We start from the raw sequence: 115343 nt of genomic DNA on the forward strand, positions 1-115343 counted from the left end.
TTGATGGTGTTCCTGGTGTTGATATTGCTACCATAGCCCCCGATGATATTGCTACTATAGATGTATTGAAAGATGCCGCGGCAACTGCCATTTACGGTAACAGGGCAGCTAACGGTGTTATTATGGTTACCACGAAAAAAGGTAAAAAAGGGCAGTTATCAATATCATATAACGGCTATGTAGGTGCCGAAAAGGTAGCCAACCAGCTTGCTATGATGAACGCTGCCGAGTTAAGGGGTTTCCTGAAAACAAATAACCAGGCGCTTTCTGCTTCCGATGATAAAGGAGCGAATACCAATTGGCAAAAAGCTATTGAGCGAAACACTGCCATATCTCACAATCATAACCTGTCTTTCAGCGGCGGTACCGACCATAGCAGCTACTATGCCAGCGTAAACTATGTAAAAAAAGATGGTATCATTGCCAATACCGGCCTGGAGCGTGTTATTGGCCGGTTGGCTTTAACACAAAGCGCTTTCGATGATAACCTTAAATTTAGCTTATCTGTAACCAACTCCAACAGTAATGCTAATGATGTGCCATATCGAAACGTGATCCTGCTGCAATCAGCGCTTTTCCTGCCGGTTTCACCGATAAAGAATGCCGATGGAAGCTATTTTGAAAACCCGACAACGCAAAACTACTATAACCCGGTTGGCATGCTAAACAACAGCGTGAGTGATACAAAATACAATAATCTTGTTGCTGCGTTTAACACCCAGCTGAAATTGCCTTTCGGCTTAACATACAACTTAAATTTATCTTATTTAAATACTACTACTTTACACGGAGAGTTTTATACCTCTTATTTCACATCTCATTACAACGGTTTATATGATAACCCGGAGCCTGGTTTAGGCTATCATACGCAGCAAACCTTTGGTAGTAACGGCCAAGCTACAAGGAGTTCGTTACAAACAGTTAATAAAATTATAGAAACATATTTTAACTGGGATAAAAAAATAGGCAATCACTCCATCAATGCAGTATTAGGGTACTCTTGGCAGAATAATACTATAGGAGATGGTTTCCAGGCAACCACTACCAACTTCCCGGTTGATAATGTAAGTTACAACAACCTGGCCTTAAGCAACCCTTATGCCGTATCTGGTTTTCAGGTTAATTTTGGTGCCGATGGTGTGTTTCAGGAAACGAGGCTGATCTCTGATTTTGCCAGGGTAAATTATAACTACAATGATAAATACCTGTTGCAGGCTTCTGTAAGGCGCGATGGCAGCTCTGTTTTTGGTAAAGAGCATCAATGGGGATATTTTCCATCGGTAGGTGCCGCCTGGCGCGTAAGCCAGGAAAGCTTCCTGAAAGAAAATAATACCATAAACGATCTGAAACTACGTGCCAGTTATGGTATAACAGGTAACTCAACAGGTTTCAATGCCTATACGGCACAAGCTATTTCAGGTAGCCTCGGTACTTTTTACAGTAATGGAAATTATATCAATGCTCTGGGAGCTACACAAGCAGCTAATGCAAACCTGCAATGGGAAAAAACCTCTACTGCCAACCTGGGTTTGGATTTTGAATTGTTTAAAGGAAAAGTGACCGGCGCGCTTGAGGTTTATAACAAAAAAACAACGGGAATGATCTTCTCATATGCAGTTGATCCTATCCTGGTGCCAACCGGTACTATTGTGGCAAATGGCGGCAGCATGACCAATAAAGGTATCGAACTAACCATTAACACCACGCCGGTACGGACTGCTAACTTCAGGTGGTCGACCGCGCTGAACCTTGCGCATAATAAAAACGTTATCAACAGTTTGTCTAACCCACTGTTTTCAGGAGGCGATTCGGTGCTGTATTCCTTCCCCGAAGGTGCTGGTCAATCAAGCCACTCCTTGCAGATCTTAAAATCAGGTAAACCTCTGGGCCAATTCTTTTCGCTTCAGTACGCTGGCAAAAACGCTAATGGAGTTTCGCAATTTGTTGGTGCCGATGGCAAGTTGACAACTGCGCCAACAATTGGTACGGATTATCATTACCTAGGCAGTGCACAACCCAAATTATTGGTTGGCTGGTCGAATGATTTTCATTATAAAAATTTCGATCTGAATATCTTTTTCAGAGGCGTATTTGGTAACAAGATATTTGACGCAACACGCGCCGATCTTTTCAGGCCTAACACAGCACAGTACACCAATATCCTGAAGGATGCAGCAGGCGAATCGGCAGCAGATTACAATGCTTATTTGTACTCATCTCGTTTTGTGGAAAGCGGAAGTTACCTGCGTTTGGATAATGCCACCCTTGCTTACAACTTTAAACTGAACAGTAAGTACATCAAGGTTTTCAGGATCTATACTTCGGCCAATAACGTGTTCATCATAACCAAGTATAAAGGTGTGGATCCTGAAATTAACCAGGGCGGTATTTCTCCCGGTGTGGACTATAATAACTTTTATCCCAAAACCAGGACCATCCTGATAGGGGCTAACGTAACTTTTTAAGTTTAACCAGTTAAAAGAAATTATCATGAACAGAATATTAAAAAGCATTGGCTTTTGCGCTATACTTACGCTATGTTTTGCATCGTGCCAAAAAGTATCGGTACCGGTGAAAACAGAATTAACCCCGGATGTTTTTCCTCAAAATACAGATCAATACGCGCAAGCGGCGGGTCCTGTTTACGTGGCTTTGCGGGGCAATATCTCAGTCGAGCACTTTTTCATGCAATCGGCAAGTACCGATGAGGTGATCTTCCCGGCTTACGGTGGTAACTGGTATAATGGTGGTGAATTTCAGCAGCTGCATTACCATACCTGGACAAAGGACCATCCCGGTGTTAGCGGGGAGTGGTATTGGACGTCCACTATTATTGGTCTGGCCAACCAAACACTGGCAACACTTCAGGCCGCTGAGCCGGAAGGAACAGCCAAACAGCAGGACCTGGCACAAATACGGATGGTTAGGGCCCTTGCTTATTTTTATCAGATGGACAGTTTTGGCAATGTGCCAATTGTTACCGTAGCCGGCGATTATGCAGCACATCCTAACAAAACCCGTTCCGAGGTTTTTAACTTTATCGAATCGGAAATCAAAGCCGCTTTGCCTTCGCTAAGCAGCACTACAGGGCAAACCACCTATGGCAAGCCAACCAAATACATGGCTTATGCGTTGCTTGCAAAAATGTACCTCAATGCCGAATATTACACAGGCACCAAGCGTTATGACGATTGTATAGCCGCTTGCGATAATGTGATCAATTCCGGCGCTTTTCATCTTGAGGCAAGAGGTACCTACCTCAAAATGTTTTACCCGGATAACGGGCCACAAACTGCCGAGTTTATTTTTGCTATACCGTTTGATCCTACTGCAGCAAATACACTGCCTTTCAGAAGCCAGAACCTTCATCAGCGGTACGATTTGCCAAGGAGATTGGTAAATAAGTACAAAGTAAATTTCACACCAGACGGAGCTATAAGCACGCTGCCAACTTATTATGCCAATTTTAATGATCCTAACGATATCAGGAACAAACAATGGCTAACCGGCAAGCAATACCAGTTTGATGGCATAACGCCGGTAACTTATACTACAACAAATCAAAGCTATAACCAGTTTTATACTGGAAGCGACCCTAACGGCGCTTTAACATACCAGGTTGAATTAACACCTAACATTGTTTTAAGGCAAGATGTTGGCACGTTTGACGTGGGTAACGATGAAATAGGCTGGAACATGGGCTATCGTAACATTAAATTTTACCCGGATTCTACTTCGTTGAACAGGAACATGAAAAACGATATTCCAATATTCCGTTATTCAGATATTTTGCTGATGAAAGCTGAAGCTATTTTGAGGGGAGGGGCAACTACCCTCGGGCAAACAGCGCTTACATTGGTTAACACCCTACGTGCCGAGCGGACTACATCGGCTGCATGGAGCACCGTTACGCTTGATGACCTTTATGCAGAGCGTTGCAGGGAATTTGCCTGGGAATCATGGCACAGAAACGATATGATCAGGTTTGGCAAATACGAAAGTTCTTGGGGTTTTAAAACAGATGCTAACCCCGCACACCGTATTTTTCCGATCCCGACATCGGCGATGCAGCTAAATAAAGCGCTTGTTCAAAACCCTGGGTACTAATTGTTCAATTGGACTAAACCGGCGACGGGGTATTCTCCGTCGCCTGATTCATTCGCTTAGTAACAATATATATCTTCATATGAAACTCAGATCTGCATTTGTTATCATTCTGTTCTCCTGTGTTACAGTTTTCATCCATCAGGTTAAAGCCGGGCAAAAGGTTTTCAATATTGCCACTTTGGGTGCGGTGGGTAATGGTAAAACCGATAATACGCATGTTATTCAAAAAGCTATTGATAATTGTACAGCTTCGGGTGGAGGCATAGTGCTGGTGCCGCAAGGCAAATTTGTAACAGGTGTTATCGATCTGAAATCAAATGTCGAATTGCGTTTAGCCCCAAACGCACAGCTATTGGCAACTGTTAAACGTATAGCCTATGGCCCGGGAAAAGCATCGCCTTTAATAGTAGCAAGTGGCTGTAAAAATATAGCGATCACCGGCACAGGCATTATAAATGGCAGAGGCGAAGCTTTATTGAAAGATATATACCGGATGCTCAGAAACGGTAAGCTTAAAGACAAAGAATGGAAAACTTATAACGAGTGGCACCAATTGCGGCCAGAAGAAGATAACCGACCGAAGTTGATATTTTTTAAACAATGCGATAATGTGAAGATTAGTGATGTGACCATCAAAAATGGTTTGTGCTGGATACAGGAATACCGGGCTTGTACCAATATGTTGATCAATAATATAAAGGTTATCAGCAACACGTTTTTAAACAATGACGGGATCGATCTGGTAGATTGCAAAAAGGTAAAGCTTACCAACAGTTTTTTTAATGTTGCTGATGATGGTATCTGTTTAAAATCATCCGATCCTAAAAGTTTTTGCGAAGACATTGTTATTACCGATTGCAGGATCCGCTCAAGTGCGAGTGCATTTAAAATGGGTACAGCATCCTTCGGTGGGTTTAAAAAAATAACGGTTCGTAATATTGAGGTGTATGATACTTTCCGTTCGGCAGTGGCTATCGAATCGGTTGACGGAGGTGTGATTGAAGATATTGATATAAGACATGTAGTAGCGAAAAATACCGGCAACGCCATTTTTATACGATTAGGTAAACGTCAAAAGTTAAGAGCGGCAGGTTCGGTTAGTGGGATTTATATTGCCGATGTTAAAGCCGGGATACCAGCCGGAAAGCCGGATGCTGGTTACCATATGGAAGGGCCACCCGAACAATTTGCGCATAATGTTTTTCCGATGTCGGTTGCTGGTATTCCCGGTTCGCCGGTGAGCAATGTTACGCTGGAGGGCATTGATATCAGCTATGCTGCCGTAGCTAAAAAGAAGGTAGCATGGTTTAATATTGATTCGTTATCCAAAGTGCCTGAACAAATATCTGCCTACCCCGAGTTTTCGATGTTTGGCGAATTGCCTGTATCCGCTTTTTACGCAAGGCATGCCGAAGGTATCAATTTGAAAAACATACACGTCAATTACACCGGGTATGATTTCCGTACACCATTTGTTTTTGATGACGTGAACGGGCTTATTGCCGAAAAGATAAATGTTTCCGGTTTTAAAACTTTACCCTTACTGTTATTGAACAACGTGAAGGTAAATAAGCTGTTGGATATACAGCCTGCCGATAAACGGGACCACGTAATAAAAACCCAATGATATTAAAACATCAAAGTAAATGAACTGCAAACCCAAAGTTTTTATTTATATACTGCTGTGCAGCATGTGCTGTATGGCAAACAAAACCGTAGCGCAGTTAAATGTACAGTCATCGTACGCTTTAATTAAAAGGATTGTGCCCGCTGCCGCTCAAAAATTTATCGTTCAGCCGCTTCCTGTAACTGAAGCTAAAGATGCTTTTGAAGTAGAAGGCGCAAAAGGGAAGATCATTTTAAGGGGTAACAATGGCGTGGCCATTGCGTCGGCCCTGTATCATTACCTTGCCGAATATACGCATTGCCAAATTACCTGGAACGGCTCAAACCTGAAGTTACCCGCTAATTTGCCTATGCCTGCGGCCAAGGTGCATAAAGCGACCCCTTACAAATACCGGTATTACCTCAACTATTGTACGTACAGTTACAGCATGAGCTGGTGGGACTGGAAACGCTGGGAAAAGGAGATTGACTGGATGGCGCTTCATGGCATTAATATGCCGCTGGCTATTACCGGACAGGAATATGTTTGGGACAAGGTTTATAAATCGATGGGTTTCAGCAACCATGATATGCAAAAGTTTTTTACAGGCCCGGCATATTTTGGTTGGTTTTATATGGGTAATGTTGATGCCTGGGATGGGCCACTACCAACAACCTGGATAACAAGCCACCGCGACTTGCAGGTTAAAATATTGCAGCGCGAGCGCGAACTGGGGATAAAACCGGTACTCCCTGCCTTTACCGGGCATGTGCCGGCGTCGTTTAAAAAACATTATCCTAAGGCCAAACTCAAACAAACCAACTGGAACAATGGCTTTGCTGATACTTATATCCTTGATTCGGAAGATCCGTTGTTTGCGCAGATAGGTAAGAAGTTTATAGAGGAACAAACCAAGGTTTACGGAACCGACCACCTGTACTCGGCAGATACTTTTAATGAGAACGAACCGCCATCTAACGATCCTAAATTCCTGTCGGAATTAAGTGCGCGGGTTTATGATGGTATGAAAGGTGCCGATCCAAAGGCAGTTTGGGTGATGCAGGGATGGCTATTTTTTAGCGATCGGAAGTTCTGGAAAAATGAGCAGATCAAAGCGCTATTAAATGCCGTGCCTAATGATCATATGATAGTACTTGACTTGAACACCGATTACGAGCCGATTTGGAAACGTACCGAAGCATTTTACGGCAAACCATGGATCTGGAATATGCTGCATAATTATGGCGGCAACAATAGTTTGTTCGGTCGTATCGAAGCTGTGGCTGCTCAACCTGCGCAGGCCCTTGCAGATTCTGCTTCGGGTAAGATGATTGGCATTGGCTTAACTATGGAGGCCATTCAGCAAACGCCTGTGTTGTATGAATTAATGGCGCAAAACACGTGGCAAAACAAACCCGTTAACCTTGATGAATGGTTGCCTCAATATGTATTTAACCGCTATGGTGTAAAAAGCAAAGAAGCAGTGGATGCATGGCAAATACTGCGGACGACCGTTTTTAACGGCAAGGATATCCGCGATGGGGCTGAATCTATCATTACAGGGCGGCCAACGCTTGATTCGGCCGCTGTATGGACACGCACCCATCTTAATTATAACCGTAAGGACCTGCTCCCCGCCTGGGATAAAATAGTTGCGGCGATCCCACTATGCAAACAAAGCAGCGGTTTTAATTATGATTTGGTTGACGTTACGCGGCAGGTGCTGGCCAACTACGGCAGACCGGTTCAGTTAAAATGGATCAAGGCGTACCAGGATAAAAATGATAAAGCTTTTGTAAAATACACAAACGAATACTTAGCCTTAATAGCCGATATAGACAAGCTGCTTGCTACTCAAAAGGATTTTATGCTTGGCCCTTGGATAGCCGATGCCCGCGCCTGGGGTACTAACCCCGCCGAAAAAGCACTGTATGAAAAAAATGCCCGCAACCTCATCACATTATGGGGAGGGGCAGATAGCCCGTTGCATGAATACTCGTGCAGGCAGTGGAGCGGTTTGCTTAACGATTTTTACAAGGTACGTTGGCAAAAGTTTTTCGGGGTGCTACAAGCCTCGCTTGAAACAGGCAAAGAACCAGATTTTAAACTGTTCGATAAATCAATAAGTGATTGGGAGTGGCAATGGGTTAACTCATCAAAAACTTATCCTGTTGCGCCTAATGGCAGCAGCACGCTGATAGTGCAGCAACTATATGAAAAGTACCGGGCAAATATGGGTAACGATCTTAAATAGTGGATATGAGCAATTTAAGTACACCAATAGCTAATCCTGAAAAAACTGTTTCAAAGCCAGCCCGGCTATTATCGTTAGATGCCCTCCGCGGCTTTGATATGTTTTGGATCATGAGTGGGGAACGTGTTATACACGCTGTTGCCAAAGCCACAGGCTGGCCGGTTTTTGTGTGGATGTCGGGCCAGTTGCACCATACGGTATGGAACGGCATCACTTTTTATGATATGATCTTCCCGCTGTTTTTGTTTATTGCCGGGGTGTCCATGCCATATTCCATGGGGAGTAAAGCCGGAAAACACGGTGTTGCTCAACCATATCTTTTACCAACCGCTGCCAAAAAGGAAGTTTATGTATCCATGATTAGGCGGGCACTCATCCTGCTTTTTTTAGGCATGGTGGTGAACGGGCTGTTTAAGTTTAACGGATATGAAAATACCCGCTTTGCCAGCGTGCTGGGCCGCATTGGTTTGGCCTGGTTTTTTGCCGGCATCATCTATCTCCATTTTGGCACTCGTGGGCAGATTGTATGGTTTGCCTTTTTGTTGTTGGGGTATTGGGCTGCCATGGAGTGGATCCCTGTACCTGGTTACGGCGCGGGTGTTTTAACCATGAATGGCAGCCTGGAATCTTATATCGATCGCTTATTGCTTCCCGGTCGTCTGCATGATAAAGTGCATGACCCTGAGGGGGTGCTATCTACCATACCTGCTATAGGCACGGCCATGTTGGGCATATTTACAGGGCAGTTTTTGAAGTACGATAACGCGAAATGGCCGATGTGGAAAAAGGGAATGGGGGTATTTGCTGCTGGTGTTGTATTGATAGGCTTAGGTTTGTTATGGAATGTGGGCTTTCCAATCAACAAACGCTTGTGGAGCAGTTCGTTTGTGCTGTTTGTTGGCGGCTGGAGCTGTGTTTTTCTGTCCGTATTTTATCTCATTATTGATGTTGCCGGTTGGCGAAAATGGGCTTTTCCTTTTGTATTTATCGGTGTGAATTCAATAGTCATTTACCTCGCATCAGAGGGGATGGTAGATTTTCAGCATACGGCCAATTATTTTTTTGGAGGGATTATCAGCCACCTGTCTCAAAACTGGCAACCGGTATGGTCGGCTATATCTGTGGTTTTTATACAGCTAACCTTGCTTTATATTTTGTACCGGAACAAGATCTTCCTGAAAATCTAACCTAACAGCAGGTGGGGTTTATCCGTTGGTCATTTCATTAATACTATTATAAATAACATGAAATATAAATATCTCCTCCTTTGTATTTTACTGCTGCCTGCCGCTTTTGTTTGTGCGCAAAACCAACCTGGAAGGCAGGTTATAAATTTTGATAAAAACTGGTCGTTTAATTTAGGTGATGTGAATCAAGCACAGGGTGTAGGTCTTGATGATACCAAATGGCGCAAACTCGATCTGCCGCATGATTGGAGCATCGAAGGCAGATTCAGGAAGGATAACCCGGCTAAGCCCGAAGGCGGTGCTTTACCCGGCGGTATCGGCTGGTATCGGAAAACCTTTATAGCTCCCGATAGAAGTAAGGGTAAGTTGACCTATATAGAATTTGATGGTGTTTATCAAAAAAGTAATGTATGGATAAACGGTCATCACCTCGGCTTCAGGCCTAATGGTTATATCTCGTTCAGATACGAGTTAACGCCTTATTTAAAATACGGACGACAAAAAAATATCATTGCTGTCAAGATTGATAACTCCATGCAGCCCAATTCACGTTGGTACTCCGGATCGGGTATTTACCGGCATGTGCGCTTAGTTACTGTTAACAAAATAGCGGTAGATCAATGGGGGACTTTTGTTACTACCAGCAATGTTAGTGAAGCCAACGCAAATATCTCTGTGCAAACTACCATCCGTAACAACGGCGGCAAAAAGGGTGAGTATAAGCTTATAACCGGCCTATGTGATATGGCTGGTAAGGCAATTGGCGATCGGGTTGTTAATCTGTTATCAATCAACGATACACTAACCATAACTAAACAGGAACTGGCAGTATTAAAACCGAGGCTATGGTCGGCAGATAATCCTGCGCTTTACAAAGTGGTTTCTAAAATTGTGTCGGGCAATGCTGTTTTGGATACCTACACAACTACAGTAGGGATCCGGGATTTTTATTTTGATACCGATAAGGGCTTTATCCTAAACGGAAAAAACGTAAAAATAAAAGGCGTGTGTTTGCATCATGATTTGGGTTGCCTTGGCGCGGCCATAAATGTACATGCGCTTGCACGGCAATTGAAAATATTAAAAGAAATGGGTTGTAATGCTATCCGCACATCCCACAACCCACCGTCGCCCGATCTGCTTGACCTAGCAGATTCGATGGGTTTTATAGTGATGGATGAGGCCTTTGATTGCTGGGAAAAGGCTAAGGAAAAATATGATTATCACCTATTTTTTAAAGAGTGGCATGCACGCGATCTGGAAGACCAGGTATTGAGAGACCGTAACCATCCATCGGTAATGATATGGAGTATCGGTAACGAAATACCTGAGCAAAGTGATAGCAGCGGTTTCCGTATAGCTAAGGATTTGGCCGGGATAGTTCATAAGCTGGATAGTACCCGGCCGGTTACCGCGGCCAACAATCATCCTGATACTAAAAATCAGATCATTAAATCGGGAGCTATCGATCTGGTAGGGTATAACTATCATCATAACGACCTGGTCGGTTTTCATGAGCGTTATCCCGATAAAAAATTCATCGGTACAGAAACAACATCAGCGTTGGAAACGAGGGGCATTTATGATATGCCGAGCGATAGCATTCGTCGCTGGTCTGACGAGGACAAACAGCCCATGAATGCAGATTTTACGGTTTCGGCTTACGATAACGTTTCCGCGCCATGGGGATCAACCCACGAAGAAACCTGGAAGATTATCAAAAAATATGATTTCCTGTCGGGTATGTTCCTTTGGACGGGATTTGATTACCTGGGTGAGCCTACGCCATACACATGGCCTGCACGCAGCTCGTATTTCGGCATTGTCGACCTCGCAGGTTTTCCTAAAGATGTTTATTACATGTACCAAAGCGAGTGGACAAATAAGCCGGTTTTACATCTTTTACCGCATTGGAACTGGAAACCGGGAAAAACTATAGATGTTTGGGCCTATTACAATAATGCCGATGAGGTAGAGCTTTATTTGAATGGAAAATCATTAGGAATCAAAAGAAAGCAGGGCGATGATCTGCACGTCATGTGGCGCGTAAAATATGAGCCAGGTACGTTGAAAGCGGTATCCCGTAAAAATGGCGTCGAAGTTTTATCAACCGAAGTTAAAACCGCCGGCGCAGCAGCTGTAATTGAGCTTTCGGCAGATAAAAGTATGCTTAAAGCTGGGGGCGCAGATCTTGCATTCATCACGGCAAAAGTGTTGGATAAAGATGGTAACCTTGTTCCTTTTGCTAAAAATAAAATAACCTTCAAGATTATCGGGGATGCCTTTATTGCCGGCGTTGATAATGGCGATCCGTTAAGTCACGACTCTTTTAAGGTTAATTACCGATATGCTTTTAATGGCTTGGCATTGGCGGTTATACAGGCAAGGGAAACAAAAGAAGAAGTTATGGTTTCGGCAAAAGCCGATGGGATGCCCGAAACCCTGATCAAATTAAAAATAAAATAGGCTACTGTTATGATGAAACGGTTTTTTGTATTTGCTATAACCATGTTACTGTGTGAATGCGTTTGGGCTCAAAAGCAAATGATCTCAAACCCTATAACCGGCGGCTACTTTGCGGACCCAACGATTATTAAAGATAAAGGCCGGTACTTTATTTATGCGACCATTGATCCGTGGGGTGCTAATGAATTGGCGGTGCTGGAAACAACCGACTTTGTTAAGTTTATCAGGCATCATATTAACTGGCCAACTAAACAGGCCTGTACCAGCAAATCCTCGCTCGATGAAATGATTTGGGCACCATCTGTAGTAAAAGGCAAGAATAACAAGTTTTACATGTATGTAGCGATAGGAGGAGAAGTATGGGGAGGTGTAAGCAATACACCGCTTGGCCCCTGGAAAAACCTGAAAAAGGATAATTCGCCAATGGTAAAATCTACAGATTACCCTAAAGTTCATAATATTGATCCGGATTGTTTTATTGATGCCGACGGAAGTGCTTACCTGTATTGGGGATCGGGATATCATTGGATAAACGGGCATTGCATGGCCGTACAGCTTAAAAGCGATATGGTTTCGTTTGATGGCAAACCTAAGGATATCAGCACCCCTCATTTTTTTGAAGGGGCGCATATGGTTAAACGTAGCGGAACTTATTACCTCATGTTTTCGGAAGGGAGAGCTATCGACGCCAGCTACCAGGTAGGTTATGCAAAAGGAAACAGCCCGCTTGGCCCCTTTAAAGAAAATGAACACCGTGTTATATTAAGCACCTCGGCTGATAGCACGGTTATAGGCCCCGGCCATCACACCTCTTTTTTAAATAAGGGTCAGCGCTATATTTTATATCATCGTATTTTTCCGCAGAAAGAATCTTTTGTTTTAAGGCAGCTTTGCTTGGATAGTTTAAAATTTGATGCAAATGGCGATATCATAAAGGTCAGTACTAAAGGGGTAGAAAAGTTTAACTGATAAAACAACATTACATACATGGAAAAAAACTTTTACTGGATTCAGTGCTTGCCTTTAGCTTGTTTTTACCAGTGATAAAGGCTGCGAGGTTATTTGATTTGGTTTAAGCAGTTTAAAAGTTTATATTGGAATTGGAATTTTTTGATAATTGGACGATAACTCTCACATTATCAATTGTGTTTTTGAAGTTATGTATCGTCAGGGGAGCCTCAAAATCAACGATTTAACCCCATTCTGGCGAGTGGGTTTTTTTTATTCTCACACATTTCTCACACAATTTCACAAAAAACACACAAACAACATAGGATTGTCAGGTCTGAATTGGTTTGACAAATAGGGATATTAAGTAACTTTGCTCAACTACATACTACCTATTATGCAGCATTTGAAAGAGTTTTTAACCCGTATTCAAACATTCGACCTGCGTGTTATCGAAGACGATCTTCACATGGAGTGGGGAACGAATGAAAAGAAGCAAGTCAAGGTTTATGATCTACCCTACCAGACCCCATACTATGACAGCTTTTCCTACCGGAGCGAATTAAGGGTATTGAAAGATATGGCCTTTATCGACCTGATGACTTTAGACAAAGAACTTATCCAAATCCAACTGGCCGAGCTGACTAAAGTCCGTAACCGCTTTAAGGAGTTTTGGGGCTACTATCATGATAACTATTCCGAGATGACAAGGGTTTACAACCGCTCTTTTATTTTTTCTGTTAGGTTGGAATATTTATTTATTGTAAATGGCTTGCAATCCGATAGTGCAGAGATCGAGGTAAGCAGTAAATTCAGTGAGGACCTGGGCGAATCGGTTAAGCTACGGGAAAAGTTTTTAATGGAACTGATCTACACTACGGAAACCGCCATCAAACCGAAAAAGTCCGAAACTGAATTTAAAGAATGGCTGGATGCCGAAAGAAAGAAACGGGAAGCAGGAACGACAACGCATGAAACCACTAACGAAAATGCAATGACTCCCCAATCAGAAACACACGGTTTACCGGAAACAGCGGCGGTGCAGAAACCAACCGCCGAGCCTAGACTAAGTGAAGAACAGTTGACTACTGCTAAAATAGTGGGATACTATCCAACCTTTAGGGAGGGGGCAGCCGCGCAACTGTTTGATTTATTAAAAACTTATTTTGTTGCAGAAGATCATTCCATACTGGAAAAACTATTGTTACACGACGAAGCCCCTAATACGTCTTTGTTATTCCGGGGTTCCGCCACCGCACTGGCCGATGCCTTTAAACAACTCAAAGATGCTAATTTGATCGTAGGGTGCCGGATGATCGACCTCGAAAAATGGATAGCGCCGAAATTCCTGTACCTTTCCCCGCAGTCCCAACCTAGAGAGTTACCCGAGGGTTATCTCAATGGATTGATGTCAACTAAAGGTCGTCCCTGTAAGTCCCCCATCCTGACGATTGAACAAAAGGAAGACAAGTTTTTTATTTTGCCCGCTCCCGCAGCAAAAAATAACAAAAAAATGAGGGGGTAGGTGCGGGGTTGCCGCTTACCTACTTGTAACCCTGCAAAACAAGCCCATACCATTGCAGCATTAAACAAAATTAATGCGCAATGAAAGACACACTCAACTTTGACCAATTACCCCAGGCGGTAACACAAATACAGGAAAAGCTCGACAACATCGAACAGCTTTTACTTCAGCGAAAAGAACAATCGCCGGAGCAGGAATAACTTATGCCCATCACCCAGGCCGCAGCATTTTTAGACCTGGCAGTCCCGACCGTTTATAGCAAGGTATGTCGTAAAGAAATCCCAGTGAATAAGCGAGGGAAGCGCCTGTATTTCTATCGTTCAGAATTAACGGAATGGGTCAAGTCAGGCCGTAAAAAAACAGTAGAAGAAATCAGGGAAGAGGCGGTACAGCATTTGGCAATCAGCAATAAGAAGTTAGAGCATTTTAAAGCCGATGGAGCGCATTAAATCCGTATTGTTGACAATAGCTATGCCAATGAATTGACGGCATCAGACGGTATGAAAAGCAGGTCAAAAAGCCACCGTTTTTTAGAGCGCCGACCGATACACCTGCCTGCGGGTGTAAACAGACCGGCGGCAAGCCGCCGAAATGAACGGGCGGCACCTTTGGTGCCACCGTTTCAACAGCTTGATATTCGCAATAGCGATTATCGAAGAACCGCGAAAGCGGCAGGCCGCTTTTGGCGGGGCAGCACCTTTGGTGTTGCATCAACAGCCGGGCAGCGGAACAGGCCTTTGGCCTGTAAGCGGAGCCAGCTATGTTTCGGCCCTGCCGAAACTCGCTGGCCCCCCTTCATGCTATAGCATTTGGGGGGATAGGAAAGAATTTATTAAGACAGATTGATGCTTTATCAGGCTTGATTTTAAAGTAAGTCAAATGGAGAAGGAGACACAGAAAGTAAGAGTAGTAAACAAGGGTGGCCGCCCGAAGGCGCAAATAAAAAGAGATTGCCAGTTGACGGTGATGTGTAATATCATAGAGAAAAAGATGATACAGGCCAATGCCAGACGCGCCAGGACAAACGTATCAATTTATCTCCGTCAAGTAGGATTAAATGGCCGGATAACGGTGAAGACTTTGCCGAAGGAAGTGTTGCAATTTACCGGCACCTTAAATCACATGGCTGCCAATTTAAATCAGATCGCCAGGAAGCGCAACAAGAGTGAAGATTTAAATACGCTTGACAGAGCATTGCTGAACCAGGAAGTCAGAGGCTTGCAGAGTATAGTAAAAGAGGTTAAGAATTATTTGGCATGATCGGGAAAATCACTACAGGTAAAAGTTTTCGCGGCTGCATGAGCTACCTGCATGAAGGCCGGTTGCAGGAGAATGAGGAACAGCAAAAGCTGGAAATGGAAAAGAAGCAGGTGGAGGTCATTTATTATAACCAGTGCTTTGGCAACAAGAAAGAACTGATCCGGCAATTTGTAGAGGTAGCGCAATGGAACCAGAATGTCAGCAAGCCCGTGTTCCACGCCAGTATCAGTTTTGACCTGCCCGACAATGGTAAGCTCAGCACACAGGATAAGATCGATATCGCCCAGGAGCTGGCCAAAGAGTTTGATTTTGCAGATAGACAATACGTAGTGATTACCCATGCCGATACCGAACATGAACACCTGCATATTGTTGCCAACAGGATCGGTTTAGAGGGGCCAACCGCGAGCGACAGTAACAGTTATCGGCGCATGGCCGAATATTGCAGACGGATGGAGCAAGCTTACAAATTGACAAAAGTGCTGAGCCCTAATAAATTCCTGAAACCAGAGCAGCGGGTAGCGCAAAGCCAGCGGGTGGATCAGCGCAAGGAACACTTAAAAGCACATTTGGCTAAGGCGGTTAAGCAATGTAAAAGCGTAAAGGAAGTCAAAAGCTATATGGAGCAGAAAGGCTATGAGGTGGAACTTGGGCGAGGTATCGCTTTTACCGATCAGCAGCATGTCAGGTTCAAAGGTAGCCAGGTTGGTTACAGCCTGACCGACATCGAAAAGAAAATTCGGCAGGTGCAGACACAGCGGCAGGTGCAGCAAATGCAGCCTAAAAACCCGGCTCGCGATCAATGTCAAGCGTATGAGCAGGAACCCAAAAGTTTGGCCGATCAGTTACGGGAAGTGATTAGCGAGAATGAGCAAAAAGAGCAGAAAACCTATTTAAAGCGGGAACCGCAAATACATTATTTCAGGGCAGCCCTGGCAGCTGGCGGCGAATTGTTTGCTGACCTGCTTCAAAATATGCCGGAAGAAGAACCGGAAACGCCAAGCAAAAAGAAGAAGAAAAAGTTAGGCCAGGATCAAAGCTACCACATAGGCAGGTAGGAAAATAGAATTGTAAAACCATTAATCAATGATAATATGAAGGATGAAGCAACACCAATCGATGAAGTGACTATGACGGATATGCTCAAAAATATTTTCGAGCATGAAGAAAAAATGCAGAAATACATGGAAACCCAGGCAGTAGAGATAAAGGAAAAACACACCATGATCGAACGATTGTTCACTGAAAGCAAGAAGCAAAAAGAAGAATTTGCAACCAAGCTGGCCAATATGAAAGTGACTGCGCCAGTTCCTGATCTATCCGAGGCAAAGGAAGCCATTACTGCCGGGCTTGCAGGCATCAATAAAAGCATGGCTACAGACTTTGTAGCGATCAGAGAGGCGATCAACAGAGGCCCGGCACCGATCACACGGAACCTTCAGCTATTCTCAGATGCAAAAACGCCTGAGCAATACAAAGCAGTGCTTTCATGGATTGTTTTTGGGTTGATTGGGCTGGTAACATCGGTCGGCACCATTATGCTGATCTGGCACTATATGAATTTAACCCACGTCCGTTAATTCAATTCTGCCATGAACCCATTAAATATAGGGCAGCGGTTTTGGCGGCTGCCTTATCAAACAACCCAAAAAATTAGTAAATTTGATTAACGATGGATAAGAGTATGGAAACACAAATTTTGACAGATGAAAGAGGTGAACCGACAAGAGTGGTGATGGATTACCAAACCTACGTTGAAATGTACCGGCAATTAAACCTGCCGTTACCCCCTGCTAAAACCGTACAAGCGCGTAATCCGCTCGACTGGTATACCAGAACTGAAAGCGCCAATTCTATATTAAACGGATTGGTTGCACTGGCCTCGCGGGAAAAAATGAAAGAGTCTGAAAAGGCCAATCCCGATCAGCAGCGCATCGAGGAATTGCTGGCTTTACGCAACGAGGCTATTGAGGCGGTAAACAACAATGATAATTTTTCCAGCCTGGAGCGGATGGATCAGGTTATTGAAAAATACGGTCCTATTTTATTAGCGGAGAAAAAAAAAATCCCGATTTAAGTTCAGCGTATGCAGTAGACCGAACCGAGTCCTTAAAGAACTTGTACACGCTCTCTGAAGAACGGTTTGACAAAATTCAACAGATCATTATTGAAGATAACACGACTATTGCTAGACCATCCGATAGCCCCGTGGTCATTATCTTAGGTGCCCAGCCTGGTGCGGGCAAAACAGAGTTAGAAAGAATTGCCAGGGCCGAATTGGGTGGTAATATTATTAATTGTAATGCAGACTTGTTCAGAGATTATCATCCTGACGCCCATGAGACCAAATCCCGCTTTGAATCCTACTATCCTTCACTTACTGCCAAATATGCCCAGGATTGGAATAATGGTTTGAGGGCTTACTGCGAAGACAATCGGCTTAGCTATATACTGGAAACAACGTTTTCTTCCGGCCAAGGGATGAATAAAACCATCGATGAACTTCAACAAAAGGGCTACCGTGTAGAGATTAAGCTGCTGGCTATCCATCCCCGGCTGAGTTTGTTGGGCACCCACCTGCGCTTTGAGGACATGAAGTCCCAGGAGAAAGGTGGCAGAATGGTCGGCAAGGAAGTGCATGACCAAAAATATGAGATGGTTGCGCCCACCCTTTATACTGTACAATCTGCCGCATTGTACAACAAACTGCAAATGTATGGCCGTAGCGTTGAACCCGTTGAAGGTTCCTTTAAGTTAGGGGTTTATCTGATCGCTACCAATCCGCCTAATCCCTTGCAGCTGTTCCACGATGAAATTGACCGGAAATGGTCGCCGGAGCTATCAGCAAGTTTTAACCAGGGTGTTCAACAGGCGGTTCATTTAATGCAGGCCAGGAACGCCGCTGAGCAGGAGATTAAAGGTTTCCTGAAAGACATGCAGAGTGAATATCCCACCCAAAAACAATTGCAGTTGCAAATGGAGCAACAAATAAAGGAGCAGGAATTTGCTGAGCAGCTTAATAAGCGCCTGGCGGGTGAGTTGCCACATATTAATATTAATGGAACAGATTTTACCATAGACCTGCGGTTGGGCGAGTTACGTGAAACAAAAGCACCGGGAAACAGCATCCAATTGCACCAGATGCAGGCCGGGCGTGCAGGCGAAACCTATCTCTTTTTCTATCATACACGAAAACATACCGTTTACAATCCCCCGGGCAATATCAAATCACTGCCTAAAAATGTTGTTGTAGTCGAAATCCCAATTGATGCAAAGCTCGATCCGGTAGCTACGGCAGAAATACTTGAGGTTGATATTAAAGAATTTGTCAAAGCCCACCCTATTCAAAACAAGTTGACTGCTGTGGTTAAACAGCTTTTTCAATCTGCCTTACCAGAACTGATCCAGCAAAATTTGAGTAAGGAGGAACCAAAAAGGCAAGAACAAGATCAAAAAAAAGGTAGGAACCCCGACGAAGATTTAGACCAAGGACTTGACTGGGCTCCTAAAATAGGCCGGTGAAATAAGATCACTATAACGCGAAAGGGTTAATGGCTATTTCAACTTACCGATGATGCCAAATCGATCTTAGAAAATCTCCTAAACACCTGGTCAATAAAAAAGTTTTCTGGGATTTGTCATCAAGATAAGGAAAAGACACTGTTTGCTATAACAAACAGTGTCTCAGTCATGATATCAAACCTAAATTCTAATAGAAAGTTTAACCCCTTTGTAATGAACAATCTGGTCTGTTTTTTTGCTTAGTTCTGCTCCGGTTCCTCTATTTTCTGTTACCAGGACAATATTAAATTTTCTTTCGGTCAGCATACCAGCAAAATCACCTCTCCTTTTTCCTATGGTTAAGGTTTTACTGTTATTATTCCAGTGCATAGGAATCTCTGTGTATTTGCCCTCTTCATAATTATAGTTGTCATTTTCATCTTCATAAAGTGTAAAATCGCCATCCTTTCCCGGGTAGATCCTGATTTCAAGGTTGTCCCATTTTTTCTCCTCTGCAAACTGAACTTCGGGTCCCCATGGAATGATCGCACCTGCCTTTACGTAGAGCGGTAATATATCTATCGGCGCGGTTGCCATGATAGTCTTACCGCCTTGCTCTTTTTTACCTGTCCAGAAATTATACCATAATGAACCCGTTGGAAGATAAACGGTCTGCTCTGTTGCGCCCGAACTGGTCACGGGTATCACCATAACCGAGCTTCCAAACATATACTGGTTTCCGATATCATATACATGCTTATCGTTGCCAAAATCCATGAACAGTGCTCTCATAAATGAGCCGGAATGGTGGGTTACATTCCAGGCTGTAGCATAGCTGTAAGGCAGTAGGCTATACCTTAATTTAATGTACTTTTCAATGATGTCGAAGGTTCGTTCACCACGATGACCGAATTGATAAATTTCTCTTGGAATATCGGTTCCATGAGATCGCATCATAGGTGTAAACGTGGCGAACTCAAGCCAACGTGTATATAATTCCTGAAATAGCGGATTTTTGGCACCTCCGCCTGCGATAAAATCGCCTGCAAAGAATCCGCCGATATCCGCATTCCAGTAAGGTATCCCGCTAAGACTAAAGTTTAGAGCCGCCGGAATTTGTTTTGCTAATGTGCTCCAACTGGATGCCACATCTCCGCTCCAGGTATTTGCTGCATATCTTTGCTGACCTGCAAATGCCGACCTTGTAAAAATGGTGACACGTTTGCCCGAGCCACTTTCGCGCTGGCTATCGTAAATACTACCCACGTGAACCAGAGGGAAAGCATTGATCACACTCCTGAACGATCCCAAATAAGTAGGTTGATCGAAATCTTTATCACTTATGTTAATATGGTCAGGTTCTGAGGAATCTAGCCACCAGCCGTCTGTCCCAAGAGAAAAAACGCCTTTATTTAGGTAATCCCAATAAATGGCATGACTTGCCGGATTGTAAGGATCATACGGTTTAGCACCGCTTTTCGGCGGCCAGGTATCAAAATTAATAAGCATATTTTTTTCTTTGAACTCGGTATATTGTTTGGTCAAAGGCCCAAAGCCTGGCCAGGCGACAATAAACAGATGCGCATTCATGGCATGCACCTGGTCTACCATACTCTTTGCATTAGGGAAAGTAGCCGGGTCAAATGACATGGAGTTCCACAGGCTGTCTTTTCCCCAGTATTGCCAGTCCTGAACAATACCGTCCAGCGGTACTTTCAGGTCGCGATACTTTTTTACCACTTCAAGCAACTCCGCTTGGGTCTTATATCTTTCTTTCGACTGATTGTATCCATAAACCCATAAGGGCATTAAAGGGGCCTGTCCGGTCAGGTCACGAATTTGAGCCACAACCCCGTCTTTTGAACCTCCCCACATCAAGTAATAGTCAATACATTCCCCGATTTCGGAATCGAAAGATGTCCCCTGGCTATCGTCATTAAAGGTGGTCGGCGAGTAATTATCCCAGAATATGCCATAACCTTTTACAGATTGAATATAAGGAATACAAACCCGGGTATTTTGATTAATAAGATAAACCTTTTGGTCACGCTGGCTCATTTTTCCATTTTGTTGTTGGCCAAGTCCATAGATAGGCTCTTCTTTATCAAGCAAAAAAGCCTGCCTTACCGAATGGGCGATTTTATTTGCATCTTTTTTCTCGGTGAACTGCGCGCCATAATCTTTTTCGGTAACCAGCGAATGGTTTGCAATATCGGCAAATGAAACTTTGCCGGTCTCTGCATTTACAAAAACCTGCAGAGCTGCGGTACTTATATGTATAATGTGATTTTCTTCTTTAACAGTAAATTCAACTTCTTCAGGAACTTTAATTACGGACAGGCTTTCCTTTTTGGGTTGTGTGCCCTCAGGTGATTTTATGACTCTGGCGATAGTTGGAGAATAAAACCGGACTTCAATATCCATGAACTGTGAATTTAATTTTATACCCTGTTTCGTTCGCTGAAAATCCTGTGCAAATGACTGAACGGCAAAGAAAAAAAGAATAGCAATTCCTGTAATTGTTGTTCTCATAATTGAATTGAGTAATTGCGGAAAATAAAGGTTTGTAAGTCCGTAAAAGTAAATGAAAAATATTAATTATTGTAATTTATACAATTAATTAGTTGACCTTCCTGCTTAAACCGGATTCTTTCAATTCGTATAATTGTGAATTTTGCGGTAGCACTGCCCCCCCCGGTGAAATAATGCAAGCAACCGACCTGGTCGGAGAAAGAGGATTTAACTCAGATTTACCCACAACTGTACCCGAAAATTTTCCGGCAGCAGACTGACGGTCTGGAAAAGGGAATTTTAACTGGTTGTTTTTGCTTCGCTAGTATAAAAATAGAATAAGCGTTAACAAAAACTTATATGCCTTAAGGTTTGCTAAATAGTTTTTATAAGTGTTAATAAAACAGTAAAAAACCAATATATACTAGTCTGATAAGTTTAAAATTATAAATTTGATGGCCAACTATAAATTTCATGCGGTTAAGCTTAGTTTCCTTTCTGATTATCTGTGTACTATGCAATTCAAATGCGCAAATTAACAAATATCAATTTTCGCATCTTGATATCAATAACGGCCTTTCTCACAATCAGGTCAATTGCATATACAAGGATTCAAAGGGCTTTATGTGGTTTGGTACCGGCGCTGGACTTAATCGTTACGATGGTTATACCTTTAAGGTGTTTAAACACCTTGCAAACAATGAAAACTCGGTTATCGATGATTATATTCAAAATATTTTCGAAGGACCAGGGCAGAATCTGTGGATAATTACCAGCACTGGCCTATGCATCTACAATATGGCTACAGAAAAGTTCAGTGCCGATGTGTCATCATGGATCAGGTTATTGAAGCTGCCAGGTGCCGGTATGAGTAAAATAAAAAGAGACAGGAGAGGCAATTTTTGGTTTATATACCCGAATTCAGGTGTCTACCGATATGACCCGGCCGATAAACAAACCTATTATTATGGTTGTGGCAAAGGTGCTAAACTGGCCCTGTTATCCAATAATGTAACTGATATTTCGGAAGATAACCTGGGGAATATGTGGTTCATATACGATACAGGTGTCATTGAAAAGCTTAATATAGCTCGTAACAAAATTACTTACACCAGTAAGGCATTAAGCAAGTTAAATAATGTCAAATCATTTACCTACTCCATAATGGCCGATATTGATGGGGACCTATGGATTTATGCAACAGGAGCAAATTTAGGTGTGTACTATTTAAATCCGCGGAAGAATATTTTGAACCATTTTGATAAAGCATCGAAAGGGCTAAGGTTAAATGTAAATGTCATCAACAATGTTTATCAGGATGATGAAGGCCTGATGTGGGTGGCAACGGATCATGGTGGGATAAATCTTATTGATAAAAAAGGATTTAAGGTTATTTATTTATTGAATAGGGAAGATGATGCCAAATCGTTAAAACAAAATAGTGTAATACTCTATAAGGATAATACAGGTATAATGTGGGCTGGTACATTTAAAGAAGGCATAAGCTATTATCATAAAAATATTATCAGGTTTCCATTATACAGACACTTCGCCTCTGATCCTTCAAGTCTGGACTTTGAGGATGTTGACAAATTTGTGGAGGATAAGCGGGGCAATCTATGGATTGGTACAAATGGTGGCGGCTTGATCTACCTTGACCGCAAAACAGGGAAATACACGCGTTATAAAAATGACCCGCAAAATAACAACAGCCTTAGTAATGATATAATTGTGAGTTTGTGCCTGGACCACAACCAAACACTGTGGATAGGTACTTATTTCGGAGGCGTAGACAGTTTTGACGGCAAGGTATTTACCCATCATCGTCATGACGATCACATCGCAACAAGCATTGCAGATGACAGGGTATGGAGCATAGTTGAAGACTCATCAAATCGCCTGTTGATCGGAACCCTCGCTGGAGGTCTAAATATTTTCGATCCGTTCAAAAAAATATTCACCCGCCCTTACAATAAAACGCAAATAAGATCAACCTTCGTGTCTGCTATTTTGGAAGATAAGAAAGGTAATATTTGGGTGGGTGGCGACGGGGGCATTGACATAATCATAAAAAAAAGCGGTCATATAGTTCATTATGAACATGATGATAATAATCCCAACTCACTTATATCTAATAAATTGAATTGTATCTTAGAGGATAGCCGGGGTCTGGTATGGATAGGTACGCGTTATGGATTGAGTGTGTTTGATGTAAAAACAAACCGCTTTTTATCATTAAAGAAAGAAAATGGCCTGCCCGCTAATTTAATACAAAACATCCTGGAGGATAATAGCGGTATGATTTGGTTGAGTACATCAAATGGTCTTTGCCGTATTATTTTAACGGGTACCGATAATAGGTATAATTTCCGATTTGAAAACTTCGACGAAACAGATGGTTTGCAGGGGCGTGAATTTAATGTAAATGCCGCTTTTAAAACGAGTAAGGGCGAGCTGATATTTGGTGGCGGACACGGATTTAATCTGTTTAATCCATTGATTATAAAGCCCAATACCAATAAATCAAAACTCATATTTACCGATTTGCTGTTGTTTAACAAGAGTGTAGCTGCGGATGAAGCTATAAATGGCCATGTTATACTATCCAAAGCACTTTCAGAGACACGGGCTGTTACACTTAATCACAATGAAAACGTTTTTACGATTGAGTTCGCCGCGCTCAATTTTTTTAATCCGGGGAAGGTAAAATATCAGTATATGCTAGAAGGTTTTGATAAAGGTTGGATCACCGCTGAAAATACTATGCGCAAAGCCACGTACACAAATCTGGATGGCGGAACTTATACTTTTATGGTGCGTGCCATCAATAGGGACGCTGTTGGGAATACCGACTCCATCTCTTTAAAAATCAACGTAAAGCCCCCATTCTGGAAATCGACATTGGCATATGCCATTTATTTGATCGTTATAATAGGTGGACTTTTCGTCATTCGCCGGCGGGGGATACAAAAGATACAGTGGAAGTTTGCGGCTGAGCAGCAGCAAAAGGAAGTGGAACGCATTATTGAGCAGGAAAGGAAAGAAGTTGAGCGTTTGTATGAGATAGATAGGCTAAAAACCAAATTCTTAACAAATGTAAGCCACGAATTCCGTACGCCATTATCGCTTATCATGGCGCCGGTTGATAAAATGTTGGGAGATTCTGTCAATGCCGGTCAAAAGCAACAATTGAACATGGTACGCAAAAATACCAGACGGCTGCTGAATCTGGTAAACCAATTACTTGATTTTCGAAGAATGGAGGTGCAGGAACTAAAGTTACATACCCGGCACGGCGATATTATTAAATTTATTGAAGATGTGAGCCTGTCATTTATCGATATAGCCGAAGAAAAGGGTATCCGGTTTGTCTTTGATACCTCAGAAGAATCTTTAAAAACCAGTTTTGATCATGATAAGATAGAAAGGATATTATTCAATCTTCTTTCAAATGCTTTTAAGTTTACGCCGAAAGGAGGCCATGTCAGTGTGTTGCTAAGTTTAGTTCCTGAACGATCGGAAACTAATTTAAAATATGTTGAAATTAAAGTAATGGATACCGGCATAGGAATTCCGGAAGACAGGAAAGAACGCATATTCGACAGGTTCTTTCAAAACGATCTTCCTGGCTCCATGTTGAACCAGGGCAGCGGCATCGGCCTGGCAATTACCAAAGAATTTGTTATGATGCATGGAGGCGAAATTTTCGTGGAGCGTGATACTGAGTTTGGTAGTTGTTTTATTGTACGCTTGCCTATGCTCTTACACGGCGCTGAAGAAAATGTACTGGTTGATCAGGAGGCAGACGATGTGGTCACCTTTCCTGGTATTGAAGTGGCGACAAAAAACCTTAGCAGCGTAAATAGTAAACAAACTGTTTTATTGGTTGAGGATAATGAAGATTTCAGGTTTTATTTAAAAGATAATCTTGTAGGGCTGTTCCATATTATTGAGGCAACAACCGGGAAGGAGGGCTGGCAAAAGGCGCTCGCGCTGCATCCGGATATCATCGTGAGTGATATCAGTATGCCTGAAATGAGTGGAAAGGATCTATGTGTTAAAGTAAAAAATGATAGCCGGACATCACATATTCCGGTCATATTACTTACGGCATTGATCGGTGAGGAAGAGGAACTAAAAAGCCTGGAGATAGGGGCAAATGACTACATGACCAAGCCGTTTAATTTTGAGATACTCACTTCCAAAATAAAAAATCTTTTACGTCTACAAGCCACATTTAAAAAGACCTATACCCGTCAGCTTGATTTTAAATTGAATGAACCTGCCATTCCGTCTACCGATGAGAAATTTATAAAAAATATTATCGAGTATGTTAATAAAAATATGCTAGATCCTGCACTGTCCGTTAGCGAGCTCAGTAAATACCTGGGCCTGAATCGTAACACACTTTACAAAAAGCTATTATTGATAACCGGCAGATCTCCGGTTGAGTATATCCGGATGTTAAGATTGAAAAAAGCTGCGTATTTATTAGAGTATAGTCAAATGAATATCTCTGAGGTGTCATATGAGGTGGGTTTTAACACGCCGCAGTACTTCGCAAAATCATTTAAGGAAGAGTTTGATATGCTCCCCTCGGAATTTGTTATTCAAAAGCGGAAACAGCATCAGGACCAAACTCAAGTATCCTGAGTCTTGTCATAAATTGATTTTGTTTTATCAACCTATCCTTGACACTTAAACTACGTGATTAATTATAACCTAATTACTGCTTAGTACCGCCATTTATTAGATTTTATGCTTATGTCTATTTATAATGCTCTGAAATGTAGGTACTTGCAAATGGTAAACATTTGTTACATTCTTAATTACAAATGTTCCTCTGTTTTAACCCCAAGCCTGATACCTTCACTTCGCACACCGGCTCTCTTCCCGTTTAGATAGCTCTGGTGTAGTTGGTTTATTAAATAATTTTTTGTCACTAATGCACCAGGCAGCATCAGGCATTTTCACTGTCGTATCCTTCATTATATGCACATGAAAACGCATTTTTTTTTACTATGTATAATCGTTATTAATTTTAATATAACGGTAAATGCTCAGAAATCCGGTCATCCCTACAATTGGAAAAGCGTACAAATACGTGGCGGTGGTTTTGTTGATGGCATTATCTACCATCCTACAACAAAGAATCTTCTATATTGTCGCACCGACATGGGCGGTGCATATAAATGGAATGAGGCTATAAAAGCCTGGGAGCCACTTCTTGATTGGGTATCCTACAGAGATCGCAACCTGATGGGCGTTGAAAGTATCGCTTTGGATGCTCATGATCCCAATCGTGTATATATGGCTTGTGGTACCTATACCTCTATCAGAGTTCCTAATGCCATACTTCGGTCTGATGATAGGGGAAAAACATTTAAGCGGACCGATGTTCCCTTCAGGATGGGAGGGAATGAGAACGGCAGAGGTAATGGCGAACGCATGGCTGTAGACCCCAACAATGGCAATATTATTTACATGGGAACGCGTTTAGATGGACTGTGGAAAAGCGGGGACGCCGGCATTACATGGAATCGGGTAAACAATTTTCCGGAAATAAGGTCATCTGTGTCAGATACCATGATGAAATCCAAAGCAACTTATCACCCAAGTCCGAACGGAATTATATTCGTTTTATTTGACCCGAAAAGCAGGGCCGGTACCAGGAGCAACGTTATTTATGTTGGGGTTTCACAAAAAGGGGTAAAGAATTTATTCAGGAGTACAGATGGTGGGGCGAGCTGGGCTGCAGTTCCTGGCGAACCGACCGATCTGATGCCGACACACGCTGCGTTATCAGCAGATGGTGTATTATATATCACCTACGGCTCCAACCCGGGCCCTGATATGATGACAGATGGAGCTGTATATAAATATACTGCGGATGTTGACCAGTGGACAAATATTACACCGGTAAAACCTCGGCCTGAAAACCAATTGGGGTTTGGCTATGCTGCAGTTGCTGTCGACCCACAGAATCCTCAAATTATTATAGTAAGCACATTTCACCGGTATGGTAAAGCCGGGGGCGATGATATTTTCAGGACATTAAATGCGGGTAGTACATGGAAGCCAGTATTTACAGGCAGCAACCGTGGAAAATTCGACTATAGGGACGCCCCGTATGTATCGCGTACCGGGATACATTGGCTGTTTGATATAGAGATAGATCCATTTGATTCTGCCCACGCCTTATTTACTACAGGTTATGGCATACATGAAACTTTTGACCTGACGGATGTTGATAAAGGCAAACCCAGCATGTGGGGGACAAAGAATAAAGGTATTGAAGAGACCGTCGCACTGGAGCTGTTAAGCCCGCCGAAAGGTGCCCTTTTAATATCGGCAATAGGCGATTACGGAGGATTTGTACATCATGACCTGGATGAGCCTGCGCCTGACGGAAATTTTATAAATCCACATTTCGCTAATACTGATGGTGTAGCCTGTGCCGCGAAAAACAGTGATATAGTTGTTCGGATCGGTGAAGGGACGAAGGTTGGTGATGGTAATATCGGCTATTCCATGGATGGTGGCAAAATTTGGCAGCCGACAACAGCTGAGCCTCAGACAGACAGCAAGCATGGCTTTATTTGTGTGTCAGCTTTAGGCAATAGCTGGATATGGACACCACGGCGAAGCGCATCTTATATTACCAATGATAAGGGCACAAGCTGGAAACAGATACAGGGTTTACCCAATAATACCCGTGTAATAGCCGATCCGCTAAACGATGCTAAATTTTATGCGATGGATCTGTTTAACGGAAAACTCTATACCAGCACTGATAATGGCCACTCATTTACCCAACAGGACTTCAATTGGCCAAATGCTTTGCCTGACCGCACTTCGAATCGTGGTGATATTCGCGGAGGACAGGACCGTTTATATGCAGCGCCGGGTAGCGAAGGAGATCTTTGGGTAGCGAACTTTGACGGGTTATATCATAGTAACAATGGATCTGCCGAGTTTAGAAGAGTAGGCGGTGTTACCGAGATTCATGGTTTTGGCTTTGGCAAGGCTTCTCCCAAAAGTACTTATCCGGCACTATATTTAGCCGGTATCGTAAACGGGACAGATGGCATTTTTCGATCGGATGATAAGGGTGAAACATGGGTGCGCGTTAATGACGAAAAGCATCGTTGGGGTTTGATCCTGCAAATTTCTGGCGACCCTAGCAGGTACGGACGAGTGTATGTAGGTACCCATGGGCGCGGCATATTTTACGGCGACATAATCACCTCTAACTAAGAAATTCAACCTGAAAATATATTTAAACCAATTATGCTATACAAAAAATTACATTTCAAACTCAGCAAAATATGTGCGTCATTATTTATACTGATGTGCGCTGTTAATATGCCAGAGGCTCATGCAACGATTGTAAACTTTAAAAAAGAAGCAGACGGCGTAAGCTTCAATTTGGATAAAGGTATGCTCAAAATAAAGATATGTGCATCAGATATAATCGAAGTTAAATACACTGTACTAAATTCTTTTAATACAAAAAAGTCGCTGGTAGTAAACAATAGTTGGATACAGCAAGTGCCCTTTACCGTATCCGATAAGGGCCAAAAAATCGTTATCACTACGGATAAGCTAAAGCTGGTAGTGGATAAAGCAAGTAACGCTATCAGCTATTTAACTAAAAACGGGCAGTTAATCACCTCAGAAGCCAAAAGCGAAAATAAAACAATGACTGCGGCCAATATAGCTGGGATCAGGGTTTACAATTGTTCAACCCAATTCAATTCCCCGGCTAATGAGGCATTGTTTGGTTTAGGCTGCCACCCAACCGATTCGCTGTCGATAAACTACAAAGGCCGTAACCAGGACTTGGCGATTAAATACATGACAGGAGCTATCCCTGTATTACTGTCGACAAAAGGTTTCGGATTGATGTGGGACAATTATTCTGCCGCTAATTTTTATGGAGCAGAAGCAAATAATACCAAATTCAAATATGTATCTGAAAGTGGTACGGAGGTGAACTACTACTTTTTTTACGGCCCGGATTTCGATCATATCATTAACTTGTACCGTAATACAACAGGTGTAGCACCCATGTTTCCTAAATGGGCGTTTGGGCTGTTCCAGTCACAGGACAGATATATGAGTCAGGATGAGGTTATCTCTGTAAAAAACAATTATCGCAACAACCATATCCCGGTTGATGTGATTGTACAGGACTGGTATTATTGGGATCCATTGCCTATCGGGTCACACATTATGAATCCAACACGCTATCCAGATCCTAAAGCCATGATAGATGAGTTGCATCGATCTAATATTCATGGGATGATATCTATATGGCCGGTGTTCGGTAAAGGTACACCTAACTATGACGCCTTGCAAAAAATGGGCGGGATGACAGATATAACCTGGGATAATATTGTAACACATACTTTTGATAATTATTATGATGCGCATAATCCAGCAGCCCGCGAATTATATTGGGAACAGGCGCGTGACAGCTTAATAAAACACTATAACTGGGATGCCTGGTGGGTTGATCAATGCGAGCCCGATAATGGAACATTATTAGACGCCAGACGCCAAACCACTTATTTTCCTGGTAGAGGAATTGACTATTTCAATACGTTTTCATTGGAGCATTCCAAGGGAATTTATCAAGGCTGGCGCAGGGATATTCCTGGTAAACGGGCATTCTTTCTCATCAGGCAATCATTTGCCGGTGAGCAGCGAAATGCGGCCACCTTATGGTCGTCTGATATTACCTGTTCATTTGCGTCGTTCAAAAAGCAGATCCCGCAGGGCATTAACTCTTGTGTATCGGGTATACCGTACTTTACATCAGATATCGGCGGTTATCATTTGAATTGGGGGGCTCCCGATTGGTCGAAACCAGAATATCGTGAGTTATTTACCAGGTGGTTTCAATTTGGTGCATTTAGCCCTATATTCCGTATACATGGTAAGGGTGAGCGTGCCTTGTTTTCCAAAAACTGGGATGATAAAACAAAGGCTATATTATTAAAATATGATAAGTTGCGTTATCGTTTGCTGCCTTATATCTACTCACTTTCAGGCAGAGTTACCCAGGAAAATTATACCATGATGCGTTCCTTGGCATTTGATTTCAGAAATGACGTTGGGGTATATAATATCCCCGATCAGTATATGTTCGGCCCTGCTTTTATGGTTAACCCGGTGACCGAACAGCTGTATACCGGAAATAACGCATCTGCTGGTAAAACTACTCGCAATGTATATCTGCCCGCGACGACCAAATGGTACGACTTCTGGACAGGGAAAATATACAATGGTGGTGAAACCATTGCTGCAGCTGCTCCTATTGACATCATGCCGCTATATGTAAAGGCAGGATCAATCATCCCCATGGGGCCGGTAATGGAATACGCGACCGAAAAACCGGCAAATGATATAGAACTGCGTATTTATCCAGGTGCGAACGGACAGTTCGTATATTATGAGGATGAGAACGATAACTATAATTACGAAAAAGGGCAAAGTGCCACTTTTACATTGACATGGAACGATAAACTGCGCCAATTGCGTATTAATGATACAAAAGGGAGCTTTCCCGGAATGCAGAAAACCCACACCTTTAATGTAGTATTGGTAAACGGCGAACATGGTTCAAACGCCGACGCAGTAATTAAGGGAGATAAGAAAGTAGTTTATTCGGGGAAGGCAATAAGCGTGAAAATATAATATATAGTGTAACACTGTATTTAGTAAAACAACTCTTGCTGCAAAACAATGATCATATCGTGTTAAACGACATCGCATGGATTAACACCTGTTCCTTATTGATCAATTACAAAACGATATATTATTTTAAAACCGGCTGTCATTAGGATAAATAAAATATAACTGCTGCATATTTTATTTATCCTTAACGGGTCCCTAGCAAGAGCTAATCACCATGAATAACAGATTAATCAGTTTAAAGTAAATCAAAATAATACATCGCTTTCTTGATATTGCACAAGGGCAAAACAATGGTGATTTATGATGAAAACATTATCATGGCATTTGTATATTATTGAAAATTAGATATTTGAATGTGAATAAACATTTGTTACATCAATAATTACAAATGTTCCCTTGTTTTTTCTGTACCGGTAATACCTTCACTTTCACAATAGACCAATTATTTCATTCAGAAACTTCAAGATTAACCACGGGACTTTAATGGAGTATATAAAGCATTTTAATGGGCTTTATGTCATTTTAATTAACGGAAATAAGGTAGCATTAGTTGCGCAATCGATTGAAATGATATTAATGCCAGTTGCACACTCATTAAATCAGGAAAGGTATTTCCAATATCCTTGTTTCCCATATCAGCCAACCGAAAAAATTACGCAAGGAAATCTGCCGCCATGACGATTGACAAGTAATTATATATAGACCCCAATCAATCATAAATCATTACCTAATTTATATGAAAAGAAAATTATTTTGTAATAGATATGCCTCCCTTTTTTTCGTTCTGTTCTTCATTATGATCTCGCAAGGCTCCGCATTAGCCCAACCGGCATCGCGGACGATATCCGGTGTCGTAATTAGTGCCGATGATAACCAACCGCTAATCGGTGTAGGGGTTAAAATAAAGACAACCACGACCGGAACGATTACCGATGTAAAAGGTGCCTACCATATCAAGGCTAAAACCGGAGATATTCTCGAATTTACTTATATAGGCTTTCAGCCACTATCAGTTACCGTGGGTGAAGCCAATGAAGTATCCATAAAAATGACTCCCATGTCAAATTCTTTAGATCAGGTTATCGTAGTTGGTTACGGAACCCAGGTGAAAAAAGTGGTAACAGGGGCTACTGTACATGTTAGTGGAAGTGATTTGGCCAAAAATCATACACTTACCGTGGATCAGGCTTTGCAAGGGCAGGCGCCTGGTGTGCAAGTAACATCCACCTCGGGACAGCCTGGAGATGCTTTAAAAGTAAGGATAAGGGGTATTGGTACCATTGGTAATTCAAATCCTTTATACGTAGTTGATGGTTTCCCGACCTATGACATTTCAAGCCTTAACCCCAATGACATCGAATCCTTGGACGTACTAAAAGATGCTGCATCAACGGCAATTTATGGTACAAGAGCAGCAAACGGTGTTATACTAATAACCACCAAAAAAGGAAAAAGCGGTAAGACGCAAGTCTCATTCGATGCTTACTACGGGTTACAGAATCCGGCAAAAAAATTGGATTTGCTGGATGCTCACGAATATGGCATCATCATGAATGAAGCTGCAGTGAATTCTGGGAAAGCGCCAATGTATACACTTGACCAACTCAACCAATTGGGAGCAGGAACCGATTGGCAAAAAGCAGTTACACAAAAGAATGCTCCTATTAAGAATTACAGCGTTAGTGCCTCTGGTGGCAATGACCGGTCGACGTATTCATCCTCTTTATCTTATCAAAAACAGGATGGTATTATCGGATTGCCCGGTAAATCCAATTTTGAACGAATATCATTTCGTATTAATTCCAGTCATGATTTATATAAAGATATTATCAAATTTGGTCAGAACCTGACTTATAGCCATAGCACGCAAAGCAGCATCGGGACAGGAAATATTTATGGTAATTCGATCAAAGGGTTGCTCAATACCAGTCCTACCTTTCCTGTTCGTAACCCGGATGGAACATATGGAATTTCAACCGTTAGCCCGGAAGAGGTGAATCCAGTTGCCGCTATGGACTACACTAATAATAACAGAACAATCACCGACCGTTTATTGGGCGATGTGTTTTTGGAAGCGACCATATTTAAAGGGTTGAAATTCAGATCAGATTACGGGCTCGACCTATCCTATAATTCCACCAATACATTTATACCTGTTTATTCCTTGGGTACTAATAATCAGAATACGAATTCTACAGCTACCATGGGTTTGTACCGTAACACCCGCACAAACTGGGATAACTCACTGACCTATCAGAAATCAATTGGCAAGCATAACCTTACCGCATTGCTTGGTTCAACGGTGTTGCGGGAGACGACCTTTTATGTAAGCGGTAGTAAACAGGATTTGATTATTCCGGATTTTAACCATGCCATCATAGACAATGGTACCAATGACGCAACCCAGAAAGCATTTGGCGGAATTACGGTGCCTGAGCACAACATACTTTCTTATTTCGGTCGTATAAATTATAACTATAATGAAAAGTACCTGTTAACCGCCATCGTACGGCGTGATGGATCTACCAATTTTGGCTCGAATAATAAATATGCTACTTTTCCTTCAGTATCAGCTGGCTGGGTTGTAACGAGTGAAGAATTCTTGAAAAATGTCAAATGGCTTGATTTCCTTAAGATCAGGGCAGGTATCGGACAGAACGGCAATGATAATGTGCCTACAAGTAATTATTATGCCTATCTGGCGACTGTGAGTTCTACCTACAACTCTTATTATTTTAATGGTGTAAAATCAACGGGGACGGTTCCAAATAAAGTACCTAATCCCGATTTGAAGTGGGAAACTTCACAACAGGCAGATGTCGGTTTCGACGCCACTATTTTAAGAGACCTTAACGTCACTTTTGACTGGTACAACAAAACGACTAAGAACTGGCTTATTGTGGCTCCGGTGCCAGCCATTGTAGGCACAGGTGCCCCCACAGTTAATGGTGGCGATGTTTCAAACAAGGGTATTGAACTGGCCGTTAACTATCAGCATAAATTTGGGGATCTTTCATTTGGTATCGGTGGAAATATAGCCTACAATAAAAACCGGGTGACTGATATCGCTAACCCGGAAAAAATAATACATGGAGCAACCGGTGTTCTAACTGCCAGCACAGATGAGTTTTACCGGGCACAAGTAGGTTACCCGATCGGTTATTTTTACGGCTTAAAAACTGATGGCCTTTTCCAGACACAGCAGGATGTAAATTCATATGCTAAAAATGGAACCTTAATTCAACCTGGCGCTAAGCCGGGTGATGTTCGTTTCGTTGATTTAAATGGCGACGGTAAAATTGACGCAAACGACAAGACCATGTTGGGTGATCCAAACCCCCACGAAACCTATGGGTTTAATTTAAATGCAGGTTATAAAGGTTTTGATATTTCTATACAATTGAATGGGGTAGCTGGTAATCAGATAGTAAACGGTATTCGTACTAACGACCGGTACTATGCTAATTATACGACCGCCATTTTGGGACGCTGGACAGGCGCCGGAACCTCTAATACCATTCCACGGGTGACCCAGGCCGATGAAGCAAATAATAATTATGGGCGATTCTCTGATCTGTACATTGAGAACGGAGATTTCTTAAGGGTCAAAACCATCAATATCGGCTATGACTTTAAAAAGGGGCTTTTGAAAAACCTGCCCCTGCAACAATTTCGTCTTTACTTATCCGGAACGAACTTGTTTACGTTCACCAAATATAAAGGTCTCGATCCGGAAGTGGGTTATGGTAATGATGGGTGGGCATCAGGTACTGATTTAGGATATTATCCTCAGCCGCGTACAATAATGCTGGGCTTAAGTGTAAAATTTTAAAGGAAAATGATCATGAAAAAATTAATATATGTAATAGTTTTTTTACTGTCGGTTAGCTCATGTAAAAAGGGGTTATTGGATACAACTCCGATTAATCAAAAAGGGATCAGCGATTTTTATAAAACTCCCGATGATGCTTTTCAGGCACTGGTAGCGGCATACAGTGTGCTTGACTGGAGTGGCTTTGGCAATATTGCCCTTACCAGCGAGATTGCCTCTGATGATTGCTTTGGTGGAGGGGGAATCGGAGATGCCAATGTAAGGCAATGGGATCGTTTTGAACCATTAACTGATCATAATATAGATGCGTGGACAAAATATTATACCGGGATATACCGGGTTAATGTCCTGTTACAAAATATAGACAAGGTTGATTTTGGAGCCAATGCAGCCTTAAAAACCAGGTATATAGCAGAGGCGCATTTTTTGCGCGCCTATTTTTACTTCGATTTGGTGCGAATGTTCGGTAATGTAATTTTACTCACAAGCCCGGTCGAGCCTGGTAAATATAGTCAGCCACAGGCCAATCCCGATGAGGTTTACAAATTAATTGCAACCGACTTGAAATCAGCTGTGGCAGATTTAGCCGCAACTCCCTATAGTTCTATTCCTACTGCAGAATACGGCCGTGCTACCAAATGGGCCGCGGAATCGCTTTTGGGCCGTGTGTTTTTATATTACACTGGTTATTATGCTAAAACAGACCTTGTTGGGCAAGTAACCAAGTCAGATGCTATCAAGCTAATAGATGATGTGATCAATAATAGCGGCCATGCCCTGGTACCTAAATACGCCAACCTGTGGAGATCATCCGGAGGGGCGGATTTTGCAGGGCAGAACAATGTAGAGGGTGTTTTTAATGTGCAATATACTTATTTAGGTTTAAAAGATTATAACCAGCAAAACGGTAACAGAATGCAGGTTTTAATCGGAATCAGGAGCCAGGTACTTTTACCGTATTATAAAGGTTGGGGATTTGCAACTGTAAATCCTAAATTATGGAATGCTTTTGCCGCTGATGATCCGCGCCGCGCCAATTCCATCATTTCCATTTCTGGCGAAAGCTTGGCCAGTCAATATGTCGTGGGAGATCAATCTCAATACACCGGTTATTTTTGGAAGAAATATACGCCGTTAAACGCGGGAAAGCCGGAAGATATGGGTGGTGATTTTCAGATAGACAACTATGATAACTACGTAGCGATACGTTTTGCCGATGTGCTTTTGATGGGTGCGGAATTAAATTTATCGTCTAATCTTTCCGTTGCCCAAAGTTATTATAACAAAGTTCGGGACCGTGCTTTTCAGGATGCTAATCATCATAAAACTTTAACTGCTGATGCTGCCGGCCTTCAACTGATCATGGATGAACGTCGTTTTGAACTTTCCCTGGAGGGGCAGCGTTACTGGGATTTATTACGACAAGGTATGACAGTTGCAAAACAGGCTATTGATAACAGCGGCATGGGTACCGATTTCAACGTTACATTTCGCACAGAAACAAAAGGTTTGTTAGAAATACCGCAAACTCAGATCAGTCTATCAGCGGGAAGTCTGAAACAAAATCCGGGTTATTAATCCACTTGATATCACCAATAGTAGAGAAAAATGAAAGTTTTAAAGAACATCGGGTTATTAATATGGGTTTCCTATTTGATAACCGCTTGCAGTCCGAAAGAAAATAGAACAAGTCTTGGATTACCCATTGCGAAATCAGACTTGAGGTTTTCAGTTACCCAACAACAAGGATATGATAATATGATTATCGTAAAAAACAATACTCCTGGTATTATTCCATTCTGGGATTTTGGTAACGGGAATTCTAACAAGCAGCAAGACACAACTATTTTACCTTTTGCCGGAGATTTTTACATTAAATTTATCGCCTATTCAAAAGGTGGACCGACAGCGGATTCGGTAAAAATCAAGGTTTCAAAAAATGATATTAATTATTTTAAAAGTCCCTTGTGGAATTTACTTACGAATGGAACGGCTGGCAAGACTTGGGTATGGGCTATTGATAACCCCTCGGGTTGGGTTCGTGGAAACGGCCCTCAAGACGCGGTTATTCCGCAGTGGTGGCAGGTTCCCGCATCTGGTCTGGGAGCTGATTTGAATGACGAGATGACATTTAACATTAACGGAAATGCTAATTATGTAAAAGTAGCAAGTAAAGGGCAGACAAAAGGTGTTTTTACACTGGATACGCTTAATAAAACGCTGAAAATTACCGGCGCTGATATCAGTGAGGGAAGTGGCAACAGTACGGTATATAATATTGCTAAACTAAACGAGAATGAATTAACCATTGTGCAAATTGGCAGTGGGTTTAGCAACCAGTGGCTGTTCAAAAGAAAAGGATATAAGTATTAAGTATTAGTTTGCCTGCATCAACCGGCAAGGAAGCTCCTCGCCGGTTGATGCTATATCTGCCTCAGATGAGAAAATTTATAACCCTAATTATTATTGCTTTTTTACTTCCTTGGTCATTTTTAAAAGCACAGGAAACCAACAAGTTTTTTCCGGAAAAGGATCTGGTGACAACGGGTATCTATTATTATCCCGAGCATTGGAGTGAAAGCCAATGGGAAAGGGACATCAAGACAATCTCAGAGATGGGTTTTGAGTTTGTTCACCTGGCAGAATTCGCCTGGTTCAAAATGGAACCGGAGGAAGGGCGCTTTGATTTTACCTGGCTCGACAAAGTGGTGGCTCTGTGCGCCAAATATCACCTCAAAGTATTGCTATGTACGCCTTCTGCCACCACGCCAACATGGATGCGGATAAACTACCCGGAGACATTTGTAATGGATGGCCATTATATCCGCGCGGAAAATGGTACGCGGGGATTAGAATCGATAGTTAATCCTAAATTTCGCGGTTACGTGAAAAGAATAGTAGCGGAAATGGGCAAACGTTACGGGCAGAACAAGAATGTGATGGGCTGGCAAATAGATAATGAACCTGGCGCTGTTTCCGACTATAGTCCCTCATCTCAGGAAGCATTCAGAACTTGGCTGAAAAACAAATACAAAACCGTTGACGAGTTAAATAATGCCTGGGGAGCCGCCTTCTGGAGTCAGTGGTTTAACAGTTTTGATCAGGTCATCATTCCCAATACCAACCTGGTAGGCTGGTGGGGCAATAACCCGCATGCTTTGCTGGATTTTAAAAGATATTCGGCTGATGCCCAAGCCGGATTTCTTGACTTTCAGGCAGATGTTTTACGCAGTTACGTTTCAAAGGCGCAATTTGTGACCACCAACTATACTGCCGTTTGCACGGGTTCGGACCCTAATCGTACCAAGAAACTGGATTTTGCCGCATACACCGCGTATCCAAATGGAGGCAGTGATAATATCGGTGAATCAGGTTTCCGTTTAGGCAACAGCGATGTCGTTCTTTTCGCTTCAGAATACTACAAATCTGTTGGTGGTGTGTCAGGTGTTTTGGAGATCCAGCCCGGCCCTGTTAATTGGGGAAGTTATAATCCACTGCTTTTACCGGGTACCGTTCGGTTATGGCTGTATCATAGTTTTGCGGCAGGAGGAAAGATAGCCTGTTCGTACCGCTTCCGGCAGATCCTGTATGGCGCAGAGCAATATCATGCCGGTGTAATACAAACGGATGGTATCACAGCCTCGCAGGGCGGTAAAGATTATATGCAGTTCATGAAAGAAGCGACTGAACTGAGGAAGCAGTATAAACCAGGTATGAGTATGCCCGCGAAGCTGGCTGCGCGCTCCACCGCAATCCTGTGGAATGTAGAAAATTATTGGAGCATTGACAGACAAAAACAGACTGGGCAATGGAATACCTGGGATTACCCGGTAAAGTACCTGAAAACCGCAAGGTCATTGGGTGCGCCAGTTGACGTTATCCAGGAAACGGCAGATTTGTCAAAGTATAAAGTCGTAATCGTTCCTGCCTATGAGATGATCGATTCTGCATTGGTAAAAAAATGGAATGACTATGTAACCGGAGGCGGCCATTTGGTTATTACCTGCCGCACTGGTACTAAAGACCGCAGAGGCCATTTTTGGGAAGGAGAAACCGCCATGCACTTATCAAATCTGATTGGCGCTCATATAAGCCAGACGGATATGCTTTCATCTTATGGTAAGGGCGATATATTGATGGATTCAAATCATTATCCATGGCATAGCTGGGCAGATTTGCTTACGCCGGATGATAGGACCGAAGTGCTTGCTACCTATAACAACCAGTTCTATAAAGGGAAAGCTGCGGTTGTAGAACACCATATTGGCAAAGGAGTTGTAACCTATATCGGCGTAGATACGGATGATTCCAAATTAGAAAAAGGCATATTAAGAAAGATTTATAAAGATAACGGTGCAACTACGGAAGATTATCCTCCCGGTGTTTTTGTTTACTGGCGCGACGGCTTTTATACGGCTTTAAATTATTCGTCAGAAAATTATCCTGTAAGTCTGCCGGATAAGGCAAAAATTCTAATAGGCGAAAAGACACTAAAGCCAGCCGGAGTGCTCGTGTGGACAGAATAATTTTAATAAGTATTAACAAAGCAGATGAAAAAAATAATTTGGGTGTTGGTGGTTTCGCAATTCGTTTTCTTGGCTAATGTAAATGGCCAGAGAGTGATCAATGTGGATTTTAACAAAAGTTCTGTTAAGCTGAATCCCATGTTTAACGCATGTGTAGGCGCAGGCAGGGCAAACGAAGGGCTGCGCGCCGACTGGCAGCAGCAACTGGAATATGTAAGAAAGCAATGCGGTTTTAAATATATCCGCATGCATGGGCTATTGACCGATGACATGGCGGTGTATACAGAGGACGCAAAAGGCAATCCGCAGTATAATTATATGTATGTAGACGCGCTCTTTGATTTTCTGCATAAAATCGGGATAAAACCTTTTGTAGAATTAGGCTTCATGCCTAACGCGCTGGCCAGTGGAAACCAGACAATTTTTTGGTGGCGAGGCAATGTTACCCCGCCAAAGGATTACAACAAATGGCAGGCACTGATCACCAACCTGGTTCAGCATTTTACAGAACGATATGGTGCCGAAGAAGTAAAAACCTGGTATTTTGAAGTATGGAATGAACCTAACTTATCTCCTGGCTTCTGGACGGGCACGCAAGCAGATTATTTCAAGCTATACGATTATTCGGTAAAAGCGGTCAAGAGCGTAAATTCCGGATATAAAGTAGGCGGGCCGGCTACGGCCGGTGCAGCCTGGATTCCTGAGATGATCAGTCATTGCAGCAAAAATAACATCCCGATTGATTTCGTTAGTACCCACTCTTATGGTGTAAAACAAGGTTTCCTGGATGAATATGGAAATTCGGGAACGGTGTTAAGCAAAGATTCGCTGGCGGTGAGCGGTGACGTGTTGAATACCCGTAAACAAATTACTCAATCAGCGTTGCCAGGCCTGGAACTGCATTATACAGAATGGAGCGCGTCCTACACTCCGGCAGATCCCATACATGATAGTTATCATGAAGCAGCCTATATCCTGGAAAAATTAAAACAAGTTGGCAATGCGGCAAATTCTATGTCGTACTGGGTTTTTACCGATGTGTTTGAAGAGCCGGGGCCGCGATATACCCCTTTTCACGGAGGTTTTGGCTTGCTCAGTATACAGGGCATAAACAAGCCGGCTTTTTACTCCTATAAATTCATGAATAAACTGGGGGGAACTGAGTTAGCCAATACCGACAAACGTTCTTGGGTTTGCAAAAATGATCAGGGAGGTGTCCAGGCGTTATTGTGGGATTATACCTATACGCTACCCGATTCAGTCAATAACCAGACTTATTACATCAAAGATTTGCCCGCCAAGCCGAAGGGAAAAGTGAAAATAAACCTGTCGCATGTACCTGCCGGAAAATATACAATGGAGGTTTATAAAGTAGGTTACCGGGTGAATGATGCCTACACCCGCTATATGGATATGGGCTGGCCGGGGCAGCTAAACAAGCAGCAGGTTGAAAAATTCAAAGAAGAAAATGGTTCTCCTGTGACAAAACAGGAAATCGAAATAAAGCCCAAAGCGGTGTACTCCAAAGAATTTGATATCCGGGAAAATGATGTTATCCTTCTAAGCCTGATTAAACACTGACCAGGATTATTTGCCTTGGTTATCTGATTAATAAATTGGATATCAAAGATATACTTGGTGTCTCAATCAGTGCAAAATTAACAGTAATATACAGACAGAACTGTAGAAGGTAATGATTAAAGTTAAAATGGCCACATCATAAGAGGCTAGCTGGACCGAATTAAACTAACAGATGAAAGCAGAAGTACGAATCCTATTCATATTTTTTTTAATTTTTCACTTTTTTAAAACCAATGGTTACGCACAAATAACCCTGCCAAAGGTGTTTGGAGACAATATGGTCCTACAAAGAGACATACCAATTCCTGTTTGGGGAAATGCCACTCCTGGATCACATATTGTAGCAACACTCGGTACGGTAACTAGGTTAATAAAAGTAAATCGACAAGGTAAATGGATGTTGTACTTCCCCAAATTTAAGGCCGGCGGTCCCTATGATCTTAAAGTAGCATATTCTGGCAAGCCGGAATCATCAATCAAACTTAAAGGATTGCTTATTGGTGATGTCTGGCTTGCATCTGGACAGTCCAATATGGAATGGCAAGTACAACAGGCACAAGACGCTCCACGCGAAGTCGCTAAAGCCGGTTATCCTCAAATCCGCTTTCTTATCGTTCAGCAGAATAAGGCATTAAGTCCTCAAAAGGATATTTTGGCAGGGACATGGAAAATATGTGATACCAATACCGTGAAACAATTCTCCGCAGTAGCTTATTATTTTGCCCGTAAAATACATAAGGAGCAAAATGTACCCATTGGCATCATTCAAAGCACCTGGGGAGGAACACCAATTGAACCATGGACAAGCAGAGAAATGCTGCTTACCTCACCAATTACTAGGACAAAAACATTAGGCGATGATACACTTACCAAGCATGATTTTTTGAAGGATAGTCTGGATATGATACGACTTTGGGATATCGTTTATCATCCCCAGGAAAATGCGGACAAGATCACTCCTTTGCCGGAATTTAAGGACACTGATTGGAATGGCGTAGAGATGCCCCGCTTGGTGAAAGATTTTGGGATTGGAAAATATGAGGGTATAATGTGGTTGCGAAAAAAAATTGAGCTACCGCCTTCTTTTGTAGGAAAAGATTTGGTACTCAATATTGGTCACCCTGAAATGAACTATTTGCTTTATTTCAACGGCGCTGAAATATGCAGATCTATTTGGAATAACGATCGAAAGCAGTTTTATACAATTCCTTCCAGTCTCGTTAAACACGGAGAAAACGTTGTTTCACTCAGAATAGCCATGCTGTGGGGAGGCGGTGGGTTAAATCCTCCGGCCGAAGATATTTATATTACTAATGGACATTTGAAGATTTCTTTGGCGGAAAAATGGCTATATAAAAAAGATATGGAGCCACCAATTCCTAAAATGCGCAATTATCAGTATCACCCGGCATTACTGTTCAATGCTATGATTAATCCGCTGATTCCTTTTGGGCTCAAAGGATTTATCTGGTATCAGGGAGAGGCAAATGATTCGGCTGCATACCATTACAGAAAATTGTTTCCAATGCTGATCTCCGACTGGAGACAGCGATGGCATCAGGGAGATCTACCATTTTTATATGTACAGTTGGCTAATTTCAGGAAAACGGATTTGCTTCCGGCTGAAAGCGAATGGGCGGAATTAAGAGAAGCACAGGCACTAACCCTATCACAGCCAAATACAGGCATGGCCTGTACAATAGATATCGGGGAGGTTAACAGTATCCATCCACTTAATAAACAGGAAGTTGGCCGCAGATTAGCACTGGTGGCGGAAAAAAAAGCATACAGGTATGATATCTGCGCATCAGGTCCTCTCTACAAAAAACATGTTATTAAAGGCAATAGCGTAATTATAAATTTTACTTGTACAGGCCCGGGGCTTGCAACCAGGGACAGTGCCACGTTACGAGGGTTTACTATCGCCGGAAATGATAAAAAGTTTTATTGGGCGTCAGCGAGAATAGAAGGCGATCAAGTAATTGTAAGCTCGGATAAGGTAGAAGTTCCGGTTGCTGTACGTTACGCCTGGGCCGATAATCCCGTTTGCAACCTTATTAATAAAGATGGTTTACCAGCTGTGCCTTTCAGAACAGATGAATGGAGAGGAATTACCCAAAAATAAATCAAATGGATTATCAATGCTAAGATTACTGTAATTGTACAGGAGTGTAGTAGTATAAAAATGGAAGTTCGGGCGGTCGTTATGAGATAGCACAAAAAGGATTAACTTATATTATCTATAAGAGATAAGTTATTACGAACCGGAAAATACTTGTTAAAGGATTTTTAGAATAAGTGAATTTTTTAGTTAAAAGCTGATATATTTAAGATAAACTGACGGTGCATGATCTGGTTTAAAGCAATAATGGAAAAACATAGTTGGTTTAAGAAATGTATTACGTTGATTTTATGGGTGGTATTTTCAATAATTGCATTAGAAGCAACGGCCCAGGAAACACAATATCAATATTTATCAGGCACAGATAAGGATCATACGGTCAACTGGGATTTTTATATCAACAGCGGACAAAAAAGTGGTTCCTGGAATAAGATTGCAGTTCCATCAAACTGGGAACTGCAAGGATTTGGTACTTATAATTATTATAAAGACACGCAAAATCCAGAAGAACAGGGTAAATATAAATATCGCTTTAAGACAATCCCATTGGCGAAGGGTAAAAATGTTTTTATCGTTTTCGAAGCCTCAATGACCGAAACGGAGGTGAAGATTAACGGACACCTTGCCGGCCCTATACACCAAGGTGGTTTTTATAGATTTAAATACGATGTAACCCATTTGCTTAATTACGATAGCGACAACCTGCTTGAGGTAACTGTAGGTAAAAGATCTTCTAATGAATCGGTTAATCAAGCAGAACGTAAAGCCGATTTCTGGTTATTTGGTGGCATCTTCCGCCCTGTTTACTTGGAGATCGTCCCTAAAACTTATATAGATAGGATTGCTCTTGACGCTAAAGCAAACGGCTTATTAACAGTTGATGTGTTTGCGAATAGCGAAGGAAGTCATTATAAGATAATCGCACAAGTACAAAAACTTAACGGGCAGTCAGTTGGCTTGCCATTTAGTACAACAGTACATATGGGGCAACAGAAGGTAAGACTACAACAACGAGTAAACAATATTCTTCCTTGGAACCCTGAGCTGCCAAATTTGTATAACCTTTTGGTGTCTGTTAGCAATGATAAAGGTGTGACTCACCGTATAAAGCAACGGTTTGGTTTTCGCACTGCAGAATTAAGGCCGAATGATGGCTTTTATGTTAACGGCAGGAAAGTAATTTTTAAGGGAGTTTGCAGACATAGTGAATGGCCGGAATCGGGTCGTACGCTGAGTAAGGATATCAGCCTGCTTGATGTACGGCTCATGAAAGAAATGAATATGAATGCAGTTAGAATGTCACATTATCCTCCCGATCAGCATTTTCTGGATGTTTGCGATTCACTAGGACTTTTTGTACTGGATGAGTTAACGGGCTGGCAGGCTAAATATGATACAGAAGTTGGGAAAAAGCTGGTAAAAGAACTGGTGGTAAGAGATGTAAACCATCCAAGTATCGTTATTTGGGATAATGGTAACGAAGGCGGTTTTAATACAGATCTGGATGGGGAATATGTCAAATATGATCCGCAGCAGCGATTAGTTATCCATCCCTGGGAAAAATTTAACGGAACGGATACCAAACACTACCCTGATTATAATTACATTGAAAATTCGGTGCTATACGGTAAAGAAGTTTTTTTTCCGACAGAATTTATGCATGGTTTGCAGGACGGGGGGCATGGTGCCGGACTTGATGATTTCTGGAGCCTGATGATGAAACATCCCCATACCGCAGGTGGCTTTTTATGGTCATTCCATGACGAGGGAGTAGCACGCACGGATAAAAATGGGCGAATAGATATTCAGGGCAATGCCGCGCCGGATGGCATATTGGGCCCGCACCGCGAAAAGGAAGGCAGCTTTTATGCTATCAAAGAAATATGGTCGCCAGTGGTGTTGGAAAATACTTATATTCCCCAAAATTTTGATGGCAGACTGGCTGTCGAGAACCGCTATATATATACCAATTTAAACAGATGCTCATTCACCTGGAAATTGGTGACTTTGCCTCCTCCGGACAATGCTCACTTAAAAACTAAGACAAATGCGCAGGGGAATGCAGAACCTGTAAATCTGGAGCCGGGTGCTAAAGGATTTTTGCAGCTAAATTTACCGGCCGACAAAAAAAACAGTGATGTACTATATGTGACCGCGACCGACCTGTTTAAGAAAGAAATTTTCACTTGGACCTGGCCGCTCAAATTACCTGGAAATACCTTTAAAAATAGGGTTGCACGATCATCCTCTAAAATTGAGGTCTCAGAGGAAAGTGGAAGTCTTATTATAAAGGCCGGTATGCTAACGTATTATTTTGATACCCAAACAGGATATTTACAAAAAGTGAATACGTCAAAAACTAAAATCTCCTTATCTAACGGCCCTGTACTGACGAGTGCAAAATATACACTTAAAACGCTAAACCATTATTTCGCAGGATATGATTACATTGTTGAACCGGTATATGAAGGTGGACAACAGTTTAATGTGAGATGGACATTTAGTCCTGGCAAACCAGCTAAATTAAATTATAGCTATAACCAAAAAGGAGAATTTGATTTTTCAGGCATTACATTTGACTATCCCGAGGGGGAAATTACCGGGATGGAATGGGAAGGACGGGGCCCATATCGGGTTTGGAAGAATAGACTCAAAGGTCAGCAATTTGGTGTTTGGCATAAAGCATATAATAACACTATAACCGGCGAAGGATGGGATTACCCCGAGTTTAAAGGTTATCACGCCAATATATACTGGGTTACCATCGAAAATAAGGAAGCCCCTTTTACCGTGTATACCGAAGATGAGAATATCTTTTTTCAAATGTTAAAGCCGGTTAAAGCAGCGGGTGCGACAAATGAAAATACCAATCCGCCATTTCCTGAAGGCAGTTTAGGCTTTTTGAATAGCATCAGTGCCATTGGTACAAAATTTCAACCGGCAGATAAGTTAGGGCCGCAAAGCCAGAAGAATATTCAGTTAAACTATACCCCGGTGCAAGGAACTTTATGGTTTGATTTCAAGTAACCATAAACCTGCAATGTATTTGCTGAGTTCGGCACCATTAAAATCAATAACCTGCTACATTGTTAATTGCATCATCACATAACAATTTACCATTTGATAAATTGAACTTGACGTTGATCTGCCGCTATGGCCATTAACAACAATTATTTTTGTTAGCCAGAAACCGTGATCGAATATATGGATAAGAAAAAATAATTGAAAAAAACCTTCGGCAGACGAACAGGTGTTGATTGTTTTAATTTTAATCACTTATAACTTATAGTAAGGAACAAATGCCCGCTGTCATAAAACTAGTGGAGCAAACGGTTGTTGCTTGCCTGGCCACCAATTTCCATGCGCTAGTCTGTTTAACCCATATGTTCCTAAATCGTCTCTTCAAAGGTGTAGCCGTGTCTCCACAAAAACTCCGTTTCGGATCCCATAAACACTGCAATTAGTCCATTGATAGTTATGCGCTCTATATCACGTTTAACTTTAAGAAATATACGGCCTCCTTTAAGAATATCCAGAATTTGTTTTCTTGTATTCACTCTCTCATTGGGGTTGTCCACGTCATATTCTTTGGTCCATATTTTTTGAGGGCAATCGTGTCGTTTTTGTTTTTCTCCGGAAGTATTGTCCAATATTTATCTAATTGCCTGATTTTTGTTCTTCAGCCACGTATTGCTGGCCCTTTGCTAAATTTACTGTGCCTATTGCAAGGATAAAAACGCATAAGGAGGGTGTTATTCTTTTGATAATTTTAATGGATTAATTCTATGTTAAGATTGCCGGTTTTTGCTAGATAGCTATGATTTATTAATGATTTTGTTTACACTTCTATCATTGCTTTAATTACGCCGTTTGCAGGATCAAGCCAGCTTTCAAATTCATCTGTCACCTGGTTGAATGGCACGCGATGAGTAATATAATTAGCTGGTTGTACCAGCCCTTTTTTCATGGAGGAAATAACATGCTCAAAATCTTCGCGGGTTGCATTTCGGCTGCTCATCAATGTTGCCTCGCGCTTGTGAAACTCCGGGTGGCTCAAGCTAATGTCTCCTTTTTGCAGGCCGACCAGGACATATCTGGCTCCATGGGCCATATAGTTAAAGCCATTATTAATGGCTTTCAAGCTGCCTGTGGCATCAATCACCACTGTGGGCATGTCTCCTTGTGTTATTGCAGTGAGTCGTTCCAGTATATCTTCGGTCGAAACGTTAATAATATGATCTACTTTCAGTCTATCTCTACAAAATTCAAGTCTTTTGATGTTGAGATCCATGGCAATTACTTTGGCTCCTGCAATGCGGGCAAACTCCATTATTCCGAGACCTATGGGACCGGCACCTATAACCAATACATATTCACCTGGCTTTACATCTGCCCGCCTGATTCCGTGCGCACCTATCGCGAGGGGTTCTACTAACGCCAGCTCATCATAACTTAGGCCATCACCATGAACCAGTGAATAGATCGGTATGTTCAGGTATTCGGCCATTCCTCCATCCACATGAACGCCGCAAACATTAATTTTAACACAGCAGTTAGGTTTTCCAGATCTGCAGGCAATACAAATACCACAGTTAAAGTAGGGGATGAAGGTAACGATCTCTCCCTTTTTAAAACCCGGCGCGCCGTTAGGCTCAACTAATTCCCCTGAAAGTTCATGTCCCAGGATGCGGGGATAATTAAAATAAGGTTGTGTGCCTTCAAAGGCATGCAGATCCGTACCGCAAACACCTATTCTTCTGATTCTGATCTGGGCATGTCCTTCTTTTATTTCAGGTCTTTCCATTTCTTTGAGAACCAATTTTCCCGGTTCTTCACAAACTATTGATCGCATATGATTTATGGTTAAAGCTGAAAAATCTGTTCCATAACTACCCATTTTTCCCCCTCTTTGGCCCAGGGCAAGGGTTGTTGAAATTTCCACATGAGCCGCTCCCATTCCTGTACTACGGAATTAAGTGCGTCCAATTGTTCTTTTTTTTCGGCGTTGTAATGATCGCTTGTCTCCATGATCATAAACAAACGATTACCCGTACGATAGATCTGCATATCCCGAATTTCGGCATCCAGTATGCTTTTGCGTATTTCGGGCCAGCTATTTTCTGCCTTATGCCAATGCTCGTACTCTGCTATCAATTGTGGATCATCCTTTAAATCAAGGGCCAAACAGTATCTTTTCATGGTGATATTTATTTTTTAAAGGTAGGCGGAAGCGTACGATCCGTCAATTAAACCGCATGCTTTCATTTCTTTCCAAAATTGCGCCGGGATCGTTAAATAAGCTAAAGCAACATTTTGGGGCACCCGCTCTACATTGGTTGTATTAAGGGCAATGCTTTTAACACCTGGCGCGTTTAGTCCAAAGGCAACACATGCATCCGCGGGTTTTATTTTGTAATCTGCACATAAGCCATAAAACAACTCCCGCCAATGGTACAAATGTTTGTCTTTTACCGGATCAGTTAACCTGTAATTGTAATAAGCAGACCCAGTTAAAAAGCCACCATTAAAAACAGCGGAATTGATGATCTGGACTCCTTGCTTTTCGAGCTCACGCATAAATTCGACTAACTTCCGGGGATGGCTGTGAACCGTCATGCTATTGGCTATCATGACCCAATCGAGTTTTACATCATCAGATATTTTTTTGATAATTCGCCAATCCTTTGACCCCACGCCAATACCCCTCACTTTGCCATGCCGTTTTAATTCATTCAATGCGCAATAAGCGTCCAATATATCCCGATAACGTTGTGCCTGGTCCGGCTCGTCCTTTGCTGCCGCAAGGTATTCGTCGGGATCATGTACGGAAACCAGCTCCGCCGTGTAACCGTTCAGCAGTTCATTCCCTTGTTCATAACACTCCAGGATACCCTCATAGCTTATTCGCTGAACGGCATCGTATTTCAGATCGCGCCAAACACCCGGTTCAAAAGTTGGCTCGGGTGTTTTTAACGTAGTGCGAAGCCAACCCAATTTATTGCTGATCAGTACATCCGATGGATTTATATTCAATTGCGCTAAAGATCTACCCAATGATTCGAGCGCGAGCCCTGCACCGTACTTTCCGGCAGAGTCAAATACAGCTGGTTTAGGAGAATACCTGATGCTTTCGGCAATAATAGCACATTTAACCTCATCTGAAAGTGTTACATATAAATTCCCTAATCCACTTGTTCCAAAAATTACTTTAGGCAGATTGATTTTTTGCATATGAGAAGGAATTAAATTTAAAGGATAGGAGAAACCGGTAAATTTTCAGGCTTCACGCCTATGCGATGGCCTTTGATTCCAAAATAGGCCACTATATGAAAACAAAGTAAGGGCACCACATAGCCAAATTGAATATTACCAGTTACATCGCTGATATAACCGAATACTCTCGGCAAAACGGCGCCGCCAACGATGGACATAATGATTAGGCTGCTGCCGAATTCGGTATCTGCCTTTAAATCTTTTATACCCAGTGCGAAAATGGTTGGGAACATAATGGACATAAAGAAGCAGATACCAATGACTGCATAAACTGTAATCATACCATGATTTAAAATGGCGATGACGCAGAGGAAAATATTAATGCCCGCATAGATCGCCAGCAAAGTTGCTGAACTGTAGTACCTCATCAAAAATGTACCAATAAACCTACCGATCAAAAAGGCAGCACCACATATACCCAAATAGTAGGTTGCCTCTACCTCTGAAAGACCGGCTGACTTTGTTGCATACAAAATAAACAGACTAAATACACAAACCTGGGCCCCAACATAAAAAAACTGAGCGGTAACTCCCCAGGCTAAATGACGGTGCTTTAGCGCGTGGAAAATATTTTTACTGGCTGCATGCCCCTCATGGTGAAGAATTTTGGGCAAACGCGTAAAGGCAAAAAGGATGGCGATGAATACCAGTACGCTGCCCAGTATAAAATAAGGCATTTTTACGGAGGATGCTTCGGCAGCCAGTGCAAGTTTACGACCCTGTTCTGTCATGTGGTTTAATTGTGCGGGAGTATAGCCTTTGGTCAATATAATACGTCCGCCAATGATAGGCGCCAGGGTTGCAGCCAGTCCGTTAAATGATTGCGCAAAATTAAGCCTTTGTGTAGAAGCTGCGGGATCGCCTAATGAAGAAGCATAGGGGTTGGCCGCCGTTTCTAAAATGGTTAACCCACAGGCAATGATAAATAGGGCCACCAGGAAAAATACGTACTGTTGGGTATTGGCTGCCGGTATAAATAAGTAGGAACCAAAGGCAAAAACAAGGAGGCCGGTTATGATGCCTGTTTTGTAGCCATACTTTTTCATGATGAATCCAGCTGGTAAAGCCATCAAAAAATAGGCAATAAACACCGCAGAATCCACCAGTGTAGCCTGAACGGTTGTGAGCGTAAACGACTTTTTTAGGTGTGGTATTAATATGGGGTCAAGGTTATGCGCAAAACCCCATAAAAAAAACAAGCTGGTTATCAGAATAAAAGGAAAAAGCGCTGTATTCTTTGCCATGATTGGATAATTATATTTTATGTTTCTTTTCTGAAGGAAAACGTTATGCTTAATTATTTGCCATGATCTTAGCCACCCATCCTCCCGCAGTGTCCAAACGGATATTGATCACGGAATTCGCAGATACCGCTTTTTTTGACCGGGTTGGACTTTGCGGTGCAGATAACACATCGGCCCAGGACGATAAAGTATATTTACCCGATGGTAAAAAATCCAGTTTCAATTGTAATGTTCTTTCAGTGTCGTTGGTCATGGCGCCGATATACCAATCTTTCCCGCTTCTTTTGGCTATAATGATATATTGCCCCGGGTATCCGCTGAGTACTTTGGTGTCATCCCAAACGGTAGGCATGTTTATTAAAAAATCGGCCCCAGGTTTACCCAGAATGTGTTCAGGAGCATCGCAATAAACCGTAAACGGACTTTCATAGATCACAAATTTTGCCAGTTCTGCGCAGCGGCTGTTCATCACCTCGGTAGGGCTGCCCTTTCTGAATACATCTTTTTTTACATTTAAAAAGCCACCGGGAGTATAATCCATTGGCCCGGCCAGCATACGGGTAAACGGTAAGGTGGTGTTGTGCCCGGCTGTTATCCTGGTTGAAAACTTGGAATATTCTTCACCCAAAACCCCTTCACGTGTAATCATGTTCGGATAAGTGCGTATGATGCCATCAGGTTTAAAAGCTCCGTGAAAATCAACCAGCAAATGATATTGTGCAGCTGTTTTGATGATACAGCGGTACCAATTCACCATTTGCTGATCGTCCCGGTCCATAAAATCAATTTTAACGCCTGCAATACCCCATTGTTCGTAAATTGGAAACGCTTTTTCAAAATTATCATTCCGGTTAACATCAGAGCTGTATAACCAAAGCCAGCATTTAACCTTTTTGGCTTTAGCATAAGCTAAAATTTCGGGCATGTTCAATTGTGGGGCCGGTTTGGTAACATCCGCCTCCGGTTTATTAAATGGCCCGTACCACTGCCAGTCAATAAGCATGTAAGGCCAGTGCTGTGCGGATGCCAGATCAATATATTTTTTAATAGTTGGCATGTCCATCTTTACTTCGCCACTCCACCAGTTGTCCCAGGTGCTCATGCCAGGTTTGATCCAACTTGCATCTTTTAGCGCACAGGGCGGGTTCAGATTTTGTATCAGTTCCGATTCAATTAATTTACCGGGAGAACTGGCCAGCATGACTACACGCCAGGGTGTAAGCAGATCATTGGTAAACCGGGCCTTAACCCCGGTTTCACTTTCGCCAGGTAGCGGTGATAATTTAGTGACCAAGTCAATTTTATCCGTTGCACCAGTGTCTGTTTTCAGCGATCCTATATAGAACCCTGGGTAGTTGTCAATATTAGCTTCTGTAATGGCTGTGTAGTGGTTCTGATCTAATTCAACCAGCAGTGGTAAACCGGCAATTGTTTTTGTTGTGATATGGTTTAGGTTTTTGGGTTGGAATTCCGTCTCCTGAGAGGAGGTATAACTACCATAGTCGGCCACCCATGTTTTTGCTTTTGCCAGTAAGCTAAAAGTAGTCAGTTCCCTGATTATCTCCCGGTCGCCGATCTTGTCAGCTCCGAATAATTGATAACGAAAGGCGATACCATCATTATAAGCCCTGAACCAGATATTCATACGGCGCATGGGGCCTGATTTTTCTGCCAGTGATAGTTTCAGTTCATTATAGCTATCAACTACGGTGCTGTGCTTTGTTTTTACTACCGGTGTCCAGGTCTGATTAACGGAATGTTCCGCATGACTGGTTATGGTCATATCGGTACCTATGGCAGGTTCATCTTTAAACTCGAAACCGAGTGAGGAAGGATGGATAACGGTTAAACCATTGCTGGAAACTGAATATTGCAGACTGTTGGTGTTATTTATCTCCACAACGTTTTTTTTATCAGGCGATACCAGTTTAAAAGTTTGTGCAAAAGAAGGAGCAGCCAATAAAACGACAGCACTTAGAATATAATAAAATTTTAGGTTCATGGGATAAATTAAATAGCTCCCTCTATTTTTAAAACGAATGCATCTTTACCGGGAGCTTGTTCCGGCAGTTTTACTTTGAGGCCCGCTTCAGTCTGCTCAAAGTTCAACTTATCGTTTCCAAGCAGGCTTACGCTGGTCACATTCCCTGCTTCATTACCTTTGGCCAATTTTTTAACAAGGGCTTCGTTCCCTGCAGGCCAACCCATCATGGTAGCGTAAAGGGTTTTACCTTTTGCAGTGAACCGGATATCCTGGGCGCCAAATGGTTTGCCCTTGCCTTCATTAAAACCTTGTGCATTGATAGGCGCGGCTGAATCTGTTGCCGGGCCTTCTCCAAATACCTTCCAGGGCCTGGTGCCGTAAATGGCCTCGCTGTTCACCTGCATCCAAGCACCTATACCCTCAACTACCGTACGTTCTTCACTGTCAATAGTGCCATCGCCACGTACCGGGATGTTTAGTAGCAAGTTGCCGTTTTTACTTACTATATCAACTAAGGTATGTACTACCGTTTTGGTGCTTTTGTAATGTTTATTATCAAATATGCGGCGATCATAATGCCAACCACCAATACAGGTATCCGTTTGCCAGGGCAAGGGCTCAATCTGGTTGCTCTGTCCGCGCTCTATATCCCATATCATACATTTGCGCTGTTGCTCATTCAATACTTTGCCAAACAGTGCTGCCTGGAGTTTACCATGTTTTTTAATACTGGTGTTGTACATGTGCGCAGCTATTTTTAGGCCTACATCGCTTACCGGCCAAAGGGGTAATGCGGTATCGTCAAAATAAATCAGTTCGGGGCCGTATTTATCAATCAACTCAATGGTGCGGTTCAGGAATTTATCGGTATAGGCTTTGGTAGGGATACTGGTTCCAGGGCCCCAATCCCAGAATTTGCCCGAATCGTTATCCCAGCTATACTTACTCAAGGGATGGTTTTGGGCATACAATTCCTGAGGGTCATAGCCGTTCCACCATTTACCTGCGCCATCTGCTTTGCTGAGCTTACCATCATAGGGAATACCTGCATAAGGTCCGGTTTTATCTGCACGCTGGGCAACCTCGTACCAGGTCCATGGGTGAGATGCATGTACCGTTACGCCAAAAGGCAGGCCGTGTTGTTTGGCAGCTTTGGCCCAACCACCAACCAGGTCTTTTTTGGGTCCCAGTTTGGTGGAGTTCCAGCTTTGATATTTGCTATCGTAGAGATCGAAGTTATCATGATGATTGGCCAGAGCCATAAAATATTTAGCACCGGCACGTTTATATAAACCAACTAATTCATTGGGATCCCAATTCTCGGCTTTCCAATCGTTGATCACATCCTTGAATCCAAATTTTGAAGGATGCCCATATTTTTGAATATGATATTTATACTGATCGCTGCCTTCCTGATACATACCACGGGCATACCAGTCGCCGCGTTCGGGCTGGCATTGCGGCCCCCAATGTGCCCACATGCCAAACTTGGCATCGCGAAACCAATCGGGTACCTGGTATTGCGCCAATGAATCCCAATCGGGTTTAAAAGGGCCGGAAGCAATAGGCGCCTTTGAGTATGGGGTTAACAGGCTGCTTCCATAAAGCTTAGACAGATATAAGGATGATAATCCTGTGGCTATGCCTTTTATTAATGTTCTTCTTTTCATAATTGGATTTGGTGATTGGTAATAAATAGCTATGCTGACCTGCCATCCGAAATTTTATTAAGGTTTGATAAGTCAATTAGCTGTAATCACTTTAGCTGTAATTGGTTGATCAACAATTGATGTATTCCCACCAAGAATTGATAAATCAAATTTCTTTGAAATAAAATTTAAATAATTGACCTAATGGGACTTTTTTTTGTAAAAAACCGACTTTTTGCCTACGGGGAAATGCGAATTGGCAAAAAGAATCCAGGTTATTAAATAAAAATTTATGTTTTGGTTTTTATTGTAACTGTTTTATTTAATGCTGGTTAACGTTGAAATAAAACGGATGGATTGCACAAGCTATTGTACGTTGACCGTTTATGGCTCCGGCGCTTATAAAAACATTGCAGGGGTTACGCAGACTCTACTGATCTTAAATTCTTTAATAACAGTTATATTTCCTCTGCCATTACCTCATTGGCTAATGATTAAAACCAACCAGGTACATCTGTTTTTTATATTCGCTGGGAGACATGCCAGTCAGCTTTTTGAAGGTTTTGGAAAAATAAGAGAGGTTATCAAATCCCGTTTGAATGCAAATTTCTGAATAAGATATTCTACTCGTTGCCATCAGATACTGTGCCCGCTCAATACGTTTTTCGTTAATATAATTCAAGGGCCTGGTTCCGGTATGCTGTTTAAACTGCCTTGAAAAATGATCGGCATTTTGATTAACGCGGGATGCGAGTTGCTGCACCGAAAGATCCAGGTGTAAATTGACGAGAATATAATTTAAGGTTTCCGCAATTTTTAGCGGGATAAGTTTACGCTCCGGATGTTTGAATAGCTGAGGATTCAGGAATTTGGAGGTTAACAGCATCAGGATACCCTGGGTTTCCAGGTATACTGAAGTGTTTTGCTGGTTGTTAAGTTCCTGATATTCTTTGTAATAAATATCCTTCTCATAAACTTTGGGGTTATCAGACCGATTAATTCCCCTGCCGGGATTAATTTGAAGCAGCCTGTTAAAAAGGTTAACATCCATTTCCGTGGCCTCTGTTTTCAATAAAGTCCTGTTATTGGCGAAAAATGAACTTCCGTCGATCGAATCCTCGAAAAACTGAACAAAGTATTGCCCCAGATAACGACTGCAAGTTAGGTTACATAAGGTGAAGCTCGGAATGATATACAGATAACCGGGTTCAAGCTTGAGTAAACTGTCTGCGCCTGATATTTCGCCCTCGCCCTCGTCGATATAATAGAGCCGGTAATAAGGGCTGATCACATTCCTGTAATTCCATTTCGAATCAAGCTTTACGTAGTCGACGTTCAGGAGTGAAAAAGTATGCTGTAGATTTCTTTTGATCATCTGGGTTACAAATATGCAAATTATCAGAACATATATAAATGTATATGAATGTTTTAAATATACTAAAGTCGGTTTTTTACAAAAAAAAGTCTATTTCAATCAAATTTTGGATAGCTGCTTTAATGTAGGTTTGACTTAACCAATATAAAGAAGCACTTCTCTTAAAATAATTGATTAAGTGTCCTTGCATTTGCCGTTTGTGCCAATGGAAGTATCGATAGCATTTAAAATAGCCGAAGGGGCAACGATAGATACATATTATGAAAAGAAGAACCTCAATTAAATAGGAGAAGTCCCTGCCATTATACCATTTAATGCAAAACGCGTGCTGGTATGTTGGAGTCGTTTAACAGACTTTGTACTTGATTACGAATACCGCCTTTGTAAATAACGGTAAGTGAAGGTACCCAAAAACCAAATTAGATAGACAACCGATTTAACCCTTAAACCCCATATTATGGAAAAATAAAAACAGCAGTTGAAAAAAAGCAGGATGTGTCGTGAACACGCCTGTTCATTCCTGGAATACCCCCGGGGGGATTCCCATTGTTAAACCATTCTATAAAAACCAATTTATGAATAAAATTTTACGGAACTACAATGTGCTTTATAAGTTAATGAAGTATACATTCGGGTTGCTGTTTGTTATACTATGTGTTTCTGATACATTGTATGCAAAAAGCAAGGGAAGGCTCAATATAGTGGCCAAAATTTCAAAAAATGACAATTTTCCAGTTACTATAACGGGAAAAGTTACTGACGAAAGAGGGCAACCCTTAATTGGCGTTAGTATTTTGATCAAAGGAACCAGCAATGGTACGGTCACCGATACAGAGGGTAAGTTCAGACTGAGCGTCCCCAATGAAAAAGCTGTGCTGTTATTCAGATATATCGGATATATCAACAAAGAAGTCGTTGTCGGAAATACAAGCGAGTTGAATGTCACGTTAATAGCAGAGCCTAAAAGCATCAATGAGATAGTCGTTGTAGGGTACAGCACACAAAGTAAGCATAAGTTGACCAGTGCTGTCGTAACAGTTTCGGGGGACGAACTGAACAAACGGGTGGCCACTTCGCCGACAACATTATTACAAGGCAAGCTTCCCGGTTTACAGGTTGTTCAGGGCTCGGGCGAGCCGGGGGCCGAAAATGTACAGCTTACCATCAGGGGGACAGGCACCTTTAGTGGCGCGGGTTCAAATCCTCTGGTTATTGTTGACGGGCTTCCGGGGAGCCTGGATGTATTGAACGCGAATGATATTGAATCGATCTCGGTATTAAAGGATGCTTCCTCTGCGGCCATCTACGGGTCACGCGGTGCAAATGGTGTAATTGTTGTAAAAACCAAAAGAGGTAAAGCCGGGAGTCTTTCGATTCAATACGCTTACAATTTCGGCATTTCTACTGCTACAAAACTACCTGATGTGGTAACCAACTCCGCAACGTATATGCAACTATCGAATGAAGCCCGTACCAATTCTTCATTGGCCCCACTGTATACACAGGCTCAGATCGATTTATATCAAAATGCCACAGACAGGGTAAAATATCCTAACCATAACTGGCTTAACGATATTTTCCGTACCGCCTATACACAAAATCACTATTTGAACATGAGCGGAGGTAAAGATAGCACAACCTATAGTCTAGGTATTGGTATTACCAATCAGCCCGGTGTGATGAGAGGGTTTGATTATTCAAAATATACGCTTTCTCTCGGCTTAAGCTCAAAGCTTAATAAGAGGATAACTTTTGGAAGTGATATACAGATGCGGTATGGCAAAAAGCTCGCGCCTGAAAATGGAGCAGGCGACCAATTCCTTTCAGCGCTGGCGCAATCTCCGTTGTATCCGGCTCAGGTTGATGGTAAATGGATCAAGAAAGCCTATTCCAATGAGCTGGGCAATAAAAATCCGGCGGCAATTGTTGGTGAGGATATTCGTACCAGAGGAGATGACAAATATTTGCAAGGTAACTTGTCACTGGATATTGACCTTTTCAAGGGGCTGCGATGGGAAAATAAAACCGGATTTAATTACGGAACTTACAAATTCAATGATTTCAGGCCAATCATACCTACGTATTATTATAGTGATATGAGCCCGGCCGGAAACCTTGATGACGGAGTTCCAGGTCTTAATGTAGGTAATTCGGATAATTTATATACCGTTTACTACAGCCAGCTGACCTATAAAAAGAGTATCGGAGCTCACAATTTTTCCGCATTTGCAGGCTTTCAGCAGGAGAAAAATACTGCCAGTAACATCAATGCATCAAGGACTCAATATGTAACAAATTTTTTGAGAGAACTTGACGCGGGACCTTCTGACGGACAGACCAACAGTGGCACATCTTCGGCGTGGGCGATCAGTTCTTTATATGGCAGTGCCAATTACGATTACGAAGACAAATATTTACTCAGCGCCAGTATCAGATATGACGGAACATCCAGATTGCCATCTGATACCCGTTATGGAACCTTTTACTCATTTTCGGGCGGATGGAGAATTTCAAAAGAAAATTTCCTGAAAGATATTTCCTGGTTAAATGATTTGAAGATCCGCGGTTCCTGGGGGCAATTAGGTAATCAGAATATCGGAACATATCCCTATCAGTCCACATTATCGGGCGCTAATTATGCTTTTGGCAGCACAGTTACTTCTGGTTTTGTTTCCAACACATTGGTTGACCCCAACCTTACCTGGGAAACTACACGGGTAGTTGACATTGGTCTTGATATGAATGTATTTAATGATAAGCTGGTTATTTCTGCGGATTATTTCAATAAATACACCTTCGATATTTTAAGGGGTTCACAAGTGCCTTACTACATCGGCCTGAACGCGCCAACCATAAATGATGGCGCCCTGAGGAATAAGGGCTTCGAATTTGCTGTTCAGTACAATGACAGGATTGGTAAAGATTTTACCTATACCGTAGGATTAAACCTGCAAACGTACAAAAACAAGCTTGAAAAATACGGATCAAAGGACATTAGCGATCATACCATCAGGGAAGAAGGGCATGAGCTTGATGCCTATTATATGTATGTTTGGGACGGTATATTCCAGTCTCAGGCCGAGATTGACAATTCCCCCAAACAACCGGTTACACCCACTCCCGGCGATTTAAAAATAAAGGATGTTAACGGCGATGGGAAAATTGATGCTAATGACAGAACCTATGTTGGCGGAAAGTTTCCATCTTATCAGTACTCAGCAAATTTGGGCGCCGGCTATAAGGGATTCGATTTTAGCGCACAGATCTATGGTTCGCAGGGGCAGAAGGCCTATGTTAACGGCTGGGGGATAGAACCCTTCCGGCAAGGCTCGGTACCAACCACCGACTGGCTGAACCGGTGGACACCGACCAATCATTCTAACACCATGCCTAAAATATACGTTGCTGATGGTTATGCTGCCGTACAGAATTATCCCTCAACCTACTTCCTGAAGGATGCTTCCTTTGTCCGGTTAAAGAGTGTTCAGCTTGGATATACCTTTCCAACAGCCTTACTAAACAAAATCTCAATTAAGGGCCTTCGCGTTTTTGTAGCTGCTGACAACGTATTCACCATTAGTAAATATCCGGGATTGGATCCTGAACGGGTAGGAGATGGCACCTATGTAACCTACCCTCAGAACAGGACTATAACCTTTGGTGCATCCATTAAACTTTAAACCAATTAACGCTTACGATTATGAATCTTTACAATAAGTATATAGTCATGCTGATCATGTTATCAGTCATGCTGGCATCCTGTAAAAAAAGTTCATTGAACCTTAATCCGCCCGATAAAATATCTACACAGAATTTCTGGAAAACTGAAAGCGATGCAGATCTTGCTTTGACAGGATGTTACAACTTTCTATACGCTCAGGGAGGAAGCTATTCAACTTCGCAGTACCAGGTTGTGGCCTGGGATAATTTTAGTGATAACTCTTATGGGCAATATAACTACAGCGGTGGAACAAGTGCGCTATCTTCAGGGCTATCAGCTGGTGTTTTTGATACCTATAATCTTTATCAATCATCATACTATGTTAATAATTACAGGGCCATAGCTTCCATTAATTATTTCTTGGCTAATGTAGATAGGGTGCTTACCGGTGATAAATTAAAACAGTACAAAGCCGAAGGGTATTTTCTCCGGGCCTTTAATTATTATTGGCTTGCCGTTTTGTACGGCAATGTTATCATCACCACAGCAGATCCATATACCCTTGATTACACGAAGCATATGGCCAAGTCAACCAGGGCCGATGTTTTAAAGTTGGTTGAGGCCGACCTGGACCTGGCAATAGCCGGTTTGCCGGATGTTGCATACAGCAGCGGGCATGCGGTTAAGGGTACCGCGCAGGGATATAAAGTTAGGGCTTTGTTGTTCGAGAAGAAGTATACAGAGGCCGCCACCCTCGCCAATCAAATTATAACCGGTGCAAAATTCTCTTTGAGTAATTCTTACCCGGGTAACTTCTATAAACCGGCTCAAAACAACAGCCCTGAGATCATGTTTTCGGTGAAATACCAACTGCCGAACCTCTCTCATCAGGATAATGGCATCAGCGTTTCTTTGCTGCGCTGGAAAGGTGAACTGGGTACGCAGGACCTGGTTAATGAATATGAAGCTGCGGATGGTAAAGACACCATCAACTCCGCCGTTTATGTAAAGGGAAAACCCTATGATAACAGGGACCCGCGGATGCGGATGACCCTGTTTTTTCCTGGCGATACAAAAGCCCAGGGCTGGCCATTTACAGGATCTTATGCCGTGGGTACTCCTGGGAAAGATTCATGGATTGTGGGTTATTATCCTGTCAAAAAATGGCTTGATCCTGCATTGGTTGATCCTGACTACGGAACAAAAGGCGATAATGACTTTGTCTTACTTCGTTATGCTGATGTTTTGCTGATGTATGCGGAAGCTCAAAATGAAGCCGCAGGACCCGATGCAAGTGTTTACAGTGCGATAAATTTGGTACGAGCACGGGTTAATATGCCGGCATTACCCGCTGGTTTGTCACAGGCGCAGTTGCGTGAAAAAATTCGTCACGAACGGCGTGTGGAGTTTGCCATGGAGGGAATCCGCTACTTCGACCTGAGAAGATGGGGTATAGCAACACAGAAGCTCAACGGCTTTGTCCAAAATCCGTTATTTCCGTCGGTAAAAACAAAATATGCTGATAATTATGATTTCTGGCCCATTCCCCAACCGGAGATTGACAGAAATGCGCCCGAGCTTGTGCAAAATCCTGGGTATTAGCATCTATATTTATTATTACTATCACACAAGGGGACAGTCTTATTTTAAGACATCCCTTTGTGATAATAACAGATTTGTTTTACCAGCAAAGCTATTTACCAGTACTTTAACGACTTTAATAGTAGGTTTAATTTTTTATGAATAGGGATCAATGCAATTATCTCCATATCATTCAATGGTTTGAAATTATATATCCTGGATTTGATATTTACGAATCCATATCTGAAAGATCTTCCGTAAATTACAGATAACCTATTCTTTTAATTGAGTATTATGAATACCCCGATCGTCCAAAATCTATGAGATATAAAGTATCATTAAGCTTTTTTGTCCTTCTATTGACCATTCCTGCTGTTTTTGCACAAAATAGTAAATATCAGTTCTCGCAGTTGAATAGAAGCAATGGTTTATCACACAATCAGGTTAACTGCATTTTTAAAGATTCCGAAGGTTTTATGTGGTTTGGTACTGCATCTGGTCTTAACCGCTACGATGGCTACAGCTTTAAAGTATTTAAACACGATACTCATGATAAAAGGTCTCTTCTCGACGACTTTATAACCAATATTTTTGAAGGTCCGGGCAAAAAGCTATGGATATCAACTCGTAGCGGATATTGTTTTTATGATCGCGAAACGGAACAGTTTACTAGTGATATGGAGTTAATGGCTAATACTTTAAAACTTCCGGTTTATCCTGCCGTTTCAAAAATAACCCACAGCGGGAAAAGCGACTTTTGGTTTGTATGTCCAGACTCTGGTCTTTACCGGTATAATGAATCAAGCAGGACAACCACACGGTATGATCATCGTTCCGGTACATCTTTATATTCAAGTCTTATCGCAGACATCAGCCAGGATGCGGCCGGTAATATATGGTTGATATACCGGAATGGCTTCGTCGAACGCTTTGATGTTAAGCGCAATACGGTTTCCTATCGAACTGATATTTTCGCTAAGACGATCAATAACAAGGACGGATACTACGCATTGACCATTGATAAGAATAACGATTTATGGTTATACAGCCCTAACTCGGATTTAGGTATCTATTATTATAGCCCTGCTAGCGGGGTTTTTCGGCATATTGATAAAGAATCTGTAGGTGCCAAACTTAAGTCCAATATCATCACTAATGTTATTCAAGCTGATGATGACCTGATATGGATAGCTACAGATCATGGCGGCATAAATATTCTGGATAAAAAAGCTTTCACGATCAGCTATTTATTGAACCGTGATGATGATGCCAAGTCACTTAGTCAGAACAGTGTGAATCTTTATAAAGATGAGACAGGCATTATATGGGCCGGCACGTTTAAGCAGGGGGTCAGTTATTATCATAAAAATATAATCAGGTTCCCGCTTTACCGACACTTTGATTCGGATCCCGGAAGTTTACCTTTTGAAGACGTCAATAAATTTGTTGAAGATAAAAACGGCAATTTGTGGGTCGGTACAAATGGCGGGGGGCTGATTTACTTTAATCGTAAAACGGGCAGTTTTAAGCAATATAAATACGACGCGGGGAATCCCAACAGCCTCAGTAATGATATTATCGTAAGTTTATGTATAGACCATGATCAAAAATTATGGATAGGCACCTATTTCGGCGGGCTGGATTGTTTTGACGGGAAAAAATTTATTCATTATAAACATGATGATAAGATAGCCGGAAGCATTGCTGATAACCGGGTATGGAGCATTCTTGAAGATTCTTCGCATAAGTTATGGATAGGAACATTTGCCGCGGGGATTCAAATATTTGACAGGAAGAAAGAAATGTTTTACCATCCCTTTTCGCAAACTGACATCAGGAGTCCTTACGTGTCCTCAATTTTTGAGGATAGGAAGGGAAATATTTGGGTGGGAGGGTATTCTGGCATAGATATACTTATCAAAAACACAGGAAAGGTTATTCATTGTAGCACAAATAAGAATGATACAACCAGTTTAGTTAGCAATAATATAAATGGTATCAGCCAAGACAGTCGTGGTTTGATTTGGATAGCAACTCGGGAAGGATTGAGTATATTGAATCCGGAAACCCGGATTATTAGATCGTTAACGAAGCGAAGTGGTTTACCTGACAATGCGGTACTTGATATATTGGAGGATAATCGGGGGAAAATCTGGTTAAGTACAGCCAACGGATTGTGTAGGATAACGGTGAGCACTAATAAAACTGCTTATTCTTTCAGCTTTGAAAATTTCGACGAAACGGATGGACTACAGGGCCGGGAGTTCAATATGTATGCAGCCCTCAAAACCGGTAAGGGGGAATTGATTTTTGGCGGGGGGCATGGTTTTAATATTTTCGACCCCCTAAGTATACATGCCAATGTCAATAAGCCGAAATTGATTTTTACCGATTTCCTACTGTTTAATAAAAGCATAGTGGCTAACGAAGAGTTTAATGGACATGTGGTATTATCAAAAGCAATTTCGGCAACCCGTGAAATGACATTGAATCATAGCGAAAATGTTTTTACCATCGAATTTGCCGCGCTGAACTTTTTCAACCCCAATAAGGTCAAGCATCAATATATGATGGAGGGTTTTGACAAGGACTGGCTTGATGCGGATAACACTACGCGCAAGGCGACCTATACCAATCTTGACGGCGGCGATTATATTTTTAAAGTGCGGGCGATAAGTCAGGAGGGAAGATGGGATCCGGATTATATATCGTTAAAAGTTAAAGTGCTGCCTCCTTTTTGGAAATCCACACTAGCTTATATTATTTACTTATTGCTCATTATTGGCATTCTTTTTTTGATGCGCCGGCGGGGAATAAAAAAAATAAAGAGACAATTTGCGGTTGAAAAAGAAAAACAAGAAGCCAAACTGTTGATCGAGCACGAACGCCAGGAGGCCCGGCGTATGCATGAACTTGATATGATGAAAATTAAGTTTTTTACCAACGTAAGCCATGAATTCAGAACCCCCTTATCATTGATCATAGCCCCGGTTGATAAAATTTTGAAGCAAACAGAAGACACTGAACAAAAGTATCAATTGCAACTGGTGAACCGTAACGCGAAACGCTTATTGAATATGGTAAACCAGTTGCTTGATTTCCGGAAAATGGAAGTACAGGAGCTCCGGCTGCATGCCCTGAGCGGTGACATTATCGGTTTCATCAAAGAAATGGCGTATTCTTTCTCTGACATTGCAGAGAAAAAACAAATCCGGTTTATGTTTGATTCGGAAGTTGAAAAGCTGGTGATCAATTTTGATCATGATAAGATAGAGCGAATCATATTTAACCTGCTTTCCAATGCATTTAAATTTACACCCGAGGGCGGGTATGTAAGCGTTTTACTCACAGTACTTGAAAAAGCGCCTGAGAAGCATTTGCTGGAGATCAAGATCATTGATACAGGTATTGGGATCCCATTGGATAAGCAGGAAAAGATCTTTGAACGCTTTTTTCAGAATGATATACCCGACTCTATGGTTAATCAGGGCAGTGGTATAGGTTTGTCAATCACCAGGGAGTTTGTAAGTCTGCATAACGGCGAAATATCAGTAGAGAGCGAACCAGGGCAAGGCACCTATTTTACCATCTTGTTGCCTGTTGATTTAGCTACAGAAGTAGCAGAACAAATACCTTCTAACAAGGGAGGTATACCGGAGCCTGCCAATGCCGGAAATGAAGGATGGATTCAACCCGCAACTGGTTTGGCTAAAAAACTCACAGTTTTATTAGTTGAGGATAACGAAGATTTTCGTTTTTATTTGAAAGACAATCTAAATGAAACTTTTCAAATTATTGAGGCTTCCAACGGTAAGGAAGGCTGGCAAAAAGCCTTAGCCCTGCATCCTAACCTCGTAGTTACCGATATTAGCATGCCCGAAATGAGCGGTATTGATCTTTGCCGAAAAATACGGAATGACAAACGCACATCACATATACCTGTTGTATTACTTACCGCGATAACCGGGGAGGAGCAGCAATTGGAGGGGCTTGAGACAGGTGCCAATGACTATCTGACCAAGCCTTTCAATTTTGAGATCCTCTTGTCGAAACTGAAAAACATACTGGCTATACAGGAGGATATGCGCAAAACTTATCAAAAGCAGCTTGATGTTAAGCCAACGGATGTGGGGACCGACTCGTTTGATGAAGCGTTTATCAAAAAGGCAGTACAACTTATTGAGAAGAACATTGACAATGCCGACTTCTCAGTAGAGGAACTGAGCAGTGAGTTATGTGTAAGCCGCGTTACACTCTATAAAAGAGCCCTGGCATTAACAGGAAAATCACCGGTAGAGCTCATCCGATCTATTCGTTTAAAACGTGCGGCTCAATTGCTGGAGAATCCACACTTAACCATATCACGGATATCATATAAAGTTGGTTTTAAAAGCAAGAAGTATTTTGTACGATCCTTTAAGGCCGAATTTAATTGCCTCCCGTCCGCGTATATCGGTAATAAAAATAAATAACGTTTTACAAATGCTAAGGCTTATTCATACTTTAAAGACCCTGCTTTTCCAGAATTCTTTTACCTCCAGATTTGCCCGAAGTTGATGTTTTGTATTTTAAAATACTGAAAATAAGTTTAATAATTGAGTTTAACATTTGTGCCCCTATTTGTAAACAATCGATTGCGCGGCGCATCATAATTTTATCCCGATAAACCCATAACAGTTACAATCAATTTTTTTGTTACCCATTTAATTAATATTATGTTAAAATGAAGTACTATAGTTTATTTCCACTATTTTTTCGATGGCTTTATCAGCGAAAGCACCTGTCGAATCAGTCAGGTCTCATCGGAGCCCTGCACCTATGGATTCATTATTGAGATCTATCATTTTTAAAAGCAACATCGTCAGGGGTAAAAGAATCGGCTGTTGCGATTACAGCTGAATAATGCTAATCAATAAATCTAAAATCATACTTATGAAATATACAATTGCCTGTGTTATGGTGCTTTTTCTGGCTGGCAGTGTTTCTGCGCAGCACAAAAGTGAGGCAGCCCTTAAGGCGAAGATCAACAGCATCATCAAAAAAATGACACTCGAAGAAAAAATAGAAATGTTGCATGGCAATGCTTTATTTTCTTCGGCGGGCGTACCCCGTTTAGGTATCCCGGAACTGACATGTGATGACGGGCCATTAGGAGTACGTGAAGAAATAAAACGTTTTGATTGGGCTTCGGCTAATTGGACAACCGATTCTGCCATGTTCCTACCCAATGGTTCGGCGATAGCGGCCACCTGGAACCCGGTTATGGCCCATCAATACGGGGTAGTTATAGGCGAGGAAGCGAATGCCCGTAAAAAGAATGTGATGCTTGCACCTGCGTTTAATATTTGCAGGATGCCCCTTTGCGGCCGTACTTATGAGTATTATTCTGAAGATCCGTATCTGAACAGCCAACTGGCCGTTCAATCTGTAAAAGGAATCCAAAGCCAGCACGTAGCGGCCTGCATAAAACATTTTGCCGCCAATAACCAGGAACTTAACCGCGACAGTGTAAATACGATTGTTGATGAAAGAGCTTTACGCGAAATCTATCTCCCTGCATTTAAAGCGGCGGTGGAGCAAGGTAATGCTTACATTGTGATGTCGGCCTACAATAAGTTGAATGGTTACTGGTGTTCCGAAAATGATTTTTTATTAAACAAGGTACTGAAAAATGAATGGGGTTTTAAAGGCGTGGTTATGTCAGACTGGGCCGGAACACATCATACCGTTGCAGCCGCAAACAATGGGTTGGACATTGAAATGGGATCAAGCGGGCCATATGATCAATGGTACTTTGCCAAGCCTTTGCTTGCCGCAGTTAAAGCGGGTAAGGTTTCGGTAAAAACGATTGACGATAAAGTGAGCCGGATCTTATGGCTCATGTATCACACCTCCATGAGTGCCCAGCATCCCAAAGGATCTATCGCCACTCCAGAACATGCGAAAATCGCTTATGATATTGCGTCAGAATCTATCGTTCTACTAAAAAACGACAATCATTTATTGCCTTTGAAAAATGTAATCAAAAGCATTGCTGTTATCGGAGATAATGCGGTACGTACATTCGCTTTGGGTGGTTATGGTGCAGGTGTAAAGGCCAGGTATGAGGTTACTGCATTGGATGGCATCAAATCAAGATTCGGCAAAACAGCCAGTATTAGCTTTGCCCAGGGTTACAGGGCTAATTACCTGGCAAGCAGAACCGATGAGCAAAACCGTGGCTATGATCAGCCCGATCAGAACCTGATTGATAATGCTATAGCGCTTGCAAAGGCCAGCGATGTAGCTATTTTATGTATCGGCTCAAACCGTGAATATGAGAGTGAAGGCCATGATCGCAAAAGCCTGGAACTGCCTTTTGGAGAGCAAGCCCTGGTTAATGCGGTGAGCGCCGTTAATCCAAATACCGTTATTGTTGTTATGGCAGGCGCTCCGTACGATCTGAATGAAATTAAAAAATCAAATCATACCGTTGTCTGGTCATGGTTTAACGGATCAGAGGCTGGTAACGCACTTGCTGATGTATTAAAAGGTATAATCAATCCGTCGGGCAAGCTGCCATTTACCTTTCCGGTTTCGTTACATGATTCACCTGCATTTAATATGGATACCTATCCGGGTAAGGGCCTGACAGCCGACTATAAAGAAGGTATACTGGTTGGATATCGCTGGTATGATACAAAAAACATAGAACCGGAATTTCCCTTTGGTTATGGTCTTTCTTATACTGATTTTTCCTTTAACAATTTTTCTGCAGACAAATCAAGCTATAAAAAAGATGAAACGATCCGTGTAAAATTTACCGTCAAAAATATAGGTAGCAGTTACGGCGCCGAAGTTGTGCAATTATATGTAAGCGACCCGGTTTGTTCGGTATTGCGCCCTGAGAAAGAACTTAAAGGTTTTAAAAAAGTATTTCTAAAACCAGGCGAAGCAAGAACGGTGGAAATACAGGTAAAAGTTGCCGACCTTGCATTTTATGATGAATCAAAAAAAGCATGGAATGCGGAGGCCGGCGAGTATATCCTGGAGTTAGGTAATTCATCCCGTCATATTGTTCAGAAGGTAAAAATTGCGGTTAAGTAACGGGTTAAAATACATCAATTATGAGAGTAATAACTATGGCCTTCTTGCTTTTAGCAGGCAATATGTTAAGTTTCGCACAAACTCGGAGTGATACTAAGCAGAAACAATTGTTTGATTACAATTGGAAATTTAAGCTGGGCGATGATTCACTGGCCAGGTTCAGAGGTTTCAGCGATACCGGCTGGCGTAACCTTGATCTGCCGCACGATTGGAGTATTGAAGGAAAGATAAATCCTAAAAACCCAACGGGTGGCGCTGGCGGTTATTTTCCGGCGGGCATAGCCTGGTACAGAAAAACCTTCAAAGCCCCCCGCGAGTGGAAAGGCAAAAGTATTTCCGTTTATTTTGAGGGTGTCTACATGAATTCCGAGGTATTTATCAATGGGAAATCACTTGGTGTTCGCCCTTATGGTTATTCTTCATTCAGTTATGATCTTTCAACATACCTGGATTTTAGCAAAGAAAATGTGGTAGCTGTGCGTGTAGATAATTCGCGGCAAATAAACAGCAGGTGGTACAGTGGTTCAGGGATTTATCGCCATGTTTGGATGAAGATTTATAATCCCATACATATAGCCGATTGGGGAGTTGCGGTTTCAACCCCGGAGGTATCCTCAAAACAGGCCTCTGTTCAGGTTAAAGCTACGATAAAGAATGAAACTGACTTTTCGCAAAGGATCGCCATTAAGACACGGTTATTGTCCGGATCAGCGAAAGATGCCGGAAATAATTCCGAAACGATAGAATTACCGGCTCATCAGGCAAAGGAAATCACACAAACTATAAAAGTAGCAAAGCCCTTATTGTGGGCACCAGAAAATCCTCATTTATACCGGGCTCAAATTCAAGTATCAAAGGGTAATGATATTATGGACGAAACAAAGACCGCTTTTGGTATCCGATCTTTAAAGTTTACCGCTGAGCATGGTTTCCAGCTTAACGGCAAAACTGTTAAGCTAAGCGGCGGATGCGTGCATCACGACAATGGTTGCCTGGGTGCCGCGGCTTTTGACCGGGCCGAAGAACGGAAAGTTGAGTTGTTAAAGGCCGCCGGGTTTAATGCGGTGAGAACTTCCCATAATCCCCCGTCCGAAGCTTTTTTAGACGCTTGTGACAGGTTAGGCTTATTGGTTATCGACGAGGCTTTTGATGGCTGGAGAGGTGGTAAAAACAAGTACGATTATTCCATATATTTTGACCGTTGGTGGAAACGTGATCTGGAAACAATGGTGCTGCGTGACAGGAATCACCCATCAATTTTCATGTGGAGTATTGGCAATGAAGTATCGGAAAGAAAAACACTCGAAGCAGTGGTCACTGCCAAAATGCTTGCGGGTGCGGTTAAAAATATAGACACGACAAGACCGGTTACATCGGCTATCGTTACCTGGGGTAATGAGTGGGAGTCTTTTGATCCGCTTATGGCTGTTCATGACGTTTGCGGATATAATTATCAGTTACAAAGTGCCCCGGCCGATCATAAAAGAATCCCTTCCCGCATTATTGTTCAGACCGAATCCTACCCCCGGGATGCGTTTGCTAACTGGAAATTAGTGCAGAATTACAGTTACATTATCGGTGATTTTGTATGGTCGGCAATTGATTATCTGGGTGAATCAGGAATAGGTCGCTCATATTATTCGGGCGAAGTGCCCGGAGAAAACTGGGAAAATGATTTTTTCCCCTGGCATGCTGCTTATTGCGGTGATATAGATTTAACCGGATGGAGAAAACCTATATCACATTACCGAAGCTTGCTGTACAATGATAAGGAGATGCTATATATGGCTGTTCGCGAACCAAATCCGGAGCCATTGGAAATCAAAGAGACCAGATGGTCTGTATGGCCGACTTGGGAAAGCTGGACATGGCCAGGTTTTGAGGGGAGGAATATTGATGTAGAAGTATATTCAAAATACTCCAAAGTAAGACTTTATCTCAACGGCAAACTTCTCGGTGAAAAACCGACAACCGAAGAACAGGAATTTAAAGCTACTTTCTCCGTGCCTTATACTCCTGGAAACCTTAAGGTAGTTGGTGTTGAAAATGATAAAGAAACGGAATCGTTTATTCTCCAAACTGCCGGTATTGCGGCAAAAATCAAACTTATTGCCGATCGTAAAGAGATATTGGCTAATGGGCAGAATCTATCGTATGTGAGAATTGAAATAACAGATAAAAACGGCATAATTCAATCGAACGCCACCAATCGTTTGCATTTTAAGATTGACGGACCGGGTACAATAGCTGGGGTTGACAATGCCGATATCAAAGACGTTGACTCATATGCAGGCAACTCACGTAAGGTATGGCACGGGAGTGCGATGATCGTTATCAGGAGCACGCATAATACTGGTGATATTAAACTTACGGTTAGTTCGACGGATTTATCTGATGCAACTCTAACGGTTAAAGCACTGGCATATTGATACGTCGGAAACGGGCAGGGGACACACCAATTATTAATATATAAAAAAATAACAATGAATGCCAGCCATACGAGGCTAAAATCGATATAAATATAAACAGAATAAAATATATGTCAATTCCTGTTCTGCTGCTATTTAGCTTTTTAGTCGATAATCTCACCGGGACGCTTTCACTTGAACAAGGTCCTGAAGCACCGGAAGGGGGGCATGGCAAGATTTATATAGATAACAACCATATACTTTATTTAATTTTAACTGGCAAGGTCCAGATCATCAATCCTAAACATTCCTCCAAAAGTATATTACTTGATAAAGACAATGTTAGAAGTTTTTCGCTCGAACCCTATAAACCCGAGTTTATGGAACAGCGAATTTTCAATTACCTATAAATAGCTAACTAAAATGATGACTAAACTGAAAAGAATTTTTACACTCAACCTGATCCTGTCGACGTTCACTTTGGTGCTGTATGGGCAGGAACTGCCCATAAACAACGGCCCGTACAAGCCTTCGGACACTTCTTTTAAACAATACCAATATCCGGCTTGGTTCAGAGATGCCAAGTTTGGCATTTGGGCACATTGGGGACCGCAAGCTGTACCCCGTCAGGGTGATTGGTATGCCCGGAATATGTACATCCAGGGCAGCGAACAATATAAATATCATGTTGCACATTACGGGCACCCGTCAAAGTTTGGTTACAAGGACATCATACCTTTATGGAAGGCTGAAAAATGGGACCCTGCGAAATTGATGGCGCTATATAAAAAGGCAGGCGCAAAATACTTTGTTAGCATGGGCACCCATCATGATAATTTCTTTTTATGGAACTCTTCACTACACCGCTGGAATGCTGTACAAATGGGACCCCATAAAGATGTGGTTGGCATTTGGCAAAAGGAAGCTAAGAAGAATGGCCTTAAATTTGGTGTGTCGGAGCATTTGGGAGCAAGCTTTACCTGGTATCAACCAGCACATAGCGCTGACACCTCCGGCGTTTATAAGGGGGGTCCATATGACGCTAATGACCCCCGTTATGCTGATTTATACCACCCGAAAGCAAAATCAGATGACCGCGGCTGGTATACTACGGATCCGGAATGGCAGCGTACCTGGTATAAGTCCATTAAAGAACTGGTAGATACTTATCACCCCGACCTGCTTTATTCAGATGGTGGGTTCCCCTTTGGGGATGTTGGCAGGAACGTGCTAGCCAATTTTTATAACGGAAATATCGCCTACAACAATGGCCAGCTCACTGCTGTGTATAACTGCAAGCAACCTTCGCAAGGTATGTGGGTACAAGATCTTGAAAGAGGCGTTCAGGATTCCATCAGCCCGTATCCATGGCAAACTGATACGTCTATTGGCGATTGGTTTTACCGCACCGGCCAAACCTACAAAAGTGGTACCGATATTATACGGATGTTGGTAGATATAGTAAGTAAAAATGGAAACCTGCTAATAAATATTGTGCAAACACCGGAAGGAGATCTGGAGCCTGATATGTTAAATGCACTTGACGAGATAGGCAAGTGGACGGCGGCCAATGGTGAGGGTATTTATGGATCCCGCCCATGGAAAATATTTGGAGAGCGCCCCGAAAAGGCAGCAAAAGTTAAATCCGATAATTTTAATGAATACCGGTTAAAATACACTGCAGAAGATATCCGATTCACATGTAATGGCAATAAATTGTATGCTTTTTTACTTGACACACCCACCTCAGATATTCGAATCAAGTCGCTCGGGAGAACCTCCGGTATCAACAAGACAAAGATACGCTCAGTGAAGCTTTTGGGCAGTAAGGAAAAGATACAATGGCGCCAGGAAGCAGATATGCTGGTGATCAAAAAGCCTGTAAACTTACCTGACTGGAAGGTATCTGGTTTTAGGATCGAACTTGCTGATTAAAAAAGCACTGGATAACCCATAACTCATGATGAAGATATAAATTAAATACTTCCGTATAAAGGCACATCGTGCATTGTTAAACAGAGGCTATAAAGCCGATAACTAATTAGAAAAAAATATGAAAATGTTTGCCCTGATATTAATATTTAGTGGTTGGCTTGCGCATTCATTTGCACAGGAACCTATGCCACTTTACCCCAGTGGTATTCCCAATTCGAAACCTACGCCCGCGACTTATAGGGAAAAGCTTAACGAATGGGGTGGGATAGCCAAAGTATCCATTCCCACGCTTACACCTTATTTAATAAAGGACGGCGCGATGCATACAGCAGTGTTAGTGATTCCAGGAGGCGGTTATTCAGGTGTTGCTATGGGCCATGAGGGGGAGGCCATAGCAAGTGCTTTTAATAAGATAGGAATAATTGCATTTGTATTGAAATACCGACTACCCAGTGACAGCATTATGGTTGACAAAACCATTGGCCCGCTGCAGGATGCGCAGTCGGCATTATGTATGATTCGCAAAAATGCGAAGCTATGGAATATAGATCCGGCAAAGGTAGGTGTGATCGGATTCTCTGCGGGTGGGCACCTGGCATCAACCTTGGGTACACATTTTGATAAGCCTGCAATAAAGCACAATGGTAATATCAGCCTCCGCCCTGATTTTATGGCATTGATATACCCGGTTATCAGCTTCGGCACATTTGCGCATATAGGGTCACGCGATAACCTGATCGGTAACAAACCGTCGCCACAATTTATCGACCTTTATAGTAATGAAAAGCAAGTTACCGCCGCGACACCCCCAACTTTCCTGGTGCATGCTGAAGACGATAATGTTGTTCCTGTTCAAAACACGCTATTGTTTTACGACGCATTGTTACAGAATAAGGTAAGGGGAGAAATGCATATCTACGCAGGCGGCGGCCATGGTTTTGGTTTGTACAATTCAACTACCCACGATTACTGGTTTGAGAGGTTGAAAGAATGGATGGGGGCTAATGGCTGGCTGAAATAATCATGAATATCAACAAAACCAGGAATAGCTGTAAAGAGGTTTCGGGTTTTGTTAGTGAAAGCTTCTTCCGGCCATCCACCCAACGAATTTGTTGAGCTGAGCTAACCGTTAGAAATGACCGCTTTAAAACAAAAAGGGGACTAAATCATAAATTAGATTGCCCCCTGATGTTATGTTTACCCATTAAGTATAATTTAACCGATAATAATATTATGCAAAAGGTGGGTTTGCACGCGAGAAAGAATACACAATTGATGGTTAATATGTAATAATGTTAACCATCAATTGTGTAAACCATGTAAATCCACTTTGTTAATGAAGCTGATTTTCTCCAACGCTTTACGTTGCTAAAGCAGCTGATAAAAAAGAGGCTGATCATGATTTTATGATGCAGCCTCTTTCAACTAATTTGCGCCCTGTTTGATAGCGGTTATCGTGCGCTGATCTTTTACGGTATAATTTCTTCTGTCCAAAGCACCGCCTGTGTCCCAGAAAAATGGTAGCATGCCGGTTGTTTTTGCTCGTTTGGTAACATAGGTATTCCAATAATCCACCGCATCCTCATGTGTTGGTAAATCCAAAGGAACATGTGCTGTGTTGTCACGCCTGTAGGCGCCGTACTCACCTAAAAGAACGGGAATTCCTTTGTCGACGAATTTTGTCTTCATTCTATTGAAAGAGGCGTCTACATCACTTTCTTCACCCCAGGTAGCGTTGCGGTCGGGTTCAATGGTCGAGTGGTGCCCTGCACCCCAGTAATAAAACATTTTGCCCCAGCTTGCGTCATTATCCAGGAGGCAGCAGAACTGAAATGGCGAGTAGTAATGCACCTCAACCATCAGCCTGGCTGTCGCCTGGTCCTGCGGAAGGGATGTCATAAAATCACTTGTTTTTTCCATATTAGTAGAAGGGCCCTGAAGTACCAATACACGGTAGGCATTTTTACCACCGGTTGATCGGACCGCGTTAATAAAGGTTTGATGATAGGTAGAAAGTATTGCTGTTGCCGCGGCGTCATCTGCAGCTGGCTCATTGGCGCTGGCAAACATGAGATGTTCATCAAAATCTCTCATAGCTGTTGCAATTTGTTCCCAGAGTGCTTTTTGTTTAGCGTTAACGGAATCCTGTTTTACCTGGGTAACATGGTTTTCAAGCCAGCCGCCATCCCAGTGAATATTCAGTAATACGTACATATCATTATTTACACAATACCCGACTACTTCTTTTACCCTTTTTAGCCAGTTGGGATCTATTTGTGCAGTTGCCTGATTACTTAAATGCCCCATATTCCAGGCGCATGGAAGACGTATGGCATTAAATCCCTGTTGCTTTACAAATTTGATGTAATCTTCTGTAATAAGCGGGTTCCCCCAACCTGTTTCACCCCCTGAAGCTTCGAGGGTATTACCAATATTCCATCCTAACTTGATCTTAGCGGCAAGCTGAACGGCGTTACTGCTCATGCCGGTCGCATCGGCAGCTTTTGGCGAAGTATTGTAATTAGGAAAGAGGTTAGATGTTTGAGAAACTTTCAAACTTCTTGCCTGGCCATTGGAAGAGTTTATCGTTAAGATACTTGACCGTGTTGATCCTGTACCGTTTTCAGATAGCGTTGTTAAGTGAATGACCATATTGCCGCTGCTGCCGGATGTGGTGCTTAATTTTAGCCAGGCAAAACCGGGATTAACGATGTTCCATGTCGCGTTGCATGCAATGGAAAAATCCTGGGTTCCACCTTCGGGTGCAAAAGTTAACGTAGCCTGACTGACGTTTAATTCCGGCGATGCACTACTTGTTTTTTTACAGGAAAGGAGAGATATGATTGTAATCGATATGAATATTTTAAAAAACAGATTTTTCATTTTTATAATGCTTGGTGATAAATTTTTTCAACCAGTTTTTGTAAGGCCACTGGATGCTGCGGGTTGTGACGTAAAAAATGCCGGGACCTTCTGAAAAGGCCCCAGGCATTCACTTATATATATCAACTAAAATTCGCCCTTATTTAATTTTTGATACCCTGATATTATCAATAGCTACCTCAAAGGTTTGGACCGTCTTTGTACCATCGTTGATAAACTGGAATTGGATGCCGCCAGCTCCGGTAGCACCAAGTAAATCTGTAAGTGACGGCGCAGGAAGGCCTTTGCTAATAAGGCTTGAAAACGGAATAGTGACTGTTTGCCAACCTTTTGTAGTAAATGCGACTGCTGAACCGGTAGCTGTTTTCCACGGATGATAAAGGGCCGCGTAATTTCCGTTAGCATTTAAAATTTGGATTGAGCCGTCTGTCCATGGCTTGGTTACATATATTTCAAACTTTACGGCATAATGGCTTAATGTGTCTTTTAAGTTAGCCTGAGGTACCCATTGGGCTGAGTTTATATTAATAGATCGGCCGTCATTCCACCATGACCAGTCGCCGGCAGAAACATTAGATGCTTTCATTACTCCATAATAGCCTATGTTGCCAGGGTAGTCAGTAGAATTATTGGAAGTACCCGAGCCCCATGCAAAATTATTTATGCTATCATAATTATTTAATACACCGGTTACAAAATCGTAAACATTGTAAGTAGTAGTAGTGGTGCCAGATTTGGTAGATACGGTTACTGGCCCTTTGGATAAGCCGGAGGGCACCTTCAAACTGATGGATGTACCATCAGTTGAAGATGTATAACCAGTGATGCTAATTCCGCCGTAAGTAACACTTTTAAGAAAGAAAAAGTTAAGCCCGATAATTTTAACCGAATCGCCAGGATTAGCGGCTTCGTTAGAAATACCTGAAATAGCGGGAACAGGAGGAACAATAGGAAACGTAAATGTGGTTTGACCATGATTGGTAATGTATTGTATGGTATTCAGTTTATCTGAAGGTACCGATGGGAAAGCTATAATTGCCGGTATCAGGGCAATCGCACTGGTATCTGAGAACCAGGCATCGTTGAAAGAGCCTTTTACTCCATCAAAATTAATAGCGAGTGCTCCTTTCAAATTTTTACCCGAAATCACGATCCACTGACCCGTACCAGCGCTGCTTAAAAGCGAATCTCCGGGATGAGCTACATAATTGCGTATAGCTGTAATTACCGGGTTACCCTTTGATGATGAGGACGAATCCTTTTTACAGCCGGATTGAATAAAAGCTGAGGTAGCGAGCAAGGCAAGCAACAAGTAGCTTTTGATATGATGATTTAGTTTTTTCATAATTTTTTGAATGATATCAATGGTTAACAATGCCGTTAATAATAAGCCACAGGTGCCTCCAATAACTTAGGATCTGCCGTTTGCTCATTTGCCGGAATAGGCAAAGTGAATGTATCTTTGGTCGGTTTGGTTATGATCAGGCTATTAGATGATACTGATTTAATCCCTGTGACCGGATCATAACTGAATTGCGACCGGGGTATATACGGAACTGCATCTTGTGTTGGAGTTATTTGCTTAGTAATTATCGAGATCGCTTCCTGCGGATCATAATAAGAGAGACGCACCAGGTCAAGCCAATACTGACCTTCAAATGCCAATTCAAGCCGTCTTTCTTTCCTGATCACATCGGGAGTAAGGACGGTAACCTTATCAACCCCGGCCCTTGTACGCACCGCGTTAAAGTACTGTAAAGCCTGACCATTGGAAGTAGTAGCGTTGTTGCCTAACAGGGCTTCGGCGTATATTAAATATACATCAGCCAGGCGCAACACCGCATTATGCTCAATTGAAGACCATATGTCCATCGTAGGCGAATTATTATCGGCAGCGGTACCCACCACGTGTTTTTTTACGTTCACACCTGTAGCGATATATCCGCCGCTTGCCGCTTTTAGCTCAGGATATTTATCGCCGGTAAGCATAAATGTGGCTTTGCGGCGTACCGAATCCTGAGGGGTATATTGGTTGGCAAGATCTATCGTAGGGCCAATAGCACCGCCGAAGCCTCCTCCGCTGGGAACAAGGCCACCGCCTGGTGCAAATTGAGCTTGTATGGAATTACCTTGTCCATAGGGAACACCTGGCGCCCATTGGAAAGCAAATAATGATTCGGGATTGTCATTGTACTGGGTCCGGAAAAGGTTGTAATAGCTCGGTAACAGCGCCAAACCGCTGGTATTACAAACATTGCCGGCATAGTAAGCGGCACTGTCCAGATCAGATTGATTGCGTGTGATATTTTGGTTTAAACCGGCCCTGGTTAAATAAACCTTTGCCAGCATACCCTGGGCCGACCAGGTAGTTACTCGCCCCGCTTGATCTGTTTTGGGTAAATTGGCTACGGCATATCTTAGGTCGTTGATAATAAACTTGTATACATCCTCACGCTTATGCCGCGGCACCAACGGATTGGCTATCAGCTTGTCGTTATCTTCAATAATAGGTACTGCGCCCCACAATTGGACGAGGTAAAAATAAGATGTGGCCCGTATAAACCTTATTTCGCCAAGCGCGCCTGTTTTACTTTGTACAGCCACGCTATCAGGCATTTTGGTATTAATAGCTTTAATATTGATATTACAATGCGCTACTACATTGTAAAAACTCTGCCATGCCTGTGCTATATTGCTGTTTTGTGGGGTAATGGAAAAGGTAGTAAGCTGAACCAGGTCGCCATTATAGGGCTGTAACATATTTCCGCTCATGATATCGCCAATACCCAGCAACGGAAAATTGTTCCAACTTGCCCATGGTTGCGCATAAAGTGCGGCGGTAGCCAATCTTAAATCTGAACCGCTTTTATAAAAATTATCGGTCGTGATACCGGTTAATGGAGGTCGGTTAAGGTAATCTTTTTTACAGCTGCTTATTATAAAAATACTGATAATTAGCAGGGCTATATTTATTTTAATGCGTTTCATAATCTTGATTTTAATTATTGAGGGATACGTTTAAACCAACTGTGTAAACCCGCGGCTGCGCGTAATAGCCGTTATCGATTCCTGCTGCTAACGGGTTCCATGAACCTATTTCCGGATCATAGCCGGTATATTTGGTGATCGTGAAAACGTTGGTGACGTTAACATACACCCGGAGTGACCGTAATTTGATCTTATTCAATAGCTTATTGGAAAAACTATAGCCTAAAGCGATGCTCTTACATTTTAAAAATGAACCGCTTTCAATGTATTTGTCAGAAAAACGCTGGTTATCATTGCCACTGCTCTGGCTAATCCGGGTAATATTGGTTGACGGGTTGGTGATGTACACATTGTTGATATCCGAGGTGGAACCTGTCGGATCGATCAATCCAATTTTAGCAAAGTTGAACACTGAGGGGAAATAGCCAAAGTTTTGATTGGGGTTATCGCCATTTACCTTTAACTGGTTATAAAGTTTATTACCGTAATTACCAGCCATAAAAATATTCAGGTCGAAATTTTTATAATTAAAGCTGTTATTGATTCCATACTGGAATTTAGGTATAGGAGAACCCAAAAAGGTCTGGTCGTTAGCGTCGATTTTACCATCGCCGTTAATGTCTTTAAAAATAACGTCACCTACCCAGACACCACCAGAGCCGGGCGTTATAGGGATGGGGCCGCCGCCATTTTGAGATAACGCCGGATATTTGGCAAAGTCTGCGGCATTTTTGTAAATGCCCAGCACCTGGTATCCGTAAAACTCGCCGATAGAACGGCCAACCACAGTTTTGCTTACCGTGCCATAAATTGCCGGTGTGCCGTCAACCAGGGCAAGTACCTTGTTGATATTCCTGGTAAATGTAATGTTGCTGTTCCAGTTGAAATTTTTTGCTTTGATATTTTGGGTGGAAAGTGAAAACTCAAAACCCTTATTGCTCACCGCGCCTACATTTACATAGGGGGCTTGTACAGAGCCCGGCGCATACCCGCCGGCAGCAACTGTTCCCGAGTAATTGGGCAGGGGAAGACTTAGCAACAGGTTATTTGTTTTGCGGTAATATGCGTCGACGGAAAAACTGATCCTGCCATTTAAAACAGCTGCATCCAGGCCAACATTATATGACTTTGTAGTTTCCCACTTGATGTTGGGGTTGCCTGTCGTGGCAGTTATCTGTGAGTTGCCTGACAAGCCTGTGGATATGGTATTTAAAGTTGAACCATAAGCGTACTCCGCGATGTTTTGGTTGTTTACCAATCCGTAACCAAGTCTAAGTTTAAGATCGTTTATAGCTTTCACACTTTTAAGGAAGCTTTCGTGGTTTATTTTCCAGGCAAGTGCGCCGGAATAGGTCGTATTCCAGCGGTATGCTTCGGCAAATTTTGATGAACCATCGCGCCGTACGGTAGCGGTTAACAAATAACGGTCATCGTAGGTAAAGTTAGCCCTGCCGAAATAGGCCTCCAACGCACCCTGTCCTTTGACACCGCTATTGGTTGCCGTTGTCGCATCACCACTGCTGATCGTTTGCACGTTATTGCTCGGAAAGTTGGTTCGGGTAGCTGTAATACCGCTGCTTTTGAGCAATTGTGCTTCGTGGCCCGCAACTACGTTTACCCAGTATTTTTTGGCAAACGTATGCTGATAGGTTAAATAATTGGAGATGGAATTATAGAAATTTTGCGCGCTTGAGGCTGTACCGTTATTATTTGTCTTGGTATAAGCGCCCATAACATAGCTTGGATTAAAATAATCCTCGGTAGCAAAGTCAAAATTTCCGGCTACTTCATTGCGCAGGGTTAGATCCCGGGTAAATTGAATTTCCGCATAAGCGTTACCGATTAATTGGTAACGGCTTTTAAAATCCTTTACAATAGTGGCTATCGCGAATGGGTTGGTACCGGTAGCGCCATAAATATTAGGATCATTACCACCCCAGGTACCATCAGGGTTTACCACGGCGACATCGGGCGTTTGGTTAAGCGCCTGCAAGATCACGCCTGTATTAGAAGTGCTGACATTTTCTGCTACGTGCGCCATATTGAGGTTTATACCAACTTTTAACCAGTCGGTGGTTTTATTATCAATACTTGCTTTTACAGAAGTTCTTTTAAAATCCGATCCCAAGGCAATACCCTCCTGCGAGAAATAGGTGCCTGATATATAGTATTTTGTCCTGGCATCGCCGCCGCTAATGGCCACATTATGGTTCAGCATAGGGGCCGTACGAAACAGGGCCTTTTGCCAGTTGGTACCTGGGCCCAGGTATTGCGGATTGGCAAATTGCGGCCTCATATCATAACCGATAATGGCTGATTTTTCGTTCATGAAAGTGGCGTATTGGGGCAAATCCATTACAGCGTAATATTTTGGCAATTTTTGCCAGCCCTGGTAGCCATCATAGCTAATGAGGGGAGCACCTACAGCTCCTTTTTTAGTAGTAATAATAATTACCCCATTGGATGCCTGTGAACCGTAAATAGCCGTGGCTGAAGCATCTTTTAAAACGTCTATTGAGGCTATATCCGATGGGTTGATACTGGATAGTGGGTTAGTACCATTGCCGGGGATGGCAGACTGCCCATTCGGCGGGATCTGTACCCCGTCAATCACGTATAAGGGAGGCGCACCTAAAAAGCCCCCTAAGCCGCGGATCTGGACATTCACGTCACCACCGGGTTGGCCAGACACTTGCTGCACAATTACCCCGGGCACTCGTCCCTGCAGGGCTTGGTCAAATGTTGTTGGCTGAGCCTTTAACAAATCTGCAGCAGTAACCGACGATATGGAGCCGGTAAGATCAGGTCGTTTCCTGGTGCCGTAACCAATCACCACTACCTCACTCAAATCGTTCATGGAAGGCTTGAGGGCTACATTTATTACTGCCGATGACCCTACGTATATTTGCTGGGAGTTATAACTTATAAAGCTAAAAACCAGTATATCATTGGGTTTGGCATTGATAGCATAGCTGCCATCAGTGCCGGATAGCGTGCCTATGGGTGAGTCTTTTACCTTAACAGTTACACCGGGCAAGGGCCGGGAGTCGTCTGCACTGATAATTTTACCTGTAATTTTTATGCTTTGCGCGTAGCTCGCAAATGAAAAAAACAGTGCGTTAACAAGGAGCCAGCAACGGATGGCTGGTCCCCACTTTAATTTTTTTCTCATCTTTTCAATAAATTTAGATTGGTAAATAATTGGTTCATAAAATTGGATTTGTGTTTAAAACTTTAGGGTTACTTTTTTTCCGGTGTTATATTTGGTGGTTATTATTCAATTCTAAATGCAGAAGATTAGGCTTGTTACGCATCATCAGCGAATAGTTTAACCCTGATAACGACTGATAATCACGCGTATCATCAAATTTGATTAAGGGGTAATTGCCCAATAAAATGCTATGATTTTTGCTAAATGTCAGAAAGGGTGCCGCGGCCTCAATGGTATTCCGCAACAATTTCAGATATTGATTTATAAAGTTTACGATCCTGTTTTGTTGCTGTCCCAGGTCATAGATGACTTTTTTTGCCAGGCTCTTGAAGGTTTGGGTAATATGACAAGGGCTTTCTATATTATTTGATGTAAAGGCAAATGAAGGTTCTGCGTTTTTACTTAAGATAAGCTTGTCTATTTTATCATTAAAGATCATCTTGTCCAGAAGCCTTATTTGAGCTATAACTGATGATTTGGGCAGCAATACTTGATTGCCTTTTTGAACCATGTTCCAATTAACAGATTGGCTTGACCGATCCATGGCTGTCAAAATCTGGATTAGGTGGAAGTCATTTTTAGAAACAGTTGTAACGCGGAGGATTTTGTCTGAGATGACTCGCATACCCAGCAAGGGTGTTTCATGTGTTGATTTTTGCGGCGAATTAATAATAATTCCGTCGGCAACACTTTTATAGGCAGCTTGTGCACCAGCATGTGCTCTTAAAGCAGCAAGAAAGACAGTACAGGTACTCCATAGTACGTGTTTTGCCATAGTATTAGTTAATTAGGGTTATAATATTAATTGGTTATAGCCGATGAACAGAAACCTCATATCAGTTGATATCAAGATTTATCATCGGTTTGAATGTTGTAAAATTAAATGCCGGAAAGCAATCGATTGTTTACAAATGGGGGCACAAATGTAAACCTTATTTAACTATCTGATATTTAGTATTTTATATTTTTTTGAATAGAAATATGATGTTAACGGCCTAATAAAATATCCGGATAATTAATATCAGGGTAGGAGTAAGTTACTTGAGATTTAATATGATCTCCTGGCTGGGAGGGTCAACATAGGTAGAATTCCCTATGCTTGTGGTATAAACCTGCCAAATCAGGATAGCCTGCTTTTCCACGTATTACGGAGCAGGAGGAAAAGCAATATTTGAAATTTATGTTTTCTTAAACACCAGATTTGGTATTAGGAATGATACTTGGATTAAATACGCTTGATGAGATAATTAAATTAATTAAGCGGACTATGCCGTCGTTTTTAGTATCCCAGATTTTTGATTTTGTAATATAGATACGGTAATTCCGGCTACAATTCGTTTAAAGACCAAATCCCGAATGAAATATCCGTTCGGGATTTGGTTTTTAATTAGGAGTTCCTTATATTTTTACAAATCCCCATTGCTGATTTCGGTTTCCTGAGTAAGTCCATTGAGTAACTGCAACACCGTTATTGAGCGATGCCCCGGTAACATCCAAAGCCTTTCCACTATTTGCGTTGATGATCTTATAATATCCGTTGTCGGTTATCTGAATTGACCATTTTTGATTTGAACCACCATTGTAATCCCATAGATCTACTTGTCCGCCGTTACCTGTGTTCCCGCCATAAACTTCCAAACACTTTCCTGTAGCATGCATAGGGGTTAACCTGTAATAGCCACCTCCCGCATCTTCTACTTTAAATTGCTGATTTGCCCCTGTTACGTAATCCCACTGATCGGCTTGGGTCTGATTTGCAGTTCCCCAGCCCGCAAATTCCAGGGCTTTAAAACTGTTCCTGCTGTAAATCTGGTAAACCTGGCCAACCTGAATTGTTGAAGAGGTGTTATTTTGCGCTCCCTGCATAATTGCGGCTAAGCCTTGCTGGTCGTAAATGCTGTTGTTCTGCCTGTTAATAATTCTACCCGGGTTGGTTGAGTCCGTACCACCGGAATCAAAATAAAATGGTTTTAACCCATATTGTAACGCCTGGTGGACAAAATAATTAAGGTAATAACCTCTGCTTGCAAGTTGCAGGTTTAAGGCATCGCCGGTAAGGCCTAATCTGCGGTTTACTGCATATTCTCCCAGCATAACAGGAATGCCCTTATCAACAAACTTTGTTTTCATCAACGAAAGTTCTGAAGTCATATATGACTCTTCACCCCAAGTAGCATTTCGTGAAGCGTCGGTTGTAGAATGATACCCGCTGCCCCAATAATAGAACATATTACCCCAGCTTGCATCCGATGTCAAAAAACAAAACTGAGCCGGGTCATAATAATGTACTTCAACCATTAAACGGTTGCTTGCCGGATCTGTAGGGAGTGTATTCATTAAATTGTTGGTGCCGTCAATATTAGTGCTTGGCCCTTGGACAAGCAGCACCCTGTAACTGTTATGCCCCCCGGTTGATCTGACCGCGTTAACAAAAGTTTGATGATAGGAAAGCAGCACGCTCATCCCTGTGGCGTCGGATACAGCAGGCTCGTTGGCGCTGGCAAATATCACATGCTCGTCAAAACCGCGCATTTGCGTAGCTATTTGCTCCCAAAAGGCTTTTTGTCTGGCATTAACTGCGGCCTGTGCAGCGGTAGTACAATTGTTTTCCAGCCATCCCCCGTCCCAATGGATGTTTAGTATCACATATAACCCGTCGTTCACACAGTATTGGACAACTTGCTGTACCCTATTAAGCCATGTTTGTTGGATTTTGGCAGTAGCGCTGTCGGCATACTGATTCCAGGCACAAGGAATACGCACGGCTGTAAAGCCGGCTTTTTTAACTTCGTCAATTAGTGCCTGGGTCACCGTTGGATTACCCCAATAGGTTTCACCGCCTATCGCTTCCAGTGTGTTGCCGATATTCCAACCCAATTGAAACTTTGATGCAAGCTGGGCGGCTGTACTGGTTACCCCCGTTTGATCTGGCGGTAGGGGAGATGTGTTGTAATTTGGATAACTGGTTATAGCCAATGTGGTAACTGTTTTGGAAACAGGCTGTTTAACATTTGGGCTGATAATTTGTTGTTTTTGGCATCTGGTGAATAATAAAATCACCAGGATGCCGATGAAGTAGTTTAGTTTTCTCATATGATGGTTTAATTGGTTATGCAAAAACAAGTAAATAGAGCCGCATGCTCAAACACTTTTTGTTTTGATGATTATGCTTCTATTTTGAAATTATAAGGTTATTCGGGCGTAAAGCCACTTTGGCCTATTGGTTTAGTGACAAAAATATAGAGCTACAAGGTCACGAAAGTGAATAAATAGGGTACCAAATGTTTAATTTATAAGAAATTTGCGCTGTTCATACGATGATCATTCAAAAAACTTTAATTATCTATTGGTTAATTGATACTTTATTGCTGTTAGAATTTTAGGAGAGTTTTTGGTTGAATTATCTGGTTTTAACTTTGATTCGATTTTGCTTGCTTGTATTTATGGGTATTTCGTTCTTTAGCCATTTGTGGTCTCATATTGTCATGATTCTGCGAAAGTCTAACAAATTATGCTGCTTTTCGATACGATTGGTTAATAGGCCCCCGAACCAACGGCGTAAGTTTTATCACAATTCCATTGAGAAGGAAGTTCTGTCCGTATCCTTAATTGAATTTTATTATTTAATACTTTCATTGCTTCCTGCCAGGATTAAATTAAGCTAAATTGAACAACTCTATATAAATGAGGTATGTTTTAAAGATGCCAGCGGAATGTCGTGTTCGTACAAAATAAAGTCTGATTTAGGTAACTCATCGAATACGACTTTAATTAATTTTGAGCTTATCCGTATAATACTATTTAACAGTTCGGAGAATGGCGAATATTAATTAAAGTAGGAATGCCGGAAACGTCAATGAACCTAAATAAAAAATAAATTTCACGTAAGTTTTTGTATTAAAGCTTTCATACCAACAGGGCAGTATTAGTTGAATTGTTGCCTGATCATTACTATGTGACCATATTAGGTGGATTTGTATGATAATTTTAAACGTTCAGTTAACCAATTTAATCTAATAAATACAAAAATGACTGTGTTGATTATTTAAGTGATCACATTTTGAAGCCAAAATTATGTTGAAACAAAAAATGAAAATTATTGCAGCCGGGCTTATGTTAATGCTTATTTGGCATTCTTTTATCGCAAAGAGCCAGCAAATGAGCGAGGTGGAAAAAAAATCAATGGAGAAAGGAAAGATCTATCCTTCGTTAAAAGGTGTGGGGCAGGGCGTATCGGGCCCGGGTTCCAATCTGCCGCCCGAAAAGATGCAATGGTGGGAAGACCAGAAATTTGGAATGTTCATCCATTGGGGCCTATATGCAATTCCGGCCACAGGTGAATGGACCATGTTCAACCAAAAGATACCGGCCGGGGAATATGCCAAACTGGCTGATCAGTTTGATCCGAAGCATTTCAGTGCTGCGGAATGGGCTAAGGTGGCGAAAGAGGCTGGCATGAAGTATATGGTAATGGTTAGCAGGCATCATGATGGTTTTGCCCTTTGGAACAGCCCCTCAAGTTATCAGCATTTTGATAGTTGGGAAACTGCTGCTCACCGCGATTTTGTAAAGGAGTATACCGATGCTTGCCGTAAGGCGGGGCTCTATGTAGGCATTTATTACTCTCCGCTGGACTGGCGTTTTCCCGGTTATTTCGACCCTAAGGGACTTCCTGACAATGCCGCGCTGCTTAAGAAACAAACGTATGGGCAGGTAGAAGAGCTCATGAAAAACTATGGCAAAATAGATATCTTGTGGTACGATGGCGGCTGGCTGGCGCATAAAGGTACTGATGCCGACGCGGCATGGTTTTGGGAGCCATTAAAACTTAATGCTATGGTACGCAGCTATAACCCGGATGTGGTCATTAACCCAAGGTCAGGAATGGTTGGTGATTTCCAGACCGACGAAGGCGGCGCAGATGTTAAGGGGCCCATTATCCCCTTTCCCTGGGAAAAATGCCTGAACCTTAATGAAACAAGCTGGGGATATAATAAAGCTCAGCGATTGATGCCCTTGAAACGGATTATAGATATGCTTGTTAATACGGTTGACCGCGGGGGGAATATATTATTAAATGTAGGACCGGACCCGGATGGCGTCATTCCTCCTTCACATGTGGAGCGGCTGAAAGAAGTGGGGAAGTGGTTAGCGAAAAATGGCGAAGGCATATATCAAACGCGTCCCGGACCTTTTCAACCTGTTGATGATTTTTATGGAGCAACCTGCAGAGTCAATAAAATATATATTCACCTGTTGAAAATGCCAACAGGTGAAAGCGTTGTTAAATTACCACCAATTAAGCAGGTTATCACGGCATGTACCGTATTGCATGGTAAAAAAGTTAAATTTCATCAGGACACAACTGGCATCAGTCTTAACCTGGCAACAGTACAATTAGATTCACTGGTAACCACCCTGGTGTTAAAAACCCAAGACAATCAGAATTAATTAACGATAAATGAAATATACCCTGCTTTTTTTGTTACTGATAGCCTGTAACAGCTTGTCGTTTTCAAAGTGTATACACGCTGTGAATGACCGGCGTTCTGATAACGATGTTTTGATGGATACAGATGGAAAACCTGTTAATGCACATGGGGCCGGGGTATTGTATTACAAATGTGTTTATTATCTTTTTGGTGAAGTAAAGAAAGGTAAAACCTGGCTTGTCCCTAAGCAGAGCTGGGAAGACTTCCGGGTTCCGGCCGGAGGGGTTTCCTGTTATTCTTCTACAGATCTTAAACATTGGAAAAACAGGGGTGTGGTTTTAAAGCCTACTACAAATAATCCCGGTTATGACCTGGATACTGGTAGGGTTATTGAAAGGCCCAAGGTGATTTATAATGAGCGTACAAAGAAATTTGTGATGTGGATGCATATAGACAAGAATGACTATAGTTATTCCCGGGGAGGTGTTGCCATAAGCGATAAGCCTTTTGGACCCTATAAATACCTGAGTAGTGTAAAGCCTAATGATCAAATGTTAAGAGATATGACCTTGTTTAAAGACGATGATGGAAAGGCTTATCTTATTTATTCGTCCGAGAATAACAATACTATGCATGTTTGTTTGCTAAGCGATGATTATCTGACGCCCACAAAAACGTATACCCGGATATTGGTGGGCAAAGGGAGGGAAAGCCCGGCTATTTTTAAAAACGAGGGCAAATACTTTTTAATTACGTCCGGCTGTTCAGGCTGGTCACCCAATGCTGCTTCTTATGCTGTTGCCGATCACATCATGGGGCCATGGACAGAACGTGAAAATCCATGCAAAGGAGTAAACGCCGAAGTGTCCTTTTTTTCGCAGGGGGGATTTGTACTGCCTGTAGCAAACAAGCCGGGTACATTTATTTTTATGGGCGACAGATGGAATAAAACCGACCTCGAGAAATCAACCTACTTATGGCTTCCTGTTCATATAACAAATGATAAAATAGAAATTTATTAATGAGATAACAGTGGCTTTTCAATTTTGGAGACCCATAATTATCTGTTTAGAGAATTGAGGAAACATATAAAAGAACCCGATTGCAGAGGCATTTTTATTTTTGTTCCGGTTTATATGCAATTGAGTACCGAAAGCAAGTCGATTAATCTTGAGATCCAACTGTTTGAGAAATGTTGAAGCTTCGGGACCTGTGCAAGCTAAAGACCTTTTGTTTGAACATAATCTACAAGCTAAACAGATAGTGGCCAGATTCCCATCAGTCTGCTGATTCAGATCATAGAATTAATAAACTAACAACCTTTTTTGAACTTCATCGACAATAGTGGCCAAGATCGGTACGCAGCTTGCCCCATTTGGTGCTGGCATCGCCATTTACAAATTCGATCAGGTCAAGCGCGTCCTGCATATAAGGATATTTTGAAACCTTTTAGTCGCACTGATTATTTCGTCATATTGCAACTTTTCAGACATGCTCCGCTACCCACATTTTCGAAAGATATAAATTACTCCACAAAGCTAAAGAAAAGAGGTTGTTCTCATTAGTGAAAACAACCTCTTTTCTTTGGGCGTATGTTTTACGAAAGCCGTTAGCTCATGATCATTGAATTTATTTGAGAGGCAGTCTCAAAAGTAAAATTTAGGCCTTGAGAGTCATCTATATGAAAACTTACTCCACCACCTACCCGAATAAATTAAAGAAAAGAGCCTGTATCGAGGTATGACCCTGGAACTAATACCTCAGTGCGATGAAGTCGCTAAAGTCAGCAGGGACGCTAAGAAAGAGGTAGAGGCATGGATCAAAAACGAGATCCGGTCGTTAAGCATTGACGAAACTAAAGAATAAACCCCGGTTGCGGCCAGCAGCTGCAGGCTACCCGCGATAGAGCGGGTTGCCTGCTACCGCCGGCCTCACCTCCCGCAGCAAGACGGAAATTTCGCTGCGTTCATAACCGACTTGCTTTTCCCCTTGCCCCAATATTACATTCTCATTCACCAATACAGCGAAGTTAGCCCACGCCGGGATAAAACGTCAAGGCTACACAAGCGGGCGGGAGTTGTTCGCTTTCAGAGGCCCCGCCTGGCCTTGACATTTTCCCCGGCTACGCGCTATTGGTTGCTCAACTGGTAAGAATGGAATGTTGTGCGCTTGAATTGCAGGGTATGAATGTCCGCTTATACAGCCGTTCCGGTGGGGCTGTTTTGGGCGGTAAAGTCGCCATCCCATGTTTGTCTGCTTATGTCGTTATATTCGACGATGAACTAAGGTTGTCCTGGCAACTGAAAAAACAAATGCCCTATTGCGAAAACAGGACTTATATTAGCGTGGCGATAATACCAGGTACCGGTGAACATGAATTTCACAATTTATGGAAGAAAGATATCCTGCATTAACTAAGCTGTAGGAAAGGAATTTGGGGAAATATACGCAATCCAATCTCAATAGCAAAGACCTTGCGGATTTGCAAGGTCTTCGCTATTTAAAGATAATTTCAAACGGGGTAAAAACGCTCTGTTTAGGGATTAACCGAATGATAACCGCGAGTTGTAAATTAGAGAAGTTCTCTTTTTTTATTTTTGAGCACGGTTACTGCTGAACGAATCGCGGTACATTTTCCATCCGTTCTTCGTCTTCTTCCACAACACCAGAAATTTGCCATCGTCAAATACTTTTCCATGAGCATCAAAAGATTGCCAAAGACCTTCTTCGGTAACATATTCCCGGCCATCACCATAGATATTTTTAGTGATGAATTTGCCCCCCTTCAAGCCATATTTTTCGTAGCCATCCTTAAAAAATTTGGCCATCCCGGCATGATCACATATGGCAGGAGAATTAGGTGGCAGCAAACAGGCATCGTCTGCATAATGATTAAGAATAGAACCATCATTTTTGGCAATGGCTATAAAATAAGTAGCATTGCTTGCCGCGATCGCTTTTTTGGCATCTTGTAACGAGGCATCATTCGGATTCGATTGCGCGTTTGCCATGAAATGCATCAATGGCAGGAAAAGCATCCAAAGGAATTTCTTATAATTTTTCATCTTCATAAATTTTAATCGTTTTAACAAAAGTAAAGTCCTGATTACAAGTAAAATTGTAAAAAAACGAACAAATATAAGCTGTGGCATTTTTACCAGACGTTTAATGATTTTTTATAATATCATTATCTTTAATTATGCGAGATAGGGTATTCTTTCCGTCGGATATTTTAAAACCTTTTGTAAAAAATCACTGGACGTGCCGCCACGATACGGATGTGCTGGAGGTGATGTATCCGAGCGGCTGTGTAGAGCTCTGTATAGATATCTCCACCAATGATACCGTAAGGCACCGGGGAAATAACGCCATGAAGGTGCCCAGTTTGGAAGTGTTAGGCCACTGGACAATCCCAACCATGGCTGCGCTCACCAAAGGAAATACATGCCTCATCACACGGTTCCATCCGCATGCCAGCGCGCTTTTTTTTCCAAACCCGGCTTCCGATTTTACTAATGAGTCAATTGATCTCTGTGATCTTTTCAACAAAGAGTCGGATGATTTTTATAATCGCTTAATGGAACAACGCACGATAGAACAGAAGGTAGAGGTTTTGGAAGCGTTCCTGATCCAGAGATTGGTGAGGAACAAAAGGAGTGACCATCAGTTAAAATTAGTGGAACATTTGTGCAATTATGTTGCTCAGGAAAACAGGACCTTCAATATTCAAAGCCTGTCGGAGCACTATGGTTTTTCTGAGCGTTATATTCAAAAACTTTTTATGAATTGGGTTGGTATAACGCCTCAAAGGTTTTTTTCTGTTCAGCGGTTTAACAAGAGCCTGGAGTTATTAAGATCATCGCCTCAACCGCTCACTTCCATAGCTTTTGAGTGCGGCTATTATGACCAGGCACATTTTATAAAAGAGTTTAAATCTTATACCGGTTTAACGCCTAATCAGGTGAAAAAGCTTTATTAATTTCTGGTCTTGGTGCAAGGCTTCGCCAAAGGTAAAATACCAGGTAGGCCTCCCAGCCTTTAAACTTTTCAAACAGCGTATACATATTTTGCAACTCTGTTTTATTGGTGATGACATCATGGCTTAACAACGCGTTGAGCAACCCTGCATCGCCGAATGGCACAGCTGTTTGATCGCGCAGGCATTTCATCAACACATAGTTGGCTGTCCATACGCCAATGCCTTTTTGCGCGGTAAGCAGGTTACGGCGTGAAAGGGCATCGGGTAGCGCCTTCAATATGGATTTATCAATTTTTCCAGTCGCGAATGCTGTAGCTGCGTTTTTTAGATAGGTAACTTTACTGCCGGATAGCTGCATCTCCCTGAGTTCATCAGGATTGGCCACCGCGATTGCCTCTGGTGAGGGGAATACATAATATACTTCGCCTTCATGCTCAATAAAGTCACCGTACTTTTCAATCAACCTGCGTTTGAGTTTGTAGGCAAAAGTCAAGTTGATCTGCTGACCCATAATGGCCCAAGCAAGGGCCTCGAACAGATCGGGCATACCTATCAGTTTCAGGCCATTAAAGTCTTCGGCCATGTAATACAGCCTGTCATCGGTTTTCAGGAGTTCATAAAATGGTGTGATGTCTGCCTCCAGATCAAACCATTCGCTGATGAAGCTTTTAACGAACGTCGCTTTTTCTTCGGTACGTTCTCCGCAAAGCCATTCTATTTTTACCGACTGCACGCCTGGTGTAATTTTCACCAGGAATTTGTCATCGCCAATTTTAAAAGCCCTGAATACACTATTATTTTTAACCCGGTACATGGGCTCGTCAAAACCGCGGGATAAAAACCACAGTATTTCTTCCGGATTGATAGGCTGGGTTAATAAGATCTCCTCCATTTAAAGCTATTCGGTGTGGCTTTGGCCCGCTTATTCTATTTCAATTTTAGGGTCCCAGAAAAGCTCCTTGAACTGGGCTACTTTCCCGTTTCGTACAACTACACCTTCCTGCTCCAGCATTTGTATGCGCCATTTTCCCCCGCTGTTTTCCGGTGGCGAAATATGACCGCTGCTGTTAACCACACGATGCGCCGGTAGGGTTTTGTTATCATGATCAATCATGCCCATAGCATGGCCCACCATCCTGGCTGTACCATAGCCCAGCGCTTTAGCTATCGCGCCATAGGAAGTTACACGACCTGTTGGAATGAGCTCCACTACCTGGAAAACATCATCATTAAATTGCCTGGTATCCATTATATTTTGATCAGAAAATTAATCGGAAAAGCTATCCAACATGTCAAATGTGGGTACAAAAAACAGGGTTCCGGTTTTGGCTGTGCTGAAATCGAGGATCCTGTCATAGTTCCCTTCAGGCGAGCCAATAAACATATTGGTCAGCATCAACTGTACTGTACTGAATGTACTGGCATAAGCTATAAAATAAGTTCCCATTTCATTAGTCCCCATATTGCCAAACGGCATATTATCGCGAACAATCTTCAAATCATCGCCAACATTGGCCAAGGCAATATGGGAGTTAGATGGTTTTACGTCATCGCTCATTTCAATATCATTCGCTTTGTAACGCCCCATTACTTTCTCCTGTTGTTCTGTAGAAAGTCCTTTCCATGCGGTTAAATCGTGGATATATTTTTGAGTGAAAAGATAACTCCCGCCCTGATAAGCGGGATCATCATCGCCTATCATGCTGAAAAACTCGCGCTCCTGTCCGTGTGGATTTTCAGTACCGTCAACAAAGCCTAAAATAGAGCGGCTGTCCCAATACCTGAAACCATGGATCTCCTCTGTACTGATGGCCACGGGACTTAAAACGTCAGTTATAGCAGATGCGATATCATAACAGATACTGGTAGTATCTGCCCGGATATGAAAATGCAGATCCCCTTTGGTAGCAACCGCCGTGTGTTTACTGCCTGCGATAGGCTCAAAATTTGCTAATTCTTTAGGTAACGGGGTAGGAAGACCGAGCCGGAGCCAGGCATCGTACCCAATACCCATTACACAGCTTGCCCGCGAAACAGGGAAACGGATATTTGCAGAATTATTAAGGTTGATAATCAGCTTACAAAGTTGACTGAAAGTATCTTTCACTTCTACATCATCCTTAAAACTCCAGACCATAAATATGGTATTGTTATTGGTATAGTCAGTTACATTCTGCGAATCCGGCTTCATAAATTATAATATCTATTGTGTGTTACGAAAATAAACAAAATCGTCAACCGCATTATAATAAGCTCATTAATTCTGATCGGGAAAATCAGCCCCTATAGTGGTTGCTTTCCAGGTCTCCAGTTCATCAGCCATCGCGGCCAGTTTTTCTGATGCACGCTTATAAGCGTCGCGGCCAAGATACAGGTGTAATGGTGGTTGCTGATCTTCGGAGATCTGGATCAATATTTTGGCTGCCTTATCCGGATCGCCGGGTTGTTTGCCATTGGCTGCCAGGTAACGTTCCTGCGTATTTTTTACCGCCTGGTAACCCTCAATTTTACTTTCGGTATAAGCCAGTGAATTTTGGGTGAGGAAACCGGTGCGGAAACCTGATGGTTCCACCGCGGTTACTTTGATACCAAATTCTTTAACATCAAGCGCCAGCACTTCAGAAAAGGCAGTTACCGCGGCTTTGGTTGCCGAATATATTGACCAGCCCGGTGCGCCTACAAAACCTGCAACAGAACTCATGTTGATAATAAAACCGCTTTTCTGCTTACGCATAACGGGTAGTACGCTCCGGGTAACGTTGATGGTGGCCAGAACATTCACATCAAAAATATTTTTGATATCCTGCTCTACTATTTCTTCTACCGTACCGGCCATGCCATAACCGGCATTATTAACAAGCACATCAATTTGCCCGAAAGCGGTAATGGTTTGCCTGATGGATTCTTCGATGCAATCCAGGTTATTCAAATCTACCGCCAGCGGAAGAAAACGGTCAGTGTCTATCAGCCCAACAGCATCTTTAAGGGTTTGCGCGTTGCGCGAGGTGGCGGCTACCCGGTAGCCACTATGCAATAGCTTTTTTACCAGGTTAAGCCCCAATCCTTGTGAGGCTCCTGTGATATACCATACTTTTGACGAGTTCATAGCCTTGTTTGTTTTATGATGCCATGATCTTTGATGTTTCCTCGATTAAGGATTGCATCAAAACCGAGGCTTTGGTATGTTTAAGAATAGGTGCGATTTGTCCACCCCAGAACAATACCATATCCCATTTTTGTTGTTCAAGCGCCGATTTTCTTAATGACGATATGAAAGTGGTTTGCAGCGGAAAGGGCAGGAATTGTTTCTCCTGACCTACTAAATCTTTGGCCACCCTGCTGGTAACACCACGCCCCAGCCGCCCGGTGAAGGCGCGCGATAGTGTGGTATATTTTGCGGCATCAGAAAACAGCATTTGTCGATGGACAGGTAATGCGCCCGATTCATCACAAGCCAGGAACGCAGTACCGATCTGCGCGGCATCGGCACCCAAAGTGAGCGCTGCGGCCACACCACGACCGTTGGCGATACCGCCCGCGGCAATAATAGGTGTTTTTACTTTTTCCCTGATCAATTGGATTAATACAAAAGTTCCGGTAGTGGATTGCTCGGCAGAAGCCAAAAATGAAGGACGGTGACCGCCGGATTCGAAGCCTGAGGCGATGATCATATCCACACCTGCCGCGTCCAAAGCAATGGCTTCGTCAAGCGTGGTGGCTGCGCCCACTGTTTTAATACCCTGTTTACGGCATTGCTCCAATATATCTGCAGAGGGTATGCCAAACATAAAGCTGAATACTTTTGGACGGGTGCTCAGTATCACCTCAACCTGGTTTTCAAAGCGGGGTTTAAACACTGCCGGTTTTTCGGGCAATGCGATCCCGGCTTCGTCAAAATAGGGCTTGAATAAAGCTTTAGTCTGTTCAAAATGTTCGTCAGAAACCGTACCGTCTATCGCATCGGTATCAGAAACCCACAGGTTAATATTGTAGGGCTTGTTGGTGGCGGCTTTGAGCTGCTTATCTTTCTCATAGATCTCTTGCGGACTTAAAGTGTAAGCACCATAACCGCCTAAACCACCAGCATTGGATACAGTAGCTACCAATTCAACCGATGACAATCCGCCACCGAATGGACCCTGCATAATCGGGTAATCAATGCCTAATATTTCTGTTGCTTTTGTGTTATACCACATGGTTAAATAGTTTTATTCGTTTACGTCGCTGATCATTTTATTAACGATCAGCCATTTGCCATCTATCTGGTGAAATGACAGAAACTCGTGATAGTTGAATTCATACATTTTTACCTTTACCTCTGCAACGGCTATGGAATTTATTACCCTGATATCAACGATCTCGCCTTTAAATGGTTTACCGGAATCTTTGGGACTTTGGCGATGTGCCACACCATCTAAATATTGCTCTAAAATTTTGGCATACGGCTGACCTTTTATATCGCCAAATAATAATGTACCGTTATAGTAAATGGGGCTTAGTTTGCTAATATCACCTTCATATATCCCTTTGAAGTAGTGGTTTTCGAGCACCTCGGTAATGGCAGCTCTGCTTTGCTGATTGTTTTCCATTTTCTTTAATTTTTGTGCTTTAATGTTCTGCAAGGTACAGAACATTAAAGCGGTTAATAACAGGGTTTTCATATCAATTTAAATTATGCCCGGCAGCCATACCACCATCTACATTGATGATAGCGCCGGTAATAAATTTACTCTTGGCAACGGTATAAACCATCTCGGCAATGTCTTCCACTTCGCCTACACGGTTCAGCAGGTGTAAGCCAGCGCTTTGGTCGGCCTTGTCGCCATGCATTGGGGTGCGGATGGTACCGGGGGCGATGGTATTCACCCGGATGTTATCTTTACCAAACTCGCTGGCCAGCTGTATAGTAAGCGCTTGTATGGCGCCTTTTGATGCCATTTGCGCGGTAATAGGAACCCCGGTAAGCGAATGGTTAACCAATGGCGTACCAATGTTGATCACCACGCCATCATGTTGTTTTAACATCTGTGGTATAATTGCCTGTGTGGTGAAATAAGTGCCTTTAAGGTTGGTATTCAGGAATTTATCCAGGTAAGCTTCATCTACTTCCAGAAAAGGCCTGGTTTCAAATATGCCGGCATTGTTTACCAGCACATCTGCTGAACCGAATTTTTCGATGGCTTTGGCTACCAGTTGTTCGCCGGTTTGTTTGTGGCTTACATTGCCTGCTACCATGGCCAGGTTATCGCCTGCCCCCAGTTCGTTAAAAACCTGCTCCAGTTTATGAGCTGTGGTGGAATTGATAACTACATTATCGCCCTTTTCTAAAAAGTAACGGGCTATTTCTTTACCTATACCGGACGATGCACCGGTTACGATGACAGTTTGCTTTTTCATGGTCTTTATTTTTTATCGGCAGTGATGCCTTTTTCTCTTAGTACGGATACTTGTTCGCCGGCATAACCCCAGTCGTCCAGATCAACTTCCTGTATCACTACATGGGTTAAATGAGGATCTTTATTTAGGGTGCTGGTCAGCAGATCGGTTACACCTTTTATCAGGGTTTGTTTTTGTTCACGGGTGACTCCTTCACGGGTGATCTCGATTTTTACAAATGGCATGGCTGTGGTTTTTAGGCTAAGGCTGTTTCAGTAACAGCGTTAGCGGTGATGGTTACCTGAAGTTCAAATTCATTATAGATCAAAGTATCGCCCAGATCTTTGAAGAAATTACCTGAACGGAATTTCATGCCGTATTTGGTACGGTCGATCACGATCTTGCCAGATGCAGTAATTACATCATCAGCATGATCAATCTGCGCGTCAAACGCTACCGGATGAGTAAGGTCTTTGATGGTCAGGTCGCCATCAATATGATAAACGCCATTACCTTTAGGTGCAGATGAGGTGATCACGAACAATGCTTCGGGATATTGTTTGGAATTGAAGAAATCCTCAGAAGCCAGGTGACCGGCAAATTGCGCGTTTGTAGCGGGATCGGTTATATCCAGGATGTTGATCGATGTAGTATCGATAATAAAGCGGCCGCCTGAAAGCTGACCGTTGTTAAAAGTTAAGGAACCTTCTTTAACAGAGATAGTTCCGTTATGTGCGCCGGTTACTTTACGACCGATCCAATCGATGTTACTTTTAGCGCTTACGATTTTGAAATTTTGTGTTTCCATGTTTGTATGTCGTTAATGACAATACAAATGTGGGGAGGAATGAAGAGGAACTTACGTGACCTACATCACATTTAAAAAAGCAGGCAGATTACGTGATGTACATCACATTTTGGGGTGACTGATCAGGAATGATAAAGCCTGCTCAGCGTTTCCCGCGAAACGCCCAAATAGGCCGCAATCAGATGTTTGGGAACGATATTATACAGCGCAGGATACAGGGCCAACAATTCTTCATAGCGGTGTTTGGCATCATTGTTCATGAAGGATAAAAGCCTTTTTTGGGAAGCCACGTAACCCCTGTTGGTGCGCCAGCGAAAAAAATGTTCTACCTGGTGAATCTCGTTGCAGAGTTTTTCGCGGTCGTCATTTGACAGGCAAAGCACCTCAGCATCTGTAATGCAATCTAAATTGATGGTTGCTTTTGTCTGGCTATATAGGGCATTGTAATCCGATGCCCACCAGGTAGGCATGGCAAATTGCAGGATGAACATTTTCAGGTCATCATTGATATAGAATGATTTGAGGCAGCCATCCAGCACAAAATATTCATGATCTATCTTATCGCCTGCGGCAATAATAACCTGCCCCTTTTTGAAAGACCGCTGTTTGAAATGCGAAAAAAGATAATCGAACTGCTCATCTGTTAACGATATAGTTTTAGCGATATGCGCCTGGAGTATTTCTTTTGCTTGCATCAAATCAAAAATACTTAATGCATTTAATATTTTGCAGAGCTAAAGTGGATTAGGTATAAAGGGCTCGCAAAGCTATTTCGACGAACAAAAAGTGGGTTTACATGTAAACCCACTTTTTAGTACTAAAATTGAGTTAACTAATTGACTATTAATTTTTTAATTTAATGTAAACCGTAAAAAGTGTAAACCATGTAAACCCACTTTTTGTAACGAATTGCTCCGGCTGTTTAAGAATTAGCTGTAAGATGTTACACTATTTTTTTAACTAATTCGGGTTTAAAAATGACCAGTTCGGGATGGGCTTTGTCTACTTGCCATATATAGTGATTGGGTTGGAGGTAGGGTAAGGATACTTTTGAGGACACAATAACAAAAACTCAAAAAAATTTAAATCATGAAAACGAATAAACACATCCTTATCAGTAAAGTTATCGCCGGTGCATTTGCTCTGTTTACAGCAACCATCAGCTTTGCTCAAACCAGCCCATCTGCCAACGCTCAGCAGTCTGATGCTATCCGTCCTTTCCATGCTCATATTTCAGATGAAGCAGTTGCCGATCTGCGTCAGCGTGTACAGGCAACCCGCTGGGCCGAAAAAGAAACCGTTACCGATCGCTCACAAGGCGCTCAACTGGACAAAATACAAGCCCTGGTAAAATATTGGGGAACCGGGTACGACTGGCGCAAAGCCGAAGACAAGCTGAATGCCCTGCCACAATTCATAACTAATATTGATGGTCTGGACATCCACTTTATCCACGTACGTTCTAAAAATCCAAACGCCTTGCCGGTGATCATCACCCACGGCTGGCCAGGTTCTGTTTTTGAATTGCTGAAAGTTGTTGGTCCGTTGACCGACCCTGAAGCTTACGGCGGTCGCAAAGAAGATTCATTCGATGTAATTATCCCTTCTATGCCTGGTTATGGTTTCTCTGGCAAACCTACCACTACCGGCTGGAACGCTGATCATATTGCCCGTGCCTGGGATGTATTGATGAAACGTTTAGGATATAAAAATTATGTATCGCAAGGCGGCGACTGGGGTTCGGTAGTTGCAGATAAAATGGCGGCTCAAAAACCGGTTGGCTTATTAGGTATCCACGTTAACATGCCTGCTACTGTACCTGCCGATGTAGCCAAATTACTGGCCAGTGGCAGTCCGGTACCAGCCAATCTTTCTGCTAAAGAGAAGGCTGCTTATCAATCATTGAATAATTTGTATACCAGGGGTGGTGGCTACGCAGCTATGATGGTTACCCGTCCGCAAACCATTGGCTACAGTTTGTCTGATTCGCCTGTGGGTTTGGCCTCATGGTTCTATGATAAATTTGCCGACTGGACTTATAGCGGTGGTGATCCTGAAAAATCATTAACCAAAGATGAAATGCTGGATGATATTTCCTTATACTGGTTAACCAACACCGCTACATCAGGAGCGCAATTATATTGGGAAAACAATGCCAATAACTTTAACGCGGTTAATATTTCGATCCCTGCCGCGATAACTGTTTTCCCTGGCGAGATATACCAGGCACCAAAAAGCTGGGCCGAAAAAAGCTATCACAAGTTGATCTATTTCCACGAGGTTAACAAAGGCGGTCACTTTGCTGCCTGGGAAGAACCACAACTTTTTGCAGAAGAGTTACGTGCAGCTTTCAAATCATTACGCAAATAACTGATCGAGTATATAATGTTACCGGCCGCAGGCCAAGGTATTAAAATTGACCTGCGGACTACCGGTAATTATTATCCGAACCACGCCATCAACAAATATTAAACATAACCAAACAGGCAGCAAATGCCATTAAATAAAAAGGAGAAATTAAGATGTCAAACGAAACACAATATGGCCGCCGCCGCTTTTTAAGTACCGCGGCAATCACTATCGCAGCTACTCAACTCGGCATATTTAGCCCGGCAAAAGCGCAACCCGAAAATACAAACTCAACAGGTAAAGCACCATTCAAACCCAGCGCTAATAAGGCATTTGATAACGTTAAACAAATTAAAGCCGGCGTACTGAATATGGGCTATGTGGAAGTTGGCCCTGCCAATGGCAAAGTGGTTGTTCTGCTGCATGGCTGGCCATATGATATCAATAGCTTTGTTGATGTGGCCCCTTTGCTGGTATCTGCAGGTTACCGGGTAATTATTCCGCATTTGCGTGGTCATGGTACTACCCGTTTCCTTTCAGACAGTACACCCAGAAACGGCCAGCAATCTGCTGTAGCTCTTGACATTATTGCATTGATAGACGCGCTTCAAATCAAAAAAGCCATATTCGCCGGTTACGATTGGGGGGGCCGTACAGCCTGTATCATAGCCGCCTTGTGGCCTGAACGTTGCGAAGCCCTGGTTTCGGTAAGTGGTTACCTGATGACCAACCTGGAAGCCAGTAAACACCCACTGCCTCCAAAAGCCGAGTTTAGCTGGTGGTATCAATATTACTTCTCGACAGAACGTGGTCGTGAGGGTTATGACAAATACCGTCGTGATTTCGCTAAACTGATCTGGGAAACCGCATCACCAAAATGGAACTTTGATGAAGCTACCTTAGACCGCAGCGCGGCTTCTTTTGAAAACCCGGACTATGTGAGCATCGTGATCCATAATTACCGCTGGAGACTGGGCCTGGCCGAGGGCGAAACTAAATATGATGACCTGGAGAAACAACTGGCAAAAAGCCCGGTTATCGCTGTGCCAACCATCACCCTTGAAGGCGATGCCAATGGCGCGCCACATGCCGAACCTGCATCTTACCGCAATAAATTCTCCGGTAAATATGTGCACCATACCATTACCGGTGGCATAGGGCATAACCTGCCACAGGAAGCCCCAAAGGCTTTTGTCGATGCGATCATCGAGGTAGATGGTTATACGAAATAAGCCATAAAATATTCAGACTGGAAAATGTCTGATTCAGCAGGCCGGTTGTCCATTTGCTGTATTTACAGATAGGACAACGCCCGGTATGAGGGTATATTTGAGCAACAAAACAATAACAAACAACAATTTAAAAAGTAAAACAATGGAAACCAACAGAATAGATTCACCAGTGAATTCAATCAAAGTCATCGAAGATATTACTGATAACAAAATCGAAAAAGTATTATACACCGCCAAAGTACGTACCACTGGTGCCCGTGAAGGTTTTTCGCGCAGCAACGATGGTCGTTTAGATATCAGGCATGCTACTCCAGGTACGTCAGCTCCGGGTACTAATCCAGAGCAATTATTCGCTGCCGGCTGGTCAGCATGTTTTGAAGGAGCTATGGGTATTGCAGCCGCCAAAATGAGAGTAACCCTTCCTGAAGAACTGGCAATCGATGCAGAAGTAGATCTGGGGATTACTTCAGGAGCCTACTTCTTACAAGCCCGTCTTAATGTAAGTTTACCAGGTTTAGATCGTGAAGCAGCACAAGCTTTGATCGAAGCTGCTCACCAAACCTGTCCGTATTCGAAACTAACCAAAGGTAATATCAACGTGGTGATTAACCTGGTTTAATAACCCTTTCTACAATAGAAAGCCTGCCCGATTATTTCGGGCAGGCTTTTTTATGGGTAAACTTTGGGTCTGTTTTAGATATCAACAGTTTCACCTATGGCTGGCAGGAACAGCTCTATACCTGCGGCTTTGAATTGTTTAACCGCCCCGGCTTTATCAATCTTAATAAAGCCAAACGTATCATAATGAGCGCCTAATACTTTATTGGTTTTAACAAACTGAGCAGCTTCAATGGCTTCTTCTATGCCCATGGTTAAGGCATCGCCTATCGGGAAAACAGCAAAGTCGAGTTCGGCCCATTTAGGGATCAGCGTCATATCTAAAGTAAGACCGGTATCACCGCTGTAATAAAAATTACCTTCTTCGGTTTTGAAAACAAAGCCGCAAGCCACACCGGCATAAGTTCCATCGGGCAAACTGCTGGAGTGTTGAGCTATAACTGATTTGGCTGTACCAAAATCAAAAACAACCTTACCGCCCGGATTTAAGGGGTGCAGATTTTTTACACCCTGTTTGCCGAAATAGGAGTACAGCTCCCATATACCCACCACGGTGGCACCCGTACGATTGGCAATAGCCACTACATCCTGTATATGATCAAAGTGACCATGAGATACAAAAATGTAATCAGCCGGTATAGTATCAATATCGATGTCTTTGGCTAATTCATTTCCGGTTATAAATGGGTCAAATAAAATGTGTTTGCCACCTGCAAATACCGAGAAGCTGGAGTGGCCGTAATACGTAATTTTCATAGGGCTTTTTTTATGTAATATTAATTAATTTAAAGTAATGATCCTGGTGCCGACGGAGGTAAAAATCGGCTATAATCATAAGTGATAAAAGCGCGTTTGATAGCTGTTTCGTCTATCTGAAACAAGCCTCGCATCATCTTTTGAACAAACAAAATGTTTTTTTGTGGAGATGAAGCTCCGGGTGTAAATGCTTTTTCGAAATTAGCCGGTAGGGGTACTTCACGGATAGTATTTTTGCTGGTGTAAAGGTTTGAAGAGCTGAAATTAGGTGTTGGCTTAAACATATCCGCATAGCCTATGTGAGGCGAATATAGGTGCAAGCCAGATCGTATGTTGGTGCTAAAAGTCACCGCCTCTTCTGTGCATTTCAGTTCCCGTGCAGAGCCGTATTGTGTCTGGGCATGAGCACCAATCCCCAGGAACGATGCTATGGCTATTAAGAGTAGTTTTTTCATGGATAAGACGTTTTACTTTACCGTTTATATAAAAATACCAGCCCTCTTTGGAAAGGCTGGTATGGGTTTATTTATCAATGTAGCTGATGTTCATCGGTAGGATGTTTGCTCTTTTGCTTCTTTCCCGAAACGCTGATCATGGCACAATCCTGCGGGTTATTTTCAAATGGCGCCCTCGCGAGCAACGACATAGAAAATAATGATATGATCCCGACTAATAATCTACTTTGTTTATACTTTCCGTGGCTGTTCATAATACATTAGTTTTAACGTTGCTATTGCTGTTTGGGTTGGCCCGGGTGGCAGATAAAACTTCGCCGGTAGTGCTGTTCTGTATAAAACCAACTACCTCCCAGTTTTGTGCATTATAACCTTGTGGAACTTTAATATAGCTGGTGCCTTTAGTTTGATTTAAGTTAACGGTTTGCAATTCGCGAACTATCTGTGCGTGGGCTAAGGTGCGGCCGCTGTTTTCGCCGGCTGCTACTTTACTAATGGCCGATTTTTGTACCAAAGCTATCAATAGCTGGTCTGTTGCCGAACCGCCGGTTACCTGGTAGTTAACAGCCAGCTTATCTTTATCCTGCTGAACCTGTAATACCACACCTACCGAAGCAGTGCCTGCCAGGGCGCCCGAAATAGCATCACGAAGGGCCGGCTCGTCAGATCCAATACATTCGGCCTGGCCATTGATCACAACTTGTGGAGTGTAAATTTGTGGCTTGTTAAGCCATTGGCCGTAAGCCACCTGCCGTTTGGAAAATTCGGCCTTGCTGAACACATCCTTCCAGCCTAAACGGTTCCAGTAGTCAACGTGATAAGCCAGTACATAAATAGGTTTATCCTTTGATTCCTTTTGAATTTTGGCCAACAGATCATCCGCTGCCGGACAGCTGGAGCAGCCCTCGGATGTAAACAGTTCCAGCAAGGCAAATCCTTTTCCGATAGCCGGATGATTATCTTTTTTTGGAGAAGCCGTGGTTGGATCTATCAATGAGGTTGCTACCACTAAGGATGCTATCGCACCTGCGCAAAGAGCTAAGATTTTAAGAGTTTTCATATCTTCTGATTTTTTTAATTACTCAAAAGTATTCTCCTAACAGGTGCTTATTTAGTGCAAAAAGGCTCAGTTAGTCATAATCCCCGGCCGACCGGACATTTGTGAACGCCAAAATATTGGTGCTACCAGTGTTGATTACCTGTTCTCAAGCCAGTTTAAAAAAACAGGCGCTTTCTCTTTATTGATCAGCAATTTCTCGGGCGTAGGAATGGTAAGTTTTACAAATAGTTTGCGCATAAAATAATGCTCCACCTCTTTTATCGCGTTAAAATTTACGATATACTGCCTGTTTAGCCTGAAGAATTGTACGGGTGATAATAGGCTGATCACCTGATCGAGTGATTGGTTCAGGGAATACTCCTGCTGATCAAAACACATGATGGATGTAGCCTCGTTACGGATATAAAAGAAAGCGATGCTATCGGTTGATACCGTGGTGTATTTATTATGCTTAAATACCAGGAAACTCTTCTTACCGGCAGGCGGAGCAATTTGCGACAACAGGTTACCCAAATCGGGCATAATGCTTTGCTGGAAAAAATTCTTGAGCTCATCCACTTTTTTAAAAGCATCGGCTATGTCGGTTTTTGAAAATGGTTTCAATACATAGTCTACACTATTGGCCTTAAATGCCTCCAGCGAATACTCATCAAACGCGGTACAAAAAATAATGGGACTGGTAATTTTAACTGATTTAAAAATCTCAAAACACAAGCCGTCAGAAAGCTGAATATCCATGAATATCAGGTCGGGCTGCTTGTTCTCGGTCAGGTATTTTACCGAGCTTTCGATGCTTTGCAGTTGTGCTATTACTTTTGCCTGCGGCCTAACTTCGGCTATCATGTTTTCGAGTGAACGGGCCGCTTTTAATTCGTCTTCAATGATGATAATGTTCATGTATTACCGGGAGTTTTATTTTGAATATTTTATTGTCATTAATGATTTCGATCTTTTTGTCAAGCAGGTGACTATAGCGCAGGCTGATGTTTTTTAGCCCCACACCTAATGATGATTCCTCATTTCTTTTCGGCTGCATCTGATTTTCCATCACCAGGCTATCGTTCTCCTCATAAAATTGGATATGCAGCGGGCGCTCTAACGATACAACGTTATGTTTAATACAATTTTCTATCAGTAGCTGTAAAGTAAATGGGGGGATAAGCGTACCTAAATATTTCTCGCTGATGGTATTGGTGAAAGTAAAGCCATCCTCAAACCGGGCCTTTAGTAAGAAATTATAAGCTTCAACTATTTCCAGTTCTTCTGATAGATGTATCAAATCCAGCTTACGGCTTTCCAGTGTAAAGCGATAAAAATTGGACAGTTTCAGAATAAAATCCACCGAATTTTTATCATTAGTTTCAACCATGGCCTTCAGGGTATTTAAGCTGTTGAACAGGAAATGAGGGTTGATTTGCTGTTTCAATAATTCATACTGCGCGCCCAAATTATCGGCCTTAGTACGTTCCAGTTCAATATTAACCTGTTGGTTGTTGTAGTTTTGATACATAAGATGGATGAACATGTAAAACACCAGGTTAATGAGTATACCCCTCACTTCAACCATCAGCATTACCGGCCCAAAATTAATGTGCGATAATATGAGTTGCTGTATGGAAGCCAAAGCCAGCATAACCCCAATACCAATCAGTAAACTACTCATGAGCCGGTAATAAGAAAAGCTTCTGTTTGAGCGATAGGTGGTGGGATTGCCGCGTAGTGTATAGATATTATAGTACCACACAAAAAGGGCAAATAAACCAGTAATAGCCGAGTTTACAGCAGCTTCTGCCGGGTTAAAATGGCGTTCGGCAATTTGCGGGACTGAGGATAATAAACCCAGAAAGATTGAACTGACCCATATGATCGCAGGAGATATTTTGAAGTTTGAATTTTTCATTTAAAATAAGTTCTTATACGGGGATGCAGATGGTCATAGCGCAAAGATAAGTTTAATTCTGACCGACTTGTTAACGAACACCATCCCTTCATTAACCCGCTTATATTACTAAGCTACAGCCCAAAGTGAATGCCGCTGATCTGTTTGTGGCTGAGTTAGACATTTTACATCTTCAACCGGACAATCATCACCGCGAATCAATAAGACAAACTTTTAAACGCACAAAGCTGATATGGGTCATTCGCTTCGCCCTTTATACAACTCAGCCAATTTTGTTTTGCTACTGTTTCTGAACAAGGGCCATAAGTAAAGACCCGGATCGTCCGGCCCTGGGATTCTTTTTGCAATATCTCCATTACGGTTTGTAAGATACTTCCTTCAAAAGGGGTATATAGGAAGAATACCGTACCTCGTGAATAATCTGCCAGCCGGGCATCTGTGTTGATGAATTCAACTTTGGATAAATTGAGCTGAGAGGCACAAGTATTCGCGTAATTACAATAAGCTGGTTCATATTCAACGCCTTTGGTTGGAGTTCCGCTGATGAGGTTTACCAGTATCGGCACCTGTCCCAGGCCCGATCCCAGATCGAAAAATACATCATCCCGTCTCAACACCGCCAATTCTGCTAACTCAAATATGATCCTGGTGGGTGTTTTTTGATAAAAAACCATTTCCGGCTTGCGCTCCATGGTTGCTTCGGGAATGACCTGGTCAGATAAGAGTCCGTTGATAAAATCATCCAGGCTGTCATAACCGATCTTATCCGGGTCATTAGCATAATCATATCCACAATATTGGCCTATCATTTCCTTGAAAGATGCGCCGTTGTAAACACCCGTTCTGATCTTTTCTCTGAGCCGAATAAACATGTCATTGTCTATTTTTTCCAGATCAAATTTTATCTTTTCTGCCCGTTGTTGTAGTATAATTAATTCTTCGTTTTGTTCAAGGTTTTGTAGCAGCCCTTCGATCCGGTCAATGATATGGAAATCAAGAAAGTCGATAGCATTTGCCCGATTAGTAAAATTAATTTCCTGGTAGATTGTTTCGTCTTCTTCTATCGCTTGTATATCGGTTTGTATTTCTGTTATAAACATAGTTAATCCCGTGTCCAATATGATGTTACCACCCAAAATTGATGGTTTTTTTCAGATCCGGGTGCAAACTTATAGCCACAGGGCAGGTCGCCGTCGCCAGTTCAAGGATCTTTTTTTCCTGATCGGTATACTCCATCGGGAATTTAAAATCAAGGATGATCTCTGCCACCCTGCGCGGGTTGGGCGCCATCACTTTAGAAACATCGCATTTGGTATTATCCATATTGATACCGTGCGAACGTGCCGCCAAAGCCATAACGGTTAAAATACATCCGGCTAATGATTCGGCAAGCAGGTCTGTTGGCGAAAAGCCTTCACCTTTGCCATGATTATCAGTTGGCGCATCGGTAATCAATTTAGAGCCCGATTGCAGATGGATTGCTTCAGTTTTTAAATCACCAATATACGTTGTTGAAATAGTTGCCATACGGTTAATAATTTATTATGAGTGAAGTTAGTGCTTTTTAAAATGCGATTTAAAAAGGTTTGATCAACTACCTAAAAACTGGTATAAATAATTCCAAAAATACTGGTATTTATATTAAAGGGTTTATGAGATAGTTTTGTATAGTAATTAATGATGTGTAAGATATCCCTATAACCTTAACGCATCTGAGGGGGCTATTTGAAGCTACCACCATCTATCAAATAATCTATACATGCATTAACCAAATCAATCCGTCATGAAAAATCTTATCGGTTTAATTTTGCTCTTCGTACTTGTGGGAGCATCAACAGTAAAAGCACAAGGCATTATCGACAAAGCGAATAGTTTACTTAACAAAGCAGATAACGCGTCGAATACTGCCAGCCGGGCCGGGGGCACCAGCGACAAAGTTTTAGGGCTATTTAAAAAGAAAAAGAAAGTTGATGCAACTGCACCCGCACCTGCTAATGCGCTTTCAGGATATAAAACTGTTATTACTATTAAAGGTATCACCATGGAAAACCTTAGAAAACTGAATACCAATGTAAAAGCCTGCGCCGGGGTTGATAGCACCAAAATGAAATTTAGCGGTACCGGTTCCATTATTTTAGTGGCTCATGCCAAAGGTAGTACAGAAGATCTGTTAACTGCCCTCGAGAAAACTTCCAAAACCATATTTACTGACAAGAATATAGAAGGTATGGAAGATGGGAAAATTGATATTGCCATCACTAAACCGTAAGCGATTGACCTTGCCGGGATGTAAATAATAGGGGTATTTTTATTTGTCGGTTTTTTAAAAAAAAGCTCTGCTTGTTGCAGAGCTTTTTGCTTTGATAACTTTTAGGTTACTGGTATATTCCTGTCTTTTTGAGCCAGGCTTTAAAGTATTTTGGCCATTCCTGCTCAGGAGAACCGGGGGCACCCATACCCCAGCCATGCCCACCGGTTGGGAAGACGTGTATTTCGGCAGGTATCTGATGATCTTGCAATGCCACGTACATTAAACGACTATTCTGCACATTGGAGATAGGATCATCCTCTGCCTGGGCCAGGAAGGTTGGTGGTGTTTTCTGGGTAACATGCAGTTGCACCGAGTAGCGTTTTTGAGCTTCTCTGTCGGGGTGTTTGCCTATAATCTCTTTTTCAGAATGGGTATGATCATATGGCGGCAACATGGTTATTACCGGGTAAAGCAGGGCGGCAAAGTCGGGACGGGCGGGTACAAGATCGGTTTTGTCAACAGGGGTATAGAATGGTTTATCAAACGTTGTTGCAGTCATCCCGGCAAGGTGGCCGCCTGCCGAAAAGCCCATGATGCCGATACGGTGTGCATCATATCCGTATTTTTTTGATAAACTCCTGATGATGCGCATGGCCCTTTGCCCGTCCTGAAAAGGCACATTGGCATTAGTCCAGCCTTCGCCGGGTAAACGGTAGATGAGCTCAAATGCGGTAATACCTTCAGACTGTAGCCAATTGGCAGCCGGGGCACTTTCTTGCCCCACTTCTATGTGCGCGTAACCACCACCGCTGATTACTAATATGGCTATGCCATTGGGATGATCAGGTCGATGAACAATTAACCTGGGTGCGGAAATATTGGTATAAGAACCTTTCGCGCTTACGTTTTCAGAACCTTGCGGACCCGGGCCATCCGGAGGCGTACCCCGCCAAAGCGGGATCTCTTCTGCTTGGGCAACACTTTGCGCAATGGCAATATTTTTGTTAAACAGCAATAATATTGCAGCAAAAGCACCTATAAAAAGAGATATTTTGGGTTTTATATGCTTATTCATTGTTAAAAAACGCGGTAATTATTTCTTTTTGGTCGATTGCGTAGCAGCCTCGATGATTAATTTGGCTACATCCTCGGGATGCGATTCAAATACGGAGTGACTGGCGCCTGCTATCTCCACCGTGTGGCTGTGCGCCCGTTTGGCATACATGCGTTCCAGGTCGGGATTGATGATCCTGTCAGATTTAGCTACCATATACCAGCTTGGTTTTACCTTCCAGGCGGGGTTTGCTATAATAGCATGAAACACAATGTCGGCTGTAGGCATCTGTGAGTTGGCCATAAACTCCGCTTGTTCTTTTGGAAGATCTGCCGAAAAATCAGCATAAAATTTAGCGGGATCGATATAGTCAAAACCATCCGAGCCTTTTTGAAGCGATTTATAGGCCGAAGGATAAAGCTTGCCATTACCCGCTTCGCTTTCTCCGCTATCGGGCGCATGAGCGGCAATGTATACCAATCCTGCAACCTTAGGATCAATGCCGGCGGTGGTAATAATGGCTCCGCCATAACTGTGGGCCACTAAAATACAAGGTCCGTTTTGTTGATCGATAATTCTTTTAACGGCAGCAACATCGCCCTCAAATGTGGTTAATGGCTGCTGCACAACGGTTACGTGATAGCCCTTTTTAACCAGTATATTATAAACAGGTTTCCACCCCGATCCATCTACAAAGGCACCGTGTACAAGAACTATGTTTTTAATGTTTTGGCTATTGCTGATAGATGGAGGTAAAATGGTTGATTTATTTATAGTATGGGCATCTGCATTTGAACCAAAAAATATACTGAAAGTTAAGGCTGCTATGCCGAGTTTAAGGGAGGTTTTCATAGGGGTTTTATTAAATATGATGTATAAGGCAGACGGGTAGCTTAAAGAATTGTTATCTAATTTAAGCTTTATGATGGTAAGATGATAAATTAATTTAATCGGTTTTTAGTCGTTTTACGATCCAGGGCAAGGTAAGGCCCTGGCCTATCAGCGTAAACAGTACTACTACCACCGAGATGAAGATGATGGCATGACGCTCCGGAAAAGGGCTGCTATCGGCCAAAGTTGCGGGCAAACCAATAGCTATGGCCAGCGATACAATGCCACGCATACCCGACCAGCTAATGATCAAGCTGTTCTTCATATCCAACAGGGCGTCCTCCGTTATTTTGCCTTTACCTTTTTGAAAGGCGCGCCGCAAATTTATCCGTTGTAAAAACACACGCGCCATGCGCAGCAGCAAAGCAATTACGGTGATGATAAAAGCATAGCCTATGTAAGGCAATACCTGGCTGCTTTTAATGCTTTTGATCACATAAGGGAACTGCAGACCTATCAAAATAAAGATCAGCCCGTTCAGTAAAAAAATGATAATATCCCAGATTGATTTGGATTGTTTTTTCAAGGTATCAGGGAATACTTTGCTGCTGAAACGCGCTATACTTAAACCCAGTATCACTACCGCTATAACGCCCGAAACGTGCAGATCTTCGGCAACCAGGTAGGTTACAAAGGGCATCAGCAGCATAAAACTGATGGTTACTAAGCTGTTGGTATGTACCCGTTTAATAATAAAGGCCAGGATTTTGCCCATCACCACACCTACAACAAACCCTCCTGCCATCAGCATAATAAACTGGAGCGAAGCTTTCCAGAATACAAAGGCGGTACCGGTTACCGCGGCAACGGCAAAACGATAGGCTACCAATGCCGAGGCATCATTCACCAGGCTTTCACCCTCTAGTATAGTATTGGTATTGTGTGTAAGTCCTAAACCTTTGGTGATGCTCATAGCGGCAACCGCATCTGTAGCCGAAAGCACGGCACCGAGTACAAACGAAAGCGGCCAGGTCATCCCAGGTATCATATAATGAGCAGTAACCGCGATACCGCAGGTGGTAATAAACACCAGCCCAATGGCTAAAGTACCTATGGTACTGCTGTTGGTTTTAAACGTTTGGAATGAGATATTGAATGCTGCGTCATACAGCAATGGCGGTAAAAATATCAGGAAAACAATCTCGGGGTTCAGTTCTATATCCGGTATCTGGGGAGTAAAGCCGACAGCGATACCAGCAACGATGAGCAATACGGGATAGGGCAGCTTGATCTTATCGGCAATGGCCGATAAGCCGATCATCACTGCCAGAATAAAAATAACAATAGTGTAGTTTTCCATAAAAGACTTTAATTCGTTAAGAGCGTTATATAAACCGCTCCAAAGGCTTTTTGTAAATGTAAATAATAAATTTATCAGCTTCCCAAAAGATAAAAACGCCCGGTCATCAGGTATGTAAACCAAAAAATCATGCAAACTTCATTTATAATATGATTCTTTGATTAAAAATTCTTATCCGGTAGTTCGTTAATATTGAGGTGTTTAAAATGGGAAATGTTTTTTTAGTGGAGGATGAAAGCAAGGTAGCCGCCTTTGTTTCAAAGGGGCTGGAAGAGAACGGATATCATGTCACTGTAGCGGGCGAAGGCGCATCGGCCAAAAAAATTATCGATACAGACGGTTTTGATATCATCATCCTGGATGTGATGCTGCCCGATATGAGCGGCATTGAACTGTGCCGCCAGTTCAGAAAAGCGGGTGTCAATATTCCCATTTTGATTTTAACCGCGCTGGATAATGTAAACAACAAAGTAAAAGGTTTACAGGCCGGCGCGGATGATTACCTGGTAAAGCCCTTCCATTTTAGCGAGTTACTGGCCCGTATGGAGGCCCTGATGCGCCGGTTTAAACGGTCGCAAACCGATGAGCAGGTGATCTCCCTCGGCGACCTGAACCTGGATACCTGGAGCAAAACCGCGGAGCGTGCGGGGGTGCAGATCACTTTAACCGCCAAAGAATATACCCTGCTTGAACTGTTTATGCGCCATCCCAACAAAACACTTTCGCGGGAATATATTGCCGAAAAAGTGTGGAGCATTGAATTTGATACCGGCACCAATTTTATAGATGTGTATGTAAACTACCTGCGCAAAAAAATAGAAAAGGGCTTTAGCAGCAAACTAATTTATACCATTATTGGCATGGGCTATATCATGAAAGATGCTTAACCGCTTATGAAGATAAAAAACAGACTCGCGCTCCATTTTTCTTTAATTACCGCAGGGTTATTGCTGGTTATACTGGCAGTCATCTATTCTATATTTTACAACCTTTTTAAGAACGATTTTTACGGGCATTTAAAAGACAGGGCCAAAGTAGCTGCCCAGCTTTATTTTGAGGCTGATGAAATATCAACCGATTCATTAAACCATGTACGCGAACGCTATCTGGCCAAATTACCCGGTGAAATACTGGGCATGTACGATGAGCATGATAAATCTTTTATCGGCGGAGCGCATCAGTATTGGTCGGCCGGGGTTATTGATAATATCCGTAAAAAGAAGTTTGTGCAGTTTACGGAAGGCAAGTGGCAAACGGTTGGTATTTATTATAATGACAACCAGGGCAATTTTGTTATCCTGGTTTCGGCTTTTGACGAGCTGAATTATAACCGTCTGATCAAAATGGCGCAGATCATGCTGGTTTCTTTTTTAGTTATCAATGGCTTATTGTTCTTCCTGGGCCGGTGGTTTGCGCAGCGCTCGTTGGCTCCAATTGATGGTTTGATCGCACAGATGAACCGTATCACGGTTAATAATTTGCATTTAAGGGTTGAAGAGGGTAAAGGGAAAGACGAGATAACAGCTCTGGCTCGCTATTTTAACCGCTTGCTGGAACACCTGCAAAACGCCTTTGAATTGCAGCAAGCTTTTGTAACCAACGCCTCACATGAATTAAGAACACCTGTTACCAGCACCGTTGGCGAAATAGAGGTTGCCTTAACCCGACCACGAACACCCGAAGAATATCAAAAAACACTGCGCTCTGTTTTAACCGATTCTGAAAGGCTCAATGAAACCATAACCAGCCTGGTGGAGCTGGCCCAAACCGATATGCAGTACACCCAGGCCAAACGCGAGCCGGTAATGATAGATGAGTTGATATGGGATCTGCACGATTACTGGAAAAAGCAAAAAGATGCCGGGAAACTGATCCTCGAAATAGCCAAACTCCCCGAAGAAGCCGAGCGCCTGCGGGTTTATGCCAACAAGGCCCTGCTTACCATCGCTTTTAATAATTTAATTGGTAACGCTTTTAAATTCTCCAACAATCAGCCGGTGGTATGTAACCTGTATGCCGACCAGGAGATGATCAGTATCAAAATTCGGGACTCAGGCATAGGTATACCCGCTGGAGATCTGCAGGAAATATTCACTTCGTTTTACCGCAGCCCTAATGGCCGCTCGTTCCAGGGCAGTGGCATAGGTTTGTACGTTACCCAAAAGATCATTCACTTATTTAATGGGATCATATTGGTAGAATCTGAGAAAGATAAGGGCGCCACTTTTACCATTAAATTCCGGCCATCGGCAATCTAATGCCATTCTAATGTTGCTTTAATGTGGCTCTAATTTAGGGGGGATAGCTTTGTGCAAACAAATATACTATGCACCCCAAATTTGTTATCGTTCTTTTCTATTCAATTCAACTATGGTGTATGGCTACCGGGACCCGCGCTTATGCGCAGGGCCCCGGTAACGATACATTACGAATGAATGTAAAAGATGCCGAAAAAGAATTTTTAAACAAAAACCTCACCTTATTAGCTGGGCGCTATAATATCGACATAGCTAGCGCGCAGGTAATTACAGCAAGGCTGTTCCCCAACCCCGATTTTAACTTCGCCAATGGTATTCATAACGATACTCATGATGCCTACCGGAATCAGTCATTAGGTCTTTCTCAGTTATTTATTACCGCGGGCAAGCGCAATAAAAATATACAACTGGCCAAAATCAGCGTCGACCAGGCCCGGTACCAGTTTTTTGACCTGATCAGAACCCTGAGATTCACCCTCCGGAGCGATTTTTATACCATATATTATCAACAGCAATCTGCCCAGGTTTATAACGAGGAGATCAGCTCACTGGCCCGTATACTGGTGGTATTTAAGGAGCAATACGCTAAAGGCAACATTGCCCAGAAAGAGGTACTGCGCATACAATCACAGCTATACGCGCTGCAAACAGAATACAATAACCTCATTGTGGGTATCGATACTACCGAAAACGAACTAAAGATGCTCATCAAAGCATCACCCAGCACCTATATTATGCCCCTGGCCGATCAGGAGGATGCTCAAGAATCCGTTACCACAAAGCCCTACAAGCAGCTGCTTGATTCGGCTTACGCTAACCGTTACGACTTAAAAAACGCAAAATCCATTGTTGATTATAATACTGTTAATCTGGCGCTTCAAAAAGCCAGTGCCATCCCCGACGTATCCTTTTCGGTAAGTTATGACAAATTCGGGGCTTTCAATAATAATTATATAGCTGGCGGTGTCGAATTTAATCTGCCATTTTTTAACCGTAACCAAGGTGGTATAAAACAGGCCCGTATAGCTATAGATCAAAGCAAGGTGCAATTGCAAAGTCAGCAGGATCAGCTCGAAATGGATCTGGCAACAACCTATAAAGGGGCTTTGCGATTGGAGAATCTTTACAACGGTTTTGACCCGCAGTTTAAGCACGATTTTACGCACTTGATACAGGAGGTGTTTAAAAACTACCAGAAAAGAAATATCGGTTTACTGGAGTTTCTTGATTTTTATGACTCCTACAAAAACAACCTGCTGCAGCTTAATGCCCTGCAGCTCAATAAAGTCACCTCGCTCGAACAGTTGAATTTTATTACCGGCACCCCCTTTTTTAATCAACAATAAAATACCCTTAACAGGATAATTCATGAAAAGATCAACCCCTATTAATCCATTGATTTTTGCGGCAGCAGTAATGTTGCTGCTTAATCTTTTTGCTTGTAACCCCAATGAAAATAAAGAGCAAGTAAGGGTGCCCTATACTGTTCCGGATTCCTTAATGAAAACGCTGGTTATTGATACCGTGAAAATAACCAATATTACGTACGCCATTAAGTTTAATGGCGCGGTTGATTTCAACACTGATAAGGTTGTTAACCTGTTCCCCCTCATCAGCGGGACCTTACAGGATATCAATGTGATGCAGGGCGACCAGGTAAAAGCCGGGCAGGTTTTGGGCGTTATTAAAAGTGCCGAGGTTGCTAACTATAACGCGGCCCTTATCAATGCCGAAACCAATGTGCGTTTAACCGCCAAACAGCTCGATCAGCAAAGGGATCTGTTTAAAAGCGGACTGGCATCAAAGGTGGATATTACCAGTGCCGAGGTTAATTATGAACAGGCCATCGCGGCCCGTACGGCGGCGCAACGTATCCTGCGTATCAATGGCAATAATCCAAATGGCGAGTATGTGATCAAATCGCCTATTGATGGTTTTATCGTGCAGAAAAATGTAACCAACAGCATATCCATCCGCACAGATAACAGCGCGCCGATGTTCACCATATCCAACCTGAAAAAAATATGGGTGGAGGCTAATGTGTATGAAGAAAATATAGGCAAGGTGCACGAGGGCGACGAGGCCGAGGTAAGTACCATATCATACCCTGATAAGGTTTTCAAAGGCAAGGTAGATAAGCTGATGAATGTGCTCGATCCCAATAGCAAAGTAATGAAGATGAAGGTGGTGTTGGACAATCCCAATTTTATGCTTAAAC

The 115343-nt window shown here is 42.5% G+C and carries 82 protein-coding genes (2 of these 82 cut by a window edge); 45 read left to right on the forward strand and 37 right to left on the reverse strand.

All coding sequences use genetic code 11. The features are described 5' to 3' along the window. From ACTJKG_RS18590 to ACTJKG_RS18660, 15 genes are all read left to right on the forward strand, one after another. Positions 1-2465 carry the 3' portion of a TonB-dependent receptor gene (locus tag ACTJKG_RS18590; protein ID WP_440740090.1) on the forward strand. 802 nt of this gene lie to the left of the window's left edge, so 2465 of the gene's 3267 nt are visible here — the last part of the coding sequence; the start codon falls outside the window, past its left edge; its stop codon occupies positions 2463-2465. Positions 2466-2490: 25 nt separating this feature from the next. Further along, entirely contained in the window at positions 2491-4107 is a 1617-nt protein-coding gene (locus tag ACTJKG_RS18595; RefSeq protein WP_440740091.1) for a RagB/SusD family nutrient uptake outer membrane protein, read from the forward strand. A 79-nt stretch (positions 4108-4186) separates the two neighbouring features. After that, positions 4187-5734 (forward strand): glycoside hydrolase family 28 protein, encoded by a 1548-nt coding sequence (locus tag ACTJKG_RS18600; RefSeq protein WP_172337243.1) that lies wholly within the window; start codon positions 4187-4189, stop codon positions 5732-5734. Positions 5735-5753: 19 nt separating this feature from the next. Further along, positions 5754-7967: an alpha-N-acetylglucosaminidase gene (locus tag ACTJKG_RS18605; protein ID WP_440740092.1), complete on the forward strand. Its 2214-nt coding sequence runs from the start codon at positions 5754-5756 to the stop codon at positions 7965-7967. A 5-nt stretch (positions 7968-7972) separates the two neighbouring features. Beyond that, complete coding sequence (locus tag ACTJKG_RS18610) at positions 7973-9154, forward strand: acyltransferase family protein (RefSeq protein WP_172337242.1); 1182 nt, start codon at positions 7973-7975, stop codon at positions 9152-9154. Positions 9155-9211: 57 nt separating this feature from the next. Then, positions 9212-11620, forward strand: coding sequence for a beta-galactosidase GalB (gene galB, locus ACTJKG_RS18615; RefSeq protein WP_172337241.1), 2409 nt, complete (start codon positions 9212-9214; stop codon positions 11618-11620). 9 nt (positions 11621-11629) lie between these two features. Continuing rightward, positions 11630-12589 carry a family 43 glycosylhydrolase gene (locus ACTJKG_RS18620; RefSeq protein WP_440740093.1) on the forward strand — a complete coding sequence of 320 codons (960 nt, stop codon included), beginning with the start codon at positions 11630-11632 and terminating at the stop codon, positions 12587-12589. 376 nt (positions 12590-12965) lie between these two features. Then, complete coding sequence (locus ACTJKG_RS18625) at positions 12966-14093, forward strand: hypothetical protein (protein ID WP_440740094.1); 1128 nt, start codon at positions 12966-12968, stop codon at positions 14091-14093. Between the two features lie 203 nt (positions 14094-14296). Beyond that, entirely contained in the window at positions 14297-14542 is a 246-nt protein-coding gene (locus ACTJKG_RS18630; protein ID WP_440740095.1) for a helix-turn-helix domain-containing protein, read from the forward strand. A 51-nt stretch (positions 14543-14593) separates the two neighbouring features. After that, positions 14594-14899 carry a hypothetical protein gene (locus tag ACTJKG_RS18635; protein ID WP_440740096.1) on the forward strand — a complete coding sequence of 102 codons (306 nt, stop codon included), beginning with the start codon at positions 14594-14596 and terminating at the stop codon, positions 14897-14899. 73 nt (positions 14900-14972) lie between these two features. Further along, positions 14973-15353, forward strand: coding sequence for a plasmid mobilization protein (locus ACTJKG_RS18640; protein ID WP_440740097.1), 381 nt, complete (start codon positions 14973-14975; stop codon positions 15351-15353). Then, complete coding sequence (locus ACTJKG_RS18645; RefSeq protein WP_440740098.1) at positions 15350-16411, forward strand: relaxase/mobilization nuclease domain-containing protein; 1062 nt, start codon at positions 15350-15352, stop codon at positions 16409-16411. Before ACTJKG_RS18640 ends, ACTJKG_RS18645 begins: the two co-directional genes overlap by 4 nt. Positions 16412-16447: 36 nt before the next feature. Beyond that, positions 16448-16933: a hypothetical protein gene (locus ACTJKG_RS18650; RefSeq protein WP_440740099.1), complete on the forward strand. Its 486-nt coding sequence runs from the start codon at positions 16448-16450 to the stop codon at positions 16931-16933. Between the two features lie 104 nt (positions 16934-17037). Beyond that, positions 17038-17430: a hypothetical protein gene (locus ACTJKG_RS18655; RefSeq protein ID WP_440740100.1), complete on the forward strand. Its 393-nt coding sequence runs from the start codon at positions 17038-17040 to the stop codon at positions 17428-17430. A 41-nt stretch (positions 17431-17471) separates the two neighbouring features. After that, positions 17472-18875, forward strand: a complete 1404-nt coding sequence (locus tag ACTJKG_RS18660; protein WP_440740101.1) for a zeta toxin family protein — start codon at positions 17472-17474, stop codon at positions 18873-18875. Positions 18876-19055: 180 nt separating this feature from the next. On the opposite strand, the gene ACTJKG_RS18665 is transcribed toward ACTJKG_RS18660, so the two are convergent. Then, complete coding sequence (locus tag ACTJKG_RS18665) at positions 19056-21278, reverse strand: glycoside hydrolase family 31 protein (RefSeq protein ID WP_440740102.1); 2223 nt, start codon at positions 21276-21278, stop codon at positions 19056-19058. Positions 21279-21839: 561 nt separating this feature from the next. Here ACTJKG_RS18665 and ACTJKG_RS18670 point away from each other — a divergent pair. The 10 genes from ACTJKG_RS18670 (at position 21840) to ACTJKG_RS18715 (ending at position 46155) form a co-directional block, all read left to right on the forward strand. Then, positions 21840-26018 carry a hybrid sensor histidine kinase/response regulator transcription factor gene (locus ACTJKG_RS18670; protein WP_440740103.1) on the forward strand — a complete coding sequence of 1393 codons (4179 nt, stop codon included), beginning with the start codon at positions 21840-21842 and terminating at the stop codon, positions 26016-26018. A 345-nt stretch (positions 26019-26363) separates the two neighbouring features. Next, complete coding sequence (locus ACTJKG_RS18675; RefSeq protein ID WP_216650656.1) at positions 26364-28622, forward strand: WD40/YVTN/BNR-like repeat-containing protein; 2259 nt, start codon at positions 26364-26366, stop codon at positions 28620-28622. Positions 28623-28655: 33 nt separating this feature from the next. After that, positions 28656-31067: a glycoside hydrolase family 31 protein gene (locus tag ACTJKG_RS18680; RefSeq protein WP_440740104.1), complete on the forward strand. Its 2412-nt coding sequence runs from the start codon at positions 28656-28658 to the stop codon at positions 31065-31067. 736 nt (positions 31068-31803) lie between these two features. Next, positions 31804-34899, forward strand: a complete 3096-nt coding sequence (locus ACTJKG_RS18685; RefSeq protein ID WP_440740105.1) for a SusC/RagA family TonB-linked outer membrane protein — start codon at positions 31804-31806, stop codon at positions 34897-34899. 12 nt (positions 34900-34911) lie between these two features. Beyond that, complete coding sequence (locus ACTJKG_RS18690) at positions 34912-36477, forward strand: RagB/SusD family nutrient uptake outer membrane protein (RefSeq protein ID WP_440740106.1); 1566 nt, start codon at positions 34912-34914, stop codon at positions 36475-36477. Between the two features lie 30 nt (positions 36478-36507). After that, positions 36508-37272: a hypothetical protein gene (locus ACTJKG_RS18695; protein ID WP_440740107.1), complete on the forward strand. Its 765-nt coding sequence runs from the start codon at positions 36508-36510 to the stop codon at positions 37270-37272. Positions 37273-37337: 65 nt separating this feature from the next. Then, the gene (locus ACTJKG_RS18700) at positions 37338-39425 is read left to right on the forward strand and encodes a beta-galactosidase (protein WP_440740108.1); all 2088 of its coding nucleotides are present in this window, start codon (positions 37338-37340) and stop codon (positions 39423-39425) included. A gap of 24 nt (positions 39426-39449) precedes the next feature. Continuing rightward, positions 39450-41006: a GH39 family glycosyl hydrolase gene (locus ACTJKG_RS18705; protein WP_440740109.1), complete on the forward strand. Its 1557-nt coding sequence runs from the start codon at positions 39450-39452 to the stop codon at positions 41004-41006. A 172-nt stretch (positions 41007-41178) separates the two neighbouring features. Beyond that, the gene (locus ACTJKG_RS18710; RefSeq protein ID WP_440740110.1) at positions 41179-43131 is read left to right on the forward strand and encodes a sialate O-acetylesterase; all 1953 of its coding nucleotides are present in this window, start codon (positions 41179-41181) and stop codon (positions 43129-43131) included. A 243-nt stretch (positions 43132-43374) separates the two neighbouring features. Next, positions 43375-46155 carry a glycoside hydrolase family 2 protein gene (locus ACTJKG_RS18715; RefSeq protein WP_172337229.1) on the forward strand — a complete coding sequence of 927 codons (2781 nt, stop codon included), beginning with the start codon at positions 43375-43377 and terminating at the stop codon, positions 46153-46155. An 811-nt stretch (positions 46156-46966) separates the two neighbouring features. On the opposite strand, the gene ACTJKG_RS18720 is transcribed toward ACTJKG_RS18715, so the two are convergent. From ACTJKG_RS18720 to ACTJKG_RS18750, 7 genes are all read right to left on the reverse strand, one after another. Further along, positions 46967-47932 carry a zinc-binding alcohol dehydrogenase family protein gene (locus ACTJKG_RS18720; RefSeq protein WP_371742474.1) on the reverse strand — a complete coding sequence of 322 codons (966 nt, stop codon included), beginning with the start codon at positions 47930-47932 and terminating at the stop codon, positions 46967-46969. Between the two features lie 59 nt (positions 47933-47991). Further along, a complete protein-coding gene (locus tag ACTJKG_RS18725; RefSeq protein WP_172337227.1) occupies positions 47992-48327 on the reverse strand; it encodes an L-rhamnose mutarotase in 336 nt (111 codons plus the stop codon). A gap of 15 nt (positions 48328-48342) precedes the next feature. Next, positions 48343-49359 carry an aldo/keto reductase gene (locus ACTJKG_RS18730; protein WP_172337226.1) on the reverse strand — a complete coding sequence of 339 codons (1017 nt, stop codon included), beginning with the start codon at positions 49357-49359 and terminating at the stop codon, positions 48343-48345. Positions 49360-49376: 17 nt separating this feature from the next. Then, positions 49377-50645 carry an L-fucose:H+ symporter permease gene (fucP, locus tag ACTJKG_RS18735; protein ID WP_440740111.1) on the reverse strand — a complete coding sequence of 423 codons (1269 nt, stop codon included), beginning with the start codon at positions 50643-50645 and terminating at the stop codon, positions 49377-49379. A 49-nt stretch (positions 50646-50694) separates the two neighbouring features. After that, entirely contained in the window at positions 50695-52647 is a 1953-nt protein-coding gene (locus ACTJKG_RS18740; RefSeq protein ID WP_440740112.1) for a glycoside hydrolase family 97 protein, read from the reverse strand. 8 nt (positions 52648-52655) lie between these two features. Then, positions 52656-54299 (reverse strand): alpha-L-fucosidase, encoded by a 1644-nt coding sequence (locus tag ACTJKG_RS18745; protein ID WP_440740113.1) that lies wholly within the window; start codon positions 54297-54299, stop codon positions 52656-52658. Between the two features lie 466 nt (positions 54300-54765). Next, complete coding sequence (locus tag ACTJKG_RS18750) at positions 54766-55653, reverse strand: helix-turn-helix domain-containing protein (protein ID WP_440740114.1); 888 nt, start codon at positions 55651-55653, stop codon at positions 54766-54768. A gap of 575 nt (positions 55654-56228) precedes the next feature. On the opposite strand from ACTJKG_RS18750, the gene ACTJKG_RS18755 reads away from it, so the two are divergent. The 8 genes from ACTJKG_RS18755 to ACTJKG_RS18790 all read left to right on the forward strand — a co-directional run bounded on the left by ACTJKG_RS18755 (position 56229) and on the right by ACTJKG_RS18790 (position 73345). Next, positions 56229-59333: a SusC/RagA family TonB-linked outer membrane protein gene (locus ACTJKG_RS18755; protein WP_440740115.1), complete on the forward strand. Its 3105-nt coding sequence runs from the start codon at positions 56229-56231 to the stop codon at positions 59331-59333. Positions 59334-59353: 20 nt separating this feature from the next. After that, positions 59354-60916 carry a RagB/SusD family nutrient uptake outer membrane protein gene (locus ACTJKG_RS18760; protein ID WP_172337221.1) on the forward strand — a complete coding sequence of 521 codons (1563 nt, stop codon included), beginning with the start codon at positions 59354-59356 and terminating at the stop codon, positions 60914-60916. Between the two features lie 299 nt (positions 60917-61215). Next, a complete protein-coding gene (locus ACTJKG_RS18765; protein ID WP_440740116.1) occupies positions 61216-65367 on the forward strand; it encodes a hybrid sensor histidine kinase/response regulator transcription factor in 4152 nt (1383 codons plus the stop codon). Positions 65368-65827: 460 nt separating this feature from the next. Further along, complete coding sequence (locus ACTJKG_RS18770; protein ID WP_253952289.1) at positions 65828-67981, forward strand: glycoside hydrolase family 3 C-terminal domain-containing protein; 2154 nt, start codon at positions 65828-65830, stop codon at positions 67979-67981. 20 nt (positions 67982-68001) lie between these two features. Further along, positions 68002-70410, forward strand: a complete 2409-nt coding sequence (locus tag ACTJKG_RS18775; RefSeq protein ID WP_440740117.1) for a glycoside hydrolase family 2 TIM barrel-domain containing protein — start codon at positions 68002-68004, stop codon at positions 70408-70410. 110 nt (positions 70411-70520) lie between these two features. Continuing rightward, positions 70521-70799, forward strand: coding sequence for a hypothetical protein (locus ACTJKG_RS18780; protein ID WP_172337217.1), 279 nt, complete (start codon positions 70521-70523; stop codon positions 70797-70799). Between the two features lie 13 nt (positions 70800-70812). After that, the gene (locus ACTJKG_RS18785) at positions 70813-72324 is read left to right on the forward strand and encodes an alpha-L-fucosidase (RefSeq protein WP_440740118.1); all 1512 of its coding nucleotides are present in this window, start codon (positions 70813-70815) and stop codon (positions 72322-72324) included. 118 nt (positions 72325-72442) lie between these two features. After that, complete coding sequence (locus ACTJKG_RS18790) at positions 72443-73345, forward strand: alpha/beta hydrolase (protein WP_172337216.1); 903 nt, start codon at positions 72443-72445, stop codon at positions 73343-73345. Between the two features lie 404 nt (positions 73346-73749). Here the strand turns inward: ACTJKG_RS18790 and ACTJKG_RS18795 are convergent, their stop codons facing one another. The 6 genes from ACTJKG_RS18795 to ACTJKG_RS18820 all read right to left on the reverse strand — a co-directional run bounded on the left by ACTJKG_RS18795 (position 73750) and on the right by ACTJKG_RS18820 (position 84499). Further along, complete coding sequence (locus ACTJKG_RS18795) at positions 73750-75207, reverse strand: cellulase family glycosylhydrolase (RefSeq protein ID WP_172337215.1); 1458 nt, start codon at positions 75205-75207, stop codon at positions 73750-73752. Positions 75208-75346: 139 nt separating this feature from the next. After that, positions 75347-76552, reverse strand: a complete 1206-nt coding sequence (locus ACTJKG_RS18800) for a glycan-binding surface protein (protein ID WP_440740119.1) — start codon at positions 76550-76552, stop codon at positions 75347-75349. A 35-nt stretch (positions 76553-76587) separates the two neighbouring features. Then, positions 76588-78195: a RagB/SusD family nutrient uptake outer membrane protein gene (locus ACTJKG_RS18805; RefSeq protein ID WP_172337213.1), complete on the reverse strand. Its 1608-nt coding sequence runs from the start codon at positions 78193-78195 to the stop codon at positions 76588-76590. A 10-nt stretch (positions 78196-78205) separates the two neighbouring features. Further along, positions 78206-81367, reverse strand: a complete 3162-nt coding sequence (locus tag ACTJKG_RS18810) for a SusC/RagA family TonB-linked outer membrane protein (protein WP_172337212.1) — start codon at positions 81365-81367, stop codon at positions 78206-78208. An 85-nt stretch (positions 81368-81452) separates the two neighbouring features. Then, positions 81453-82181 (reverse strand): hypothetical protein, encoded by a 729-nt coding sequence (locus tag ACTJKG_RS18815; RefSeq protein ID WP_172337211.1) that lies wholly within the window; start codon positions 82179-82181, stop codon positions 81453-81455. 623 nt (positions 82182-82804) lie between these two features. Continuing rightward, entirely contained in the window at positions 82805-84499 is a 1695-nt protein-coding gene (locus ACTJKG_RS18820) for a cellulase family glycosylhydrolase (protein ID WP_172337210.1), read from the reverse strand. A gap of 1065 nt (positions 84500-85564) precedes the next feature. On the opposite strand from ACTJKG_RS18820, the gene ACTJKG_RS18825 reads away from it, so the two are divergent. After that, positions 85565-86857, forward strand: coding sequence for an alpha-L-fucosidase (locus tag ACTJKG_RS18825; RefSeq protein WP_440740120.1), 1293 nt, complete (start codon positions 85565-85567; stop codon positions 86855-86857). Between the two features lie 10 nt (positions 86858-86867). After that, complete coding sequence (locus ACTJKG_RS18830; protein ID WP_440740121.1) at positions 86868-87860, forward strand: glycoside hydrolase family 43 protein; 993 nt, start codon at positions 86868-86870, stop codon at positions 87858-87860. 310 nt (positions 87861-88170) lie between these two features. Here ACTJKG_RS18830 and ACTJKG_RS18835 read toward each other — a convergent pair whose 3' ends face one another. Then, the gene (locus tag ACTJKG_RS18835; RefSeq protein WP_371742473.1) at positions 88171-88266 is read right to left on the reverse strand and encodes a hypothetical protein; all 96 of its coding nucleotides are present in this window, start codon (positions 88264-88266) and stop codon (positions 88171-88173) included. Between the two features lie 312 nt (positions 88267-88578). Between ACTJKG_RS18835 and ACTJKG_RS18840 the strand changes: the two genes are divergently transcribed. After that, complete coding sequence (locus ACTJKG_RS18840; protein WP_256367813.1) at positions 88579-88704, forward strand: hypothetical protein; 126 nt, start codon at positions 88579-88581, stop codon at positions 88702-88704. A 725-nt stretch (positions 88705-89429) separates the two neighbouring features. Here ACTJKG_RS18840 and ACTJKG_RS18845 read toward each other — a convergent pair. Beyond that, a complete protein-coding gene (locus ACTJKG_RS18845; protein ID WP_172337208.1) occupies positions 89430-89903 on the reverse strand; it encodes a YybH family protein in 474 nt (157 codons plus the stop codon). Between the two features lie 134 nt (positions 89904-90037). Here ACTJKG_RS18845 and ACTJKG_RS18850 point away from each other — a divergent pair, with 134 nt between their 5' ends. After that, on the forward strand, positions 90038-90817 hold the full coding sequence (locus tag ACTJKG_RS18850) for a helix-turn-helix domain-containing protein (RefSeq protein WP_440740122.1): 780 nt from the start codon (positions 90038-90040) through the stop codon (positions 90815-90817). Here ACTJKG_RS18850 and ACTJKG_RS18855 read toward each other — a convergent pair. The 10 genes from ACTJKG_RS18855 to ACTJKG_RS18900 form a co-directional block, all read right to left on the reverse strand. Then, on the reverse strand, positions 90792-91709 hold the full coding sequence (locus tag ACTJKG_RS18855) for a DNA-3-methyladenine glycosylase family protein (RefSeq protein ID WP_440740123.1): 918 nt from the start codon (positions 91707-91709) through the stop codon (positions 90792-90794). The two genes, ACTJKG_RS18850 and ACTJKG_RS18855, sit on opposite strands and share 26 nt — an antisense overlap. 30 nt (positions 91710-91739) lie before the next feature. Then, the gene (locus ACTJKG_RS18860; protein WP_440740124.1) at positions 91740-92066 is read right to left on the reverse strand and encodes an MGMT family protein; all 327 of its coding nucleotides are present in this window, start codon (positions 92064-92066) and stop codon (positions 91740-91742) included. Between the two features lie 18 nt (positions 92067-92084). Next, positions 92085-93008, reverse strand: a complete 924-nt coding sequence (locus ACTJKG_RS18865; protein ID WP_172337204.1) for a Dyp-type peroxidase — start codon at positions 93006-93008, stop codon at positions 92085-92087. Positions 93009-93074: 66 nt separating this feature from the next. Further along, positions 93075-93923: an SDR family NAD(P)-dependent oxidoreductase gene (locus ACTJKG_RS18870; RefSeq protein WP_172337203.1), complete on the reverse strand. Its 849-nt coding sequence runs from the start codon at positions 93921-93923 to the stop codon at positions 93075-93077. Between the two features lie 13 nt (positions 93924-93936). After that, the gene (locus ACTJKG_RS18875; RefSeq protein ID WP_440740125.1) at positions 93937-95013 is read right to left on the reverse strand and encodes an NAD(P)H-dependent flavin oxidoreductase; all 1077 of its coding nucleotides are present in this window, start codon (positions 95011-95013) and stop codon (positions 93937-93939) included. A 12-nt stretch (positions 95014-95025) separates the two neighbouring features. Continuing rightward, a complete protein-coding gene (locus tag ACTJKG_RS18880) occupies positions 95026-95478 on the reverse strand; it encodes a nuclear transport factor 2 family protein (protein WP_440740126.1) in 453 nt (150 codons plus the stop codon). Between the two features lies 1 nt (position 95479). After that, positions 95480-96214, reverse strand: a complete 735-nt coding sequence (locus ACTJKG_RS18885; protein WP_172337200.1) for an SDR family NAD(P)-dependent oxidoreductase — start codon at positions 96212-96214, stop codon at positions 95480-95482. Between the two features lie 5 nt (positions 96215-96219). Then, on the reverse strand, positions 96220-96438 hold the full coding sequence (locus ACTJKG_RS18890) for a tautomerase family protein (protein ID WP_076377036.1): 219 nt from the start codon (positions 96436-96438) through the stop codon (positions 96220-96222). 11 nt (positions 96439-96449) lie between these two features. Further along, a complete protein-coding gene (locus ACTJKG_RS18895) occupies positions 96450-97001 on the reverse strand; it encodes a YceI family protein (RefSeq protein ID WP_172337198.1) in 552 nt (183 codons plus the stop codon). 122 nt (positions 97002-97123) lie between these two features. Further along, on the reverse strand, positions 97124-97696 hold the full coding sequence (locus tag ACTJKG_RS18900; protein WP_172337197.1) for a Crp/Fnr family transcriptional regulator: 573 nt from the start codon (positions 97694-97696) through the stop codon (positions 97124-97126). Between the two features lie 394 nt (positions 97697-98090). On the opposite strand from ACTJKG_RS18900, the gene ACTJKG_RS18905 reads away from it, so the two are divergent. The 3 genes from ACTJKG_RS18905 to ACTJKG_RS18915 all read left to right on the forward strand — a co-directional run bounded on the left by ACTJKG_RS18905 (position 98091) and on the right by ACTJKG_RS18915 (position 101201). Further along, positions 98091-99371 carry an epoxide hydrolase family protein gene (locus ACTJKG_RS18905; protein WP_172337196.1) on the forward strand — a complete coding sequence of 427 codons (1281 nt, stop codon included), beginning with the start codon at positions 98091-98093 and terminating at the stop codon, positions 99369-99371. 152 nt (positions 99372-99523) lie between these two features. Then, entirely contained in the window at positions 99524-100582 is a 1059-nt protein-coding gene (locus ACTJKG_RS18910) for an alpha/beta fold hydrolase (RefSeq protein ID WP_440740127.1), read from the forward strand. A gap of 142 nt (positions 100583-100724) precedes the next feature. After that, positions 100725-101201, forward strand: coding sequence for an organic hydroperoxide resistance protein (locus ACTJKG_RS18915; protein ID WP_440740128.1), 477 nt, complete (start codon positions 100725-100727; stop codon positions 101199-101201). Positions 101202-101275: 74 nt separating this feature from the next. Here ACTJKG_RS18915 and ACTJKG_RS18920 read toward each other — a convergent pair whose 3' ends face one another. The 8 genes from ACTJKG_RS18920 to ACTJKG_RS18955 all read right to left on the reverse strand — a co-directional run bounded on the left by ACTJKG_RS18920 (position 101276) and on the right by ACTJKG_RS18955 (position 106898). Next, complete coding sequence (locus tag ACTJKG_RS18920) at positions 101276-101956, reverse strand: metal-dependent hydrolase (RefSeq protein WP_440740129.1); 681 nt, start codon at positions 101954-101956, stop codon at positions 101276-101278. A gap of 29 nt (positions 101957-101985) precedes the next feature. Next, the gene (locus tag ACTJKG_RS18925; RefSeq protein WP_440740130.1) at positions 101986-102411 is read right to left on the reverse strand and encodes a hypothetical protein; all 426 of its coding nucleotides are present in this window, start codon (positions 102409-102411) and stop codon (positions 101986-101988) included. Between the two features lie 74 nt (positions 102412-102485). Next, on the reverse strand, positions 102486-102665 hold the full coding sequence (locus ACTJKG_RS18930) for a hypothetical protein (protein WP_440740131.1): 180 nt from the start codon (positions 102663-102665) through the stop codon (positions 102486-102488). Continuing rightward, positions 102662-103471, reverse strand: a complete 810-nt coding sequence (locus ACTJKG_RS18935) for a DUF1223 domain-containing protein (protein ID WP_440740132.1) — start codon at positions 103469-103471, stop codon at positions 102662-102664. The genes ACTJKG_RS18930 and ACTJKG_RS18935 overlap by 4 nt, the downstream gene beginning before the upstream one ends. Before the next feature lie 135 nt (positions 103472-103606). Then, entirely contained in the window at positions 103607-104368 is a 762-nt protein-coding gene (locus ACTJKG_RS18940; protein ID WP_172337189.1) for a LytR/AlgR family response regulator transcription factor, read from the reverse strand. Beyond that, the gene (locus ACTJKG_RS18945) at positions 104349-105371 is read right to left on the reverse strand and encodes a sensor histidine kinase (RefSeq protein ID WP_172337188.1); all 1023 of its coding nucleotides are present in this window, start codon (positions 105369-105371) and stop codon (positions 104349-104351) included. The genes ACTJKG_RS18940 and ACTJKG_RS18945 overlap by 20 nt, the downstream gene beginning before the upstream one ends. Positions 105372-105568: 197 nt before the next feature. Continuing rightward, positions 105569-106471, reverse strand: coding sequence for a hypothetical protein (locus ACTJKG_RS18950; protein WP_440740133.1), 903 nt, complete (start codon positions 106469-106471; stop codon positions 105569-105571). A 25-nt stretch (positions 106472-106496) separates the two neighbouring features. Next, positions 106497-106898 carry an OsmC family protein gene (locus tag ACTJKG_RS18955; protein ID WP_172337186.1) on the reverse strand — a complete coding sequence of 134 codons (402 nt, stop codon included), beginning with the start codon at positions 106896-106898 and terminating at the stop codon, positions 106497-106499. Between the two features lie 256 nt (positions 106899-107154). Here ACTJKG_RS18955 and ACTJKG_RS18960 point away from each other — a divergent pair, with 256 nt between their 5' ends. Next, positions 107155-107640, forward strand: coding sequence for a hypothetical protein (locus ACTJKG_RS18960; RefSeq protein WP_440740134.1), 486 nt, complete (start codon positions 107155-107157; stop codon positions 107638-107640). A 106-nt stretch (positions 107641-107746) separates the two neighbouring features. On the opposite strand, the gene ACTJKG_RS18965 is transcribed toward ACTJKG_RS18960, so the two are convergent. From ACTJKG_RS18965 to ACTJKG_RS18975, 3 genes are all read right to left on the reverse strand, one after another. Continuing rightward, on the reverse strand, positions 107747-108697 hold the full coding sequence (locus tag ACTJKG_RS18965; protein WP_172337184.1) for an alpha/beta hydrolase: 951 nt from the start codon (positions 108695-108697) through the stop codon (positions 107747-107749). A gap of 18 nt (positions 108698-108715) precedes the next feature. Next, the gene (locus tag ACTJKG_RS18970; RefSeq protein WP_440740135.1) at positions 108716-109528 is read right to left on the reverse strand and encodes an alpha/beta hydrolase; all 813 of its coding nucleotides are present in this window, start codon (positions 109526-109528) and stop codon (positions 108716-108718) included. Positions 109529-109622: 94 nt separating this feature from the next. Then, on the reverse strand, positions 109623-110867 hold the full coding sequence (locus ACTJKG_RS18975; RefSeq protein WP_440740136.1) for a Na+/H+ antiporter: 1245 nt from the start codon (positions 110865-110867) through the stop codon (positions 109623-109625). A gap of 206 nt (positions 110868-111073) precedes the next feature. On the opposite strand from ACTJKG_RS18975, the gene ACTJKG_RS18980 reads away from it, so the two are divergent. The 4 genes from ACTJKG_RS18980 to ACTJKG_RS18995 form a co-directional block, all read left to right on the forward strand. Continuing rightward, positions 111074-111754, forward strand: a complete 681-nt coding sequence (locus ACTJKG_RS18980; protein ID WP_440740137.1) for a response regulator transcription factor — start codon at positions 111074-111076, stop codon at positions 111752-111754. Between the two features lie 6 nt (positions 111755-111760). Next, complete coding sequence (locus tag ACTJKG_RS18985) at positions 111761-113125, forward strand: HAMP domain-containing sensor histidine kinase (RefSeq protein WP_172337180.1); 1365 nt, start codon at positions 111761-111763, stop codon at positions 113123-113125. Positions 113126-113244: 119 nt separating this feature from the next. Then, positions 113245-114471 (forward strand): TolC family protein, encoded by a 1227-nt coding sequence (locus tag ACTJKG_RS18990; protein ID WP_440740138.1) that lies wholly within the window; start codon positions 113245-113247, stop codon positions 114469-114471. A 22-nt stretch (positions 114472-114493) separates the two neighbouring features. Beyond that, positions 114494-115343: the 5' portion of an efflux RND transporter periplasmic adaptor subunit gene (locus tag ACTJKG_RS18995; RefSeq protein WP_172337178.1), read on the forward strand. The gene runs 254 nt beyond the window's last position; 850 of the gene's 1104 nt are visible here — the first part of the coding sequence; the start codon lies at positions 114494-114496; the stop codon falls past the right edge of the window.

The organism is Mucilaginibacter sp. 22184, assembly GCF_052045695.1.
GTDB lineage: Bacteria > Bacteroidota > Bacteroidia > Sphingobacteriales > Sphingobacteriaceae > Mucilaginibacter.

Coding starts and splice junctions, on each gene's coding strand:
- ACTJKG_RS18595 (WP_440740091.1), top strand. CDS start 2,491: ATGAACAGAATATTAAAAAGCATTGGCTTTTGCGCTATACTTACGCTA.
- ACTJKG_RS18600 (WP_172337243.1), top strand. CDS start 4,187: ATGAAACTCAGATCTGCATTTGTTATCATTCTGTTCTCCTGTGTTACA.
- ACTJKG_RS18605 (WP_440740092.1), top strand. CDS start 5,754: ATGAACTGCAAACCCAAAGTTTTTATTTATATACTGCTGTGCAGCATG.
- ACTJKG_RS18610 (WP_172337242.1), top strand. CDS start 7,973: ATGAGCAATTTAAGTACACCAATAGCTAATCCTGAAAAAACTGTTTCA.
- galB (WP_172337241.1), top strand. CDS start 9,212: ATGAAATATAAATATCTCCTCCTTTGTATTTTACTGCTGCCTGCCGCT.
- ACTJKG_RS18620 (WP_440740093.1), top strand. CDS start 11,630: ATGATGAAACGGTTTTTTGTATTTGCTATAACCATGTTACTGTGTGAA.
- ACTJKG_RS18625 (WP_440740094.1), top strand. CDS start 12,966: ATGCAGCATTTGAAAGAGTTTTTAACCCGTATTCAAACATTCGACCTG.
- ACTJKG_RS18630 (WP_440740095.1), top strand. CDS start 14,297: ATGCCCATCACCCAGGCCGCAGCATTTTTAGACCTGGCAGTCCCGACC.
- ACTJKG_RS18635 (WP_440740096.1), top strand. CDS start 14,594: ATGAAAAGCAGGTCAAAAAGCCACCGTTTTTTAGAGCGCCGACCGATA.
- ACTJKG_RS18640 (WP_440740097.1), top strand. CDS start 14,973: ATGGAGAAGGAGACACAGAAAGTAAGAGTAGTAAACAAGGGTGGCCGC.
- ACTJKG_RS18645 (WP_440740098.1), top strand. CDS start 15,350: ATGATCGGGAAAATCACTACAGGTAAAAGTTTTCGCGGCTGCATGAGC.
- ACTJKG_RS18650 (WP_440740099.1), top strand. CDS start 16,448: ATGAAGGATGAAGCAACACCAATCGATGAAGTGACTATGACGGATATG.
- ACTJKG_RS18655 (WP_440740100.1), top strand. CDS start 17,038: ATGGAAACACAAATTTTGACAGATGAAAGAGGTGAACCGACAAGAGTG.
- ACTJKG_RS18665 (WP_440740102.1), bottom strand. CDS start 21,278: ATGGATATTGAAGTCCGGTTTTATTCTCCAACTATCGCCAGAGTCATA.
- ACTJKG_RS18670 (WP_440740103.1), top strand. CDS start 21,840: ATGCGGTTAAGCTTAGTTTCCTTTCTGATTATCTGTGTACTATGCAAT.
- ACTJKG_RS18675 (WP_216650656.1), top strand. CDS start 26,364: ATGAAAACGCATTTTTTTTTACTATGTATAATCGTTATTAATTTTAAT.
- ACTJKG_RS18680 (WP_440740104.1), top strand. CDS start 28,656: ATGCTATACAAAAAATTACATTTCAAACTCAGCAAAATATGTGCGTCA.
- ACTJKG_RS18685 (WP_440740105.1), top strand. CDS start 31,804: ATGAAAAGAAAATTATTTTGTAATAGATATGCCTCCCTTTTTTTCGTT.
- ACTJKG_RS18690 (WP_440740106.1), top strand. CDS start 34,912: ATGAAAAAATTAATATATGTAATAGTTTTTTTACTGTCGGTTAGCTCA.
- ACTJKG_RS18695 (WP_440740107.1), top strand. CDS start 36,508: ATGAAAGTTTTAAAGAACATCGGGTTATTAATATGGGTTTCCTATTTG.
- ACTJKG_RS18700 (WP_440740108.1), top strand. CDS start 37,338: ATGAGAAAATTTATAACCCTAATTATTATTGCTTTTTTACTTCCTTGG.
- ACTJKG_RS18705 (WP_440740109.1), top strand. CDS start 39,450: ATGAAAAAAATAATTTGGGTGTTGGTGGTTTCGCAATTCGTTTTCTTG.
- ACTJKG_RS18710 (WP_440740110.1), top strand. CDS start 41,179: ATGAAAGCAGAAGTACGAATCCTATTCATATTTTTTTTAATTTTTCAC.
- ACTJKG_RS18715 (WP_172337229.1), top strand. CDS start 43,375: ATGGAAAAACATAGTTGGTTTAAGAAATGTATTACGTTGATTTTATGG.
- ACTJKG_RS18720 (WP_371742474.1), bottom strand. CDS start 47,932: ATGGAAAGACCTGAAATAAAAGAAGGACATGCCCAGATCAGAATCAGA.
- ACTJKG_RS18725 (WP_172337227.1), bottom strand. CDS start 48,327: ATGAAAAGATACTGTTTGGCCCTTGATTTAAAGGATGATCCACAATTG.
- ACTJKG_RS18730 (WP_172337226.1), bottom strand. CDS start 49,359: ATGCAAAAAATCAATCTGCCTAAAGTAATTTTTGGAACAAGTGGATTA.
- fucP (WP_440740111.1), bottom strand. CDS start 50,645: ATGGCAAAGAATACAGCGCTTTTTCCTTTTATTCTGATAACCAGCTTG.
- ACTJKG_RS18740 (WP_440740112.1), bottom strand. CDS start 52,647: ATGAACCTAAAATTTTATTATATTCTAAGTGCTGTCGTTTTATTGGCT.
- ACTJKG_RS18745 (WP_440740113.1), bottom strand. CDS start 54,299: ATGAAAAGAAGAACATTAATAAAAGGCATAGCCACAGGATTATCATCC.
- ACTJKG_RS18750 (WP_440740114.1), bottom strand. CDS start 55,653: ATGATCAAAAGAAATCTACAGCATACTTTTTCACTCCTGAACGTCGAC.
- ACTJKG_RS18755 (WP_440740115.1), top strand. CDS start 56,229: ATGAATAAAATTTTACGGAACTACAATGTGCTTTATAAGTTAATGAAG.
- ACTJKG_RS18760 (WP_172337221.1), top strand. CDS start 59,354: ATGAATCTTTACAATAAGTATATAGTCATGCTGATCATGTTATCAGTC.
- ACTJKG_RS18765 (WP_440740116.1), top strand. CDS start 61,216: ATGAGATATAAAGTATCATTAAGCTTTTTTGTCCTTCTATTGACCATT.
- ACTJKG_RS18770 (WP_253952289.1), top strand. CDS start 65,828: ATGAAATATACAATTGCCTGTGTTATGGTGCTTTTTCTGGCTGGCAGT.
- ACTJKG_RS18775 (WP_440740117.1), top strand. CDS start 68,002: ATGAGAGTAATAACTATGGCCTTCTTGCTTTTAGCAGGCAATATGTTA.
- ACTJKG_RS18780 (WP_172337217.1), top strand. CDS start 70,521: ATGTCAATTCCTGTTCTGCTGCTATTTAGCTTTTTAGTCGATAATCTC.
- ACTJKG_RS18785 (WP_440740118.1), top strand. CDS start 70,813: ATGATGACTAAACTGAAAAGAATTTTTACACTCAACCTGATCCTGTCG.
- ACTJKG_RS18790 (WP_172337216.1), top strand. CDS start 72,443: ATGAAAATGTTTGCCCTGATATTAATATTTAGTGGTTGGCTTGCGCAT.
- ACTJKG_RS18795 (WP_172337215.1), bottom strand. CDS start 75,207: ATGAAAAATCTGTTTTTTAAAATATTCATATCGATTACAATCATATCT.
- ACTJKG_RS18800 (WP_440740119.1), bottom strand. CDS start 76,552: ATGAAAAAACTAAATCATCATATCAAAAGCTACTTGTTGCTTGCCTTG.
- ACTJKG_RS18805 (WP_172337213.1), bottom strand. CDS start 78,195: ATGAAACGCATTAAAATAAATATAGCCCTGCTAATTATCAGTATTTTT.
- ACTJKG_RS18810 (WP_172337212.1), bottom strand. CDS start 81,367: ATGAGAAAAAAATTAAAGTGGGGACCAGCCATCCGTTGCTGGCTCCTT.
- ACTJKG_RS18815 (WP_172337211.1), bottom strand. CDS start 82,181: ATGGCAAAACACGTACTATGGAGTACCTGTACTGTCTTTCTTGCTGCT.
- ACTJKG_RS18820 (WP_172337210.1), bottom strand. CDS start 84,499: ATGAGAAAACTAAACTACTTCATCGGCATCCTGGTGATTTTATTATTC.
- ACTJKG_RS18825 (WP_440740120.1), top strand. CDS start 85,565: ATGAGCGAGGTGGAAAAAAAATCAATGGAGAAAGGAAAGATCTATCCT.
- ACTJKG_RS18830 (WP_440740121.1), top strand. CDS start 86,868: ATGAAATATACCCTGCTTTTTTTGTTACTGATAGCCTGTAACAGCTTG.
- ACTJKG_RS18835 (WP_371742473.1), bottom strand. CDS start 88,266: ATGCAGGACGCGCTTGACCTGATCGAATTTGTAAATGGCGATGCCAGC.
- ACTJKG_RS18840 (WP_256367813.1), top strand. CDS start 88,579: ATGACCCTGGAACTAATACCTCAGTGCGATGAAGTCGCTAAAGTCAGC.
- ACTJKG_RS18845 (WP_172337208.1), bottom strand. CDS start 89,903: ATGAAAAATTATAAGAAATTCCTTTGGATGCTTTTCCTGCCATTGATG.
- ACTJKG_RS18850 (WP_440740122.1), top strand. CDS start 90,038: ATGCGAGATAGGGTATTCTTTCCGTCGGATATTTTAAAACCTTTTGTA.
- ACTJKG_RS18855 (WP_440740123.1), bottom strand. CDS start 91,709: ATGGAGGAGATCTTATTAACCCAGCCTATCAATCCGGAAGAAATACTG.
- ACTJKG_RS18860 (WP_440740124.1), bottom strand. CDS start 92,066: ATGGATACCAGGCAATTTAATGATGATGTTTTCCAGGTAGTGGAGCTC.
- ACTJKG_RS18865 (WP_172337204.1), bottom strand. CDS start 93,008: ATGAAGCCGGATTCGCAGAATGTAACTGACTATACCAATAACAATACC.
- ACTJKG_RS18870 (WP_172337203.1), bottom strand. CDS start 93,923: ATGAACTCGTCAAAAGTATGGTATATCACAGGAGCCTCACAAGGATTG.
- ACTJKG_RS18875 (WP_440740125.1), bottom strand. CDS start 95,013: ATGTGGTATAACACAAAAGCAACAGAAATATTAGGCATTGATTACCCG.
- ACTJKG_RS18880 (WP_440740126.1), bottom strand. CDS start 95,478: ATGAAAACCCTGTTATTAACCGCTTTAATGTTCTGTACCTTGCAGAAC.
- ACTJKG_RS18885 (WP_172337200.1), bottom strand. CDS start 96,214: ATGAAAAAGCAAACTGTCATCGTAACCGGTGCATCGTCCGGTATAGGT.
- ACTJKG_RS18890 (WP_076377036.1), bottom strand. CDS start 96,438: ATGCCATTTGTAAAAATCGAGATCACCCGTGAAGGAGTCACCCGTGAA.
- ACTJKG_RS18895 (WP_172337198.1), bottom strand. CDS start 97,001: ATGGAAACACAAAATTTCAAAATCGTAAGCGCTAAAAGTAACATCGAT.
- ACTJKG_RS18900 (WP_172337197.1), bottom strand. CDS start 97,696: ATGCAAGCAAAAGAAATACTCCAGGCGCATATCGCTAAAACTATATCG.
- ACTJKG_RS18905 (WP_172337196.1), top strand. CDS start 98,091: ATGAAAACGAATAAACACATCCTTATCAGTAAAGTTATCGCCGGTGCA.
- ACTJKG_RS18910 (WP_440740127.1), top strand. CDS start 99,524: ATGTCAAACGAAACACAATATGGCCGCCGCCGCTTTTTAAGTACCGCG.
- ACTJKG_RS18915 (WP_440740128.1), top strand. CDS start 100,725: ATGGAAACCAACAGAATAGATTCACCAGTGAATTCAATCAAAGTCATC.
- ACTJKG_RS18920 (WP_440740129.1), bottom strand. CDS start 101,956: ATGAAAATTACGTATTACGGCCACTCCAGCTTCTCGGTATTTGCAGGT.
- ACTJKG_RS18925 (WP_440740130.1), bottom strand. CDS start 102,411: ATGAAAAAACTACTCTTAATAGCCATAGCATCGTTCCTGGGGATTGGT.
- ACTJKG_RS18930 (WP_440740131.1), bottom strand. CDS start 102,665: ATGAACAGCCACGGAAAGTATAAACAAAGTAGATTATTAGTCGGGATC.
- ACTJKG_RS18935 (WP_440740132.1), bottom strand. CDS start 103,471: ATGAAAACTCTTAAAATCTTAGCTCTTTGCGCAGGTGCGATAGCATCC.
- ACTJKG_RS18940 (WP_172337189.1), bottom strand. CDS start 104,368: ATGAACATTATCATCATTGAAGACGAATTAAAAGCGGCCCGTTCACTC.
- ACTJKG_RS18945 (WP_172337188.1), bottom strand. CDS start 105,371: ATGAAAAATTCAAACTTCAAAATATCTCCTGCGATCATATGGGTCAGT.
- ACTJKG_RS18950 (WP_440740133.1), bottom strand. CDS start 106,471: ATGTTTATAACAGAAATACAAACCGATATACAAGCGATAGAAGAAGAC.
- ACTJKG_RS18955 (WP_172337186.1), bottom strand. CDS start 106,898: ATGGCAACTATTTCAACAACGTATATTGGTGATTTAAAAACTGAAGCA.
- ACTJKG_RS18960 (WP_440740134.1), top strand. CDS start 107,155: ATGAAAAATCTTATCGGTTTAATTTTGCTCTTCGTACTTGTGGGAGCA.
- ACTJKG_RS18965 (WP_172337184.1), bottom strand. CDS start 108,697: ATGAATAAGCATATAAAACCCAAAATATCTCTTTTTATAGGTGCTTTT.
- ACTJKG_RS18970 (WP_440740135.1), bottom strand. CDS start 109,528: ATGAAAACCTCCCTTAAACTCGGCATAGCAGCCTTAACTTTCAGTATA.
- ACTJKG_RS18975 (WP_440740136.1), bottom strand. CDS start 110,867: ATGGAAAACTACACTATTGTTATTTTTATTCTGGCAGTGATGATCGGC.
- ACTJKG_RS18980 (WP_440740137.1), top strand. CDS start 111,074: ATGGGAAATGTTTTTTTAGTGGAGGATGAAAGCAAGGTAGCCGCCTTT.
- ACTJKG_RS18985 (WP_172337180.1), top strand. CDS start 111,761: ATGAAGATAAAAAACAGACTCGCGCTCCATTTTTCTTTAATTACCGCA.
- ACTJKG_RS18990 (WP_440740138.1), top strand. CDS start 113,245: ATGGCTACCGGGACCCGCGCTTATGCGCAGGGCCCCGGTAACGATACA.